The sequence below is a fragment of the Paenibacillus sp. FW101-FHT12H11 genome, assembly GCF_058790355.1.
On sequence record NZ_JBYTCO010000005.1, the window covers coordinates 307,128 to 422,470 of the forward strand.

At 40.6% G+C, this 115,343-nt stretch carries 118 protein-coding genes, 4 pseudogenes and 2 riboswitches (2 of these 124 cut by a window edge); of the genes and pseudogenes, 91 read left to right on the forward strand and 31 right to left on the reverse strand.

Annotation, left to right across the window (positions count from 1 at the left end; genetic code table 11):
* The 5 genes from AC3WTJ_RS18105 to AC3WTJ_RS18125 all read left to right on the forward strand — a co-directional run.
* Positions 1 to 944, forward strand: partial view of a chondroitinase-B domain-containing protein gene (locus tag AC3WTJ_RS18105; protein WP_492522982.1) — the 3' portion only. The gene continues 943 nt to the left of window position 1, outside the view; only the last 944 of its 1,887 coding nucleotides appear in the window; its start codon lies off the left edge, out of view; the stop codon is at positions 942 to 944.
* 155 nt (positions 945 to 1,099) lie between these two features.
* Complete coding sequence (locus AC3WTJ_RS18110) at positions 1,100 to 2,743, forward strand: type 2 periplasmic-binding domain-containing protein (RefSeq protein WP_492522983.1); 1,644 nt, start codon at positions 1,100 to 1,102, stop codon at positions 2,741 to 2,743.
* A gap of 156 nt (positions 2,744 to 2,899) precedes the next feature.
* Entirely contained in the window at positions 2,900 to 3,754 is an 855-nt protein-coding gene (locus tag AC3WTJ_RS18115) for an ABC transporter permease (RefSeq protein WP_492523273.1), read from the forward strand.
* A gap of 13 nt (positions 3,755 to 3,767) precedes the next feature.
* Positions 3,768 to 4,646 (forward strand): carbohydrate ABC transporter permease, encoded by an 879-nt coding sequence (locus AC3WTJ_RS18120; RefSeq protein ID WP_492522984.1) that lies wholly within the window; start codon positions 3,768 to 3,770, stop codon positions 4,644 to 4,646.
* Positions 4,647 to 4,666: 20 nt separating this feature from the next.
* On the forward strand, positions 4,667 to 5,791 hold the full coding sequence (locus tag AC3WTJ_RS18125) for a glycoside hydrolase family 88 protein (RefSeq protein WP_492522985.1): 1,125 nt from the start codon (positions 4,667 to 4,669) through the stop codon (positions 5,789 to 5,791).
* A gap of 71 nt (positions 5,792 to 5,862) precedes the next feature.
* Here AC3WTJ_RS18125 and msrA read toward each other — a convergent pair whose 3' ends face one another.
* The 3 genes from msrA to AC3WTJ_RS18140 all read right to left on the reverse strand — a co-directional run bounded on the left by msrA (position 5,863) and on the right by AC3WTJ_RS18140 (position 7,934).
* Positions 5,863 to 6,390: a peptide-methionine (S)-S-oxide reductase MsrA gene (msrA, locus tag AC3WTJ_RS18130; protein WP_492522986.1), complete on the reverse strand. Its 528-nt coding sequence runs from the start codon at positions 6,388 to 6,390 to the stop codon at positions 5,863 to 5,865.
* Positions 6,284 to 6,598, reverse strand: a complete 315-nt coding sequence (locus AC3WTJ_RS18135; RefSeq protein ID WP_492523274.1) for a hypothetical protein — start codon at positions 6,596 to 6,598, stop codon at positions 6,284 to 6,286. Before AC3WTJ_RS18135 ends, msrA begins: the two co-directional genes overlap by 107 nt.
* Positions 6,599 to 7,013: 415 nt before the next feature.
* Positions 7,014 to 7,934, reverse strand: a complete 921-nt coding sequence (locus tag AC3WTJ_RS18140; protein ID WP_492522987.1) for a LysR family transcriptional regulator — start codon at positions 7,932 to 7,934, stop codon at positions 7,014 to 7,016.
* Between the two features lie 128 nt (positions 7,935 to 8,062).
* Here AC3WTJ_RS18140 and garD point away from each other — a divergent pair, with 128 nt between their 5' ends.
* The gene (gene garD / locus AC3WTJ_RS18145) at positions 8,063 to 9,598 is read left to right on the forward strand and encodes a galactarate dehydratase (protein WP_492522988.1); all 1,536 of its coding nucleotides are present in this window, start codon (positions 8,063 to 8,065) and stop codon (positions 9,596 to 9,598) included.
* Positions 9,599 to 10,037: 439 nt separating this feature from the next.
* On the opposite strand, the gene AC3WTJ_RS18150 is transcribed toward garD, so the two are convergent.
* A complete protein-coding gene (locus tag AC3WTJ_RS18150; protein ID WP_492522989.1) occupies positions 10,038 to 10,955 on the reverse strand; it encodes an AraC family transcriptional regulator in 918 nt (305 codons plus the stop codon).
* 184 nt (positions 10,956 to 11,139) lie between these two features.
* Between AC3WTJ_RS18150 and AC3WTJ_RS18155 the strand changes: the two genes are divergently transcribed.
* The 6 genes and pseudogenes from AC3WTJ_RS18155 (at position 11,140) to AC3WTJ_RS18180 (ending at position 16,878) form a co-directional block, all read left to right on the forward strand.
* Entirely contained in the window at positions 11,140 to 12,117 is a 978-nt protein-coding gene (locus AC3WTJ_RS18155) for an oxidoreductase (protein WP_492522990.1), read from the forward strand.
* Between the two features lie 70 nt (positions 12,118 to 12,187).
* Positions 12,188 to 13,189: pseudogene (locus AC3WTJ_RS18160) on the forward strand (aldo/keto reductase).
* Between the two features lie 9 nt (positions 13,190 to 13,198).
* Positions 13,199 to 13,420 (forward strand): hypothetical protein, encoded by a 222-nt coding sequence (locus AC3WTJ_RS18165; RefSeq protein WP_492522991.1) that lies wholly within the window; start codon positions 13,199 to 13,201, stop codon positions 13,418 to 13,420.
* Positions 13,417 to 14,982 (forward strand): MDR family MFS transporter, encoded by a 1,566-nt coding sequence (locus AC3WTJ_RS18170; protein WP_492522992.1) that lies wholly within the window; start codon positions 13,417 to 13,419, stop codon positions 14,980 to 14,982. The genes AC3WTJ_RS18165 and AC3WTJ_RS18170 overlap by 4 nt, the downstream gene beginning before the upstream one ends.
* On the forward strand, positions 14,979 to 15,737 hold the full coding sequence (locus AC3WTJ_RS18175; RefSeq protein ID WP_492522993.1) for a cyclase family protein: 759 nt from the start codon (positions 14,979 to 14,981) through the stop codon (positions 15,735 to 15,737). The genes AC3WTJ_RS18170 and AC3WTJ_RS18175 overlap by 4 nt, the downstream gene beginning before the upstream one ends.
* A 31-nt stretch (positions 15,738 to 15,768) precedes the next feature.
* Positions 15,769 to 16,878: a hypothetical protein gene (locus tag AC3WTJ_RS18180; RefSeq protein ID WP_492522994.1), complete on the forward strand. Its 1,110-nt coding sequence runs from the start codon at positions 15,769 to 15,771 to the stop codon at positions 16,876 to 16,878.
* A 301-nt stretch (positions 16,879 to 17,179) separates the two neighbouring features.
* On the opposite strand, the gene AC3WTJ_RS18185 is transcribed toward AC3WTJ_RS18180, so the two are convergent.
* A complete protein-coding gene (locus AC3WTJ_RS18185) occupies positions 17,180 to 18,061 on the reverse strand; it encodes a putative RNA methyltransferase (protein ID WP_492522995.1) in 882 nt (293 codons plus the stop codon).
* A 614-nt stretch (positions 18,062 to 18,675) separates the two neighbouring features.
* On the opposite strand from AC3WTJ_RS18185, the gene AC3WTJ_RS18190 reads away from it, so the two are divergent.
* From AC3WTJ_RS18190 to AC3WTJ_RS18215, 6 genes are all read left to right on the forward strand, one after another.
* Positions 18,676 to 19,359 (forward strand): response regulator, encoded by a 684-nt coding sequence (locus AC3WTJ_RS18190; RefSeq protein ID WP_492522996.1) that lies wholly within the window; start codon positions 18,676 to 18,678, stop codon positions 19,357 to 19,359.
* 60 nt (positions 19,360 to 19,419) lie between these two features.
* The gene (locus AC3WTJ_RS18195; RefSeq protein WP_492522997.1) at positions 19,420 to 20,400 is read left to right on the forward strand and encodes a sensor histidine kinase; all 981 of its coding nucleotides are present in this window, start codon (positions 19,420 to 19,422) and stop codon (positions 20,398 to 20,400) included.
* Between the two features lie 187 nt (positions 20,401 to 20,587).
* Positions 20,588 to 21,370 (forward strand): ABC transporter ATP-binding protein, encoded by a 783-nt coding sequence (locus AC3WTJ_RS18200; RefSeq protein ID WP_492522998.1) that lies wholly within the window; start codon positions 20,588 to 20,590, stop codon positions 21,368 to 21,370.
* Positions 21,357 to 23,324, forward strand: coding sequence for an ABC transporter permease (locus tag AC3WTJ_RS18205; protein WP_492522999.1), 1,968 nt, complete (start codon positions 21,357 to 21,359; stop codon positions 23,322 to 23,324). Before AC3WTJ_RS18200 ends, AC3WTJ_RS18205 begins: the two co-directional genes overlap by 14 nt.
* A 44-nt stretch (positions 23,325 to 23,368) precedes the next feature.
* The gene (locus AC3WTJ_RS18210) at positions 23,369 to 23,704 is read left to right on the forward strand and encodes a YxeA family protein (RefSeq protein ID WP_492523000.1); all 336 of its coding nucleotides are present in this window, start codon (positions 23,369 to 23,371) and stop codon (positions 23,702 to 23,704) included.
* 255 nt (positions 23,705 to 23,959) lie between these two features.
* A complete protein-coding gene (locus AC3WTJ_RS18215) occupies positions 23,960 to 24,742 on the forward strand; it encodes a hypothetical protein (RefSeq protein WP_492523001.1) in 783 nt (260 codons plus the stop codon).
* A gap of 701 nt (positions 24,743 to 25,443) precedes the next feature.
* On the opposite strand, the pseudogene AC3WTJ_RS18220 reads toward AC3WTJ_RS18215, so the two are convergent.
* Positions 25,444 to 25,518 (reverse strand): annotated as a pseudogene (locus AC3WTJ_RS18220) (hypothetical protein); the annotation flags it as partial.
* 183 nt (positions 25,519 to 25,701) lie between these two features.
* On the opposite strand from AC3WTJ_RS18220, the gene AC3WTJ_RS18225 reads away from it, so the two are divergent.
* From AC3WTJ_RS18225 to AC3WTJ_RS18285, 13 genes are all read left to right on the forward strand, one after another.
* Positions 25,702 to 26,859 carry an ATP-binding protein gene (locus AC3WTJ_RS18225; RefSeq protein ID WP_492523002.1) on the forward strand — a complete coding sequence of 386 codons (1,158 nt, stop codon included), beginning with the start codon at positions 25,702 to 25,704 and terminating at the stop codon, positions 26,857 to 26,859.
* A 124-nt stretch (positions 26,860 to 26,983) separates the two neighbouring features.
* A complete protein-coding gene (locus AC3WTJ_RS18230; RefSeq protein WP_492523003.1) occupies positions 26,984 to 27,208 on the forward strand; it encodes a hypothetical protein in 225 nt (74 codons plus the stop codon).
* A 228-nt stretch (positions 27,209 to 27,436) separates the two neighbouring features.
* On the forward strand, positions 27,437 to 28,519 hold the full coding sequence (locus AC3WTJ_RS18235; RefSeq protein WP_492523004.1) for a GerAB/ArcD/ProY family transporter: 1,083 nt from the start codon (positions 27,437 to 27,439) through the stop codon (positions 28,517 to 28,519).
* A complete protein-coding gene (locus AC3WTJ_RS18240; RefSeq protein WP_492523005.1) occupies positions 28,512 to 29,897 on the forward strand; it encodes a spore germination protein in 1,386 nt (461 codons plus the stop codon). The genes AC3WTJ_RS18235 and AC3WTJ_RS18240 overlap by 8 nt, the downstream gene beginning before the upstream one ends.
* The gene (locus tag AC3WTJ_RS18245) at positions 29,894 to 31,003 is read left to right on the forward strand and encodes a Ger(x)C family spore germination protein (RefSeq protein WP_492523006.1); all 1,110 of its coding nucleotides are present in this window, start codon (positions 29,894 to 29,896) and stop codon (positions 31,001 to 31,003) included. Before AC3WTJ_RS18240 ends, AC3WTJ_RS18245 begins: the two co-directional genes overlap by 4 nt.
* Positions 31,004 to 31,124: 121 nt before the next feature.
* Positions 31,125 to 31,460, forward strand: coding sequence for a hypothetical protein (locus tag AC3WTJ_RS18250; protein WP_492523007.1), 336 nt, complete (start codon positions 31,125 to 31,127; stop codon positions 31,458 to 31,460).
* Positions 31,461 to 31,901: 441 nt separating this feature from the next.
* Complete coding sequence (locus AC3WTJ_RS18255) at positions 31,902 to 32,510, forward strand: class I SAM-dependent methyltransferase (RefSeq protein WP_492523008.1); 609 nt, start codon at positions 31,902 to 31,904, stop codon at positions 32,508 to 32,510.
* 338 nt (positions 32,511 to 32,848) lie between these two features.
* Positions 32,849 to 33,091, forward strand: a complete 243-nt coding sequence (locus tag AC3WTJ_RS18260) for a hypothetical protein (protein ID WP_492523293.1) — start codon at positions 32,849 to 32,851, stop codon at positions 33,089 to 33,091.
* Positions 32,992 to 33,372 carry an HAD family hydrolase gene (locus tag AC3WTJ_RS18265; RefSeq protein WP_492523009.1) on the forward strand — a complete coding sequence of 127 codons (381 nt, stop codon included), beginning with the start codon at positions 32,992 to 32,994 and terminating at the stop codon, positions 33,370 to 33,372. The genes AC3WTJ_RS18260 and AC3WTJ_RS18265 overlap by 100 nt, the downstream gene beginning before the upstream one ends.
* A gap of 219 nt (positions 33,373 to 33,591) precedes the next feature.
* The gene (locus AC3WTJ_RS18270) at positions 33,592 to 34,365 is read left to right on the forward strand and encodes a DUF5995 family protein (protein ID WP_492523010.1); all 774 of its coding nucleotides are present in this window, start codon (positions 33,592 to 33,594) and stop codon (positions 34,363 to 34,365) included.
* A 225-nt stretch (positions 34,366 to 34,590) separates the two neighbouring features.
* Positions 34,591 to 34,881 (forward strand): hypothetical protein, encoded by a 291-nt coding sequence (locus tag AC3WTJ_RS18275; protein ID WP_492523011.1) that lies wholly within the window; start codon positions 34,591 to 34,593, stop codon positions 34,879 to 34,881.
* Between the two features lie 262 nt (positions 34,882 to 35,143).
* The gene (locus tag AC3WTJ_RS18280) at positions 35,144 to 35,740 is read left to right on the forward strand and encodes a DoxX family membrane protein (RefSeq protein ID WP_492523012.1); all 597 of its coding nucleotides are present in this window, start codon (positions 35,144 to 35,146) and stop codon (positions 35,738 to 35,740) included.
* Positions 35,741 to 36,273: 533 nt separating this feature from the next.
* Complete coding sequence (locus AC3WTJ_RS18285) at positions 36,274 to 36,678, forward strand: NUDIX hydrolase (protein WP_492523013.1); 405 nt, start codon at positions 36,274 to 36,276, stop codon at positions 36,676 to 36,678.
* A gap of 134 nt (positions 36,679 to 36,812) precedes the next feature.
* Here the strand turns inward: AC3WTJ_RS18285 and AC3WTJ_RS18290 are convergent.
* Positions 36,813 to 37,378 (reverse strand): annotated as a pseudogene (locus tag AC3WTJ_RS18290) (IS110 family transposase); the annotation flags it as partial.
* A gap of 249 nt (positions 37,379 to 37,627) precedes the next feature.
* On the opposite strand from AC3WTJ_RS18290, the gene AC3WTJ_RS18295 reads away from it, so the two are divergent.
* Together AC3WTJ_RS18295 and AC3WTJ_RS18300 are read left to right on the forward strand one after the other, a co-directional pair.
* On the forward strand, positions 37,628 to 38,011 hold the full coding sequence (locus AC3WTJ_RS18295; protein WP_492523014.1) for a hypothetical protein: 384 nt from the start codon (positions 37,628 to 37,630) through the stop codon (positions 38,009 to 38,011).
* 586 nt (positions 38,012 to 38,597) lie between these two features.
* Positions 38,598 to 38,753 (forward strand): hypothetical protein, encoded by a 156-nt coding sequence (locus AC3WTJ_RS18300; protein ID WP_492523015.1) that lies wholly within the window; start codon positions 38,598 to 38,600, stop codon positions 38,751 to 38,753.
* A 157-nt stretch (positions 38,754 to 38,910) separates the two neighbouring features.
* Here the strand turns inward: AC3WTJ_RS18300 and AC3WTJ_RS18305 are convergent, their stop codons facing one another.
* Together AC3WTJ_RS18305 and AC3WTJ_RS18310 are read right to left on the reverse strand one after the other, a co-directional pair.
* Positions 38,911 to 40,014, reverse strand: coding sequence for a chymotrypsin family serine protease (locus AC3WTJ_RS18305; protein ID WP_492523016.1), 1,104 nt, complete (start codon positions 40,012 to 40,014; stop codon positions 38,911 to 38,913).
* Between the two features lie 437 nt (positions 40,015 to 40,451).
* Positions 40,452 to 41,654, reverse strand: coding sequence for an IS110 family RNA-guided transposase (locus AC3WTJ_RS18310; RefSeq protein ID WP_492523017.1), 1,203 nt, complete (start codon positions 41,652 to 41,654; stop codon positions 40,452 to 40,454).
* Positions 41,655 to 42,004: 350 nt separating this feature from the next.
* On the opposite strand from AC3WTJ_RS18310, the gene AC3WTJ_RS18315 reads away from it, so the two are divergent.
* From AC3WTJ_RS18315 to AC3WTJ_RS18350, 8 genes are all read left to right on the forward strand, one after another.
* Positions 42,005 to 42,565 carry a 5' nucleotidase, NT5C type gene (locus tag AC3WTJ_RS18315; protein ID WP_492523018.1) on the forward strand — a complete coding sequence of 187 codons (561 nt, stop codon included), beginning with the start codon at positions 42,005 to 42,007 and terminating at the stop codon, positions 42,563 to 42,565.
* A 123-nt stretch (positions 42,566 to 42,688) separates the two neighbouring features.
* Entirely contained in the window at positions 42,689 to 42,970 is a 282-nt protein-coding gene (locus AC3WTJ_RS18320; RefSeq protein ID WP_492523019.1) for a hypothetical protein, read from the forward strand.
* A 155-nt stretch (positions 42,971 to 43,125) separates the two neighbouring features.
* A complete protein-coding gene (locus AC3WTJ_RS18325) occupies positions 43,126 to 43,641 on the forward strand; it encodes a GrpB family protein (protein WP_492523020.1) in 516 nt (171 codons plus the stop codon).
* 313 nt (positions 43,642 to 43,954) lie between these two features.
* On the forward strand, positions 43,955 to 44,401 hold the full coding sequence (locus AC3WTJ_RS18330) for a GNAT family N-acetyltransferase (RefSeq protein ID WP_492523021.1): 447 nt from the start codon (positions 43,955 to 43,957) through the stop codon (positions 44,399 to 44,401).
* A 67-nt stretch (positions 44,402 to 44,468) separates the two neighbouring features.
* Positions 44,469 to 45,209 (forward strand): alpha/beta hydrolase, encoded by a 741-nt coding sequence (locus AC3WTJ_RS18335; protein ID WP_492523022.1) that lies wholly within the window; start codon positions 44,469 to 44,471, stop codon positions 45,207 to 45,209.
* 100 nt (positions 45,210 to 45,309) lie between these two features.
* Positions 45,310 to 45,771, forward strand: coding sequence for a GNAT family N-acetyltransferase (locus AC3WTJ_RS18340; RefSeq protein WP_492523023.1), 462 nt, complete (start codon positions 45,310 to 45,312; stop codon positions 45,769 to 45,771).
* A gap of 190 nt (positions 45,772 to 45,961) precedes the next feature.
* The gene (locus tag AC3WTJ_RS18345; RefSeq protein ID WP_492523024.1) at positions 45,962 to 46,450 is read left to right on the forward strand and encodes a hypothetical protein; all 489 of its coding nucleotides are present in this window, start codon (positions 45,962 to 45,964) and stop codon (positions 46,448 to 46,450) included.
* A 1,074-nt stretch (positions 46,451 to 47,524) separates the two neighbouring features.
* Complete coding sequence (locus tag AC3WTJ_RS18350; RefSeq protein WP_492523025.1) at positions 47,525 to 48,001, forward strand: UPF0158 family protein; 477 nt, start codon at positions 47,525 to 47,527, stop codon at positions 47,999 to 48,001.
* Positions 48,002 to 48,301: 300 nt separating this feature from the next.
* Here AC3WTJ_RS18350 and AC3WTJ_RS18355 read toward each other — a convergent pair whose 3' ends face one another.
* Positions 48,302 to 48,550, reverse strand: coding sequence for a hypothetical protein (locus AC3WTJ_RS18355; protein ID WP_492523026.1), 249 nt, complete (start codon positions 48,548 to 48,550; stop codon positions 48,302 to 48,304).
* A 189-nt stretch (positions 48,551 to 48,739) separates the two neighbouring features.
* Between AC3WTJ_RS18355 and AC3WTJ_RS18360 the strand changes: the two genes are divergently transcribed.
* The 6 genes from AC3WTJ_RS18360 (at position 48,740) to AC3WTJ_RS18385 (ending at position 54,408) form a co-directional block, all read left to right on the forward strand.
* Positions 48,740 to 49,525, forward strand: coding sequence for a hypothetical protein (locus AC3WTJ_RS18360; RefSeq protein ID WP_492523027.1), 786 nt, complete (start codon positions 48,740 to 48,742; stop codon positions 49,523 to 49,525).
* A gap of 802 nt (positions 49,526 to 50,327) precedes the next feature.
* Positions 50,328 to 51,266 (forward strand): VanZ family protein, encoded by a 939-nt coding sequence (locus tag AC3WTJ_RS18365; RefSeq protein ID WP_492523028.1) that lies wholly within the window; start codon positions 50,328 to 50,330, stop codon positions 51,264 to 51,266.
* Positions 51,267 to 51,662: 396 nt separating this feature from the next.
* Positions 51,663 to 52,613 carry a UDP-N-acetylmuramoyl-tripeptide--D-alanyl-D-alanine ligase gene (locus AC3WTJ_RS18370; RefSeq protein ID WP_492523029.1) on the forward strand — a complete coding sequence of 317 codons (951 nt, stop codon included), beginning with the start codon at positions 51,663 to 51,665 and terminating at the stop codon, positions 52,611 to 52,613.
* A 161-nt stretch (positions 52,614 to 52,774) separates the two neighbouring features.
* On the forward strand, positions 52,775 to 53,260 hold the full coding sequence (locus tag AC3WTJ_RS18375; protein ID WP_492523030.1) for an 8-oxo-dGTP diphosphatase: 486 nt from the start codon (positions 52,775 to 52,777) through the stop codon (positions 53,258 to 53,260).
* A 168-nt stretch (positions 53,261 to 53,428) separates the two neighbouring features.
* Positions 53,429 to 54,019: an HAD family hydrolase gene (locus tag AC3WTJ_RS18380; protein ID WP_492523031.1), complete on the forward strand. Its 591-nt coding sequence runs from the start codon at positions 53,429 to 53,431 to the stop codon at positions 54,017 to 54,019.
* A gap of 185 nt (positions 54,020 to 54,204) precedes the next feature.
* Positions 54,205 to 54,408 carry a hypothetical protein gene (locus AC3WTJ_RS18385; protein WP_492523032.1) on the forward strand — a complete coding sequence of 68 codons (204 nt, stop codon included), beginning with the start codon at positions 54,205 to 54,207 and terminating at the stop codon, positions 54,406 to 54,408.
* A gap of 302 nt (positions 54,409 to 54,710) precedes the next feature.
* On the opposite strand, the gene AC3WTJ_RS18390 is transcribed toward AC3WTJ_RS18385, so the two are convergent.
* Complete coding sequence (locus AC3WTJ_RS18390; RefSeq protein WP_492523033.1) at positions 54,711 to 55,670, reverse strand: WD40/YVTN/BNR-like repeat-containing protein; 960 nt, start codon at positions 55,668 to 55,670, stop codon at positions 54,711 to 54,713.
* A gap of 256 nt (positions 55,671 to 55,926) precedes the next feature.
* On the opposite strand from AC3WTJ_RS18390, the gene AC3WTJ_RS18395 reads away from it, so the two are divergent.
* The 18 genes from AC3WTJ_RS18395 (at position 55,927) to AC3WTJ_RS18480 (ending at position 72,469) form a co-directional block, all read left to right on the forward strand.
* The gene (locus tag AC3WTJ_RS18395; RefSeq protein WP_492523034.1) at positions 55,927 to 56,625 is read left to right on the forward strand and encodes a DUF4304 domain-containing protein; all 699 of its coding nucleotides are present in this window, start codon (positions 55,927 to 55,929) and stop codon (positions 56,623 to 56,625) included.
* A gap of 187 nt (positions 56,626 to 56,812) precedes the next feature.
* Positions 56,813 to 57,115: a hypothetical protein gene (locus tag AC3WTJ_RS18400; protein WP_492523035.1), complete on the forward strand. Its 303-nt coding sequence runs from the start codon at positions 56,813 to 56,815 to the stop codon at positions 57,113 to 57,115.
* A 210-nt stretch (positions 57,116 to 57,325) separates the two neighbouring features.
* The gene (locus AC3WTJ_RS18405) at positions 57,326 to 57,583 is read left to right on the forward strand and encodes a hypothetical protein (RefSeq protein ID WP_492523036.1); all 258 of its coding nucleotides are present in this window, start codon (positions 57,326 to 57,328) and stop codon (positions 57,581 to 57,583) included.
* A 187-nt stretch (positions 57,584 to 57,770) separates the two neighbouring features.
* Positions 57,771 to 58,604 carry a DNA/RNA non-specific endonuclease gene (locus AC3WTJ_RS18410; protein WP_492523037.1) on the forward strand — a complete coding sequence of 278 codons (834 nt, stop codon included), beginning with the start codon at positions 57,771 to 57,773 and terminating at the stop codon, positions 58,602 to 58,604.
* 175 nt (positions 58,605 to 58,779) lie between these two features.
* Positions 58,780 to 59,790, forward strand: coding sequence for a phosphotransferase family protein (locus AC3WTJ_RS18415; RefSeq protein WP_492523038.1), 1,011 nt, complete (start codon positions 58,780 to 58,782; stop codon positions 59,788 to 59,790).
* Between the two features lie 194 nt (positions 59,791 to 59,984).
* Positions 59,985 to 60,803: an imm11 family protein gene (locus AC3WTJ_RS18420; protein ID WP_492523039.1), complete on the forward strand. Its 819-nt coding sequence runs from the start codon at positions 59,985 to 59,987 to the stop codon at positions 60,801 to 60,803.
* Positions 60,804 to 61,007: 204 nt separating this feature from the next.
* Positions 61,008 to 61,262: a tyrosine-type recombinase/integrase gene (locus AC3WTJ_RS18425; RefSeq protein ID WP_492523040.1), complete on the forward strand. Its 255-nt coding sequence runs from the start codon at positions 61,008 to 61,010 to the stop codon at positions 61,260 to 61,262.
* Between the two features lie 7 nt (positions 61,263 to 61,269).
* On the forward strand, positions 61,270 to 61,476 hold the full coding sequence (locus AC3WTJ_RS18430) for a hypothetical protein (RefSeq protein WP_492523041.1): 207 nt from the start codon (positions 61,270 to 61,272) through the stop codon (positions 61,474 to 61,476).
* A 509-nt stretch (positions 61,477 to 61,985) separates the two neighbouring features.
* Entirely contained in the window at positions 61,986 to 62,264 is a 279-nt protein-coding gene (locus tag AC3WTJ_RS18435; protein WP_492523042.1) for a hypothetical protein, read from the forward strand.
* A complete protein-coding gene (locus AC3WTJ_RS18440) occupies positions 62,261 to 63,556 on the forward strand; it encodes an RNA-directed DNA polymerase (protein WP_492523043.1) in 1,296 nt (431 codons plus the stop codon). Before AC3WTJ_RS18435 ends, AC3WTJ_RS18440 begins: the two co-directional genes overlap by 4 nt.
* 435 nt (positions 63,557 to 63,991) lie before the next feature.
* Entirely contained in the window at positions 63,992 to 64,099 is a 108-nt protein-coding gene (locus AC3WTJ_RS18445; RefSeq protein ID WP_492523275.1) for a hypothetical protein, read from the forward strand.
* 803 nt (positions 64,100 to 64,902) lie between these two features.
* The gene (locus AC3WTJ_RS18450; RefSeq protein ID WP_492523044.1) at positions 64,903 to 65,994 is read left to right on the forward strand and encodes a GerAB/ArcD/ProY family transporter; all 1,092 of its coding nucleotides are present in this window, start codon (positions 64,903 to 64,905) and stop codon (positions 65,992 to 65,994) included.
* A gap of 96 nt (positions 65,995 to 66,090) precedes the next feature.
* Positions 66,091 to 67,446, forward strand: a complete 1,356-nt coding sequence (locus AC3WTJ_RS18455; RefSeq protein ID WP_492523045.1) for a TrkH family potassium uptake protein — start codon at positions 66,091 to 66,093, stop codon at positions 67,444 to 67,446.
* 121 nt (positions 67,447 to 67,567) lie between these two features.
* Positions 67,568 to 67,703: riboswitch (cyclic di-AMP (ydaO/yuaA leader) on the forward strand.
* 230 nt (positions 67,704 to 67,933) lie between these two features.
* On the forward strand, positions 67,934 to 69,091 hold the full coding sequence (locus AC3WTJ_RS18460) for a KamA family radical SAM protein (RefSeq protein WP_492523046.1): 1,158 nt from the start codon (positions 67,934 to 67,936) through the stop codon (positions 69,089 to 69,091).
* A 109-nt stretch (positions 69,092 to 69,200) separates the two neighbouring features.
* Complete coding sequence (locus tag AC3WTJ_RS18465) at positions 69,201 to 69,404, forward strand: hypothetical protein (RefSeq protein WP_492523047.1); 204 nt, start codon at positions 69,201 to 69,203, stop codon at positions 69,402 to 69,404.
* Positions 69,401 to 69,589, forward strand: coding sequence for a hypothetical protein (locus AC3WTJ_RS18470; protein ID WP_492523048.1), 189 nt, complete (start codon positions 69,401 to 69,403; stop codon positions 69,587 to 69,589). Before AC3WTJ_RS18465 ends, AC3WTJ_RS18470 begins: the two co-directional genes overlap by 4 nt.
* 42 nt (positions 69,590 to 69,631) lie before the next feature.
* A complete protein-coding gene (locus tag AC3WTJ_RS18475) occupies positions 69,632 to 70,813 on the forward strand; it encodes a cation:proton antiporter (protein ID WP_492523049.1) in 1,182 nt (393 codons plus the stop codon).
* A 123-nt stretch (positions 70,814 to 70,936) separates the two neighbouring features.
* Positions 70,937 to 72,469: a glycine betaine uptake BCCT transporter gene (locus tag AC3WTJ_RS18480; RefSeq protein WP_492523050.1), complete on the forward strand. Its 1,533-nt coding sequence runs from the start codon at positions 70,937 to 70,939 to the stop codon at positions 72,467 to 72,469.
* A gap of 144 nt (positions 72,470 to 72,613) precedes the next feature.
* Here AC3WTJ_RS18480 and AC3WTJ_RS18485 read toward each other — a convergent pair whose 3' ends face one another.
* The 4 genes from AC3WTJ_RS18485 to AC3WTJ_RS18500 all read right to left on the reverse strand — a co-directional run bounded on the left by AC3WTJ_RS18485 (position 72,614) and on the right by AC3WTJ_RS18500 (position 75,089).
* A complete protein-coding gene (locus AC3WTJ_RS18485) occupies positions 72,614 to 72,970 on the reverse strand; it encodes a YetF domain-containing protein (RefSeq protein ID WP_492523051.1) in 357 nt (118 codons plus the stop codon).
* 5 nt (positions 72,971 to 72,975) lie between these two features.
* Positions 72,976 to 73,179, reverse strand: coding sequence for a DUF421 domain-containing protein (locus AC3WTJ_RS18490; protein WP_492523052.1), 204 nt, complete (start codon positions 73,177 to 73,179; stop codon positions 72,976 to 72,978).
* Between the two features lie 71 nt (positions 73,180 to 73,250).
* The gene (locus AC3WTJ_RS18495; RefSeq protein ID WP_492523276.1) at positions 73,251 to 73,379 is read right to left on the reverse strand and encodes a TrkA C-terminal domain-containing protein; all 129 of its coding nucleotides are present in this window, start codon (positions 73,377 to 73,379) and stop codon (positions 73,251 to 73,253) included.
* A complete protein-coding gene (locus tag AC3WTJ_RS18500) occupies positions 73,380 to 75,089 on the reverse strand; it encodes a cation:proton antiporter domain-containing protein (protein WP_492523053.1) in 1,710 nt (569 codons plus the stop codon). It lies immediately after the preceding gene.
* Positions 75,090 to 75,848: 759 nt separating this feature from the next.
* On the opposite strand from AC3WTJ_RS18500, the gene ehuB reads away from it, so the two are divergent.
* The 10 genes from ehuB (at position 75,849) to AC3WTJ_RS18550 (ending at position 83,306) form a co-directional block, all read left to right on the forward strand.
* On the forward strand, positions 75,849 to 76,751 hold the full coding sequence (gene ehuB / locus AC3WTJ_RS18505) for an ectoine/hydroxyectoine ABC transporter substrate-binding protein EhuB (RefSeq protein WP_492523054.1): 903 nt from the start codon (positions 75,849 to 75,851) through the stop codon (positions 76,749 to 76,751).
* A gap of 4 nt (positions 76,752 to 76,755) precedes the next feature.
* Positions 76,756 to 77,418: an ectoine/hydroxyectoine ABC transporter permease subunit EhuC gene (gene ehuC, locus AC3WTJ_RS18510; protein WP_492523055.1), complete on the forward strand. Its 663-nt coding sequence runs from the start codon at positions 76,756 to 76,758 to the stop codon at positions 77,416 to 77,418.
* A 3-nt stretch (positions 77,419 to 77,421) separates the two neighbouring features.
* Positions 77,422 to 78,072, forward strand: coding sequence for an ectoine/hydroxyectoine ABC transporter permease subunit EhuD (gene ehuD / locus AC3WTJ_RS18515; RefSeq protein WP_492523056.1), 651 nt, complete (start codon positions 77,422 to 77,424; stop codon positions 78,070 to 78,072).
* Positions 78,073 to 78,089: 17 nt separating this feature from the next.
* Positions 78,090 to 78,908, forward strand: coding sequence for an ectoine/hydroxyectoine ABC transporter ATP-binding protein EhuA (ehuA, locus tag AC3WTJ_RS18520; protein WP_492523057.1), 819 nt, complete (start codon positions 78,090 to 78,092; stop codon positions 78,906 to 78,908).
* A 22-nt stretch (positions 78,909 to 78,930) separates the two neighbouring features.
* Positions 78,931 to 79,440 (forward strand): diaminobutyrate acetyltransferase, encoded by a 510-nt coding sequence (gene ectA / locus AC3WTJ_RS18525; RefSeq protein WP_492523277.1) that lies wholly within the window; start codon positions 78,931 to 78,933, stop codon positions 79,438 to 79,440.
* A 39-nt stretch (positions 79,441 to 79,479) separates the two neighbouring features.
* Positions 79,480 to 80,796 (forward strand): diaminobutyrate--2-oxoglutarate transaminase, encoded by a 1,317-nt coding sequence (gene ectB / locus AC3WTJ_RS18530; protein WP_492523058.1) that lies wholly within the window; start codon positions 79,480 to 79,482, stop codon positions 80,794 to 80,796.
* The gene (locus tag AC3WTJ_RS18535) at positions 80,786 to 81,166 is read left to right on the forward strand and encodes an ectoine synthase (protein WP_492523059.1); all 381 of its coding nucleotides are present in this window, start codon (positions 80,786 to 80,788) and stop codon (positions 81,164 to 81,166) included. Before ectB ends, AC3WTJ_RS18535 begins: the two co-directional genes overlap by 11 nt.
* Positions 81,167 to 81,191: 25 nt before the next feature.
* Positions 81,192 to 82,094 carry an ectoine hydroxylase gene (gene thpD, locus AC3WTJ_RS18540; RefSeq protein ID WP_492523278.1) on the forward strand — a complete coding sequence of 301 codons (903 nt, stop codon included), beginning with the start codon at positions 81,192 to 81,194 and terminating at the stop codon, positions 82,092 to 82,094.
* A gap of 54 nt (positions 82,095 to 82,148) precedes the next feature.
* The gene (locus tag AC3WTJ_RS18545; protein ID WP_492523060.1) at positions 82,149 to 82,664 is read left to right on the forward strand and encodes a DUF2179 domain-containing protein; all 516 of its coding nucleotides are present in this window, start codon (positions 82,149 to 82,151) and stop codon (positions 82,662 to 82,664) included.
* Between the two features lie 5 nt (positions 82,665 to 82,669).
* Positions 82,670 to 82,832, forward strand: a riboswitch (cyclic di-AMP (ydaO/yuaA leader).
* A 63-nt stretch (positions 82,833 to 82,895) separates the two neighbouring features.
* Positions 82,896 to 83,306, forward strand: coding sequence for a hypothetical protein (locus AC3WTJ_RS18550; protein ID WP_492523279.1), 411 nt, complete (start codon positions 82,896 to 82,898; stop codon positions 83,304 to 83,306).
* Between the two features lie 27 nt (positions 83,307 to 83,333).
* Here AC3WTJ_RS18550 and AC3WTJ_RS18555 read toward each other — a convergent pair whose 3' ends face one another.
* From AC3WTJ_RS18555 to AC3WTJ_RS18565, 3 genes are read right to left on the reverse strand one after another with little or no spacing between them, the layout of a single operon-like run.
* On the reverse strand, positions 83,334 to 84,422 hold the full coding sequence (locus AC3WTJ_RS18555) for a Ger(x)C family spore germination protein (RefSeq protein ID WP_492523061.1): 1,089 nt from the start codon (positions 84,420 to 84,422) through the stop codon (positions 83,334 to 83,336).
* Entirely contained in the window at positions 84,419 to 85,528 is a 1,110-nt protein-coding gene (locus AC3WTJ_RS18560; RefSeq protein ID WP_492523062.1) for a hypothetical protein, read from the reverse strand. The genes AC3WTJ_RS18555 and AC3WTJ_RS18560 overlap by 4 nt, the downstream gene beginning before the upstream one ends.
* A 3-nt stretch (positions 85,529 to 85,531) precedes the next feature.
* Positions 85,532 to 86,869, reverse strand: a complete 1,338-nt coding sequence (locus AC3WTJ_RS18565; RefSeq protein WP_492523063.1) for a spore germination protein — start codon at positions 86,867 to 86,869, stop codon at positions 85,532 to 85,534.
* Between the two features lie 187 nt (positions 86,870 to 87,056).
* Between AC3WTJ_RS18565 and AC3WTJ_RS18570 the strand changes: the two genes are divergently transcribed.
* Genes AC3WTJ_RS18570 through AC3WTJ_RS18580 form a run of 3 tightly spaced genes read left to right on the forward strand, consistent with a single transcriptional unit; the run spans position 87,057 to position 90,747 of the window.
* Positions 87,057 to 88,526 carry a spore germination protein gene (locus AC3WTJ_RS18570; protein ID WP_492523064.1) on the forward strand — a complete coding sequence of 490 codons (1,470 nt, stop codon included), beginning with the start codon at positions 87,057 to 87,059 and terminating at the stop codon, positions 88,524 to 88,526.
* Positions 88,523 to 89,608, forward strand: coding sequence for a GerAB/ArcD/ProY family transporter (locus tag AC3WTJ_RS18575; RefSeq protein WP_492523065.1), 1,086 nt, complete (start codon positions 88,523 to 88,525; stop codon positions 89,606 to 89,608). The genes AC3WTJ_RS18570 and AC3WTJ_RS18575 overlap by 4 nt, the downstream gene beginning before the upstream one ends.
* A complete protein-coding gene (locus tag AC3WTJ_RS18580) occupies positions 89,605 to 90,747 on the forward strand; it encodes a Ger(x)C family spore germination protein (protein ID WP_492523066.1) in 1,143 nt (380 codons plus the stop codon). Before AC3WTJ_RS18575 ends, AC3WTJ_RS18580 begins: the two co-directional genes overlap by 4 nt.
* Positions 90,748 to 90,797: 50 nt before the next feature.
* Here the strand turns inward: AC3WTJ_RS18580 and AC3WTJ_RS18585 are convergent, their stop codons facing one another.
* Positions 90,798 to 91,367 (reverse strand): CBO0543 family protein, encoded by a 570-nt coding sequence (locus AC3WTJ_RS18585; protein ID WP_492523067.1) that lies wholly within the window; start codon positions 91,365 to 91,367, stop codon positions 90,798 to 90,800.
* 286 nt (positions 91,368 to 91,653) lie between these two features.
* Here AC3WTJ_RS18585 and AC3WTJ_RS18590 point away from each other — a divergent pair, with 286 nt between their 5' ends.
* Together AC3WTJ_RS18590 and AC3WTJ_RS18595 are read left to right on the forward strand one after the other, a co-directional pair.
* On the forward strand, positions 91,654 to 92,037 hold the full coding sequence (locus AC3WTJ_RS18590; RefSeq protein ID WP_492523068.1) for a hypothetical protein: 384 nt from the start codon (positions 91,654 to 91,656) through the stop codon (positions 92,035 to 92,037).
* Positions 92,038 to 92,208: 171 nt separating this feature from the next.
* A complete protein-coding gene (locus AC3WTJ_RS18595) occupies positions 92,209 to 92,877 on the forward strand; it encodes a hypothetical protein (protein WP_492523069.1) in 669 nt (222 codons plus the stop codon).
* A gap of 16 nt (positions 92,878 to 92,893) precedes the next feature.
* Here AC3WTJ_RS18595 and AC3WTJ_RS18600 read toward each other — a convergent pair whose 3' ends face one another.
* The 4 genes from AC3WTJ_RS18600 to AC3WTJ_RS18615 all read right to left on the reverse strand — a co-directional run bounded on the left by AC3WTJ_RS18600 (position 92,894) and on the right by AC3WTJ_RS18615 (position 95,572).
* Positions 92,894 to 93,190 (reverse strand): hypothetical protein, encoded by a 297-nt coding sequence (locus tag AC3WTJ_RS18600; protein WP_492523070.1) that lies wholly within the window; start codon positions 93,188 to 93,190, stop codon positions 92,894 to 92,896.
* Positions 93,191 to 93,208: 18 nt separating this feature from the next.
* On the reverse strand, positions 93,209 to 94,489 hold the full coding sequence (locus AC3WTJ_RS18605) for an ArsB/NhaD family transporter (RefSeq protein WP_492523071.1): 1,281 nt from the start codon (positions 94,487 to 94,489) through the stop codon (positions 93,209 to 93,211).
* Positions 94,490 to 94,504: 15 nt separating this feature from the next.
* Positions 94,505 to 94,696, reverse strand: a complete 192-nt coding sequence (locus tag AC3WTJ_RS18610) for a hypothetical protein (protein WP_492523072.1) — start codon at positions 94,694 to 94,696, stop codon at positions 94,505 to 94,507.
* 450 nt (positions 94,697 to 95,146) lie between these two features.
* Complete coding sequence (locus tag AC3WTJ_RS18615) at positions 95,147 to 95,572, reverse strand: copper amine oxidase N-terminal domain-containing protein (RefSeq protein ID WP_492523073.1); 426 nt, start codon at positions 95,570 to 95,572, stop codon at positions 95,147 to 95,149.
* 513 nt (positions 95,573 to 96,085) lie between these two features.
* Here AC3WTJ_RS18615 and AC3WTJ_RS18620 point away from each other — a divergent pair.
* The 3 genes and pseudogenes from AC3WTJ_RS18620 to AC3WTJ_RS18630 all read left to right on the forward strand — a co-directional run bounded on the left by AC3WTJ_RS18620 (position 96,086) and on the right by AC3WTJ_RS18630 (position 99,774).
* Positions 96,086 to 97,351, forward strand: coding sequence for a mechanosensitive ion channel family protein (locus tag AC3WTJ_RS18620; RefSeq protein WP_492523074.1), 1,266 nt, complete (start codon positions 96,086 to 96,088; stop codon positions 97,349 to 97,351).
* Positions 97,352 to 98,245: 894 nt separating this feature from the next.
* Positions 98,246 to 98,620 (forward strand): annotated as a pseudogene (locus AC3WTJ_RS18625) (HAD-IC family P-type ATPase); the annotation flags it as partial.
* Positions 98,620 to 99,774 (forward strand): MFS transporter, encoded by a 1,155-nt coding sequence (locus AC3WTJ_RS18630; protein WP_492523075.1) that lies wholly within the window; start codon positions 98,620 to 98,622, stop codon positions 99,772 to 99,774. The pseudogene AC3WTJ_RS18625 and the gene AC3WTJ_RS18630, both read left to right, overlap by 1 nt.
* A gap of 78 nt (positions 99,775 to 99,852) precedes the next feature.
* On the opposite strand, the gene AC3WTJ_RS18635 is transcribed toward AC3WTJ_RS18630, so the two are convergent.
* Complete coding sequence (locus AC3WTJ_RS18635) at positions 99,853 to 100,209, reverse strand: helix-turn-helix domain-containing protein (RefSeq protein WP_492523076.1); 357 nt, start codon at positions 100,207 to 100,209, stop codon at positions 99,853 to 99,855.
* Positions 100,210 to 100,341: 132 nt separating this feature from the next.
* Here AC3WTJ_RS18635 and AC3WTJ_RS18640 point away from each other — a divergent pair, with 132 nt between their 5' ends.
* On the forward strand, positions 100,342 to 100,824 hold the full coding sequence (locus AC3WTJ_RS18640) for a DUF6042 family protein (protein ID WP_492523077.1): 483 nt from the start codon (positions 100,342 to 100,344) through the stop codon (positions 100,822 to 100,824).
* A gap of 36 nt (positions 100,825 to 100,860) precedes the next feature.
* The gene (locus AC3WTJ_RS18645) at positions 100,861 to 101,856 is read left to right on the forward strand and encodes a DGQHR domain-containing protein (RefSeq protein ID WP_492523078.1); all 996 of its coding nucleotides are present in this window, start codon (positions 100,861 to 100,863) and stop codon (positions 101,854 to 101,856) included.
* A gap of 68 nt (positions 101,857 to 101,924) precedes the next feature.
* Here the strand turns inward: AC3WTJ_RS18645 and AC3WTJ_RS18650 are convergent, their stop codons facing one another.
* Positions 101,925 to 102,179, reverse strand: a complete 255-nt coding sequence (locus AC3WTJ_RS18650) for a helix-turn-helix domain-containing protein (RefSeq protein WP_492523079.1) — start codon at positions 102,177 to 102,179, stop codon at positions 101,925 to 101,927.
* Positions 102,180 to 102,331: 152 nt separating this feature from the next.
* Here AC3WTJ_RS18650 and AC3WTJ_RS18655 point away from each other — a divergent pair, with 152 nt between their 5' ends.
* From AC3WTJ_RS18655 to AC3WTJ_RS18675, 5 genes are all read left to right on the forward strand, one after another.
* A complete protein-coding gene (locus AC3WTJ_RS18655; RefSeq protein WP_492523080.1) occupies positions 102,332 to 103,003 on the forward strand; it encodes a PDDEXK family nuclease in 672 nt (223 codons plus the stop codon).
* Entirely contained in the window at positions 102,996 to 104,954 is a 1,959-nt protein-coding gene (locus AC3WTJ_RS18660) for a hypothetical protein (protein WP_492523081.1), read from the forward strand. The genes AC3WTJ_RS18655 and AC3WTJ_RS18660 overlap by 8 nt, the downstream gene beginning before the upstream one ends.
* Before the next feature lie 15 nt (positions 104,955 to 104,969).
* Complete coding sequence (locus AC3WTJ_RS18665) at positions 104,970 to 105,992, forward strand: AAA family ATPase (RefSeq protein WP_492523082.1); 1,023 nt, start codon at positions 104,970 to 104,972, stop codon at positions 105,990 to 105,992.
* 66 nt (positions 105,993 to 106,058) lie between these two features.
* Complete coding sequence (locus AC3WTJ_RS18670) at positions 106,059 to 107,609, forward strand: tyrosine-type recombinase/integrase (protein WP_492523083.1); 1,551 nt, start codon at positions 106,059 to 106,061, stop codon at positions 107,607 to 107,609.
* Between the two features lie 338 nt (positions 107,610 to 107,947).
* Positions 107,948 to 108,877, forward strand: coding sequence for a TniQ family protein (locus AC3WTJ_RS18675; RefSeq protein WP_492523084.1), 930 nt, complete (start codon positions 107,948 to 107,950; stop codon positions 108,875 to 108,877).
* Positions 108,878 to 109,335: 458 nt separating this feature from the next.
* Here AC3WTJ_RS18675 and AC3WTJ_RS18680 read toward each other — a convergent pair whose 3' ends face one another.
* The 4 genes from AC3WTJ_RS18680 to AC3WTJ_RS18695 all read right to left on the reverse strand — a co-directional run bounded on the left by AC3WTJ_RS18680 (position 109,336) and on the right by AC3WTJ_RS18695 (position 113,708).
* Positions 109,336 to 109,773: a GerAB/ArcD/ProY family transporter gene (locus tag AC3WTJ_RS18680; RefSeq protein WP_492523280.1), complete on the reverse strand. Its 438-nt coding sequence runs from the start codon at positions 109,771 to 109,773 to the stop codon at positions 109,336 to 109,338.
* Positions 109,774 to 109,918: 145 nt separating this feature from the next.
* The gene (locus tag AC3WTJ_RS18685; RefSeq protein WP_492523085.1) at positions 109,919 to 111,016 is read right to left on the reverse strand and encodes a GerAB/ArcD/ProY family transporter; all 1,098 of its coding nucleotides are present in this window, start codon (positions 111,014 to 111,016) and stop codon (positions 109,919 to 109,921) included.
* The gene (locus AC3WTJ_RS18690; protein ID WP_492523086.1) at positions 111,013 to 112,200 is read right to left on the reverse strand and encodes a Ger(x)C family spore germination protein; all 1,188 of its coding nucleotides are present in this window, start codon (positions 112,198 to 112,200) and stop codon (positions 111,013 to 111,015) included. The genes AC3WTJ_RS18685 and AC3WTJ_RS18690 overlap by 4 nt, the downstream gene beginning before the upstream one ends.
* Positions 112,197 to 113,708: a spore germination protein gene (locus tag AC3WTJ_RS18695; RefSeq protein WP_492523281.1), complete on the reverse strand. Its 1,512-nt coding sequence runs from the start codon at positions 113,706 to 113,708 to the stop codon at positions 112,197 to 112,199. Before AC3WTJ_RS18695 ends, AC3WTJ_RS18690 begins: the two co-directional genes overlap by 4 nt.
* Before the next feature lie 75 nt (positions 113,709 to 113,783).
* Here AC3WTJ_RS18695 and AC3WTJ_RS18700 point away from each other — a divergent pair, with 75 nt between their 5' ends.
* On the forward strand, positions 113,784 to 113,954 hold the full coding sequence (locus AC3WTJ_RS18700) for a hypothetical protein (RefSeq protein WP_181646452.1): 171 nt from the start codon (positions 113,784 to 113,786) through the stop codon (positions 113,952 to 113,954).
* A gap of 7 nt (positions 113,955 to 113,961) precedes the next feature.
* Here the strand turns inward: AC3WTJ_RS18700 and AC3WTJ_RS18705 are convergent, their stop codons facing one another.
* Positions 113,962 to 115,113, reverse strand: a complete 1,152-nt coding sequence (locus AC3WTJ_RS18705; RefSeq protein WP_492523087.1) for a Ger(x)C family spore germination protein — start codon at positions 115,111 to 115,113, stop codon at positions 113,962 to 113,964.
* Positions 115,110 to 115,343, reverse strand: the final stretch of a protein-coding gene (locus tag AC3WTJ_RS18710) for a spore germination protein (RefSeq protein WP_492523088.1). 1,251 nt of this gene lie beyond the right edge of the window; only the last 234 of its 1,485 coding nucleotides appear in the window; its start codon lies off the right edge, out of view; it ends in the stop codon at positions 115,110 to 115,112. Before AC3WTJ_RS18710 ends, AC3WTJ_RS18705 begins: the two co-directional genes overlap by 4 nt.

A 115,343-nucleotide genomic window follows, 5' to 3' on the forward strand; every position in this document is an offset into this window, starting at 1 on the left:
TCATTGCTGTAGATGGCGATGGAAGTACGTATATGTCGCGCTATACGATTATCGACCGCAATTACTTTTATGACAGCACACCTAGGATTACGAATGGCAAAGAGAGCATTCGTCTTGGCTTATCCGGCGTCTCTTTATTAAACGGTAACGCGACCGTAGAAAATAATCTGTTCGAGAACAGCGATGGCGATCCGGAAATTATTTCCGTGAAAAGCAGCGGCAATACGGTTCGCTACAATACGATTCGGAATTCGCAAGGGCAGGTTACGGCAAGACACGGCAATAACAATCAATACTATGGGAATTTCTTTTTGGGCGATGGCAGCAAAGCCGGTGTAGGCGGGTTCCGAATCTATGGGACGGATCATCGCATTTATAACAATTATTTTGAGGGTCTTACCACGGATGCCATTAATCTCGATGGCGGAGATTGGGATGGCGGGACCAATTCCACCAACTACAGCAGTGGGGATTTAAGCAAGCATTGGCGCGTGTATCGAGCACAAGTTACGAACAATACGATTGTGAACAGCGATTTTGGCATCATTATCGGCAGAAGCTATACATCAGCGCCCGTTGATAGCCGAGTAGCGAATAACATCGTTAACAACAGTACAGGTACGCTATATGAAGAAGTGAAAACATCGAACACCGTGTTTGAAGGAAATATCGGCTTTGGCAGCACGGTTACGAATCGTTCGAGAACTTCTTCGGAAATTCGGAATATCACACCGTCATTCACAACGATTGGCGGCTTGCAAAAGTTAACCTCGGGCAGTGCAGCCGTTAATGCCGCTGTTGGCAGCTATTCTTATGTCACCGAGGATATGGATGGTCAAACGCGTTCAACGAACGATGTTGGCGCCGATGAGTACTTCAGCTCCTCTACGTCCATCGTCCGTATGCCGCTCAGTTCCTCGGATGTAGGACCTAATAGCCCGTAATATGCAAAACGAAACAGGTATGCAAAACCTGAAATTTGAGGTTTTGCATACCTGTTTCGTTTTTGAAGATAGTTTTTTGGGAATGGATTCGGCAAAATAGGGAATGTAGGCGCTTCCAAATTAAAAAAAGTTTAACTATGGAATGGGGGATGAACATGGAAAGTAACAAATCAAAAAGAAAGTATCGGTCATACAGCGCTGCTGGGCTAAGTGTTCTCATGTTAACAGGGATCGTACTTTCCGCTTGCTCGGAGACTGGCAGTACAACTAAGAATAGTGCAAGTCCATCCGCAACGGATGCACCGAAGGCAGTTTATCCGCTGAATACCAAGGAAACGTTAACATCATGGGAAAGTTTAAACAACAATGCGACTACGTTTTATCAAAACTTGGCTGAAACGCCATTTGGTAAACAGCTGGCCAAAGCTACCGGCGTTGAGGTGAAATATATTCACCCGAATGATCAACAAACGAAAGAGCAGTTCAATCTGATGATTGTTGCGGATAAACTGCCGGATGTCATTGAATATGATTGGACGGGAAGAAGCGCGGGGTCTTACCCAGGCGGTCCGGAAAAGGCGATTAATGATAAAGTCATTCTGGAACTCAATGATTTGATTGATAAGTATGCGCCGAATTTGAAGAAAAAGCTGGCAGAAGATAAAGAACTCGACAAAATGATTAAAACGGATAGCGGCAAATATTATGTATTTCCAATGATACGTAACCCTTCCGGACTTGTATTTCGGGGACCTATCATTCGTAAAGACTGGTTAGATGAGCTGCAATTGCCAATGCCTGAGACGATTGATGAATGGGAGACGACGTTAAAGACATTCCGTGATAAAAAGGGAGCAAAAGCACCATTTAGTGTCACTTACGTCAATGGGAATTTCGAAATTCGCGATGCTTTTATCGGCGCTTATCATACTTCGAATACGTTCTACCTCGATGATGCAGGGAAAGTCAAATATGGTCCGGTTGACCCGCAATATAAGGATTTCTTAGCGTTGTTCCGCAAGTGGTATGCAGAGGGACTGTTTGATAAAGATTTTGCATTGACTGACGGAAAAGCGTTGGATACGAAAATACTTGGCGGTCAAACCGGAGCAACGGTCGGCTTGCTGAGCGGCGGTTTGGGGAAATGGCTGGATGCCATGAAAACGAAAGATCCGAAGTTTAATCTGGTGGGCTCGCCGTATCCAACCCTCAAAAAAGGGGAGAAGCCTTTTACAGGACAATTGGACTTTAAATATAATCCAGGTCCAAGTAAGGCGGTTTCGGCAACGACGAAAAATCCAGAACTGGCTGTTCGTTGGCTTGATTATGCCTACAGCACGCAAGGCAATCTCTTATTTAACTTCGGGGTCGAAGGTGAAAGTTTTACTATGAAAGACGGGAATCCAGTATATACCGATCAAATCGTCAAAAACGAGAAGTACAGTTTGCAGCAAATGGTCTCGCAGTATACGAAGCCAAACGGTCCTTATGAAGCGGACGAAAGACGCAACTGGAATACGTACCCGCAGCAGGACGCAGCTGTGAAACTATGGATGAATACCGACGCAGCGAAGCACACCATTCCAGCTTTTCTGACGCCTACTGCCGAAGAAAGCAAAGAGCTTGGCAAAATCGTTAACGATGTCAGCAACTATAAAGAAGAGATGTTCACGAAGTTCATTATGGGCAAGGAGCCTCTTGAAAACTACGACAAATATGTCGAACAAATTAAAAAGTTAGGCATTGATCGTGCGGTTGAGATTTATCAGAAATCGCTTGATCGATATAACAAGAGATAGAGGACCGCTAAGGTTTGGATACGGAAGGAGTGGAACGATATGTCAACCAAACCACTGTTAGATTCGAGGACGGCCATAACTGTGAAAGCAAAAACAAATGTGTTCCCGGGTTTGGGCATTCTCAAAGATATTCAGAAAAATAAACTGCTTTATGTCATGCTGCTTCCTATCCTTTTGTTTTTCGGGGTGTTTCATTATATCCCCATGTATGGTGCGATCATCGCCTTTAAAGATTTCTCTCCAAGGCTCGGCATTCTAGGAAGTCCGTGGGCGGGGCTCGAACATTTTAGAACATTTTTCGAAGGGATTTATTTCTGGCGGACACTCAAGAATACGATCCTGATCAGCTTGTATGATCTTATCTTTGGTTTCCCAGCTCCAATTATTCTGGCGCTGCTGCTTAATGAAATTAAAAAGACATTTTTCAAACGATCGATCCAAACCATTACCTATATGCCGCATTTCGTCTCGCTTGTTGTCGTGTGCGGCATGATCAAGGAATTCACTGCCAGCAGTGGATTAGTCAATGATGTGATTGCTTTTCTGGGCGGCGAGCGACTCTCTCTGCTGCTTGAAGCCCAGTTTTTCCGTACGATCTACGTTTCCTCAGGGGTATGGCAGCATATTGGCTGGGGGACAATTATCTATCTGGCTGCCTTAGCCGGCATTGATACGGAGCAGTATGAGGCTGCGAAAATCGACGGCGCAGGGCGCTGGAAGCAAATGTTCCATATCACGCTGCCCGGTATCATGCCTACAATCGTGATTTTATTGATTCTTGAGATGGGACGCATGATGAACGTGGGGACGGAGAAAATTATTTTGTTGTATAATCCAACAGTTTACGACACGGCTGATGTCATTAGCTCCTATGTGTATCGGATGGGCCTTCAGGAATTCAATTACAGCTTCAGCTCGGCCGTCGGATTATTCAATTCGGCAATTAACTTTACCCTGGTTATCGGGTCTAATTGGTTAAGCCGCAAGTTGAATAATACCAGTTTATGGTGACGGGGGGATGACCATGTATCGCAAATCAGTCGGAGAATGGACGTTTGATCTCGTAAACTATGTATTTTTATCGCTGCTGGCTATCGCGACAATATACCCTCTCGTATATGTCTTGTTCGCCTCTTTAAGCGACCCAACCTTATATATGCAGCATAGCGGAATCCTATGGAAACCGCTTGATTTCAACCTTAGGGCTTACAAATTGGTGTTCGATAACGGCACAATCATGCATGGCTATGTCAATACGATGATCATTGTTGTGGTGGGCCTATGTCTGAACATCCTGCTTACTTCCCTCGGTGCTTATGCACTGTCCCGGAAATGTCTCGGTTATCGGAAGCCGCTGATGCTCTATATTGTTTTTACGATGTTCTTCAGTGGTGGCATGATCCCGTTTTATTTTACGGTTAAAGGACTTGGCTTGGCGAATACACTGTGGGCATTAATTATTCCGCAAGCGATTTCCGCCTTTAATCTTATTCTGATGAAAACAGCTTTTGAAGCGATACCGGATAGTCTTGAAGAATCCGCGAAGATGGATGGGGCGAACGAATTTGTGATTTTGTTCCGGATTATGCTTCCGCTTTGTATGCCAGTTGTCGCGGTCATGCTGCTGTACTACGGAGTGAGCCACTGGAATGCTTGGTTTAACGCGCTGATTTTTTTGCAAGATCGGTCGCTTTACCCGCTTCAGCTTGTGCTCAGAGAGCTTCTGCTGCAGAATGATGCGAGTTCGATGGCGAGCGGCGCCGGTTCAGGCGAAGTATCTGTCATTGGTGAGACGTTGAAGCATGCTACGATTATTATCGCAACAGTACCGGTTCTTATGATCTATCCCTTCCTGCAAAAATATTTCGTTAAAGGCGCTTTAATCGGTGCAATTAAAGGATAATAAAGGAGAAGCACAAAACTATGGAAAAACCTGCTATGATTGAATCCGCTGATATTGAACGATGGTGGAAAGGCGTACAGAGCAAAGTGGATCAGATGCTGAGCCAAGATAGAGAACTTGCGCCACACGTGGCCAAATCAGGCGCTTACGACGGATTGAAGCTGGATCAGTGGATCTCTGGATTTTGGCCGGGGATGTTATGGATTCTCTACGATTTGACAGGTGAGGGACGCTATAAGGATGCAGCTTGGAATTGGGATGTTCGGATGGAACGTCATCTGCTGGAAGAGAACCATTTTCATCATGACGTGGGGTTCCAATATTTGCCGACATCTGTTCTCAAATATAAACTGACCGGCGATATGGACGGAAGACGTAGGGGGCTGGCGGCAGCCAACTTCCTGGCGGGCCGCTTCAATCTGGCCGGGCAATTCCTTCGGGCTTGGAATCGTGATTTGCACGGATGGGCAATCATCGATTGTATGATGAATTTGTCTATCTTATTCTGGGCTTCGGAGGAGCTTGAAGATCCGCGATTTGCTCAAATGGCCTGTGCGCACGCCGACATGGTACTTGAGCATATGATTCGAGGAGATGGATCAACTTGCCACGTCGCTGTATTTGACCCAAGTTCAGGTGAACTGCTGGAGTATAAAGGTTGGCAGGGATATGCGCCGGAATCCTGCTGGTCCAGGGGCAATGCTTGGGCGTTATACGGCATGACGAATACGTATCGTTTCACCAAGCAAGACAAGTATCTGTATGCTGCGCAGCAAGTCGCTCATCATTTCATTAGTTCGCTGCCGGCAGAGATGGTACCTCCTTGGGATTTTCGAGTTCCGAATGCGGACGAAGCGCCACGGGATACGTCCGCTGCGAGCATTGCAGCATCAGGGTTACTTGAACTCGCTGAACTCGTTCGGGCAGAAGATGCCAGCAAGTACCGTTTAGCTGCTGAACGTATCCTTCTGTCCCTATCTGAGAACTATGCCGCTTTTGATGAACCGCAGCATGAAGGTATTCTCCATGGAGGCACGGGGCATAAGCCGGCAGAAGCCAATGTCAACGTATCTTTGATTTACGGCGACTATTACTATGTGGAGGCTCTTGCCAAGTTGCAAGGCTGGAAGCATCGGGTGTTCTAAAGCAGTTTCAAAAGAAATTAAACAACCTTAGTCCGTTGGAGTAGCGAACTAAGGCTGCTTAATGTTCTATTTCATTGTTGTCTACTTGACAGGGTGCCACTGGCCTCCCGCTTGGGAAGGACCCAGTTGGGGCGCGGGAAGTGGCAGGTGTAGCCGCTCGGATAGCGATCCAGATAGTCCTGGTGCTCCGGCTCTGCTTCCCAGAAATCGCCGACAGGCGTCACTTCGGTGACGACCTTGCCCGGCCAAAGTTCCGACGCATTCACGTCGGCGATCGTCTCCTCCGCCACCTTTCTCTGCTCGTCGCTCACATAGTAGATCGCCGAACGGTAGCTTGTGCCGATATCGTTGCCCTGACGGTTCTGCGTCGTAGGATCGTGGATTTGAAAGAAATACTCCAGGATGCGCCGGTAGCTCGTCTCCGCTGTTTCGAAGACGATTTCGATCCCCTCCGCATGAGTGCCATGGTTGCGATAAGTCGCGTTCGGAGTATCACCGCCAGTATAGCCGACACGAGTCGAGATGACGCCGGGAAGCTTCCGTATCAAGTCTTGCATTCCCCAGAAGCATCCCCCAGCGAGTATAGCGCGCTGATGCATGTATAAACCTCCTCAATCTAATTGAGATATTTGCCGTAGCCCTCGCTCTCCATGTCGTCGCGATGAATGCAGTAGCGTAGGCCAGCCCGATTAGCCCAGCCATCCGGGAAGACAAACCGAGATGGCTGTCGCCGTGAGTGGATCTAACCTCGGTCCTTATTATCCCATGGGAGGTGTCCCGCAGCTCGTTGATATTTGCGGAAACGATCTCCTTCGTGAAATTTGACCACCCAAAGGAGGACTAGACCCAAGCTGCAAATCGGTGATTTCTCGAACATCCATGTCTAGAATATCCCATACCGCATTGGAAAAGCAATGGTTCTCAAACTATCTTAGACCTTCGTGAGATCCTCAACCATTATACCCGCGGTATGCGTGAGTCAAACCTGTTGTGTTTTACTGTTGAACTAAGCAGAACATTTGCCGCGTCCTTACTTACCAGATCAGAGAGCAACTGGATACCTTGTCCGGATTTTGCTGGAGCCTACGTACTGCAGAAAGCGCGCATGGCCTAGATACGAGATTGTGGATAGATGATAGGTATGTGGAATGCTGCTGCTGGAAATAGTTACCCGCAAGGTACATGAAAACGGCCTACACAATATAGTGTGTAGGCCGGTAATTTATCTAAGCCCGCTCATCTTTCTTTCCCAATATTCTTTACAAAGGGAGATCAATTCTTTCGCTGCTTGATTCAGATAGCTGTCTTTTTTATAGCTGGCGGCAATTTCCCACACTGGATGCTGACGTAGAGAGAAATAGGAGACATTCGAAGTGGAGCTGGCATAACTGATTGGAAGGACTGAACAACAAATGCCCTCGGCGACCAGTTCGAACAAAGTTTGACAGCTTCGCGTTTCCAATAAAATTGGAGGTGAAATATCATCTTCGGCCAAGAGATCGTCATAAATTTCCCGTAAAGTGGAGCCTTTCCGCATGACGGCGAATGAATCCTCTACAAAGTGGTTAAGGCTGATTTCAGGAAGTGGTTCCCCCAGTCGGCCTCCTAAATGAGCGAGTGGGTGGGAGCTGGGAGTACACAAAATTATCCGCTCAGAACAGATTGGAATATAGGCATCTTTCGTTTTCTGAGTCTGCTGAAGCGTGACAAAGCCGATATCCAGATTGCCTTGAGATATGGCATGTTGCTGCTCTTTGACGGTCATTTCAAGGGGCTCGATCTTGACTTTGGGATATTTATTATAAAAACCCGGATAAATGGCTGCAAACATGTCGGTACCTCTTTCAGGAGTTAAACCGATCTTTAGTGTTCCTTCTTTGATCTCAAGCAGGTCATTGATTTTGTTGTAGGTCTCTTTCTTGATTAACAGGATACTTTTGGCGTTTTCAACATAGATAGCCCCTGCCTGAGTCAGATGCCAATTATTTCTGGAGCGAACGAAGAGCTGCGTACCCAGCTCATTCTCAAGCTTCAGGAGCTGCTGATTGAGTGCAGATTGCGTAACGAATAGTTTTTCCGCAGCCCTGGTAATGTTGTTGTCTTCGGCAATTTGAATAATGTATTCCAACTGCTTCAACTCCATATACTGTCGCTCCTCAACTCTTAAATTAATTTAGAGAAAACGTATTTTAATCACTTTTACTTTTCGATAAGACTAGATTACTATAAGTTCAATTCAGGAACAAGTGCTTATGAGAGGGGACAATCCATGTGACTGTTCAACGTGTTGAAAGTGAAAAGCCGCTGTATATTCAGGTTAATCCGAAGGATAATATGGCGATTGTTGCCAACACTGGCGGACTGCCGGAAGGAACGGTATTTCCTTGCGGCCTTAGGCTCCTGCAAAATGTTCCACAGGGTCATAAGGTGGCACTTGCAGATTTAAATCGAGATGAGGCGATTATCCGTTATGGAGAGGTAATCGGGTATGCGATGAGAGGGATAGCGAAGGGGAGCCGGATCGATGAATCATTGGTGAGAATGCCGACACCGCCTCAATTGTTAGAGCTCTCAATAGCAAGCAACTTACAACAAACCATTCCTCCGTTGGAAGGCTATACGTTCGAGGGCTACTTGAATGAGGACGGAAGTGTTGGAAGTAAAAATATTTTAGGCATTACGACCAGTGTGCAATGCGTAGCCGGCGTGTTGAATTTCGCAGTGAAGAAAATTAAAGAAGAACTCCTTCCTCGATTTCCAAACGTCGAAGACGTGATCGCACTAACGCATACCTACGGCTGCGGGGTGGCGATTAACGCGCCTGACGCCATTATTCCGATACGCACAATTCAGAATCTCGCGCAAAATCCGAACTTCGGCGGGGAGCTCATGGTCGTCGGACTGGGGTGTGAAAAGCTGCTTCCCGAACGGATCGTCCCTGAAGGCTCCAGCGATCAGATCGTAACCCTGCAGGAGAGCCACGGGTTTATGCCCATGGTCAGATCGATTATGGCGATGGCGGAGAAGCGCCTTGACAGATTAAACAGCCGGAAACGCATGACTTGTCCTGCATCTGCGCTTGTAGTTGGTTTGCAATGCGGGGGAAGCGATGCATTCTCGGGAGTTACAGCGAATCCGGCTGTCGGATACGCTGCCGATTTGCTGGTACGTGCTGGAGCTACGGTGTTGTTCTCCGAAGTTACGGAGGTCAGGGATGCCATTCACTTATTAACACCTCGTGCAGTGAATGAGGATGTTGGGCTAGCTTTAATCCGTGAGATGGATTGGTATGATGATTACCTGCATCGTGGCAGCGCGGATCGCAGCGCGAATACGACACCTGGGAATAAAAGAGGAGGCTTGGTCAACATCGTCGAGAAGTCGCTCGGATCTATCGTCAAATCGGGTACGAGTCCGATTGCCGGTGTCCTATCTCCTGGTGAAAGAGCAACCCAGAAGGGGCTGCTGTTCGCAGCGACGCCTGCCAGCGATTTTGTATGCGGTACGTTGCAACTAGCTTCCGGCATCAATGTACAGGTGTTTACAACTGGAAGAGGCACGCCTTACGGATTGGCTGCCGCTCCGGTCATCAAAGTATCGACGAGAAATGCGTTAGCAGAGCAATGGCATGATCTGATAGATCTAAACGCGGGAACCATTGCGACGGGGGATGCGACGATTGAAGAAGTGGGCTGGGAGCTGTTCCATCTCATTTTGGATGTTGCGAGCGGGAACAAGCGAACTTGGGCAGACCATTGGGGGCTGCACAATGACCTCGCTTTATTTAACCCTGCACCCGTCACCTGATTTTGTATCGTTCACATGCTACATCTTATAGATAAATCGAATCGAATTAACCCGGCTGTCGGGTGAGACAAGAATATGTTCCGATTGCCGACAAGATCAAAATATATGCTTTTAGGCATTTGTCCAACGACACAATTGTGCCTACTAAAACCTGAAAATTCAAAACTACTGACGGATTCTGGAGGTATGACAGCCGAGAAAAAACTCATATATTAGTTAGATTTAAGTGATATATCTCTGAAAAAGAAATGCCAGTAGCAGCAATGTTGCTTGTTTGAGGAGAAGAATATACATACATAAAAAGCCGCGGTTAGCGCGGTTTTTTATTTTTTATGGATTTACTGATTTAAGTAAACAACACCATCTTTTGAGGTGGTGTTTTTTGGGAGCCAGTAGGCATATTCTTTCACACTTATTTAATCGGCTAGTTTGCTCCTCATCAATCTGAAATATCACCATCCAAAATCTTTAACCGTTTGATATCTTGAATCGGCGAAAGACCGAACAATCTGGAATATTCGCGGCTAAACTGAGAAGGACTCTCATAACCTACCTGAAATGCGACGTCGGCAGCATTCATCGATTCCGATAACAGCAGGCTCCGAGCAGCCTGCAATCTCAACTGCTTTTGGAACTGAATCGGAGTCATCGCGGTAATTTCTTTAAAATGCCGATGCAGCGTGGGCATGCTCATATTCACATGCTCGGCAAGCTCCTCGATACGAAACGCGTGTTTGTAATTCTCCTTTATATAATCAATTGCCGCCTTGATTCGAAAAGCTCCGCCGCCTTCGACAGCCAATTGTGTTAGGGTACTTCCGTGTTTACCTTGTAGCACGCGGTACAGAATTTCTTTGACTAACATCGGAACAAGCAACGGAATATCCTTCGGCTTATCCAGTAATTGCATTAATCGAGTCACGGCATCCAAGAGAGGCACATCCACCTCGTTAATAAATAATCCTCGTTTCGCTTGTTCTGTGGAAGATGGTTGAATTCCGGATTCCTTCATGACCTGCAGGACTTCTTCCGGGGTAAAATTGAGTTTCAGCGCCATATAGGGAGCTTCTGGAGATGCTTCAGTGATTTGACTGATGACTGGCAGTTGAACGGAGGCCACCAAATATTCTGCTGGGCTGTACCTGTATCTTTCCTGAGCAAGCAGTACTTCCTTCTGTCCTTGAAAGACAAAACAAATAGAACGTTCGTGAATGCCATGCTTCGGCTCGGTCACTTGGTTTTGGTAAAACAAGAAAAGCGAAGGAATGGAAGTCGGATGGGCGCCGTTCTCGCGATTTGTAAGCCGTTCGATGCTCCGTGCGAGCGTCTCACGATATTCATGCGGTTGTTGGGACATTGTACTCTCCTGTAGGGGTTGTTTGTAACCCATCATAGTATACACAGCGTTCGCGTGCAAGTGGATGTGATAGGATTAGGCAATCAAATGAGACGATTGTGATACCCCATGCCAGTTTGTATGGTGCATAATGATGAAGCTCGAGATGAGCCATAATAATATCGAATAATGGAGGAGAGATAGCATGATTACATCACAGATACCTATTGGCTCCGGTTTCGGAGCTTCTACAACGGCAGCCGAGGTCATTAAAGGGGTCGATTTGACCGGGAAGATCGCGATCGTGACGGGTGGTTACTCGGGCATCGGCTTGGAAACCGTTCGCGCGTTCCGCTCCGCCGGAGCCACGGTCATCGTGCCAGCCCGCGATATCGCGAAAGCAAAATTAAATTTGGGTGACATGACGAATGTTATCGTGGACGCCATTGATTTGTTGGATTCGGCATCCATTGATGCCTTTGCTGAGCGATTCCTCAGCCAGTTCGACAAGCTTCATATCCTCGTCAACAATGCGGGTATAATGGCAACGCCACTGGTACGTGACGAAAGGGGCAACGAATCCCAGTTCGCAGCCAATCACCTCGGCCATTTCCAGCTTGTTTGCCGCCTATGGCCGGCACTCGTGCGAGCGGAAGGCGCACGCGTCGTTGCACTCTCATCCTATGCCCATCGACGTGCAGGAATTGACTTCAACGATCTGAATTTCGAACGACGCGAATATAACCCTTGGTCCGCTTATGGCCAATCGAAAACCGCTAATGCGCTGTTTGCCGTCGCGCTCGATTCGATCGGACAGCCCTATGGCGTGCGTGCGTTCTCCGTCCATCCTGGCGGCATTGCAACGGATCTGCAGCGCCATTTATCGAAGGCGGAAATCGATACTCTCGACATCCTTGACAAGTCTGGGAAACCAATCATCGATCCCGACAATAATCGAAAAACACCTCAGCAAGGCGCTGCCACCAGCGTATGGTGCGCAACAAGTCCTCAGCTTGACGGCATGGGAGGCGTCTATTGTGCGGATTGCGAGATCGCACAGGCGCTGCCAAGCGATGAATCGACCGAAATGCACGGTGTTCGGCCACGTGCAACCGATCCTGTTGCCGCCGGCCGTCTATGGCAGCTGAGCGAGCAGCTTACCGGTGCGAAGCTTACTCATTGAGAGTTGACGCATTGCAGACTGCACGAAGTATCATGTGGAACAAACCATAAAACGAAAGGCGTGAAATTTTATGAAAAGCGTTGAGTTGGGATCACAAGGTCTAAAGGTAAGCCAAGTAGGCCTTGGTTGCATGGGCATGAGCACCTACATTTACGGACCGAGTGACGATGAACAAAGCTTATCGACGCTTCGCCGGGCGAGCGAGCTCGGCGTTACGTTCTTCGACACCGCAGAAACTTACGGAATGGGCCATAATGAACAATTGCTAGGCCGCGCGCTCGCCGGCATACGCGAACGTGTGGTTGTCGCAACCAAAGTTGGGTTCGGCTTCACGGATGACGGCCAGATCAAGATTGTAGACGGGAAACGCGTCGTGGACGGGAAACCTGAGCATGTCGTACGTGCTATCGAAGGGTCGCTACGCCGCTTGCAGATGGATTACGTCGATCTCGTCTACTTACATCGCATCGATCCCACCGTACCCATTGAAGAAACCATCTCGGCGATGAGCAGATTGGTAGCCGATGGGAAGATTGGCCATATCGGGTTGTCCGAAGCCGCGCCCGACACCATTCGCCGCGCACATGCCGTTCATCCCCTTACTGCCGTTCAGACTGAGTATTCATTGTTCGAGCGCGGCGTAGAAGCTAACGGAGTACTCGATACGGTCCGAGAATTAGGAATCGGGTTCGTTCCATACTCTCCACTCGGACGAGGTTTCTTGACCGGACAATTCAAGGCGGATGAACTTCACTAAACAGACTTCCGTAAAACCGATCCTCGGCTTAGCGGAGAAAATCTTCAATCCAATACGCGTATTGTCGAGGCGATAAGCCGGATAGCCGAAAGCAGGGGCGTCCAGCCTTCGCAACTCGCTTTGGCCTGGACAATTGCCCGCGGCTGCGTCCCGATCCCCGGTACTCGCCGAATCTCCTTTTTGGAAGAAAACATCGCCGCCGCGGATATCACACTCACGCCAGACGAGCTAGCCAAGCTTGACGAGGCAGCACCCGTAGGCAGCACGGCAGGCGAGCGATATACTCAAGCCAATATGGCATACGTAAATAAATGAGGTGATAACTTGAACGAGCTGCAAAGTTTATTAAAGAGCAGGTTCGATGTGATCGAGAAGAGAATCGGCTTGGTTCTGAATCAGTTGGACGATCAGCAAGTAAACTGGCGTCTTAACAAGTCAAGTAACCGTATTTCGAATTTAATCTTTCATATGAGCGGGAAAGCGAGAATGGTATTGGATGAGAACTACATTACAACGACTATACCGAAGCGGAGATCGTCAGTATGAGCCAAACTGTCCTCGTTCAAAGCAAATCGTTGGCGAGAAAAACACAACGGCCCTTGGTTTTAGGCGCGCTTGTACTGGCGATGTTCATGTCAGCTATCGAAATGACGATCATTTCAACCGCTATGCCCAGTATCGTTGGAGAATTAGGAGGGTTTTCGCTGTATAGCTGGGTTTTCTCGGCATTCTCGTTGATGCAAGCCGTGACGACGCCGATTTATGGCAAGCTGTCCGACTTGTTCGGCCGGAAACCCGTTTTTATCGTCGGGATCGTTATTTTTCTAGTTGGTTCCGTCTTGTGCGGTCTTGCAACATCGATGCTTATGCTCGTGATCTTTCGGGTGATTCAAGGATTCGGCGCGGGCGCGGTCCAACCGATTGCCATGACGATTATCGGGGATATGTACTCGGTTGAAGAACGCGCAAAAATCCAAGGCTATTTCTCCAGTGTATTTGGCGTTTCATCCGTGATCGGGCCGCTCTTCGGAGGCATGATAGTTCAATATTCCCACTGGTCTTGGATATTTTGGATGAACGTACCGCTAGGACTATTGGCCGTCGCAGGCGTCATATTTTATTTGCACGAGGGCATTGAGAAGCAAAAGCGTTCCATCGATTATGCGGGGTCCGGCTTGTTTTTCATTACCATCACGTCTCTGATGGTCGTATTGATTCAGGGAGGCGTTGCCTGGAGCTGGACATCGCCGCAGATTCTCGCGTTATTACTTGCAGTTGCAGTAGGGGCCGGATTGTTTCTAAGGCAAGAAAGCCGTGCTTCAGAACCGATGATGCCGCTGCATCTCTGGAAAAACCGTTTTATTGCCATAGGCAATACGGCTACGCTCACGTCAGGTGCTATCGTCATCGGACTGACAAGTTTTCTTCCCGCATATATTCAAGGCGTCATGGGGGGCACTGCTTTCGTTGCTGGCTTTGCACTTACGGCAATGACGATTGGGTGGCCGATCGCCGCATGGTTGGCGGGGTATTCCATCATTAAAATCGGTATTCGTCCAACCGCGGTAATCGGTGGAATCGCCATCTTCATAGGTTCGTTGTTTTTCGTCACACTGGATCCCTCTAAAGGTCCGATATGGGCTGGAGCCGGGTCGTTTATTATTGGAGTCGGAATGGGATTCTCCAATTCCGCCTTTCTAATCTCGATTCAGAATAGTGTACCCTGGCAAATGCGCGGAGTCGCGACGGCTTCCAACATGTTCATGCGCCTGCTAGGAAGCTCGGTGGGAGCGGCAATGCTAGGAGGAGTCATGAATTTGAGGTTTAAACGTTTTATTTTAAGCGAGGATAATCCGTTAGGAAATGTTATATCAATGGATAATATTAACGATATTCTAAATCCGTCCAGATCGCGTTCGCTACCGTTAGAGGAGTTACACATCCTACAAAGCGGCTTGACTATCGCTCTTCAACAAGTTTACTGGGGCGTGTTTGCGCTTGCCGTTATTACTATGATCGGAACGCTATTATTGCCAAAAAGGAGACGGACTCAGCTTGAAGAACACGCACATCATGATGATGTGCAAAAGAGAGGTGAAAGCACATGAAGCTAATCGATTTGAGCGTATCTATCAGTCCAAAGATTCGCGAGCCTTTGCCCGCTAAGATTGAATACGCAAGCCATGAAGATGGTGCCAGACAAGCTGCTGCAGTTCTGGGTCTGCAACCGGACAACTTTCCGGAAAGCAAAGCCTGGGCAACGGAGAGCGTAACCCTGAATACCCACGCTGGGACTCATATTGATGCACCGTGGCATTACTGGCCAACCTCGGAAGGGAAGCCTGCTCGGACAATCGACGAATTGCCGTTGGAATGGTTTTTCGGGGACGGTGTACTGCTGGATTTCAGCGATAAACCTTCGGGGTATGAAATTACGAAGGACGACATGAAAGATGCGCTCGCCCAAATCGGATATACATTGAAACCCTTCGACATTATCCTCATCCGAAGCGACGCGGACAAGCATCTCTTTCATGAGCAGTACGCTTTTTTACACGCAGGAGTATCAGCCGAAGCTACCGAGTGGCTGCTAGATCAGGGTATTAAGGTCGTGGGAACAGATGGCTGGGGCTGGGACATTCCGCTCAACATACAGGCCGAAGAGTACCGCAAGGAGCCGAGAGAGGGCGTTCTGTGGGCTGCCCATTATGTTGGCAAGGACCGTGAATATTGCCAGATTGAAAAACTCGCCAATCTAGATCAAATTCCAAAACCGTTCGGATTTAAAGTATGTTGTTTCCCAATTAAAGTGGAAAAAGGCAGCGCCGGTTGGTCAAGACCTGTAGCGATTATAGAGGCCTAAGTAATTACGGCATTTATAGGAGATTAAATAAATGAAAAATGATTCAATAACGAAAAAAAGATGGATGGCTAGAGCCTCCATACTTGCCCTTGCGATTTCTTGCGCATTAGTGTTTGTTACAACTGCTTTTGCTAGCAATGCTTCTCCTTGGGAGCTCCTCGATGAGGATGGCACAGCGCGTACAACCGAAGGGTCGGGAAGTTCGGCCTACAATCCCCAGGTTGATGCGACTATTTATGTTTGGAGAGGTGCTACCAACAACAACATCTATTTCCAAGCTGGATATGGTGACGGGCGAAACGCACCACATCAAGCGTTTCCCTATAGCTCGTCGGCGAACTCACCTTTTATCGCTTCAGTTCGGAATGGATGGATAATCTTGCATCGCGGAACTGACAACCGAATATATTTCACCACGAACGTTGGAATCGGGGGAATCACTATTGATCGTTTCGCGAATTGGCAGCCAATTGAGGTGAACGGGATATTCGAGACCACGAATGATACTCCGTCTGTGACTGAGACGACCGATGGCAACGTTACTGTCTCTTACCGAGGGACCGATAATAACCTGTATACGGTTGAGGGCCACATAGACAATGGAGGGACAGTTACTTGGAACAATAATAGGGCAGTGTATAATAGACCCGGTGTTCAACAGTCTTCAGGTTGGGGACCGGCAATTGTATCATTGGCTAATGGTTCACAGCGCCTTTTCGCGAACTCTCAGAACCCAGGGCACGCGCCATTTTATATGACAAGGAATAGCGCGTATTCGAATTGGGAGTATGCTCCCCGCTCAATCCCTGGCGCTCCCCAGTATTCCACAGGCAGAGCGACTGCACGCGCCATTGGAAATACGCTTGAAGTTGGATACCTTGAGGCGAATTATTATGGCCAGCCAATTCCTTCAAGTGCTGAAGGTTACAATATGATAAGGACGGCCTATGATATTAACAGAGGTTGGACTGGATATCCGCAAGCCGACGAACAAGGCTGGCGCGAAAACAGCGGATTCTCGATTAATGTAGCGGACGAGATGCACAATGTATTTTTTTCCCAAATGATGCACAGCGCAAATAGAAACAACATCAATCAAATGTATGTCAAATACGAGTCTGTTTTCAGCCTATTTAAATAAAGAGGTCATGCTGGTGCTTACCTATATCATGTGCATGATTTGCTAATTACAAGAACTTAGGAGGGTTTCCAATGGGGATACTTGACAATAAAATCGCTGTCAGAAGAAAATAAAATATTAGACTGAATATGTTGGTCCCACGCGGATTTTCGAATTATAAAACCGTCAGATCTCGTAATAAAGTATTAGACTGGTCCCAACTATTAAAACAGCGTCATCCGTGGACGAGAAAATAAAGTCCTAGACTGACGCTGTTTTATTGAGTTAACGTTTCCCGTAGTTTTATGGATTAGTCATGTGATTATTTTTGACCAATCAAAATTTTAAAGTCAATAGTGACTTGTTTCAGATTCATCTTTAGAATTTTTTCTATGCGATCCTTAGAAGTTCCCCAGGATAATGGCGTCATACCAAGTAAAGGTTCAATTAAGGGTTCACTCAGGTTTACTTGATATCGAATGCTTTCAACACCTAGTAACTTGAACTGTTCGTTGAAATAACTAATTGTAGGTGTATTTGAATAAACCTGTTTATCTGACCCCTCGTAAAAGATTTCTCTTAATTCTTTTAGATAATCTTTTTCGGGGACAATTTTAATCACCAAACCATTATCAGTTATCAATCTCTGGAATTCTGAATAATTTACCGGTGAAAGAATGTTTAAAATAAATTTAAATTGCTGACTTGCAAATGGACAGTTTGCAATGTCCGCGACACACCAAATCGCATTTGAATATTCAGCTGCAGCAAAACTAATTCCCTCTTTTGAAATATCGATTCCTACAGCCAATACAGGGTTGAGTTTTTTCTGCTGTATTTCTATTTGTATGTTATTTAAGTGAGAGCCTTCACCACAACCTGCATCTAGTATGCTTATAGGTTCATTGCTCTGGAATTGACTCATTATAATTTCACTTACAGCAGCATGTAAGGGATTAAATAAACCGCTTTTGCTGATTACTCTTCTGTATTCGAAATTTTTTTTATCATACTTAGTACTACCGGCTCGAGACAATAGGTTTATATATCCTTGTTTTGCTATATCAAAACAGTGCTGATTGCGACAAACTAAACTTTGTAAATTGACCATTTGCATCTGTTTTTTACATAATGGGCATATAAAAATCTCCTGAAAGCTTTCAATTTTCCCAGCGCTCATCAACTTTTTACTTTTTTCGAACACAAAGAAGCACCCTTTCATTCGTATTAGGTGAATGAAAAAAGGCACAGTCAAATAGACCCAAGCAATTTTTTAAAAAAAGCTGGGTTATGTGAGCTGTACCTTACATTACCTTAAACGAATGAATTTGATGATCATACTTAAACTCTCCCTCATTGTAATACATTAAAACACTCTAATATTAACATGTTTAGGTGGCATGATAAACCATTGTATTAAACTTCCATTTAGCCTTAATGAAGCACCGTCAGTCTAGAATCAATACGAACACCCTTTGTTAAGCTGAAAGCAGATGTCAACTGGCTATTAAATTAGCTATTAAACTATCTAGAAACGATAGCACATTAAACAGGAAGCAAATTGCCGTTCATTCAACGGGCAGTGTACTTCCAATATGTGTTTATATTGGTGGAGTCGGGCAAGCAGTTCGGCGTGGCAATATGTAGGATTGAAGTTGATTTTAGCGAATATACATAGGACGAATGTTACAGGAGGAGACCATGTAGTCGAAAACACGTGTTTACATCTAAAGTTCTTGACATCACCCTTTGTTTCCCTGAATCTATTCAGGGTACAATAATCTCTATAAAGAAAGTGGTAGAAAGGATGTAGTATGAATGAATATGAATATATTCATCGTCGAGGACGATGTCTCTATATTTAAATTATTGAAAGAAAGGTTAGAAAAATGGTCTCTGCATCTCTCAGAACCACGTAATTTCGAAGACATTCTAGGTGATTTTTTAAATGAGCAGCATCAGCTTGTCATCCTGGATATACAACTTCCAAAGTTTGATGGTTTTCACTGGTGCCGGGAGATTCGTGCTATTTCAAAAGTCCCAATACTCTTTTTATCATCAAGGGATCAGCCGATGGATATGGTCATGGCCATGAACATGGGAGCAGATGACTATATTCAGAAACCGTTCAACATAGATGTTCTGATTGCGAAAATTCAGGCCCTACTTCGCCGTACTTATGCCTATGGAGAAGAGGCGGCCGATGTAATCGAATGGAATGGTGCCGTATTACTTATGAATCGTGGTGTGATTCGTAAGGATGGCACAGACGTCGAGCTCACAAAAAACGAATTTTTCATTCTCTCGACGCTTATTAAAGCCAAGAATGAAATCATAACCCGGCATGAGCTTATAAGAAAGTTATGGGAGGATGAGCACTTCGTCAATGACAATACACTCACTGCAAATATTACACGTTTACGCCAGAAACTGGCGCTCCTTCAGTTGGAAGAAGCCATTGTTACAAAAAAAGGATTGGGTTACATGGCAGCCACTTTTTAGGGAAGGTGAAGCACATTGATGTTTTTACGATATGTTAGTAGTATGAAAAGCTGGATACTAATGTTTAGTATGCTAATTGGATTTACGAATGTACTACTTCTAATAGATAAAGGAATTGCCTTACAGATCAGTTCGATCGTTTATTTGGATTCGATATTACTGATATCGTTTATCATCTTCTTCCTATCGCGCTACTTGAAAGAAATGCACTATCTTCGCTTGCTTGTGGAACGAACTAGAGACATGAGCGAAAATTGGATTGAAGCCTTGCCCACTCCCGCACATGCAAGAGATAAAATCGTAAGTGAGATTTTGTATGCCGTAGATCGGTTCCATAAGCAAAAACTGTCGGATATGAACAAGACTCAAAGGATGGAAAGCGATTATATCGCATCTTGGGTGCATGAAATTAAGGCGCCACTTACATCACTGAAATTAATTATTGATGCGAATCAACATGATAGAATCATGCAAAAAATTGAAGCTGAGTGGTTGCGAGTTTATTTACTCGTTGATCGGCAGCTGTATATATCGCGAATGCCTATGCTACGTTCGGATTACGTACTAGAAAAAACATACATACAGCGACTAGTGGTGAAAGAAGTCCGTGATTTGGCTTCCTGGTGCATGGAGAAGAACATTGCAGTCGAGTTCACAGGGGATGAGACTGAAGTGATAACCGATATCAAATGGTGCCGGTTTATCATTCGCCAGATATTGATGAATGCAGTAAAATATAGTCCCGAAGGCGGAACCCTCCTCATTTCGACTGAAATGTTGCCACCTGGAAATGTCGTACTATACGTGAAGGACGAGGGACCTGGTATTCCGAGGCATGATCTTCCCCGTATTTTCGACAAAGGGTTCACGGGGGGAAATGGGAGAATTTACAATGCGGCAACTGGCCTTGGCCTGTATCTGGCACGGAACGTTGCAACGATGATGGGTATTACGCTCGACGCACAATCAGATCAATCGAATGGAACTGTTATGAGAATGATTTTCTCAACTAAGAATGATTTTGAGGCAGTCAGAGAATGAAATTTCAAGTATTTATACCAACTATGCAGTCGGGGATCTTCCCGTCTGCTTTTTTATATCAATAAAAGCAATGAAATCAAAGCAATATGACAATAATGTAACTTATTGCTTTCAAATATCATCTAATACGTGCGACGCAGCCGGATTTACATCTTACAATAAGGATAAATCCAATAGGAGGTCTGATATGAATTCAAATTCGCCAAAAACAATGCTGCATGCGCAGAACGTTCATAAAACCTATGGTAAAAAAGGCAGTGTTCAGGAGGTTTTAAAGGGAATCGACCTTCGTGTGGCAGAAGGGGAATTCGTGGGTATCATGGGGCCATCAGGATCAGGTAAAACGACTTTACTTAATGTTCTTGCTACGATTGATCGCCCGACAGATGGGACAATCTTCATCGAGGATGCAGATGTGTCCAGAATGAAGGACACCGAGTTATCTTCTTTTCGCCGCAACAAATTAGGGTTTATCTTCCAAGATTATAATCTGTTAGATACGTTGACGGTTAAGGAAAATATCCTTCTTCCCATTTCCCTTGGGAGAAGAAACCGAACGGCGGCGGAAGAGGAATTCAAGGCTATTACTCAATCCCTGGGTATCGAAGGGCTGGAGCACAAATATCCGCATGAACTATCTGGCGGCCAAAAACAAAGGACTTCTGCTAGCCGCGCTCTCATCCATCGACCTACCATGGTATTCGCCGATGAACCGACAGGTGCCCTTGACTCCAAATCCGCCTCTGCTTTATTAGATACCATTGCAGAACTCAATAAAGAACGGCGAGGTACAATTGTGATGGTGACGCATGATCCTGTGGCGTCCAGCTATTGCAGTCGTGTTATTTTTTTGAAAGACGGCTTGGTTTACTCGGAAATTTACCGCGGCAATAAAACGAGGTCGTCCTTCTTCAAAGAAATTATGGATGTCCAAGCCATACTTGGGGGTGACACCGTTGACGTTATTTGAGCTCGTCGTTCGTAGTATGCGAAAAAATATTAAACATTATTATCTTTATTTCTTCGCACTTATTTTTAGCACGAGTCTCTATTTTGTGTTTTCCACATTGCAGCATGACACATCAATTATCGCAAATATAGATAAAAGCGCTAGATTTTTAAGTTCATTTCAAGCGGCCAGTTTGATGCTGCTGCTTATCGTGGCTGTGTTCACGATCTATGCGAACAGTCTCTTTTTGAATCGACGAAGTAAAGAAATCGGGTTGTATCAGTTGATCGGCTTGACGAAAAGAGGGGTCGCACGATTCCTCCTTATCGAAAATGCTCTTCTTGGCTTAGGGGCACTTCTATTCGGGATCGGCTCCGGCGCCCTTGTTTACCGGATCTTCCTGCTACTTCTTTTTAAACTTTTGGGTTTTGAAGGATTAGTCTCAGTGAAGTTTTCTTTCTCGGGTGTTACGCAAACGGTAGCCGTATTTGCCGCGTTAATCGTAGTCACTTCCATACAGATGATACGAAAAGTATATGCTAATACGTTGATTGATCTGTTTCAAGCGGAGAAACAATATGAACATCCTACCAAGCCTACATCTATCTCGGCCGCGATCTTCGCGCTGCTCGCCGTAGCGCTCATTGCGTACGGCTATCAACATTCCGGGCATTTGTCGGACGACACCTTGCTCATGGACATGTTCGTGATTCTTGTATCAACAATTGCAGGTACGTATTTGTTGTTCCGCGTAACGATCAGTTGGTTCTTCTATCGGTTTCGAAGAAGTGTCAATGGACATCTCGAGCTTAAGTATGCTCTGTCGCTAGCACCGCTCATGCACAGGATGAAAGCACAAGCCAATTCTCTAACTTTGATCACCGTGCTCTCTGCAATGACCCTTACGATGGTCGCGGTGGCTTATTCGCTCTATGTTTCCGCTGGAAACGACACGCGTATTGCGTTTCCGTATGATTTCGTTATTCAGAATGGCGAGACGAATGCAAAGATGTTCAGCGAGGAAATGACTAGTGAAGGGATACGTTTCGTTCATAATCAGGTAGAAGCCGTGAAAATAGTGGGCACGATCCGAGATCAATCCGAACATGCCTTTGTTGAGGATGACGAATTGCTCTTTCTACCTGCGGAACAGCTTCAGAATGCAGGAGCGTATATGAAGGTCCCTCCTCAACCCGGGGAAGCCGTCATTTTTAACGGAAGGGCAAAACTCGAATCATCGATAGCAGAGCAGGAATATAAGAATTTTCCTAAAGAGATTGAGCTAAATCTGTCCGGAAGCGAGAAAGGGCCTCAGGTATCGGGGCTTATAGAGAGATATGCGATTAATTATGACGTATACGGTCTTCAACTTGTAATATCGGAGTCAACTTTACAGGAACTTAAAGAGAAGATGATATCTTCTCCCCAGTACAAAGAGGAGAAGATGAGACAATACCCCCGATATGAAACGATAACTCTCGATACGTTCCAGATACCGGACAAAGAACAACGTGTCAAGGCCTCGGATCTTTATGCGAAATTCTTGCCTAAAGGTGACTTTGTGTCTGATTATGAGAAACAGTACCACAATGCACTCCAAAATTTTGGAATGTTTATATTCATTGCCGGATTTCTTGGACTCCTCTTTCTGATTTCGACAGGTAGTATCCTCTATTTTAAACAAATCATGGAAGCAGATCAGGAGAAAACCAGCTTTATTACGTTAAGACAACTAGGTTTTGAGACGAAGGACATCATGAAAGGTATTGTACGTAAGCAACTATTTGTTTTTGCTATACCGCTTGTGATTGGGATTTCGCACGCTATATTCGCCGTGAAAACAGTCTCCATAGCCGTAGCCTCAAATATAATCGTGCCATCGGCGATAGCCATGGGTATTTATTTAATGATTTATGTCGTATTTATCTTGTTAACTATCGGTTATTACAAAAGAATCGTTCAAAATGCCATGTAGTGCCTAATGCACTCTTATAGTCATTGTAAAGGAGAATTTCGTTCATGAATAATAGAAGAGTCCCCGTATTGGCATTGATCATTGTCATACTGGCTGTCGTATTTATAGTGCTTTACAAGTCTGTCGTAGATCGATTTAACCCTTTCCTTTCAACAGCATATGTCTATGTCCAAATCAATCAACCCCCAGTGCCTAGTCATGGACGAGTAGAGTATAAACTTACCGGGTACAATGCAGAGGGTGATAAGGAAAAGGTCAATTTTACAGCAAGTACAGAACTTCCTAAGGGGACCTATTTAAAAGTATTGGCCAAGGGGGCCTATGTACAAGAATGGGAAAAGATCAATCCGGAAGAAGTACCGTCTGCAATCAAATGGTAAAAGGCGGAAAATCTCCGGTCTAAGAAACGCGATCTCCATATAAAGATTCTCTATACTGACCAGCCTTGTTGTTAAGATAGAGTTGTTCTTTAATAAGTAATGTGGGACAATTAAGAATGTTACTATGTGCAAATCAATCCGAGTTCTGCAATGTCATTTAACGCTAAGCTTTTAGGATGCTTTCTCCTTAATCTATTAACCTAACGAAGAGATTAATTGAATAATTAAGATTCGCCTATATAAAGGAGAGTATGCATGAATATTTCGATAAATTTAAAAAACGAACGTACTTCTACAAGGTTAGTAATGTCAACTAGCATTGGATCCAATGATCATCTTAAAACGAATATTAAGGACAAGCGAGATGAAAATAAAGAAAAAATAACGATTAGTTCACAAGCTCATAACATGTTCAACAAAAGTCGTTTGGAGAAACCAATGTTGCAACGTTTAATGGAATATAAACAAAATATCTTAGAAAAGCGTAATGATTATGTTTCAAATGCAATGGAAAGAGGAGCCAGCCCGGATGAAATAAAATCCGGACTTGATAAGATGGATGAGCAAGTCCAAGACATTGACAAACAAATCCAGCTATTAAAACAAGAAGAATTACGCAATGTGAAAGGACTAGATGATAAAAAACTCAAAGACGACAATGGAGATCCTGACAAAACTTCATCAATAGATGCTTCTGTACAAGTTACGGCGGACACGATGAAGGCAGTCATTTCTACGAGTAACGAAGTTAAACAAGTTAAAAGTGTTAAAATGGCTCAATTGACACTTCGTAGCGAAGCTTTAAATTGGGCAAGCAATCCAGCACGTTTCGCACGGTTACAAAAAAAAGCGGATGAGTTGGATGGGAAAATGATTCATACATCCCAAAATGCAGTGACGAATATGAAGCAAGTTATCGAAAATAGTCACGAAGATACTAAGACCGACGAAAAGGACATAGTTAAACCAGTTACTAATAACGGTAATGATGTAGAAGGACATCCAGAAATAAGTCAGAAGTTTGACATAACTCTTTAAAAAAACAAAAAACGCTGCTAGCATATTTGCTAGCAGCGTTTTTTTAATGAATGATGAGAAGTAGAAAACGCGGCGTCGACAGGGGCACGGCATATTTGGCTGTAATAAAAGTAGAACGCAAGTCTTGAATGAGGAAATCGAGGCTTGGTAATCCTCATCAGTTTCACTTGATCTGTTTGCTTCTCAGCTGACCGTAACCACTGTCGTAATATACTGTCGTAATATAGTACGACGACATATATTATTGGGTCACTTAATGACGCTATTGAAAATGGTGATGTTGATGATTCAGTATTGATTAAAACAAAAGAGCTATTATTAAAAGAAATAGCTATCCATATAAATACAATAATATATTGGTCATTAGAAAGTGAGGAGTTAGAGGATTGTTTTGCCGTAACTCCATTTATTAGATGTATTAAGGAGATGATATAAACCGAACCGGTAGTAACGAAGGATATGCAAACATGGAGAAAAAATTGTACGGAGCAGTCTCCGTTGGACTAACGGGACACTTTAGCGTAATACGGAAACGGAACGGCTGTCGATGAATCGGCGGCCGTTTCTCAACGAATGGGCAGATTACGCTAATGCGCTACTACTAGTGTTAAAGGTACAATTAGGGATTAATAAAGAGCGAGGAGTTTATCCATGCTTGCCCAACTACCAAAATACAGAAAAAAAGAGATGCAATTTCATCATCAGTGCCCTAACAATATACTAGTGCACTTTGAAACGCAATTGTTGCAAATAGAAATTTTGTCAGGTCCGACTAGTAATTTTTAACTTCGGAATTATCCCGACATTGAATGATAGGATTGGCTGCCGTTTCCACGCGAAAGGGCAGAATACTACAAAAAATACGATAAATCAGTTGTATTTTACAACAGACATTGCTGATATAATTGCCTTATTGAAAAAGGTAAAACGGAAGCATATTAAATGGAAAAGGTATATTCATGAAAATGAATCCATTATATGGGGGAATTTTTAGAATCTTACCCAGAAAGGAACCTTCAAGATCAATGGGAGATATAACTGAGCAAAGAATCAAGGAAGATGAGTTAGAGAGGATTGAAGAACTACACAAGCTTATTTCTGAACATTCGCAGGACGCTATTTTGCGTTTAACTCCAGATGGAATAATCACATATGTGTCACCAGCTATCCGTAACCAGATTGGATACGAGCCAGATGAACTTATCGGGAAATATGTCTATGAACTTTGGCATCCAGAGGATTTGAACGGTGACTGGTTAAGGAAGGGTAATTCTGATAGCAGAATAATTGTTTATCGTCTTCGTCATAAACACGGTCATTATATATGGCATGAAACACACTCAAAAAAAATTAGAAATACTTCTGGAGGCATTCAACATGTGATTTGTATCGGGCGTGATATAACAGAACGAATACATTCCGAAGAGTTAATACGCAGATCAGAGAAACTCTCCTTAGTTGGTGAACTTGCGGCTGGCATCGCCCATGAAATTAGAAACCCATTGACGAGCTTACGAGGATTTATACAGATGTATATGAAAGAGGACATTGATAGTACAAGGAAATTACGAAATGATACCATGTTATCGGAAATTGATCGAATCAATGGAATTGTCAGTGAGCTTTTAATGCTAACTAAACCTTCAACTGAAGCATACGAGCTAAGTGACTTAGTAGATATATTAAATCACGTTATAAGATTATTTGAAGGACAAGCAAACCTTTATAACGTTCAAATAAAGAAAGACTTCGATGTACATTTACCGTTCATTCAGTGTCAAAACAGTATCAAGCAAGTATTTATCAATGTATTAAAGAATGCTATTGAATCCATGCCTACAGGCGGAGATGTGATTATACAAGCCAGGCAAATAAACGATAAACTAAACATTCGAATTAAAGACACAGGTTATGGAATCCCACAAGAAGAAATGACCAAGATTGGAAATCCTTTTTTTACTACAAAAGAAACAGGAACAGGATTAGGATTAATGGTTTCAATGAGGATCATTCAAGATCATAAGGGGGCTATACGAATTGAAAGTGAAGTTGGGAAAGGGACTATGGTGGAAGTTATTTTGCCAATAGTAAGGAGTCCTTTGGAAATTATGGACTGAAGATAAGAGTAGAGGACAAGAGAAATCCATAAACCAAATATGGGACTAAGTATTTTTTATTTCATTCCGAAGCTAAAGGGTAATTTTGTTTAAGAATCCAAGATTAAAGGTGCGAGGTGAGTTTATGGATTGGCAGTTTATTGGGAGCACTACCAACGATTCATTTATATTAAATGGAGTGGATATTTTCAAAGAAAAGTGGGTCGCTACTGGCCTATTTGCTAATGTTATTGACCCAATTTATGGAGTTAAAAAAAGCTTTATTATTTGGAAGATTGAAGACTACGAATTCACATTTGCAGCAGGAGAATTTTCAAATAATGTTTGGGGTATATATACGAATAATTAATTCAGGGTGATTGAACTCCCTCGGTATGATTTGATTTCCTCACGCAAGCTCGTCTTAAGAGCAAAGCGTTTCTCCATAGAGGGAGTTTTGCTTGATATATGTAGCGATCCTTTATTAGAGTATTAAAGAGAAATAGGCTTCCCGAGGGGGAAGCCTATTTTTATGCATAAGAATGTGTGTAAATGGAAAATTTAACTACACCACCATCGTAAGGAGGAGCTGATTGGTTTGAACGGAAAAATTACACCCTTCCAGTTGTCTATGCTGCTGATTACATATATCGGAATCTCTAACCATGTCATCCTAATTCCCATATTGCTAGATACCGCGAATCGAGACGCATGGATCTCTGTCATGGCCGCCGTTGTACCTTCCTTACTTCTTGGTCTGCTGTATGTATATATGTACAAAAATATCCCTTCTTCGCTCTCCACCTGGGTGAAAGAGAAAACAAATTCACTGGTGTGGCTAATTTTCACGGTTCTGTTCACCTTATACTTCTTAACTCAGGCTAGCATCAGTATAAGGGATACAATCGTGTGGTCAAATACTTCATACTTGACCTATACCCCAACATGGGTAGTCGGCATGTGTCTCATTGGCATCAGTTATTACACGGCAAGAAAGGGACTGGCCGCAATTGCAATCACCAATGGCATTCTTCTACCATGGATCGTTCTATTCGGTTTTTATATCATGACAGTAAACTTTAAATATAAAGATTACAGCTACTTGTTTCCAATCTTCAAAAATTCAGCGCTATCAATCACTCATGGCGCTTGGTATACAACATCGGGCATTACGGAGATCTTTCTCGTGTTCTTCCTGAAGGACAATGTTAAGGGCAAGCTGTCACGCATGAATATTATGCTGGTTGTTCTTATACTAATTGAGCTAACGTTAGGACCATTGTCAGGCATAATCGCTATGTTCGGTCCTTTTGAAGCCGAGAAACTTCGATACCCGGCGTATGAGCAGTGGCGCATGGTGTCCATCGGAAGTATGCTAAGCCAAACGGACTTTTTATCCATTTATCAATGGTTAGCCGGTGCGTTTATACGAATTTCGCTGGCGATCTATATCATTCACACCCTGTGGTTGAAAAAATGGAGGCATCCAGAAATCTTGCTCATTCTGATTTCCTTGTTTCTTTTTGTAATCAATCAGCTCAAGCTGTCGGATATAAAGTTCCACGATCATGTAAAATCCTATTATACGAGCTCCGGTCTGATTTGCGGTATCACTAGCTTCGTGCTCTTAATTTGTATATGGGCAGGAAAGAACAAGAAGGCGGTAAAGCAAAATGGTTAAAATAATCGAAAGTGACATAAGGCAGTTATTTGAAGACTGCGGTGATGTTAATCTCGAATCAATTGGCGGTTTTCTGTTCATTTTCTGCCAAGGCATGTCCGATCGGGAGCAAATTAATGAGGTGAGCACATGCAGCGCAGACATTTGGCGGCAGAACCCTGTTACTTTAACATCGAATTGGAAGAACGAGCTATCGTCTTATGTGTTTAGTGGCAACTTACTTCTGTTTGAAATGGAAACGGCTTGCTATTACCTGCACTATGTCGCAGACCCGCCCCAAAGAAGCCCGGAAGAGTCCGTCATGGAAACGTCCTCCAAGGGAGCGCGCGACGGATTTACCGAAAGCATCAAGACCAATGTAGCGCTAATCCGCAAGCGACTGCTAACTCCGACACTCAAGGTGGAACCTTTTACAATTGGTGTCCGGAGTCAGACCGAGATATGTTTGCTCTACATCCAAGATATTGCTAATAAGGAAGCTGTCGATGAGGCTCGAGCAAGATTACAGAACATCCACATCGATGCGCTTATTACGAGCTCTCAGCTGGAAGAAGCCATATCGGATAAGACGATGTCGGTGGTACCGCTTATTGACAATACCGGGCGCCCCGATTTTGCCGCTGAGTACTTAATCGGCGGTCGTTTCGTTGTTTTGCTTAACGGATCGCCACTCGCCATTATCGCCCCTGTTACGCTTACATCGCTTATGAAATCACCGGAAGACGGCTACTACCGTGCGGTGATCAGTTCTTTTCAACGGCTGATCCGAATGTTTGGCTGGTATTTGGCGTTGTTCCTCCCCGGATTTTACATCGCGCTGATAGGTTTCAATTTCGAGCAGGTTCCACTGCCTTTGTTAGCTACAATTGCAACAAATCGCATCGGACTTCCGGTCTCACTCCCATTCGAGGCGATTATGGTGCTCATCTTGTTTGAGTTGTTTAAAGAGGCAGGATTGCGGCTGCCTAAGTCAGTAGGCCCAACGGTAACCGTCGTCGGCGGTATCATCATAGGCGATGCAGCTATAAGAGCAGGCATTACGTCCCCTACCGTAACTGTCGTGGCTGCGACCACGGTCATATCCGGCTATACGCTGGTTAATCCGACACTGAGCGGTATCGTATCGATCGCACGCATCGTCATCATGATCATCGCTTCTATTCTCGGGATGTTCGGGTTTTTCTTGTCTATCTTTTTCGTCATTGCCTATTTATCCGACCTCAAATCGTTCGGGATCCCGTATCTCTCTCCGCTTTCGCCGCCATCCTGGGCAGATATCACAGGGGCTCTGCTTAAGAAACCGGCCAATAAAATGAAAAAGCGTGCACAAAACCTACATTTGCAGGACGATACGAGGATGAAGGACGGAAAATCATGAAGAGGGCATGGAAATCGGCTTTAGTCGGCTGCATCATGTTATTTCTTTGTGGATGCTGGGACGGAAAAAACATTCAATACGTCAATTTCGTTAATATGATCGGCATTGATTACATCAATGGAAAATACCAAATCTATGCGCAAATCAATGATCTGGCATCCATGGCGAAGCAAGAAGGAAGCGGAAACACTCCAAATCCGATCGTTATTGGAAAAGGCGAAGGCGAAAGTATCGGTATGGCGATGTTCGACCTGCAAAAGGAAAGCCAGATGCGAATGGATTGGACGCAGACTAAAACGTTTATATTTAGCGATCGCCTGCTTGCCAAGGGGATCTTCGATATTCATGACGAGTTGATGCGAACCCGCGATCACCGTTATACACCCTGGGTATTTGCAACTAATGAAGATCTCAGCAAAATGCTAAACACAAAGCCGATCACCGGCAGCTCCTCTATTAACACAGTGTACTACCAGCCTAATCTTTTATATAAACAGATGCAATCCTCCTTTAAGCCAGTGAATTATCAGAATTTCATTCGATCTTCAAGGGATCCGTTTGAGACGACGCTGCTGGATCATTTAAAACTCTCCGAGAGCTGGGACAAAGATGGCAAGCCATTTACACTGCCAATCGTAAATGGCCTTGTCGCTTTGAAGAACGGAAAAAGCGAAGCCAGATTCAATCGTAAAGAAGCGAGTGGAGTGAAATGGTTAAATGAGAGAACCTTACGCGGTATTCTCCCCCTCAAGGACGATCAAGGCACATTCGTTGGAACCTCTGCGCTAAGGAGCAATAAAGTAAAGAAAACTGCCCTGTATAAGAATGGTAAACGGATAGTTAAGCTGGACATTAGCATGGACGCCACTATTCGAGAGCAGAAGAAACCGCTTGGGCTGAATGAAATGAGTATGTTGATTAAGAAGAACGTTGTGAAAGAAATTACAGAAACCTATGAAGTTGGGAAGAAACGGTCCGTTGACATTTACTCCTTGAACGAAGTCTGGTATCGCAAAGGTCTGACCTTCAATGAAGATATTCCGGATCTTGAACTGCATATCAAAGTCAATCTCTTGGCTACAAACATGCTCGAGTTACGGAACTAGCTCTTTTGATGAAATACCCGTTGAAAAAGGTAAGGAAACAGGATACAGTGCTACGGCTAACGGGACAGTACGACAAGTTCTGAAATAAGCACAAAACAGCGTCAGGAGGTGGGATGCCACAGTGCAAGCTTTACGAAATTGGGAGTATTACGGCATGACGGAATTCATTACAGATTTGTACCAAAGATCAGCAAACAATGAAACATTTTCACACCTCTACAGGATCGTTACATCCAGAGAAAATATTTTGCTGGCTTACCGTACGATGAAGTCGAATAAAGGATCAAAGACACCAGGAACAGATGGACTAACCATAAAAGACATCGACCAACGACCCGAAAACGAATTAGTGATTGAAATCCAAAACAAACTGCAAAACTATCGTCCTAAGAATGTAAGACGGCATGCATCTCTAAAATGCTTAAAGCTGAGATCGAAGGGGAAGGAATACCTTTAAAGGGGGTATCTCAAGTGGGACTGCTGTCAACACTTCTCTCAAATATTGTACTGAATGACCTCGATCACTGGGTGGCCGGTCAATGGGAGCTCTTTCCGCTGACGAAACCTTTCAAATCAAGAACTGGCGAAAGAACTGCCAAAATACGGTCTAGCCTGAAAGAAGGCTATCTGGTGCGCTATGCCGATGACTTTAAAATCATCTGCAGAGATTGGAGATCAGCTCAAAGGTGGTACCCATGCGTTAATTCTGTATCTCAAAGATCGCCTGAAACTCGATGTCTCTCCAGAGAAATCGCAAAGGGGCTTGCTTCGCGGCTCTTTGTCTATAAATTTCTAGCTTCAATAATTGATGGTATAATTATTAAGGTTATTAGGATTATTTTCGATTTAGGATAACGTCTATTAATGTTGATATTTTGAAGGTAAACAGGTGAAGCATATGAATCTAAAAGAGCAATTTGGCGATATTGATATTTATTTATTTGATCAGCTATTAAAAGGTCGTATTACGCCAGGAATGCGAATTCTCGATGCCGGATGCGGCTCGGGGCGCAATCTTGTCTATTTGCTGCGTAACGGTTATGAAGTGTATGCAGTGGATCGATCTGAGGAAGCGATTGATGCTGTTCAGAAGCTTGCCATGAACATAGCACCTGACTGGTCGAACGAGCGAGTTCGGGTTGATGCTGTTGAGAAGATGAGCTTTGATGATCACTACTTTGATTTTATTATTAGTAGTGCTGTTCTGCACTTTGCTGAGAATGAGGCCCATTTTCAGCAAATGGTGCATGAATTATGGCGTGTACTTAAGCCTGGCGGACGGATGTTTGTACGACTTGCCTCATCAATTGGAATTGAAACGAAGGTAAAGCCGCTCGGGAATGAACGTTATAAACTTCCAGACGGGAGCATTCGTTTTCTTGTGGATGAGGAGAGATTACAGAAAACTACGGAAGAGTTAAAAGGTATACTATTTGAGCCTATCAAAACGGTCAATGTAGCCGATCAGCGCTGTATGAGTACTTGGTGCGTGAGAAAGTCAATCTAAAAAGAAAAAGTGGGAAGCATGACAAGGGATTCGCATTTTTTGATAATGAGGAAGAAGCAGAAATACGTAAATCTACTTCGGGATTGGAATGGACAAATAAAAATAAGTGTCGGGTGACAAGAACATTATCTCATTAAGTGCCGCGAAAATCGCGGCCTTTTGTTTTTTAGGATAAAGTTCTTGTCAAAACCAAATGACAAGAACTTTATCTCATTCCCGACGGAAGGCCAGAGGGAGTATTTTTCAAATGATTAAACTAAAGGGATATTAGTTGTGCAAGAGGTGTTTGTACTCTATAGGTCGAATATGTTTTAAACTTTTCGGTGGAGGTTTCATACATGGCTGATAAAGAATTAGTCCTCGATATTGGAGGGGTGCTTGCTACTAATTTTTCTCCTCTCTTTTGGCAAGAACTATCTGAACAATCAAATACTCCTTATGAAGTGCTTTTTGATTTTAGAAGGGAAATGCGTGAAGAGTTATGGACTGGAAAGAAAAAATCCTTATTTCAAATATTCGTCCATTACCGGCTATTGAGAAAGTACAGTCGTGGAGTAAATACGCAAATATTCATTTATTAAGTAATCATCGAATAGAATGGATTAAATCCATACTTAAGCCTATTGAACCATATATATGTAGTGTTACAGTATCCTGCGAAGTAGGCTATTGCAAGCCTAAGCCAGAAATATACGGACTTGTTCATGAGCAACTAAATAACCATAGAGATATATTGTTTGTTGATGATCAGAGTAAAAATTTAAAGGAAGCAATTTCACTCGGTTGGAAAACCATATTAGCCGACGTAAACGGGGACTGGATTTATAATCTCACCTCACTTTTATCAACTACAGAAGCTTGAAATCAATTACCGTTTAACTAACGCAGAACGATAGTTCAATAAAATAGCGGCAGTCTAGGACATTATTTTTTCAGTCTAGGCTACCGCTGTTTCTGTTTCAAGACAGTCTAATAATTATTAAGTTCATTAAACGCACTCAATTAATGTTAATCTCTAGCATACGAATATTATTGTGCTGTTTGTTAAATTAGCATCGACCGAGTCTCGGGGAGGAGTACCATGGAATTTGTAAGCAATCAAGTTCAGCATGTGCAAACCATGAATCACGTCATCGAAGTGATGAGGCAGCGACTTCATGTTTTCCAGGAGTCTGGAGACCATCGTGCCGTATTTCACCGTGTCTATTATTTGATGACACAAGAGATGAAAAGGCGTCTTGCATCAGGCTTTTTCCATGATACCGTTTGGATGGAGCGTGTTTTAGTAGGCTTTGCGAAGTTCTACTTCAATGCAATGGATGCTTACGAGGCAGGGCTACCCTGTTCACCTGCATGGGAGCTTGCTTTTCGTGAGGCTGCTGTCAAATATGGTTTCGTGCTGCAGGATGCTTTACTTGGCATCAACGCGCACATCAATAATGACCTGCCCTTGGCATTGTATATGATACTGAGCGAGGACCAAGCATGGCCTGATGCACGAATTATGCTAAAGCGCCGCCGAGATCATGAACGTATCAACGATGTTTTGGCTGACTTGGTGGATCAAGTTCAAGACGAGTTGACGCTGCATTATGCCCGCTTAATCGGCGTTATAGACCGAATAATGTGGCGTAGGGATGAGTCATTATCCAGATTCATTCTGACTCACTGCAGAACCACGGTGTGGCACAATACCGAGCTTTTACTAGACGCTTCTAATGAGGAGCAGTGGGTCATTGAGCGGCAGCGAATTGAACGCGATGCGTATGCAATTGGACGGAAGGTCGCCTATTACCGCCCCTTTCGATTTATGAAAAAACTCGCTCCGTTGTCCAGGCGAGGGCGTTGGTTCTAAGCTTCTGTAGGAGGCAAGACAAATATAGTCTCTCGAACAGTCTATATTCAATTGGCGATCACATTCCCGATCGGATCGTGTGGGTTTAACGCGACAGTAAGTGCACGTACAATCCAATCGGGAAAACGAAGAAGACAGCCCTTTACTGTGACATTTCTCACAGCATTCTCCTTACGAGATTTGGTAACCTAAACAGAGAAGATAAAATTGGGAGTTGATCTGACTGTGAAAAAAGAAATTACCATCCATTTTAAAGTCATCCATCATGACAGAACTTCTTTGCTTAGAGGCATTATTTTCTTAGAGGAAAAACAGAAACCGACCTTGGCGGACTACCAGCAATGTCTTTTGGATTGCGGTCATCAGATTGTACTCATCGATAAAGAGCATGTTATCTTTAAAGCTTCTAAGCCGGGAGAAGACTATCTGATTCATGTTCTAGATGAAGAAGAAAACGGCCTTCGAGATGTTATTATAGAAAATTTAGCAAAAAACTTGCTGAAAACAAAATTTTGATTTCCCTGTAAATTCGGTTTCCTTCTCCACGTTTTAATTTTATTTCCGTCTGTAATGATCCTAAGCCACATTTCGTGCTTAATTGATTCGCTGAATCCCAATTGCTTCGCTAGTGACGACAGAAGCAGCTCTGCCAGTTTTGTTTCCAATTCTTCCGGTCAATATTACATTTAAACATTACTTCTTAAAATTTTAACTGGAATTCGGTATGGGATGAAGATAGCCATATGTTTGTTTTAGATACTAATGGAGGTGTTCTAGTATGAAAATGAGTTCTGTAAAACTTCAAGTAAAGAATGTAATAGTTCCAGAAAATCCCATTTCCCGCTTCTTGCTTAGCGATACCCGAGCAGCTTGGATCTGGTTGGTAATCCGTTTATATGTGGGATATGAGTGGATCCAGGCGGGGTGGCACAAAATAACCGCCGACACATGGGTAGGAGCCAAAAGCGGAGTTGCTCTTGAAAGTTTTGTCAAAGGCGCTTTGACGAAAGCCGAGAGCGGTAAGGATGTTACCGGGTGGTACGCTACCTTTCTGCAAGATGTCGTCCTTTCTCACTCCAAATTGTTTGCTTACATGGTGGCCTATGGGGAAGTACTGGTAGGACTCGGTCTAATCCTTGGCCTTCTTACCGGAATTGCAGCATTTTTTGGTGGAATGATGAATGCCAGTTATTTGTTTGCCGGCACTTTAAGTAGCAATCCACTACTATTTGTTTTAGCGACCTGGCTCGTGCTAGCATGGAAAATTGGCGGTTGGTATGGGCTTGACCGCTGGGCACTCCGATACTTGGGCACACCATGGCATAGCCAAAGCTCGTCACCGACAAAAAAAAGCGCAGCGCGAGAAATCCATTAAAATCTATAATGCAGGGAAATTTGAAATATATTTAGTTCAATAGGAGGCTTACCCCGCAATCAATGCGGGGGTTTGCGTTCTTTGGGACAAGTCACGATATGAACCAGAAGTAGAATGTAGGTGACGTTTTTACATTTATTCTGGATGATGGGTCAATCCAAAGCATATGAAAGTAGTTGATCACCAAGATTTAACCGAAATAATCAAGATAACCCCCAGTATAAAGAAGGTTTTTATTCGAGTCATATGTTTCATATGCTTGTAAATGCTTATTTTGGAATCACAGAATGGAAAGATTATTACGATGAAATGTTATGGGAACAGAATAAAAAGAGCGATTGAACTAACGAAAGAACGATAGTTGAATGTTCAGGGAGCAGGTCACCGTGGCTGGCAACTGCTCCCTTTTCGTTGAAGTAACGAGAGGATTGCGTGGATAAAATTGTTTACAAAAATATCCTGAGACCGTATACTTTAATACATAAAAGCGTTTAAGTGATGAAGTGTATAAGTATTTTTGGAGGCGAAAGCTAATGAAATTTATCGTTTCAGCGAGTGTAATTGTACTTAATGAAAATAACGAAATTTTATTAATGCGAGGCCGTCGTGGTTGGGAGATGCCACAAGGATGTGTAGAAGAAGGAGAAACCATTCGGGAAGCCGCTGTCCGTGAAGTGAAAGAAGAAACAGGTATTGAAGTTGAACTTATTAATTTCTGTGGATTGTACCAGAACATAACACGTGGTGTGTGTAATAACATTTTTACAGGTAAACCAGTTGGCGGTTCATTAACAACAAGTATTGAAAGTGATGAGGTAGGTTACTTTTCTCTGGAAGAGGCAAGGAAAATGATATCCTGGGGTAATTTCATGGATAGAATAGATATGGCGTTAAATAATCAAACTCATCCTTTTCTCGTTGAATTTCGAGAATCATAAAAAGAGCATTCAATTGAAATTAGTACATCGTTACGCTCCCTCGAAATGATTTAATTTCCTCACGCAAGCTCGTCTATTCGCAGGATTTCATCCTTTAGGTTTCGATGCTGAATGAAAAGGAGCGAGATATATTTAACTTGTCTCAGTTCAGGAAAGACAATGTCGACCCAGCGGTGGATCTGGTTAACGGCACACTTACGAGTCTTTTAACGACCGTTTCTCGGTTAGCCATAAGCACTCGTAGCTCCTCGTATTCGGAAGAATGGAAGCGGACAGGGGAGTAGTAGCCGTTTTTCACCATGTCGGCAATAACTAAAGCATCTTTTTTGTCGCTTTTAGAGCGTGTGATGTCGCGGTTTTCTTTATTCTTTTTAACTAGATGAGGATTAACAAGTACGGCTTCAATGGCTTTGTTTTTGAGCCACCCGGCAAGGCTTAGCCAGTAATGGCCAGTCGGTTCCATACCAACGATGACTTGAGATAATTTAAATGAAGCTAGCAAGTCGCGAATCCAACGGTCGAGGGACTTGAAACCATCCTCGTCGCTACTAAACACTAAAGGATTACCAAGAGCGACACCTCGAAAGTTAACCGCTCTGGCAACGTGGGCCTCCTAAGCAATGTCTACACCAACAACAATATGATGAAAGGTAATGTTTTCAATGAGTTGATTTTGCTTATCTTGTGATTTAAACTTCATAGTAGAGCGTCCTCCTGGATGATGGAATTAAAGGGCTTTTGACCCGTTGCGTACTTCCATCGTACCGAGGCGCTCGTTTTTTACAAAGCTGAAATTTATCCATCTACAGGAATCTAACGGCGAACGATAGCGCAATAACCAGGGAGCAGCTCGCCACGTGGCAGCTGCTCCCTGGTTTCGTTAGAGTAATAGAGGTTATTGAAATCAGGTAAGAGCAACAAATTGAATAAGGTACTAGAGGTGACATAAATGAATAAGAGAAGTTACTTGATTATTCTGTTAGTAATAATGATGTCCATGATTTTTGCTGGGTGTTTAAAAGGTAAAAAAGCACATTCGGACTTACTCGGTACCGTCAATGTAGAAAATTTAGATTCAGCAACAACAGTGACTTATACATTCAAAAATCAAAGTGGAAAAAGGGTAACTGTTATTGGAGGAGCAAGCTATAAGTTACATAGAGACAACAAATTAGTAGTAGAAGGTAATGTTCCAGTAAAAGACTACATTGATTTGGATCCTGGAGAAGAATATACAGATAAAAAGACATTTTCAAATTTGCAGCCTGGTTCGTACAGTATACGAGTAGAATGGAGCAAAACGGTAGTTTCTGATAATTTTGTTCGAAACTGAAAATGGAACATCCTTTGTTAAGCTATCGGAGAACGTATGACAAGTTCTGCTATAAGCAGCATATAGGCGAAAAGCAGGAGATTATAGCAGTATTCTCAACTTTACAACCGAGGATGGGAATGACGGAACCAAGTATCTCAAAACCATCCCGCCAATACTCCTGCGTGCGTCATGACTAACAGGTTATGAGGTGTGAAGTACAGGTAGATTCGGCAGAACAAAGTCTAGAGCCAAATTTTTTTTGAAAAAGGTATGCCAATGGATATGTCGCTATGCCAAACTATGGTGGCATCGATCTCACAGGCTTAGAGGAAGCACCTAAGTTCAGCACGGATAGCTAGGATGTAAGAGACTTGGAAAACAAGAGACGTTGCAACAAGGGCTGTTACCCGAAACGGTTTCAATAAGGCAATTGCCGAAATGAATTTATCTTTGTGAGGGCAGGGGCATGACTGATGAAGCCTTTGTAATGAAGGTGGAGGAATAGCCCCAAGTCTAATTGAAAAGAACGATCATTTTCCACACGTGAATTGCACCGATCTGGTAGGAATGTGGGAACATCGCTTCGTCAAGGAGGGATGCCACAGTGAACGGGGAGCTCAACGGCGGCGAGGTCGCGCTAAACGCTGTTGGCCATACTGCATCCGCGGCGACCAAAGGAGCCGGAGATACGCCGGCGCCCAAGTTGGGGCAACGATGGAAGCTATCTGCGGACCGGTCGGCATTTTATTTGGGGGACTAGCTGGCGGTACAATAGGGTACTTGGCATCGAGTAGTGCTATCGGTACATTTAGGCGTTGGCTGACATAATTATATGGGAACATAAAAAAAAGATGATTCCTGATTAATACAGAAGTCATCTTTTGACAGAATACTGGGATGAAACAGGGGCCGCCTTTTCATTTTTTCCTTCTAACGTTAAAGACAGGAGTAGTGAGGGATAATTGTTTCCGGGTTAGTGGACGAACATAAGCATAATTGTTTCTTGGTGCGCGTCCTCCGACGGCTCCGGCTTTGAAACGTCCTGTACTACCTGCCGGAATAGCAACTAATGTTCCATAGCTTCTCATCGCTCTTTCTATCGGATAACAGATGGATCTGCTTCCGTCGGAAGGGCTGGCAAAATGGACGGCTGCCGCATAGTTATTCAGTCGATCGGAGCTGTCATTGAGCCATACGGAACCGGAGTCTCCTGGGAGGGAACGATTTTCTGTAAATCGTACAACCGTTTGGTCACGGTAAAGTAGCGTACCTAGATTGCCTGTCACCGTTCGCTCCACGCCGATCGCTTCTACGACGCCTCTTCCGAAGCCGCTTGTTTTACCCATTTTTTTGAATGTCATCCCTACCTGATAACTTAGCAAATGACCAGGGACCGTGATCAGAGAGCCTCTTTCATTAATCAAATACCTTGGATTCAGCAAACTGTTTGAGTTCGCGACAGCAATGGCCGAATCTTGAAAATTTGCGCTAGTCGTTCTTCGTGGCACGAATTGAAAAGCTCTGCCGATCTGATCAGCGGTTCGACCGCCATCTGCCGGAGAAGGCTGAATTGTATTATGGAACTCAGTTGTGTTATCCGGAACCAGCACATGAGCGTTGCTCAAAATAAAAAGGGTATTATTTTTAATGACGATTAGTCCACCGGTTCCGCCCGCAGATGTCGGTACCGTAGTTCCTACACTGACAGCTCCCGGGATGGGACGCCATCTCTCGCGTGGCCCCGATTGAGTCGGAGAGACGGAAGACTCCTTGAATTGTCCCGTCATGTAGACTCGGAAAGGTACGGATGATGCTTTAGTCCATTTACCTGTTACTTCATACAAACCGGACTTTTTTGCCGTAGACATTTTTTTATCGGTATATAAAATAATAGCTGCACCTTTCGCGGGTTTGTTCGGGTCAGCGAAGCCGACCCCAATACCAGTAACTCCCGGTCTCCCCAACATACTCCGCCAAATTCGATTTTTCAGCTTAAACGCCTGATAAAAAGTAGAACCCATAAACGCATCTCCCTTTCCACAATTGATATGTAATCATATGGATTAGGGATGGAGGTTGATTGGGCGTTGAAAAAAACCAGCTTATCTAATGAAAAGGAGAGACAATGTTCTTGACATCCGACAACGAGTGTCAGTTGTCAAGAACACTGTCCGAATGAAGTACGCTTAAACCGCGGGCTTTTTTAATTATCCCTCAAGTTCTTGTCATTTGACGATGACAAGAACTTGAGCTGATTCCCGATTCGTGACAAAAACATTGTCCGATTTCCGATAAGCAATAAATTGACCTGTAACTTGCTGAACTATTCCAGCTAATAGCTTGTCAATATTTAATTATTAATAATGGATTCATGAAGTGATATACTTAAAAATGTGCATGGGAAATAACCGTCCCATAAAGCACGAAATTATATTCCATATATTTCTAGCATTCATGACTACTCTAAACGGAACACTTCCTTAGTAGTTAAGATGGCAAAAATCCAGTGGATGAGTTTATTCACACAAGCAATTATTGCTACTTTGAACAGCTTCCCTTCAGCACGTTTCTTATCATAATAAGCTCTTAATTTCTTATTTCTATTGCTACGGATACCACATCTTACTGCTTGATACAGGGCAGTACGAAGTCTCCTGGAGCCATGCTTAGTGATTCTATTCTGGGTTGCTGTAAACTTACCTGAAGAAAATACGCTTGGATCAACGCCAGCAAAGGCCACCAGTTTCTTTGCGTGATCAAACCGATCGATTTCCCCAATCTCAGCCAAAATTGTTGCAGCAATTTTAGTGCCAATACCGGGTATCGATTGAATTAAATCATATTCTAGTAACTCTTCTGCCAGGGCATCTACCGATTTAATAAGGGTTGCTAGATGCTCCTGGTATTGAAGAAGCAACTTGATGAGCAACTGCAAGGAGATCAAGTGGCTTGGAAAAGCCGTCTCCTTAAATGGATTTCGCCTTGCCGCAGCTGCCAGGCTTTGAGCACGTTCCAAACACCACGATGCGGATTTACCACGCCCAGTGAGTCGCCCGATCGCTGTTGCAATTTCATTATCGGACATTTCTAGGACCTCTTTAGATGTTTGGTGTAATGCCAGAAATCGAAGGGAAACTTTAGAATAAAGATCACCAAACACGCCATGATATTCAGAGAAAACCTGATCCAGAATTGACTGGAATTGTAGTTTTGCTTGAACATAGATACCCGTTAAAGATTCATATTGTCGTGTTAAATACCGTAAATTCATGAGATGCTGCCCCCGTTTCTTGTAGGGTTCAAACTCCTCTTTATAAAACAGTGTCCCAAGTTGATAAGCATCAGCGGCATCTGTTTTCACCCGTCGCAAATTGGTTTTCTTGGCTTCGTGTGAGATTAACGGATTAATTATGATGTACAGATACTGTTGCTCGTCCAAATACTGAACGACGGGGCTGTGATAATGGCCTGTCGCTTCCATAACAATGGTGGGAGGCATCTCTGCAGCTGATTCCAATCCTCTAATATATTTTAAAAAAGAAGCTAAGCCTTCAATATCATGACTAAACCTAAAAATCTTCCCATGAGGTACTCCACGATCTAAAAAAGCTTGTGCATGGCTCTCTCCTTTTGAAACATCCAAACCAATGACTGGATTCATAACATCACTCCTGTAGTATTCTCACCGGCAACCCCTAACCTTCTTGTTTTCCATACTATCGCATGTGATACGGGATTCATGTCCCAACCAGCCTAACCATGGTTGAACAAGTAGGGGGGATGAACAGAATAGCTCTCGGGATCAAAGTCCCACGGGCAGATACGCTCGATCCCCGGCTACCGCTATCTTAAGACCACACAAAAATGAGGTCTACCAGAAATATCTGGTGACCTCATAATACGAACGGGCAGGTTTGCATGGAAATAGGTGGGAATTAAAACCCGATAACGAATATTCTTAAAATCGTAATTGAACAATGAATGGAATGTTCAAAGTTGGGGGTAAAAGAAATGCATATTGGAGTAGATTTAGATAATACAGTTCTTGATGCCACTTCGTCTTATTTACAGTTTTATAACAAGGCTTCTGGTTTATCGTATAGCCCTAAAGATGTTAACGATTTTTATTTTTACCGGTTATACGGGTGGGATAATGCAGAACGTGAAAAAGTTTATCATCAATACGGTCATGATATTCATTGGAACTCAGCCCCTTATCCTAATGCAGTAGAAGTATTACAGGAATTATCTCTTTGTCATCAAATATCTATTATTACTGCTCGTCCTTTACTTTTTCGAGATGTTACTGTTGATTGGCTTAAATATCATGGCATTAGATATAACAGTATAGCTTTCACAGAGAATAAGCTCCAGGAGTGTATAGATTCCGAGGTTAGTGTTTTAGTAGATGATGCCCCCCATTATGCAAAAGAATTTGCCGGTAAGAATATTCCAGTTATTTTGTTTGAACAGCCGTATAATACATCTGTGAACATTGATATGGTTTATCGTGCGTCTAATTGGTTAGAGGTAAGCAGACGTATCAGTGCCCTAGAAGTTTCATTACATTAACGAGGAACGATAGTTGAGCAGAACTCTGGGTAGCAATGTATATTGAAAAATAGGGAGTAACTATGAAGAAAATAAACACCTTAGAAGCAAAGTCCTCATGATAAGGTCCCTGCTCTAGGTTGGATGAGTAATGACAATCAGAGAGAAATGATTGATTATTTTTTACTGAGAAAACCACATGAAACAACGTGGTACAGATTTCCCCTTATGGTTTGTTCGTGGTGTGGTGATGAAGGTTGCGGAATTATTTCTGTAAAAATCGATAGGGAGAATAATGTTGTTACCTGGAAAGACTTTTTACTTGAGCCTGAGATGAAAAAAATTAATATCGGTCCTTTTTATTTTGAGTGGGATAATTATAAAAAAGTAATTAATAGCACCTTTGGAACTGCAGGTATTCAATAGTAAGGCATCTTGTTAAGCTATCGGGACACGTTTGTACAATATACAATACAACGGGAGGTTGCCGGCACGATTGGCGGCCTACACTCACCTAACGGGCATGATGCTTCCAATATCTGTTATAATTGATGTGAATATTCTTTAGGAGGTTGGGGCTGATGCTTGGTCTACCGAAAGGGGAAGTTTATCTTGTTCCCTGGACTAATGAGTGGTTAACAGAATTTAGGAATGAGAGTGAAAATATTAAATCTGAATTAGGTGAACTTGTCCTAGCAGTTCACCATATTGGGAGTACAGCGATAAAGAACTTATCAGCCAAGCCAATAATTGATATCGCAATCGAACTGAATGATTATCAACTCGGCATAGAGTGTGTTAAGGGTTTGGAGCGACTTGGTTATGAATATAAAGGAACAGATATACTACCGGAAAGGTATTACTTTAGCAAAGGGGAGCCACGAACTCATCAAATACACATGTTCCAATCGGGCAGTATTGATATGAAAAAGCAACTTGCATTCCGGGATTATTTACTGAATGACAATGAGGCATTGAATGGTTACCAGGCTTTAAAAGAGACGCTTTCCAGAACACATCAAACCGATAAAATTACTTATTCTCATGCTAAAACGGATTTTATAAATACTACTTTGGAGAAGTTAGGATTCAACTAACTAGGTTACGATAGCGGAGCTATGGAGTTGATCCATCGCTTATTTAGTTATTACTCAATCCGCTCAATTAAACGGGCAGTAGAGCGTGGTGGATAATCAACTTTAGAGTCAGATCTCAAGAGTCAATTTTTATAGCTGTTTTATACCAATTAAGACGAAAAACTTAGTGGTAAGATAAATGGGTGATTTCCAAATTGAAAGGAGTGATGTGGTATGAAAAATTTCCATATAGTTGTGGTTACAATGAAGGATGTTCAATTATAGTCATAGAGAGATAAAATCCTCTATGAAGCAATTTTGGGAGGAATTCTCTTTGGGTATTGAATTAAAGCAAGTGTCCATTGAAAACTGGCATGATTGTACCAAGTTAAAAGTTAAGAAAGAACAACTAAATGTTTTTCCTGCACCTGTTGTTTATTGGATTGCAGAATCTAAATATGTTGATGATTTTGAGCTGCGCGCAATTTATTGTGATGATAATTTAATCGGATTTTTTGCTTTTTGTAAGAATCCAGACTCGGATGGCAACCACTGGATACCTGCAATAATGATTGATGAAAATCACCAGGGTAAGGGTTACGGAAAGACAGCAATGAAACAACTAATTGAACTGATTGATTCAATGGGCTGCAAAAGAATTATGATTGGGCATAGACCTAATAACTTAATTGCTGGAGAGATGTATGAATCCTTGGGGTTTAAAAAAGCAAGCGAAGAGATAATTGATGGTGAAATTATACGGTTACTTCTACTTAATTAAAAAATAATTACTCACTTGGATCTATATGATCATTATAAAGAGCAAACGGAGAAGGAGAGATCCCCACATGGAACAGATTGAATATCGAGATATTTGTGGAGTACCATGTATTATACTAGATCCTTCATCTGAACAACTTGGACAAATTGTTCTGTACCATGGATGGGGATCGACGATAGAAAGTTACAAGTTTTTTGCATCGTTAATATCAAGTTGGGGATATCGAGTAATTATACCTGAACTACCTTGCCATGGAGAGCGCGGATGCCTTAATTATTTTGATAAAGAAACGTTACAGGTTAATTTCTGGCCTATCGTTTTTCAAGGAGTACATGAAGCAGAGAAAATAGTTGCGGAGGCCATACAATACAGTGATGGTCCAATAGCAGTGATTGGCCACTCAACAGGCGGATTTATTACCGCTGGAACATACGCTAAACATCAACAGATTCAATCCGCAATTGTTATTAATGGTTCCTGTGCTTGGGTTCAATTTGAAGAACTATATCGCAAAAAAAATGGATTGAATCCGATGGAGGCTAGTGCCAAATCTCTTTTACAACAAAATGATCCACTTTCCTATATTCGAATGAATCAAGAAAAACCATTATTGCTACTTCATTGTAAGGATGACACTTCAATTCCTATAGATAGTCAATTATACTTTATAAATGCTATAACAACAGATGGTAAACCAGCAGATCATATCCAATTAATTGAGTACCCGAGAGTTAATCATCAGATTACGTTAGGAATGCTGCAAAAGATAAAGGAGTTCCTTGATAAGACCTTACTATCTCTAAGCTAACGGGACACTATAGTTGAACGCAATACATTAGAAGCTGCCGCAAGACCGTACCGTTAGTTTCGTTATATGTTTCATAGACCAGACAGAGGAAGATGAGAGAATGGTAAATATACGATTAGCGACATTAGATGATGTAGATGAACTTGTTCAAATGCGTTGGGACTTCTCTACAGAGGATTATGGAGATAGTACGGTAAGTTACGAAGAGTTTCACCAGATTTGTAGCGAGTTTCTAGTTAACGCGTTTGAAAGCGGAGACTGGTATATTTGGTTGGCAGAAGTTGAAAATAAGATAGTTTCACATATGTATTTACAGTTGATACATAAAGTACCGAGGCCCGGGAAAACTCGAGACCCGTTTTACGGATATGTTACTAATGTCTACACTCGCCAAGCTTTTAGAAGCCAAGGTATAGGAACAGAAATCCATATGAAAATGGAAAAATGGTCCAAAGGACATGACGTAGAGTTTCTTATTCTTTGGCCTAGTAGCACCAGTGTTGAGTTCTACTCAAGAAATGGATTTGCTCGGTGTGAAGAAGCAATGGAAAAACATTGGTGATGGATGACATACCAGGCATTGAAGTAACGGATAACGTTAGCTTAATCACAAGGAGCGGATAGCTGCAGCTGGCAACTGCTCTTTTTCAGTTTAGTGGACCAATACATAATTATCCATTTTGTGGTTATCCTACCCCTGAGAACAAGCACTGGTTAAAAAATGAAATGCTTGTTCAATGGAGGAGCTAATAATGAAAAAAGCAATTTTATTGCTAATGTGTTTGCCAATATTCTTTACCATGGGATTTGTAAAGAAGGATGAGCGTGAGCTTGTATTAACAAGTGTGGAAACAACAGTTATTAATACTGAACGTATACTTCGCTACGACTTCAGAATTAAAAATACTGGATCACAACGTATATATGGAACTTTTGACTACCCTGGGCAGCACTCATATGGTTTGGAAGTGACGGTAAGACCAAATGATAAACTTGCTTCATTGATGGTAATGCAAGAGAATACGGAATTTAGAAAGATGCAACCACGTGGAAGTGGCTCTGCGGGAGCTATAGAGCCAGGAAGAGAAGCATCATTTCACGTTGAATATCAAATTAAGGAAAACGTCGATGTTGAAAAAATAAAATCTGCTTCACTTGAAGGTGTTTTACTTGTTCTAGATGGACCAAAGGTTATTTCAGAAATACCATTAACTGATAGCGTAAATACAAAAACAAGATGATTGTAGTTAAACTTGGGATATTACCAGCCGCCTATATTGGTGGTTTTTTTATTTTTCGATGTTGCAACTAACGTTGAGGTAAGATCAATAATAACAAAGATATACTCAGCCGCGAGAAGAGTCTCTTGAGCAAGTTTTATTAGTGCAATTGCATCCAGTTGTGTATTTATCACGAACAGCACACGCAGTACAAATAATACGTATTGTCTCGATTAACGAACGAGTAACCGTTTCGAGAAAGCGAGCAAAGGAGCTGCTCCAGTCGATGTCATACATGGTTAATAGTACTTTGAGATAACGTTTGGAATCCTTAGAAGCACTGGCGAGTACGTTGAGTTAAATTTAAAAAAGATGCGGTGTCAGCTCTATATTATCTTGTGAATTACAAGAGGTGCGTACGCCCGGCTGATTTTAAATGCATCCCAAGTTTATGAAAAACCAATTGAAGGGGCGCTTAATGGTGTCTTCTTTTTTCGTTTTGCGAAGAATTACCTTATTAAGCTACTGGGCAGGAATGCTTGGAATTTCAATAAGATACCTGGTATTGGAAATAATTTTTAGAAAAGGAGAGGTTTACACTGGTGGTGACGTTTAATGAGGAAAATGTATCTGTTTCTTGTATCGCTACTTTTAATGCTATCCGTTGAAGATAAAACATATGTCAATGCTGAAACAAATAATGTATTTGAATCTTCATCTAAAAAGTTTACACGGTTGGTTGCAATACATCTTTGTATGAATATTAATTCAGTAAGAATCAATGAAGTACGAGAGATAAAACATAACGAATGGTTCGTTTTATATCAAGTTAAGGAAAATTCTGAACACTGGGTGCCGAATGACGGTAGTAGTTATGGTATTAGCGTCATAAAAACTAGCGATGGGGAATTCAAACTAACAAGACTGCGTTATGGTCGACCTTCGCTGTAAAGGCTTAAACTAACGGGAGACGATAGTTCAGTGGCCACAAAATTGGTATAATCTAATCAAATCAAATTGAAGCTGCCGATTAGGTAGCTTTGTTTGTTTTTTTGGATAAGATGTTTGTATAAATCGAAAGGGGGTAAAAGCCAAATGAAGAATAACAAACCAGTAAAGTTGGATGATCTAGTCGGCGAAATTGAACTTCAAATTGAAGATACTTTTACTTTTATAAACACCAAAACAGGCGTAGTTATTACATTAATGAGAGAAGAAATTGGGGCTGCAGAAGATGAAAAGCCACTTGAAAAATTTCCTGAATGGCAAAGAGAGAACATTGAAAAAGCAATAAACATTATTGAGGATGAAGACGGGGTTTACGTTGATTTCACGTTAAGAAACGATTACAACGAATATGAAATCATACAGGATTTTATCGGGACTCTAGAGGATGAAGTCATTAGAGAAGAACTGTATGATGCCATTCAAGGAAGAGGAGCGTTTCGGAGATTTAAAGATGGAATAATAGAACATGGTGTCGATAAACATTGGTACAAGTACAAAGAAAGTAAGATAAAGGAATTAGTAATTGAATGGTGTAAGGAACACGATATTGAAATCCAGGAGTAAGAAAGGGCCCTATTTTTACACTGGATGAATAAACAGCTCGATTGCGCTAAACGGGCGGTTATATGCAATAAGGGCGTTCAGATTCCTATCTGGGTAAGCGTCAAATCCCGCACACCTAGAAAAGCGATGGGATTCATGAGATCGGTTCAGTGCTTTTGGATCCCCGTAAATTGGAGATTTTTTATTTCAAAGCCCTTATGTTTGTGTCGCGAAGCCACGAACAAAATTGAGCTAGCCGTAACGCATCTCGTTTGTCGGTCTTTACTCGATCCCCTGCACGTTTAGGTATGAGAGTAGAGGCTACGACGGTGCATGAAACGGCCATCTCAAGCAGCCAGCGGTACAGTACATAACCGATCCAGCTTCGTAACACACTTCTAATACAATATCTTCTGTTTTACGCAGTTGTTGAATGAGCTTGCGAATCGCTTCTTTCGAATGTGGAATCATACCCCAATAGCTTGGCTCTTGTATACCTTCTTCAGCGATGGCTACAGCAATTTTTGATTTGGACTCGTCTAAGCCAACGTATTTTGTGGAATTACTCATAATAGAAACCTTCAGCCAGTCTACAACTTTATTCTCTTCGGACAGCAGTAAAATTGTTGGCTGCAGACGAGCAAACGACGCTTTAGTCTACAACTTTATTTTCCGAGTTTAATACATTACTCTTAGGCAATTAACCACTCGAAACTAAAGATATCGAATACCATATATGAGATGTTAAGGAGGGATCGTATGAAGCAAAGGAGAATCGCCATTGGAGAGACACGCTGCGTATATCTAGATATTCGGCGCTTGCCAGGTGCTGTTGTTAAGGGAAGTGAAATCGTTAAAGATGTGGAATCGGTAAACATGGTTTGGAATCCATACGGGATTAAATTTGTGGTTTTAAATATTCGGAACTTTAATGGTGCACCGGATATTCCTGCTGAAAATGCAACTTTTACAGAAGACGATCCCAACCTGAACTGCCCAAGAACTACCAAGATGCTACGGCTCGCTCGTTACTTAAGAGACCACCCTGAAAATAGGCCACCAAAAGGTGCAACTCGAATTGTTGTCATTTATGCTGGTGGGACTTTTAGAACCAAATTCAATAAAAAGGGAGAACCCAGATACACCCTTGGCTGTACATTTTCAAATTTTATTGGTAAAAGTCCTGGAGCTGCTGTCTTTGTTACAAGACCGCCAATTCCTCAGGAACCCAAAATAGACGATTACAGATTATTGCTTGCCCATGAACTTGGTCACGCATTGATCAACATAAATAGGAAGGGCCAACAGGTACCTTCGCCTGAAGCTCCCCTTAAAAATGACCCAACCCATACAACTGATAATAACAACTTAATGAGTCCTATGCTTCCCCATACAACACTCCTTCAAGGCACACAGATTGTTCAAGCGAGAGCAAGTATCTTTTCGAATAAATGCAGATCCTCTGTTCCGCTATTAAATGTCGGAAGAGTAACCCGCATCACCCGAAGACTGGCAAGATCGCGTTGTCAGCAGAAAATAAAGTAGTCTAGATATCTTTATTCCACGCAGCTTTTTGAATTGTCATACCTTCAGACTCCATTAAATGAGTTTTAGGCTGGACTTAGAGAATGAAACAGCGACAGCCAAGGACAAAATCAAAAATTGCCGTGGCTATCATTGAATATGGCAGCCGTTCTAACTATATTTTGGAAACAGAGAGGGAAATTCTACGAAGGACGCAGGTATGGCTTGAATACGGAAATAGGCAGAGCAATCTTTCTTATTCTTCGAAAAGCATCGTGAATGAAATGAAAGAATCCGCGTACGTAGTTTCGTTTATTCGTATAGATTTAGATTCGACAACTGGACTAAGGCAGGAAAGCTGCGGTCGCCAGAACCCGAACTCGTTATCTTGTGAAAAAAAGACAGGTATCCGCCTGTCTATTTTTGTGCTTTCAAAGCATATGCGTATTAGGGGTGTAAACTCTTTTACACTTTTTTGAGCATTTTTTTCATACATGATACGCGATACGTCTGATATTAGTTTTAAAAGGAAAACGACTTATCCAGATTAGCTTTTAACGATGAGTATGTTATAATAACGTTCGTATGATGTTCGTAATATTTCTAAAGGAGGAGTAAAACCAATGACAGCACAACACACTCTTTCTGAACTGTCTAGTCGGGCCTTGTGGGAGTCATGGAAGAAGGAAACGTAAGGCGCTCCGATGTAGGGAAACCACAAGGCGGCGTCATCTCACCCCTGTTGGCGATTCTATCAAGGGGTGCATGAAACGGGTAAGAAAGTTATAGTGATAGATGGAAAAATAGAGTGGAGGAGTGAACCATGGTCAAACAACACAAGATTTTACTAACTGTAACCGTATTGTACACATTACTTGTTCTTTATTTTATGTTCTTCGCTTTCGGCAGAGGAGAGGCTTCGGAGAACATTTCCCGATATACCTTTATTTTCATGCCCGAGAACTTCCTTAAGTTGCCGTCTCCATTTGATCTTCTGAATCTAAGCCTCATGAGTATGGTGGGTTTCGGGAACATTATTGCGTTTATTCCTTTCGGTATATTGATTCCATGGCTGTACCGGGTCAGCTTCGTCCGGTTCATCACCTTTTTCTTCATCGCGATTCTTGTGCTGGAAACGATCCAGGCCCTTACATTCCTGGGCAGCTTCGATATTAACGACGCTCTTCAGAATTCGATTGGAGCAACTCTCGGTTTTGGGGCGTACAAGCTTGGTTTCCGTTACCGGAGCCTCGGGCGCAATCTGGTGGCAACGGCTATATCGGGTATGGTTCTTTTTATAGCTTTATGGGGATTAGGGGCGGCGGTAGACAAAATAACAACAAAAGTAGAGGGCCCGTTTGTGGCGATCAATGTATGGACGGATACTTCGGGCCATTCATCCGCTGGAGACAAACCGGACAGCATCCTAATCAACGAACAGAAGGTGCCGCTTCGCTATAACCTGTATGGCGCTGAAGGAGGAGATTCCAGAACGTTCACGTACAAGTCTGAGGTGCAGACGAATTTCTCCTTCGATTACGGATGCCCCGAACCAACGGATTATTCCGGTAGTATCCGTGTTACCCGGGATGGCAATGAAATATTGACCGACTCTGGAGAAGATCAGCGGAGTAATCCCGATCTATTTCCGTCGCTATTCAAAATCCCTCTTGAGCCGGGGGATGAGCTGAAGATCACGATTAAGGGCGACATGAAAGCATGGGATGTCGGGTATACGCGGATGCAGTATTTCTGGAACTGAGTGCTTAAAGGGACTTCGCCACCATTTTAACATGAATAACACCTCGCGCTTGGTTTTTCAAGCGCTTTTTTGTGCTTTTGAGATCGGGATGTTTCAGTCAGTAAAACTGACCATGGGCGACTTGTCAGTAAGCGTTCCAAAAGAGAAAATTGAGAACCTCATCAAAAAGGGGCTATACGATGAGAAATTTATTAAGAAAAGCGATGAATAGATGGATTCATTAAACTCCCATGAAAATTAAATCCGGAGTACCTGAAAAAGGGCGTACTAAATAAGACGCAGTTCATCCGTTTTTTTGAAAGCGTCTGAAGGCGGGGGAATAAAAATAGAACTAGGTATTAGCTGCAATTATCGATAACTGAAGGTAATGGACTATCTAATGTATATGATGACCTCATGATTCAAGGGGTTTCCATTGATTCTAGAACTGTAAAGACAAGTAATTTATTTATCCCCATCATCAGACAATTGGACGGTCACGAATACGTGGAAGAAGCAATATCCAAAGGAGCGATAGCCTCTCTATGGCAAAAGGATCATCCCAATCCTCCTGATCATTTACCGCTTATTTATGTTGATGATTGTTTGAAAGCACTTCAAAATTTGGCGACTAATTATCGAAGGGAATTATCAATAAAAGTAATTGGTGTAACTGGTAGTAATGGTAAGACAACCACAAAAGATATGATAAATTCTGTAGTGCAGACAAAATACCGAGTTCATAAAACATTAGGGAATTTAAACAGCCAAATAGGGGTTCCCTTGACAATACTTGAGATAGATAAGAACTCAGAAGTTGCTGTGATTGAAATGGGAATGAGTGAGCGTGGTCAAATCGATCGACTCTCCCGTATAGCCCAGCCAGACGTTGCTGTCATAACAATGATTGGTGTGTCTCACTTATCGAGTCTTGGGTCAAGGGAAGATATTGCTGCCGCGAAATTAGAGATTGTCAATGGCCTACAAGATAATGGAATTCTAATTTATAACGGCCCAAATTCCATGACTGCTGCAATAAAAACCTTTGAAGAATTAACCGGTTATGCAAGAAAGTTTTTAGTCTTAGGAGATATGCTTGAACTAGGTGAACAAGAGCAAGAATTTCATCGGGATATAGGGAGAAATATTAATCCGACTAAAATTGATTTTATTTACACAGTCGGTACTCTTGGTAAGCACATAGCATTAGAAGCGGAAGAAAATTTTCACAGCGGTAGAGTCCAGTCGTTTCAAGACAAAGAAGAATTAACTAAGGATTTAAGAAAGATGGTAAAGAAAGACGATGTAATCCTTCTGAAGGGATCGAGAGGGATGCAATTGGAGACGATAATGCAGGATTTATTATAGTACAAAGTGAGTGCATTATTACGAACGGCGAACGATAGCGCAGGGGCTGCATTGAAGCAGCTCTCTTTTTAGTTCCATTGAAGTAACGGTTACTATGGTTTGAAGGAAACTAGATAACAATATAGAAATACCAATTACTACAAGATTATTGGAGGAAGACAATGTCGATTAAGAATGAGTGCGGATTGTACACGATGTGCTTAGTACAAGATGAAGATAAGGTATTACTACTGAATCGACCTGACAAACTGGGATTCCCAGGGTATCTCGGTCCTGGAGGGAAAGTTGATTTCCCTGAAAGTTTAACCGAAGGAGCTGTACGTGAGCTTAGAGAAGAAACAGGACTGATTGCTAAGCCAGAGGACCTAATTTTCAAAGGAATAGACGAATATGTCGTGCCTAAAACGAATTACAGATATATGGTCTTCAATTATCTGGTTAAAAATTTTGAAGGGGAATTATTATCTAATCCACCTGAAGGTGAGTTGCACTGGGTAGATATAGATGACGCTATAAACTTACCTATGCAGTCATGGTTTAAACGTAGATTACCACTATTTTTCGAAAAGGGAACTTTTGAAATATCTGTCGTATGGGATGAAGATAGTAAAAGCTCGATTGAAGACAAGCTTAGGTTACTCGGGTAGTCATTACGTTAAAACCGAGGGACGGGACACGATAGTTTAACAATCAGGGAGCAGATTGCCCGGTCGGCAGAGGCTCTCTTTTTCATTGAAGGGCAGATTAGTTGTGTAAGAGGTGTTTGTACTCTATAAGTCGAATATGTTTTAAACTTTTCGGTGGAGGTTTCATACATGGCTGATAAAGAATTAGTCCTCGATATTGGAGGGGTGCTTGCTACTAATTTTTCTCCTCTTTTTTGGCAAGAACTATCGGAACAAACAAATACTCTTTATGAAATGCTTTTTGATTTTAGAAGGGAAATGCGTGATGAGTTATGGACTGGAAAGATACCAGAGGAAGGTTTCTGGAAGCAGTTACATTTAAAATTCCCTTCAATTCATGTGGAAAAGGCAAAAGAACTCCTTATTTCAAATATTCGTCCATTACCGGCTATTGAGAAAGTACAGTTGTGGAGTACATACGCAAATATTCATTTATTAAGTAATCATCGAATAGAGTGGATTAAATCCATACTTAAGCCTATTGAACCTTATATAAGTAGCATTACAGTATCCAGCGAAATAGGCTATTGCAAGCCTAAGCCAGAAATATACGCACATGTTCATGAGCAACTAAATAACCATAGAGATATATTGTTTGTTGATGATCAGAATAAAAATTTAAAGGAAGCAAATTCGCTCGGTTGGAAAACCATATTAGCCGACGAAAACGGGGACTGGATTTATAATGTCACTTCACTTTTGTCAGCTGTAGAAGATTGATTCAATGCAGTAAAAGATTAATCTCCGTTGAACTATCGGGTCACGATAGTTCAGGAACTAAAGTGAGGCTGCCACGATATTAAATCGGGCAGCCTCATTAAGCTATTGGGCAGGATAGTTACAAATAAAGGAAAAATTTCCAATGCAGAGAATGACTTTATAATAACATTTTTGGGGGTACTCGCATGTGGATATCAAATGAAGTAAAGCGTGGGTTTCAACCTGATTTTAAAGTAAAGTATAGATTTTTTACGAGAGAAGAAGGAGGTAGGAAAATACTTCCTAGACAAGGATATAGAAGTGATTTTGCTTTAGAAGGGGATTTTTTAGAGACAGGGATTGAGTTGAGAGTATCCACCCTGAGTTCGAAGATGAGAAAGGAGAAATAATTATTAATGAGGCATGTTCAGTTTTAGAATCAGGGACCGCTAGAATGTGGATAATGTTTCCTAAAGCACGAGAGGAAAGACATATTCATGATATTAAAGTAGGACTTAAAGGATATTTCATGGAGGGACCAAACCGTGTTGCTGAAGCCGAGATTATAGAAATTATCGGCCTATTTACAAACCCTAGAACTAAATAGAGATAGCTTTAATGTTCCGCTAACGTAAGAACTATAGCTCAGGAGCTGCATTGAAGTAGCTCCTGTTTGATTTTATTGAAGTACTGGGCAGTAGAATGTGGTGTATTAATTAATTATTAATATTCTTGAGTGAGAGCTTGCTGCAACTATCTCGTTGTTTCCGTAAACAATACCACGTAGACTAAGGCCGGGAGGTAACAATTTTTGATCCCATGTTTGTCCATCTTCTGAATAAATAAATGATTCGATACCAGCAAGCAAGAATTTATCATTCCCATATTTAATATCCGAGATATGGTCTTTTACTCGCAAAACAGCTTTCCAATTTGATCCATTCTCTGAAGCCCATAATACACTCCCCAAATCATCTCTTCCGCCTGCAGCTATAAATTGACCTTTTCCGTACGCAACTGAATTGAGATAACCTCCGCCCGATTTTTCAGGAATAGTGACTCTGGTCCAAGAAATTCCATCAGTTGAAAAGGATGCTTCGTAGGCGCCTACCGCGACGAATAAACCATTTCCATAACAAACACTCCAATGAGGATAACTACTATATTTCTCCCAAATCAATCCATCCTTTGATCGCATGACTGCACCAAGTCCTCCAGATCCTACCGCTACAAATACACCATTACCATAGGTCACACTTTGCAGTGGATTATTAACTTCTGATTCTATTTTTGACCAATTCATACCATCCGATGAGGTTACTATTTCTTTTAACCCTACGGCAACAAAACGACCATTACCGTAAGTGACATCTTCAAGCAATCCAATTTTTGCATTAGTGATTGTTGAATGATATGTCCAAGTTCTCCCATCAACCGATGACGCAATGTCTTCTGACCCTAATCCAACAAACAGCCCATTACCAAAAGCAATCTTTTTAAAATTCCCCTTTTTGTCAGGAAGTTCTATCCAACTACCTTCAACGTAACCAGATGGTTCCAAGTAACTTAATGAGAATTTGAGATAGATAAATCTAATTGAAAGAACTATAAAGCAAAATATTAGTAACGAAGAGGCAAAAATAATTAATATTCTTATAAAAGTGGATTTCACTATGTCACCTTATCTCTTGTATATGTGGAAATATTTAGTGCATTTAAATCAATGTAACATTTAGAAAGCCTTAATAATATAGTTATTTTTAAAAAAGTAATGGTTATAATTTTTGTCCACATGGAGGGGCCTATTCAAGTAACGGGAGATTACGTTAATAAACATCGCTGAAGGAAATATACAATATTTCCCGAATTATAGTAAAACCGATTTTATAACGTATTGATGAAGGGAAAATGGCGAAGAGGTTATTCAAATGAAAACAAGTGAATTTAGAAAGTTAATTAAGAAATATCTCGCTTCAGAACTTCATGAACTTGGATTTTCAGGTACAGATCATCACTTTGTAAAGGATAACAAGAACCATGTAATTAACACTATCGTTATCCAGGCTGATAAGTATGGTGGCTCTTGCGTTGTTGAACTAGGGGTCCATTTTGATTTCCTACCTAATACTTCCGGTGAGCTTGTTCCTGTAAGTAAACTAACTGTTTATGACTGTGAATTTAGAACGCGGTTATTTCATGAATTAAACTGGTTCCAGTCAAATGTTCTTCGAATGAAGAAAAGTGAAATTTGGTTTCGGTTTGGTAATACGGAGGATGAATCAAGGACTGTAATTCAAGAAATGAAAGAAATGATTGTAAGACGTGGTACAAGTTACTTCTCACAATTCAATAATTTCCCCCATGTAATAACCTCAATAAATATGAACGAGTTATCGAATCGTTCAAAGAGATTAGTTAGTTATGGAGCACCATTGGATTTAAGGTTAGCTTTGTTATTAGCACGTACACATGATTTTCTCGGTAATGATGCAGAAGCCGCTAATTTTGCACGTTGGGGACTTGATAACATAGGTAAGGCAACAGGACTGATTCAGAACTTCACAGAGATAATCGATTGCGCTAACGCAGAACGAGAGTTCAATTACAATAAGGCAACAGATCCATGACGATTGGCTGCCGTTTCCACGCTAAGGGCAATAGTTCCATGATATAGCACTCTCAAGATATTATAAAAAAACTGCTAATGATATATCTGGTAAGAAGAAGTGAGGACCCAATATGATTCGTTTAGTGCATGTATTATTAGTTCTGACACTGTTTATTTCTGGATGCTCAATGGAGGAGGATTCAACAATGAGGGTAAAAAAAAGTGATTTTAAGAAGGTTGCGCTTGAAATTGTTAAGGTTTTTGAATTAAGTTTTGAATATGTCGGATTTCCTGACTCCGAAAGAGAGAAAATTAATGCATTTTATGAGAGCCAGTTTGATGAAGATGGGGAGCGTATTAAAACACGTATTATGAATGTGTCGTACTATTTTTTTGGCAATACAAACTTTAAAGATAGGGACGATCCACAAAATAGAGTACTGTTTGAGAGACTATCTTCAGAGTTAAAAGGAATAAAAGAAGATCTCGAAAAGTATCCAGACAAATAGAGAAAGAGTATGGAACACAACAACTTAAGAAATATTCTTTGCCACCTTGCGATTATTTCCAGATATACATGTAACGGGGATCGGTTGTAGAGTAGGAGCAGATCGAACAGCCTGGCATTTAAGGCTTCCATTTTTTCAACTAGCGGGGAGGAGAGTTGCGTTGTGTAGTTATATGATGAGGTATCAAGTTTAGTTTTAGGGGATCAGGAGATGCCATCTTATGAGTTTGAGTTGAAACCGAAAGAACTTCTTAAATTACTGTTCTTTAAAAAAATCTGTCCTGACTGCAAGAAAAAGTTGGTGAAAAATAATGAAAAGACCTTTCTCAAAAGAGGTTGGTACAACCTGAACGGAACTTATAGTTATGGAAACCAATATCATTTGAAGTTTCGCTACTACTGTGAAAATTGCTCAAAAGACATACAGTTGCTTGAACTGCAACATAGAAGATTTTTTAATGACAAATAGCTATTCAACTAACGATAGAACTTTAGTTGAACGCTTCCAGGGAGCAGACTGCTGCGGCAGTCTGCTCCCTGTTTTATTAAGCTAAAGGGCAGATATCTATAATTGGAAGGATTCATTTGTCTTTGCCGCCCGTTATACATCCGATATAATTAAGGTCATCAAGGTTACACATAGGAGAAACTCACCAATGAAAAAGCTATCCATTATTTTCGTAACTGCCTTGGCCCTATCCCTCATTGGGTGTAGCGCACCGACGCAGAAGGCCGCAGTTACAAAGAACTCGACGACGACTCAGCCGATTAGTTCAAGTAGTTCTTCCCAGTCCGCTTCGTCGGCAAGCAGTTCCACTAGTTCGGAGTCCGAGATTCTGGCCAAGCTCATGACCTATACCAATGCACAGTTGCCAGGCCCCACGAAGGACTATTACTGGGAGAACGGGGCTGCCCGCTTGTCGGGATTCGATGGCATGAAGGCAGGCGACTATCACTTCACATCGGACAGTCAGGGGCGCTCGGCCACTGCTCGGGCGGTTCTGACCTATGCGGAGTTCAAGGCTTCGAAAGGCGAACGACAAGGTACGCCACTCGATCCACCTGCTTGGCCTGCACACAATCCCAAAGTGGCAATTAGTTATTCTTTGACCGGCAAGACCTATCACGGTTATCTCTATAATCGCAGTCATTCGATTGCGGATAGTCTGCTTGGCAAGGGCTCTTATACTTCGCCCTATAATTTTACGACTGGCACGCGCAGTCAAAACGTCGGCGCGGATCAGAATGGCGGTATGCGAGCGGCAGAAGAGAAGGTTGAAAGTTTCTGGATGAGCCATGTCAATTCCAGCGTGATGATTGAATATGAGACGACCCCGCTGTATTCCGGTAATGAGACTATACCACGCGGCTCCATCGTCGATGTGAAGTCGTCTGATGGCTCGCTCAATTTCGAGATTATCGTCATCAACGACGCGGAAGGGCATACTATCAACTACAACAGCGGCGCAGATACCAGCATTTCGCAATAAGCGCCTGCCGCGCCAGCGACCCAGCGGCGGATTAATAAATGTTGAAGTAACGGATAACGATAGTGGAATGAAGCAGATTGCACCAGCAATCTGCTTTCTTTATGAAGTATCTGGAAGGAGACTAATAATTGGACTCGAATTATTAATTTATCCAGCATAATGGTGGTGAGAGAAATTGACTACTGAAATCTTTTTTTCTTCGAACAAATTAGGTGTAATAAAAGACGAGCAGATACAGTTGATGCTTACACGATTTAATCTAGGAAAACTCATTTCTTTTGAAAGAACAGCAAAAGGTGTGGGGAACCAGACCATGTTTGTTATTTCTTCAATGGGAGAGTATGTACTTAAAGGAAACCCACTCTTTGAATGGCAATTCATTGAAGAGAAATACTATGTAGAAAATTTGCTTAAACGAACAAAATTACCTGTTCCCTCCCTATACCTAGTCGATGAATCAGAGGACATATTTGGTTGGAGTTACTCTCTAATGTCTCGTCTTCCAGGTAGACATATTAACGAGCCAGAATTTGAAGCAAAACTTAGTGAAGAGGACAAAATACAAATTGCTGAAGTATTAGCAATAAGCCTAACCGAATTACATACTTGGAAAGCAGAAAAGTATGGAGAATTTGACCCGAAAAATCAGACTGTTCGTCCGTTTGAGGATTCTTATAAATCATGGCTTTACAACAGAATTAGATTTTGGTTGGAGGATGCTAAAAAATATTCAGTAATTACCCAAAGGGATACTGAGTGGGTTGAAAATATATTGGCTGCTTCTGAATTTGTTTTTGAACACTTATGCTCACCGAGCTTTATAATGGGCGATTTCAAAGCAGATAACGTACTTGTTCAACATAAAATTCATGGTTGGCAGTTAAGTGGAATTTTTGACTTTACCACTGGATATTTTGGTGATGGGCTCGCAGACTTGCCAAGAATGGTTGCCATGTATTTAGATAAAGGAGAAGAACAACTGGCAAAGCAATTCCTCACTGTTTATTTCAATGTATCTGGGGCAAAGGAAGCCTTTCTGGAACGGTTTAGAGTCCATATGCTACACCAGCGAGTGCTAGATTGGGGATGTGCCAAAGCAATAAATAATGTTACTTGGGATAATGATCTTTCTTTTTCTCAATGGGCAGAAAGATACACAGAGTCGGCGGCACATCTATTATATTGATTGTTCAACTAACGGGACACGATAGTTTAAAGACAAGGGACAGATCGCCGCGATAGGCAGCTGTCCCTTGTTTATTGAAGTAATGGGCAGTAGAGCGTGGTAGCATCTAGCTTGATTTACTGCTATATTACTTAAGATAATGTGAAAATATGGTATAATTTTCTATAGTTAAGATGTCATATAGGAGGTATCTTGTGAAGATATGGCAGTTATATAATGTGACGAATGAACACTTTAGCCTTATTTTACAGGAGCAGAGTGAATCGAATTATGATTATTTGAGAGACAAGATTGATGGGAAACCATTAAATGAAGAATGGAATCCACTCGAAGTCGTTCTTTACGATAAATCCAATAAATATACTGACTTTCCGATTTTTTGGGATGTGCAAGCTCCAATTTTTAGCGAAAAAGCAGTAAATTACTCGTTAGAACTTTTGGGTGAAAAGGTTGAATTTCTTCCATTGAAACATGACGTATACAATTATTTTGTTTGTAACGTTATAAACATCATTGATTGCCTAAACGAAAGCGAATCAAAAATAAAGAGATTTTCCAGTGGAAGGATAATGGATATTATTGGTTATGATTTCAACGTGAATATTCTTGAAGCGGAAGATCCAATAATTTTTAAGATTCCCCAAGAACTTCACACGAAGTGTTTTGTTACAGAAACGTTTAAAAATCATATTGAATCAAGCAATTTAAAGGGTTATGTTTTCAGGGAGATCTGGGATTCTGATAATAGCTGGTTATTAAAAGAGCAAATTATGCAAGACATGGTAAGGTCGATTAATTCTCTAGATGGAGAAAGGTTAAAGTACAATGAAGCTGTCAAAAAAGCGAAAGAGGGCCACAAATTAGTAAGCTCACAATATGCCATTCAAGTAAAAGACGAATTTATTATTTACGGCAAGCTACAATTGAATGGTACTTACCAATGGATTGATTCTCCCTACTATCCTCCGATATTCCATGATATTAGCTGGGTTATTTGTAATGATATTAAATAAAATCATAGAAAAAATTTTAGATTATTACACTACCAGAAATTTGTTTGTTAAATAAACACCCATTGGAGGCTGCCGACACACAAAAGGCAGCCTTTAAGGATTCGATTCAACTAACGCGGAACGCTAGTTTAATTAATTCAGACAGTCTAAAACCTTCCATAAGAAGCAAACTAGATTTAATAGCTCTTATGGGAGGTTTTATATATGATTTTAAGTGAGTTTGCTTATGAAGAAACATACTTAACATCAAATCCTTCATTGAAGTTACGCGAAGTCATTCACTTGAAAATCTCTTGCCAGTCTCTGAGAGAGAGGGCACTTCTTGAGTTTCTCTATGGTACTGGCTGCCGGGTTGGAGAGGTGGAAAAGTTAAACATCGAGGACCTGAATTGGGAGAACTGCTCCGCAATTGTAATTGGCAAGGGCTCGAAACAAAGAGAAGTTTACAACAGAGTGTAAAGTTTGGTTGCAGAAGTATCTCGCAAGCCGCGAGGACTCCTGCAAGGCCCTATTTGCAACCGATACATATCCAACAAGAAGGATGGCTATTCCGACGATCAGGTGGGCATTAAAACGGCTTGCTGATCGGGGAGAGCTCAAGGCAAATGTATATCCTCATCGCTTTCGTCATACCTACGCGTGCCAGCTCCTAGATAACGGTAAGGTAGAGTGAAAAAAGTTAATCAAATGAATTGTGACACAAACCATATGTCCAATGACACAAATGTGCCTACATAAACCGGAGCCAAATAGCTTGAGAAATCAAGCTTTTATTTTTTTATGTAGGTGACTTTGTGTCATAGAGAAATGCACAAATTTCCCTACATTGTAGTCATGTGACACAAATCTGCCTACATTCTAGACGCCGACCTCTAGTAAGGTTAAAAACTCAATCAATTATCAGCAAGCATGCAGTAATCTAATGGTAGTATTATTAAATGAGAAATTCGGAATAACGTGACGAAAAAGGATATTATGTAGTCTTAGGGAAAAAATGTACATTGTTGTCGGATGTATTATAATGGAAGTTGATCAGATGAGGCTACTGGTGGAGGAATAACTGTAGTATTAAGTTTATTAATCATAAGAGTGAATATAGGGAGATAATAAACAATTTTTCTAACAAGTGTAGCTGTTGCGCCTGCGAATAAATATGTTGAAATTAATTAATAAGGGTGAAATATGAAACTTAAAGAGGATTCAATAAAATGGGCTATTAACCATTTGCAATTTGAAAAAGACACCGATCTCTTTCCAAGTCCAAAAGAAATTAATGTTTTTAACGATTTAAAAGATAAAGTTATAGCAAAATTAAAAGATTATGACATAACACAACATCAGTTTAGTCCATCAAGAAGATTTGTTATTCCTAAAACCGAATTATCGTATAGAACTGCAACTCAACTAGATCCTATAGATAGTCTTTTACTAGCAGCTGTTATTTTTGAATACGGTCATTGATTGAAAAACGTCGGAGGCCAAAATTAGAAAAAACTGTATTTAGTTATAGATTTGCTCCTGAAATGGATGGGATCTTTTATAGCAATGAGAATTCGTGGAAAGAGTTTTGGGCTTCATGTTTAGATAAAAGTCAAATAAAAAAATATGTGGTTCAAATGGATATATCCGATTTTTATAATCAAATATATCATCATACTGTAGAAAATCAATTAGGGGAGTCTGGATTTCCAAACGCAATAATTAAATTTGTAATGCGTCTATTGGAGGATATTACAAAAACTGTTTCAAGGGGGATACCAATAGGACCACACTCTTCACATCTGCTTGCGGAAATGACATTAATTCCAATTGACGATAGTTTGTCTATAAAGGGCATTGATTATTGTCGCTACGCAGATGATATTTATGTATTTTGTGATGATGAAAAAGAAGCTCAAATAACCGTATATCATATGGCTGAAATATTAGATAAGCAACAGAAACTAATACTACAAAGACAAAAGACTGCTATTATTAAAGCTACCGATTTCATTGAAATATGCAAAAAGATGTTGAATGATAACTCACTAAATGAGAATGAAGACCAGATGATTAAGGTTTTAAAGAAGTATACCACTGGTTCCTATAAAGGAATAGATTTTAATCAGCTAGACCCAGAGGAGCAAGAATTGTTTGAAGATCATTACATCAATGAAGTTCTAGATAAATACTTAAATGTATTAGATCCAGACTTCAAAAAAATAAGGTGGTTATATAGAAGACTTGGTCAATTAGGTGCACCAGGAGGTATTCAATATACAATAGAAAATATTAATAGATTAATTCCTGCAATTAGCGATGTGTGCCACTATTTAATTTCGGCGAGTAGGAATTTTGAAGAAGACTTTCTTACATTAGGAGATCAGGCAGTAACAATACTTGAAGATGATCTTATTCAAGCTAATGAGTATTTTTATATAGCTATCTTGAACTTATTCGCAAGTAATTCTGATCTAAACCATTTAAATAAATTATTATCATTGTACAAGTCCTCGTCGCCTGAAGCTAAAAGGAAGATTATATTTGCAGCTTATGAAGCAGGAGCGTCCACTTGGATACGGGAGTTAAAGGAGTTATACTCGACCTTAGATCCATGGAGTCGAAGGGCTATGCTGATTGCATGTAAAATACTACCTGAAGATGAAAGAACTCATTATTTAAAACACATTAAAAAAACGCATCCTTTGAGCTTGTCAGAAGAATTACTTTTGGAGTGGTCTCTTAATAAAAAAATACAATATGGATCAAAGTGAAGAATTTGATGATGAATGACATATATAAGTCTAAAACTATAGCATAAAATATGTAAGCCACTTCGGAAAGCATCCGGGTGGCTTTTCGATCTTTTAACCTGTATCCTTTTATAAACCCAGATTATATTGATAGTTATTACTGTAATCATGGCTATTCTATCTAAACACCTTATTGTTTTTAAGAAAAACCGGTATTTAATCCGGCCGCCTTCGGCCTACTCTTGTCTATTCTCTTTTTCTAACTGGGCAGAGCTGGTGGGGAGTATTTGGGGATCTGCCGGTTTGGACAATTGGATTCCTTTATTCCCTCAAGTGTTTGCATTTCTTGGTACGTATTTTTTGTTATTGATTCTAATGGGGTTCATGCATGTCTGAGAAGCTGCTGATGCATTGCGACCGCCTTTTATAAACGCTTCATTGTTCTTTGCTCTATTTATGCTGACAGATCTAGCAACCTCGCCAGTCTCCAATAAAGACCAAGTGATTTTTGGTGTGCTAAGCGCAATAGTAGGTGTTGTTATTTATGTTTTTTTGGTGGCCTAATGTGCTTATTTATTGGACTGCTTAGTAGTAATGCCTATCAGGTGGCTAGATCGAGGAAATAATAACGTTATTGAAAACCGCCTTTTTAGATGGCGGTTTTCTTATGGTCGAACCCAAAAGAGCAAATTTTGAGGATAATCTTTGATATTGGTTCTATGTTACTCACTAAGAAAAACCTGGGATATACCCGGGCTTCGAGAAATCATCATTTTATAAATATTCTGATGATTCCAATCATCAATTTAACAACAAGAAACCTTTTGCTGATTTTATTATATCTGAACTCAAATCACTTTCGCAGCAGCCCTACCCGTTATCTTTTGATATAGAATCTCCCACACAACACTCGTTTGCCTTGTACACAAGTGAGTTTGAATTGTGATATCAAAAACGGAACTTACGAACCGTGTGATCTTTTAAGGAGATACTGGGTAGTAATATTTGAAAATCGATGAGATCACCTATAAGGAGGAGCCCATCACCAGTGCGCTGATTTAAGCGACTCTGGGCTAAGGGCTCCATTTATGTTGTGGTTAATTTAAGTGCCAAGGAAAAATAAATTTATAAAAATAATTCACAAATTTAATAGGAGTGAGTGTGAGGGGTGTTCCGAGTGTAAGTCTTTAACACGATTTCGAGATTTAGTACATTCAAAATGTATGCCTTAAAATAAGTTATTTACTGCATATATTTTTTGATTTGAGGAAATATATGGATCAAAGTATGCCTACGAGGAAGTTTTGCGAAATTTACTCTTGCGTATACGTTAGTTCTAGAAATTGGTTCGTAAGGAGGATTCAATTATGGAGGGACAAAATCGCCAAATCACAATCATTCAAACTGCAATAATTCTAATTAGCGCAATTGTTGGGGTGGGTGTGCTAGCTCTTTCGCGTTTTGCTGTATGGGCTGCTGATTCAGGGGCGCCACTTGTAACGCTTTTTGGCTTCTTAGTTGGTCTACTAGGACTTTGGCTTACAACGAAACTAGGTATACGTTTTCCCACGCAATCTATAATTCAATATAGCGAAGGCTTAATAGGGTATTGGGGTGCTCGAATAATCAATTTGATGATAATAATCCTATTTTGCTTTCTAGCAGCACTTGCTTCACGTGAGTTTGGGGAGGTCGTCGTTACTTCTGTCTTAGCGAAGACTCCGCTTGAGGTTACTGTTATCGTCATGCTGCTACTAGCAGCTCTTTCGGCTCGCGCAGATATCACTACTTTTGCGTATTTCCATCATTTTTATTTCCCTATCATCATATTCCCTGCGTTATTGATTGTCGTGTTCTCGCTAAAAGATGCCCATCTGATCAACCTGTTACCACCATGGGGGAATGATCCTAAAAGTATCTTTAAAGGTGGGATTACGATGGCTGCCTTATTTCAAGGTTCTTTTGTCATAACAATAATAGTTCCAGCTATGAGGAGACCAGAAAAAGCTATGCTTGCAAGTTATATAGGAATTTCAATAGCTGGAGCGTTGTATCTCCTCATCGTAATTGCCACGGTTGGTGTCTTCGGGTCAGAAGAAATTAAAAAGCTTGTTTGGCCAACCTTGGAATTAGCTAAAACCACATCATTGCCTGCCAACATTTTGGAACGTCTAGATGGCGCTTTTCTAGCTGTATGGGTAACTGCTGTATTTACAACATTGCTATCGTCTTACTATTTAGCTATTAATTTTATGAGTCAATTATTACGATTGCACGATCACAAGTTGTTTACATTTTTTCTCGTACCATTTATTTATGTTATTGCAATGTTTCCACAAAACTTGCTGCAGATGTATACAATCATACAAATTATTGGTACATGGGGGCTAGTCTTCACGATTGTGTATCCTTTGATTTTAATGATTGTAGCTGTTATACGTCAGAAAAAAAATACATAGGTGGCAGGCGAAATGAGATTACATTAAGTTTTAACTTGAAGGTATTTGCAGTTATAATTTTTACATATTAAATTTACTTGAGGAGTATGTTGATGGATGGATCAAAAGAGTAAAATGAAAGTATCGGAATTTAAGTTAACCACTCCTAGGATTATAATAATTGGTTTTGCATTAATAATATTAATCGGTGCTGTTCTTCTTTACTTTCCTGTTTCAGCTGCGAATGGACAGCGTGTTAGTTTTTTAAACGCACTATTTACTTCCACATCAGCAGTTTGTGTAACGGGGTTAATTGTTGTTGATACACCTGTTGCATTTTCAACATTTGGCGAGGTCGTCATCATGATTTTGATTCAAATTGGTGGTTTAGGATTCATGACCTTTGGCGTGTTAATGGCTATTATTATGGGGAAAAAAATTGGTTTAAAAGAGAGACTACTGATACAGCAATCAACAAATTCGTCATCGCCTCAAGGGGTCGTTAGACTCATATTGGGTATTTTTATGATCGCTTTGATAATAGAATCCTTAGGGGCATTAATACTGACTCTTCGCTGGTCGAATGACCTTGGGGCTGCACGCGCTATCTATTATGGCATTTTCCATTCCATCTCAGCTTTCAATAATGCAGGCTTTGCCTTGTGGTCCGATAGTCTAAGCAGGTATGTCGGAGATCCGACGGTGAACATCACGATCGCTTTGTTGTTTATACTGGGTGGCATCGGTTTTACAGTTGTTTTAGATGTGTATGACAAAAAAAGCTGGAGCAAACTATCTCTTAATACAAAGGTTGTTTTGACGACTACGGTTATATTAATTGTATTAGGGGTACTAGTTATATTCTTTATCGAAATAGCTAATCCCAAAACATTTGGAAATCTCAGCTTATCTGAGAAGTTATGGGCAAGCTTCTTTCAAGGAGTAGTACCTCGAACAGCAGGGTTTAACACAATTGATATTGCCTCAATGATGGCGGCTTCACAGTTCTTTATGATTTTTTTAATGTTCGTAGGAGCTTCTTCTGGTTCTACAGGTGGTGGAATTAAAACGAGTACCTTTGCAATATTAGTGTTAGCGGTGTTGACAATTGTTCGTGGGAGGGAAGAACTTCAGCTTTTTCAGAGAAGAATAGTTCAAGATTTGGTCCTTCGCGCGTTGGCAGTCATCATCATATCCCTATTTGTGGTGCTTAGCTCCGCATTTTTGCTTACTTTAACCGAACATAAATTACAGAAGGATTTTTTAGAAATATTGTTTGAGGTTACCTCTGCTTTTGGCACAGTAGGTATGTCAATGGGGCTGACCTATGAACTTTCTCCAATTGGGAAAATCATCATCATGATTACAATGTTCATTGGTCGATTAGGTCCATTAACTCTTGCATTTTCCTTTTCTCAATCCATAAAAAAGCAGCCTTATCGATATGTTGAAGAAAAATTAATGATTGGGTGAAGCAAATCGGTTTTCATTTTTTGATATAACAAGTAAACTAACACTCCTTACTTTTTACATTAGATTTTATAGTAATGAAAATTTTCGTGTGATGTTTGACGAATACAACATTGTTGTGTAATATAAAACTACGCTTAATTTCCGGATTGATAAATTCTGGAAAGCGGGGGAACCAATTTTCTGGGGCGAATCTTCATGTAGGGAACCATCTTTCCCGAGCCCGGCAGCTAACCTCGTCAGCAGTGGATGGGTCAGTTTTTTATTATGCAAATAATTGCATTTTTGACCCGTAGAACGGGTCTTGTTGTTTAATTAGGCCTGTTCATAACGGAGTAGATCGTATTTATTTTACGATCTACTCCGTCATGCGGGTCTATTTTATTTGTCTTATTACACCCATCCATGACCATCTAGACAAAGGAGGATATCGTTTAGAATAATTAAGCATCCAAAAAAACGAATATTTGCTTTTCGAGGAGGATCATCTATGGCACAGCCGAAATATATTACCGATATTGATAAAATCACGGAGATTCCAGAACAGGAACGAAGTAAACTGAAAGCAATTACGGAAAAATTCGTATTTCGTGTGAATGATTATTACTTGAATTTGATTGATTGGTCTGACCCGAACGATCCGATAAAAAAGCTAATCATCCCTAATGAAGGTGAATTATCGGAGTATGGACGTTGGGACGCTTCTGATGAAGACACAAACTATGTTGTCCCTGGTTGTCAACATAAATATAAAACAACTGCCTTATTACTAGTTTCTGAAGTGTGCGGTGCCTATTGCCGATATTGCTTCCGCAAAAGGCTGTTTCGAAATGACGTGAAAGAAGCAGTTACAAATGTTGATCCCGGATTGGCATATATTGAGAGCCATCCTGAAATTAATAATGTATTGCTGACTGGCGGAGATAGTTTAATTCTAGCAACATCGAAACTCAGGAAAATAATTGAACAATTACGTAAAATTGACCATGTAGAAATTATTCGGTTAGGTTCTAAAATTCCTGTTTTTAATCCAATGAGGATTTATGAAGACGAAGCTTTACTTGAACTTATAAGAACATATTCTACAGTCGATAAGCGTATTTATGTGATGGCACATATTAATCACCCAAGAGAAATTACTAAAGAGGCAAAAAGAGCTTTTGAAGCTTTACATAATGCAGGCGCAATCGTTGTCAATCAGACCCCTGTGCTTAAAGGAATTAACGATGATCCTCTGGTCCTAGCTGAATTACTTGATAAGTTATCATGGGCAGGAGTAACGCCGTATTATTTTTTTATAAATCGTCCTGTTGCCGGTAATAGAGAGTTTGTATTACCTTTAGAAAGAGTATACCGGCTAGTTGAAAGTGCGAAGTCTTTAACATCCGGTCTTGGGAAAAGAGTGAGACTATCCATGAGTCACACATCTGGTAAAATTGAAATACTAGCAATTGAAGATGGCAAGGCATATTTAAAATATCATCAGTCACGCGATCAGCAATATGGAAAATTTATCATATTAGATTGCCCTGATGACGCTGCTTGGTTCGATGATCTACCTGGAAGTAAAGAACTTTGGAACAGACCAAAGAAAATAGCAACCAGTGTGATCTCTGCAAATGATCTTCCAGACTTGCCTTTACATTAAGCCAAAAGAATAAAGAAGATCATCTTGGAGGAGTCTGTCAATTTAGGGGCTCCTCTTGTTTATTAGACGTACAAATTAAGTGATATAGATTTTTTTGGGGAGGGAAGTTATGCTAACCACATACGCTATGTTAGAAGAAATAAAAGAAAGAATCGATTACTTAAAATTAAAAGAAATCGAATATAAGAAGGAAAATAATGTAAGCGGTCGGCTAAATGCCAAGACAAGACGGCAAGAATTACAGAGGCTAGTGGAAACTATTTGTGGAAAATATGCTGTTGAAAAAACGGCTGATGGGATTGAAACATTATGATTATGAAAACAACAGAAGGAAAGGTCATCGAAATTTTGTTCAAAGATAAAGATGGTTTTTGTATATGTGATGATGGGTGGAAGCGGCCATTAAATGAATTAAAAGAACCGACGATGAGAGATGTACATACAAAACGTAAGCTTAAAACTCAAGCGAAAAATTGTAGTGGAGATAAGGAAACATAAATTTACACATAATAACAGCAAGGCTCATCATAGGAGGTTTCAATGATCCACTACTGGCTTGTACTGCTCGGAATCGCAGTTGCGATCGCTTATGTAGCAGATAAAATAAAACAACCTTATCCAACCTTGCTTGTTGTTGCTGGGCTTTTGCTTGGTATTTTCCCCATTCAGGTTCTTAATGAATTTAAAACCTATGTGGCTTCGGATCATGTCTTTCAAACAGCTGTGATTTTAATTTTCCTGTCAGCGTTAATTGGAGATGCTGCACTAAAGCTTCCTTTTGGAGAAATCAAGGAAAACAAACGTCCGATATTATTACTGGCGTTATTAGGAACGTTTATAACATTTATTCTGGTAGCCGGGCTTTCATATTTCTTATTGGGCCTGGACTTACAAAAGTCGCTTGTCTTTGGCGCATTGATGGCAGCCACAGACCCGGTCTCCGTATTAACGATCTTTAAGTCAATGGGTTTGAACAAGAAGTTGTCCATTATCGTTGAAGGAGAGAGTTTGGCGAATGACGGAGTAGCTGTTGTCCTTTTTAAAATAGCCTTGGTAACAACGGTACTAAGCATGTCAGGTGTATTACATGGATCATTGGAGTTTGTTAAAGTAGTTCTAGGAGGCATAGTCATTGGCGTTGTAACAGGCTACATGGCCTCAAAAATAACCTCAAGCATTGACAATTACCTAGTGGAGATCGGGCTTTCAATTGTCCTGTTCTATGGAGCATTTGAGTTGGCTGAAATGTTCCATTTCTCCGGTGTCATTTCGGTTGTTTTTGCAGGACTCTTGTTAGGAACTTACGGAAAAAATATCGGCATGTCCGATTTAACACATGATAAAATGGACTCCTTTTGGGAAACAATCGCTTTTATTGCGAACGCATTGATTTTTCTCATGGTTGGTCTTGAAATTTCAAATATTGATTTCTCTGAAAAGTGGATTCAAATCGGTGGAAGCATTCTCATTGTTCTGACGGCAAGATTTATTGCTGTCTATATTAGCCTTATCTTTGATAAAGAAATACCTGCCATCTGGAAGCCGATTATTGCATGGGGCGGATTAAAAGGATCACTGTCTATTGCGTTAATCTTGAGCATTTCTCCGGATTTTGATGGCCGTGACATAATATTGGCTATGACGTTTAGTAATGTAGTTTTTTCACTGCTAGTTCAAGGAACAACAATAAGTCCTCTTGTAAAAAGACTTAAAGTTAAGTAAACCACTAAATGGACATAGACCACTTTGAGAAGAAATGATCTCGAAGTGGTTTTTTATTTGTGCATCAAATTCCCTCTGTAGGTAAAAATTATATCTGACTCTCGAAAAGAAAGGTATGAGAATATGGTTCTATCTATTTCAATAGGTATTATTATAATTTTTGTATTGTGTGGAGCATTTGCTCCTGTTCAGTTTGCTGCGACAGCAACTTCGCTTTTTGACTCGTCAATAAGAAATTTTGGATGGTTTTTTTTGATCTCGACTTTTGGCTGCTTGGTTTTCGCTTTTTATTTGGCTTTTAGTAAGTATGGACGAATTAAGCTAGGGAAAGACGAAGATGAACCCGAATATTCAACCATATCTTGGTTTGCCATGCTTTTTAGTGCTGGGATGGGGATTGGCCTTGTTTTCTGGGGAGTAGCTGAGCCGTTATCACACTATCTTTCACCGCCTGAAGGAGCGACTGGAGGTTCTACAGAGGCTGCACGCTTGGCAATGCGGTATTCCTTCTTTCACTGGGGGGTTCATCCATGGGCTATTTATACAATAATCTCGCTTACTTTAGCTTATTTCCAATTCCGGCATGATAAAAAAGGGCTTATAAGTGCTGTCTTCTCGCCTTTAATTGGAAAACTGTCCGAGGGAGGAATTGGAGCAGTTATTGACATCCTTGCTATTATTGCAACTGCATTCGGCGTAGCCACTTCGCTAGGATTGGGAGCACTTCAAATTAACGGTGGCTTAAATCACATGTTTGGTATTTCAATTCAACCTGTGGTTCAAGTAGTCATTATTGGCATTGTAACTGTCTTATTTTTAATCTCTGCAACTACTGGATTAGATAAGGGAATCCGAATATTAAGCAATACAAATCTGCTCATTGCTGTCTTATTAATGGCATTCGTATTCCTAGTTGGTCCAACTTCGTTTATTTTAGATCTATTTACATCGACATTAGGTGGTTATCTGCAGAATCTTGTGTATATGAGCTTGAGAATGACTCCTTTTACACAAGGAACCTGGGTTGGTGTTTGGACTTTATTTTATTGGGCATGGTGGATCGCTTGGGGCCCTTTTGTTGGCACCTTCATCGCCCGTGTATCCAAAGGCAGAACGATTAAAGAATTTGTTTTAGGTGTACTCTTAGTGCCTAGCCTGTTTAGCTTCATGTGGTTTTCCGTATTCGGTGGAACAGGGCTTCACTTGGAATTATTTGATCAGTTTCCGATAGCTGCCGCGGCTAAACAAGATGTTACATCTGCTTTGTTCTTAACGTTACAGCAGCTGCCCATAGGTCATATCATAGCGCTTATAGCTACTATTCTGATTATCACTTTTTTCATTACATCTGCCGACTCTGCTACATTCGTTCTCGGAATGCTTTCTACGAAAGGAGATCCTAATCCGTCGAACACAGTCAAGATTGTATGGGGGGTGCTGCAATCGTCCATGGCGATTGTATTGTTAATTAGTGGAGGCCTAAGTGGCTTACAGACGGCTTCTATCATCGCTGCGCTCCCATTCGCCATCATTATCATAGGCATGTGTGTATCCTTAATGATCGCACTCAGGCAAGATGAGAAATCATTAAGAAGCAGAGACGATAGGCGCATGAAGAAATTGGATGAACTTTTGAGCATACAGAGTGAAACTTAATTAGTTTGATCCTGAGGAGAATCTTTAGGTATCAAGTTGAAAATATCACCTTTTTCAAAGTGGGTAAAAGATAACGTCAGTATACAAAAAATGAAGTACAAGAAGAGCCGGTGATCAGCTGGCTACTCTTGTACTTCGCTTTTCCTAATGAATATTAATTTTTGATTCAGTAAATAGAGTATCTGTTTCTTGACTCTGTATGTTTTGGACAGATAAATTAGGAAAATTAATCAACATAAATTTTTCGAAGTCACCCATGGTTATAGGTCTGGCATGTGGCATTAACTCATACCCTAGCTCTCCATTGGCTTCAATAGTTCCTGACTTGACATCATCAATACGGCTGATTCCTGCCATACGTAAGCGTTTCTCTAAATCTTCGGTACTTAGACGAATACTTTTCATATTTTTAATGTTTAATACACCGTCAGATATGACGAAGATAGGCTTTCCTTTTAAAAGGTGTTCGGCAACTTTCCATTTGAGCGTTATCCATTCCATAAACACTAAAAAACAATGAAGATACTTGTACCTAAAATGGAATTAGCCAATCCTTTGTCGCCAACTTCTGAACCAAGGATAGAACCAATGGATAATAAGATGGCAAGCTGAGGAGTAGTCATTTGAGATATGGATTTTCGACCAGCAATTCTTAATAGGAAGGTTCCAACAAAAGCCAAAGCGATTGAATTCCAAACAATCGTCCACATTGAGTTTTCCTCCGTGAATATTTTACCATAGTGTTTTCAATTTCAAGAATTATATCCCAGTAATTACTGACTCAGGTAACCATTTCACGAAATGCTTCGATTTGCTCGGCATTTCCGCTAATCAATAAACGGTCTTCAAAACGAATTTCTGTGTTCCCGTGGGGGATCAGATACGATTGTCCTCGGTAAATTCGTAAAATTTATATGTTTTCTAATCGAGGCAGTTGGCGTAGGAGAGTTGTCCGATAGGGAAGATGATGGATTTGCACTTCAAAAATAGTACCTTCTTCTTCTGTTATCAGCTTCAGTGCGCCGGGGCTGTCAATTAATGCTCGAAGCACTGTACGAGCCGCGAATAAAGTGGAAAACACCTCGAGCCCTGTACCTGCCATATCAGCCTGAGCTTCTGGCGCTTCAATGCGAACCAGAAGCCTTTTATCAGGCTCATCTGTCTTCATTTTATTTGCCAGTTGTATGTTAAAAGCATCATCCATTGTTGCAATGACAACGATATCTGCATCAAATGCGCCATGTTGTTTCAAAGTCGTTTCATTCAGAATAGGAATATGATGAATATAAGCGGGATCCCTATGTTCAAGTTGGGTATCGCTGTTAGTAGAGTCGCTTGCTGTGAAGACCTGAATACGATACACATCTTCAGCTATAAAGTCTTGTGCAACGGGCATGGAGATATGATTTAAACCTATAATGGAAATCATTTTTTTACGTATATATGGTTTAGGTGCGAGTTTGTTGAAAAGGACGGGAAACAGTAGACAACTAAGGATAGCTACCAGTATCAATGCGCTATGAAGGGATTCTCCGATGACATGCAGTTCCAAGGCAAGTGTTGCTGCAGCTATAACTAAGCTAAGTGTAGAAGAAAGCAGGATCCCTGAACTAAGAACTTCGTGCCAACTGAACCATTTTTTTAATAACAACATGGGAATTATTTTAGAAAGAAACATCACAATCAAAAGAAGCGGAATGGTCAATAGAATTTTTAAATCTGCAAATAAGTATTTTAAATCGAGCTTAGCACCTACCATGACAAAAAAAATGGGGATTAAAAATCCGTATCCGAACGACTCCAGCTGATGGATAAATTCTTTCTTTGGCTGTAGCAAAGAGACAATGATCCCGGCGAGGAACGCACCTAAAATGCTTTCAACACCCAAACTCTCAGATAAAAATACAATGACGAGAATTAAAGTAAAAATGGCTCTTGTACCGAATTGTATGGAGCTTTCGCCCAGAATTTTGAAAACTTTCCCTGATGAAAAGCGTTTTACTATAACATAGATGAAGAGAACCAATAAGAAAAACAACAAAAGCAAGAGCAGCTTGGACATATTTCTGGATAGGAAACTGACATAAAACGCCAAGAGGATCATGGTGAATAAATCCGCAAGAACAGCAACCAACAGGAGGATTTGCCCAAGACTTGTGCTTAGCAGCTTTCGCTCTTTCAAGACGGGAACGACTACGCCTAACGAGATTGTACCAATAATTAAAGTCATTAGAAATGCACGTTCGACCAAGCCAAAAGTCATTAATACCAATGACAAAATTCCTGCTAGCATGAAGATGCCAATAAAAACGAAGATGGCTACGGATAAAGGGTGAAAGGAACCTTTATGGGACTTATCCTTTTTGATAAAGGTGTTGAAATCGATTTCAACCCCGCTTAGAAACATTAAATAAATAAACCCTAAAAGCGAAAGGAGTTCTAACCAAGGATCATGGCCTACCAAATTGAAACCGCTTTTCCCGATAAGAAGTCCTGCAGCTATTTCAGCTACAACGACGGGGACAACTCTTAAGCGAAGCTGATAGAGCAGAATCGGAACAAGGAAAGAGATTGTAACTACAAGAATCAGACTTCCTAAAGAGCCGTTACTATGTTCCATAAAGGGTATCCTCCTACTTGTTTCACCGTTTATACTTTTAATATTAACAGTTTGATGCAGCCAAATACCAGAACTTACAATATGCAGCGAATTCGATGCAATTAAATAACCATACCTAAAGGAGTGTGAATCTTTATCTTAACATCATCACTTATATTTATTATCATAACTTCTTGGATTTTTGGTGAGTTAACTGCAATTTTTATAATTGAATTTATCTATCAAATTAACATCAGGATAATATGGAGACAATTTTTTCTCTTTGTCGCTATTCCAGTTTGTGTAGTGATTCTATCCACGTATCCTAATGTAAATTGGGAAGATAGAGTTTTTTTAGTCGTAAGTCTAAGTACTATATGGTTCAGATGTTTATTTAATTTAACTCACACAGATTCACATTAACGCGTCAGTAAATATAAGTTATTCTTATCTGTTTATAAAAAAATGGTTTAAATATTAGCATTTTAGCTTGGTTTTAGCTGAAAACATTTGATTATACAAGATAATGACTGAATATCACTTGATTAGTATGGATATTAGAGATTCTCTCATTATTATCGTTAATTTTTGAATATTTCGTATAATCAAGCATTTTGGTGGATGAGGGAGGTTTTTCTTGGATATGCCCGCTCATTTACTCTAAAGGAGGGAGAGCGTGGCTTAGGAGCGCTGAGTCCTCATAACGCAGGATGTGATACATAGCGGATCATGTTACACTTGTTGTGGGGCCCCGAAATAATGGGAAAAAGGAGTTTTTGAATGAAAAAGTTGTTTTCGTACTCGTTTTGTTTCCTGTTGATATGCATCGTTGTGGGTTGCACATCCCAAAGCGTAGGAAGCCAAACAAAAGCAAGCGATGAAAAGTCAACCGCTCAGGACAACACATTGGAAAAGGCAAAAAAACAAGGCTTTATAACGGTAGGTTTTGCTAATGAAAATCCATATGCCTATGCTACGCCTGATGGGAAGTTGACGGGAGAAGCGGTGGAAGTAGCCAGAGTAGTTTTAAAGAATTTAGGTATCAATGAAATGAATGGCGTTTTGACGGAGTTTGGTTCTTTAATACCCGGATTAAAAGCAAAGCGTTTTGATATCATAACAGCGGGGATGTTTATCAACCCTGATCGGAGCAAAGAAGTGGCATTTGCCAATCCGGAGTACAGTATCGGAGAAGCGATTGCCGTTAAAAAAGGAAATCCGCAAAAATTACATAGTTATCAAGATATCGCAGCTAATAAGGATGCTAAAGTTGCTGTCATGGTTGGCGCTATCGAGAATGACTATTTAAGCAAGGCAGGAATTACGAAAGGGCAAATCGTGACGGTTCCTGACCAGCCCTCGGCAATCTCTGCCTTGCAGGCTGGGCGTGTAGACGCTGTGACAATGACAGGGCCGTCTTTGCAAGCGATGCTCGATTCAGCTAAGGATAGTAAGATTGAGCGTGTTATGGACTTTACACAGCCGGAAGTGGACGGAAAGAGTGTAAGAGGATATGGGGCAGCGGCATTTCGCAAAGAGGATTCGGCTTTCAGAGAAGCGTTCAACCAAGAGTTGGATAAGCTGAAAAAGTCAGGTAAGTTGTTGGAAATTTTAAAACCATTTGGATTTACTGAGCAGGAATTGCCAGGAGATATGACGGCTGATCAGCTGTCCAATATGTAGACCGATGTCGAATTGGATATCTGCTTTTGAGTTTCTTCCCATACTAGTACGGGGAGCACTCGTCACGCTTGAAATTGCTTTGTTTGCAATTGTATTATCTGCAATTATATCATTTGCTATAGGCTTATTGCGGCTATCGAGACACAGTATTGTACGGTTCATTGCTTCCGTATATGTTGAGATTTTTCGTGGAACATCCCTGCTTGTACAGCTGTTTTGGCTTTATTTTGCGCTCCCCATGCTTTTAAATATCCAAATTTCCGCGATGGTTGCAGCTGTGTTAGCGCTTGGCCTAAATTATGGCGCATATGGCTCTGAGGTTGTACGAAGTTCTATACTCGCTATACCCAAGGGACAATATGAAGCGGCAATTGCCTTAAACATGAGTCCAAGTCTAAGAATGCGTCGAATTCTACTGCCGCAGGCACTGTTATTGATGCTCCCATCTTTCGGAAACTTGCAGATTGAATTGCTTAAAGGAACATCTTTGGTTTATTTAATCACATTAATGGATTTGACCTACCAAGGAATGGTACTGCGCACTTTCGATAGCTCCAAGACTGCAGAGATCTTCGCAATGATGCTCATCCTGTATTTCATCCTGTCTTACTCGTTAACGCTCATGCTTCGCTATATCGAGCGAAGAGCAGTTGGGAGGCGTGGCTAGCTAATGTGGGATTGGGATTACGCTATTCATATTTTACCAGAGTTGTTGAATGTTCTTCCTATTACGATTTCGGCGACGCTGCTGGGCTTCTTTGTAGCGTGTTTACTTGGATTGCCGCTGGCACTTGTGCGCAGATCCAGAAACAGAATAATTTCAGGAGTAGCTTTCGCCGTAATGGAGTTTATTCGCAGTACACCTCTCCTTGTTCAATTGTTCATATTATTTTACGCGTTGCCGATCTACGGCATATCTTTCTCACCTATGGTGACAGGTGTAATCGGTTTAGGGGTGCATTACAGTACGTATATGTCCGAAGTGTTTCGATCCGGGATAGATGCTGTTCCCAAGGGACAGTGGGAAGCGTCCAGGGCATTGAATTTTAGTGCGAAACGTACTTGGATGAGTATTATTTTGCCGCAAGCCCTACCTCCAGTGATTCCCGTTATGGGAAATTATTTAATTACGATGTTTAAAGAGACACCTGTACTTTCGGCCATCACGCTTGTGGAGCTCCTGCAGACAGCGAAAGCGATAGGTTCTGGTTCATTTAAATATTTGGAGGCTTTTACACTCGTTGGCATTTTGTTTCTGCTGCTCAGCTACCCTTCATCGTTGCTTGTAAGAAAACTCGAAATACACTTCCAGAGAAAATAACATAGGGGGTACTGCATATGAGTCAAGTCCCCATAGTCAGGTACCGGGATGTCAGCAAATCTTATGGTTCGATTCATGTATTGAATCATATTGACTTGGATATCTATTCAGGGGAAAAGGTGGTTGTGATTGGGCCGAGCGGCTCGGGGAAGACGACATTGGCCAGGCTACTCATGACGTTGGAACATCCTACATCCGGGACAATTGAAGTAGATGGTGAACTATTATGGCATCAGGAAGTAAAAGGAAAGCTTACACAAGCTAATGAGCAGCATTTACACCGCTTAAGGAATAAAATTGGCATGGTGTTTCAACATTTTAACCTTTTTCCTCACATGACGATTCTTAAGAATGTCATTGAAGCACCGATTCACGTGCTTGGAATGAAAAGGGCTGAGGCTGAGGAACGGGCAATCGAAATGCTGGGAAAAGTAGGTCTTGCGGATAAGCTCAATGAGTATCCTGCCCGGTTATCAGGGGGACAGAAACAGCGTGTTGCTATAGCGAGAGCGGTCGTCATGCAGCCCAAAATTATGCTGTTTGATGAAGCGACATCGGCGCTTGATCCAGAATTGGTTGGTGAGGTGCTTTCGGTAATCAAAGATTTGGCCGCTCAGGGAGATATGACCATGATGCTGATTACACACGAAATGGATTTCGCGCGCGAGGTTGCCGACCGTATCCTTTTTACAGATGGAGGCTCCATCGTCGAGCAGGGAACGCCAGAGCAAATATTTGAAAATCCGCAAAGCCCCAGACTACAGTCCTTTTTAAGCCGTTTTCGGCAAACGTGGTTTATGGGAGGAATTCCGCTAGCTTCCCCATCAGCTGAGTAAAGGTGGCGATAAAGTGATCCAAATGAAAGTAAATAGTGCTATTATTCGAAGTGTCAGCCAGCAAGATGGTCAGTATATTTGGCAAGCTGCAATAGATAGTGGAAATCTGGATGTTAACTCGGCATATTGCTATATCATGTTCTGCAAATACTTTTCTGAAACCTGCCGGGTTGCAGAAATAGATGGCAAGGTAGTCGGGTTTGTGACCGCATTCATACAACCAACGAACCCAGAAAATTTATTTGTTTGGCAAATCGCTGTCAATGCCGAGCACAGGGGAAAGGGAATTGCCGAATCACTCCTTAGAGATTTAATCACTGTTAAGAGTTGTGCGAAGGTCCGATATATCGAAACAACGATATCGCCTAGCAATGCTGCATCTATTCAACTGTTTTCCAAATTCGCTCAAGATTTGCATGCGTCGATTGTGAGGAAGGACGGTTTTCCCACTTCATTATTTCCCGATAACAAACATGAGGATGAGCAGTTAGTTATCATTGGTCCCATTCCAAAGATTAAAAAAGTGAGTTAGCAATTCAAATTTATTTAACATTTAGGAGGAGATAATTGAATGAAGATATTGGACACAGGTAAACCTTCCTTGCATGTATTTGAAATGCTTGAATCAGAAGTTCGAAGCTACTGCCGATCTTTTCCTACTATATTTACGAGAGCTAAGGGATGTACGCTTTGGGATGCTGCTGGCGAAGCATATTTGGATTTTTTTGCTGGTGCAGGTGCGCTGAATTACGGACATAACAACGACGATATCAAGAAAAAGTTGATCGAATATATTCAGCAAGATGGCGTCACACATAGTTTGGATATGGCAACGGCTGCTAAGGAATCTTTTCTTGAGCAGTTCCAAAGGATCATCATGCAACCAAGAGGGCTTTCTTACAAAATCCAATTTCCAGGTCCGACCGGTGCCAATTCCGTAGAAAGCGCCCTAAAGCTTGCGCGTAAGGTGACTGGACGTTCTACGATTATCGGCTTTACGAATGCATTTCATGGCATGACGCTTGGGGCGCTGTCGGTTACGGGCAACAAATTTAAAAGAAAAGGCGCTGGTGTACCTTTACATCACACCGTTTCTATGCCATATGACGGCTATATGAATGATCAAGTCAATACCATCGAATATATGCGAAATTATATTGACGATAGCGGGAGTGGGGTATCGCTTCCAGCCGCAATTATCGTCGAAACGATTCAAGGTGAAGGAGGAATCAATGTAGCAAGTATAGAGTGGCTGCGCAGTTTGGAGATGTTATGCAAAGAAAAAGGAATTCTGCTCATTGTGGATGATGTTCAAATGGGCTGCGGACGAACGGGAACTTTCTTCAGTTTCGAGGAGGCAAGAATTAAGCCGGATATTGTATGTCTATCCAAATCGATTGGTGGTTACGGCTTGCCTATGGCTTTGACTCTCATTGCTCCTGAATTGGATATCTGGGAGCCAGGAGAGCATAACGGCACGTTTCGCGGGAACAACCTAGCTTTTGTTACTGCTGCAGAGGCGTTGAAATATTGGAAAACGAATCAGTTCTCAGATGAGATTCTTGCAAAAGGGGATTTGCTAAAGAGTCGACTACAGGATATGGTCGCTTCATACCCACAGTTGAAAGGGCAAGTTAGAGGGCGAGGTCTGATGCAAGGCATTGCCTTTGAGACTCAGGGTTTAGCGGAGAAAATTTGTGATCGGGCTTTCTCCAAAGGATTGATCATGGAAACATCCGGTACGGATAGTGAAGTGGCCAAAATAATGCCTCCTTTAATTATAACTGAAAGCGAACTGAAGAACGGTCTTGAACTACTGTACACCAGCATCAAAGAAATTGCGGCGGAATCATATAGCGGAGAATGGAGGAGAAACAATGATCGTTAGACATCTGAGAGATATTGCAGGCACAGAATTTGATGTAGATACTAAAACTTGGAGCAGTAAGAGATTACTTGTAAAAAGCGACCTCGTTGGCTTTTCCCTGCATGACACGACGATTAAAGCAGGTACGGAAACCGAAATTTGGTACCAACATCATGTTGAGGCTGTGTATTGCATTCAGGGAGAAGGTGAAATCGAGCTAGCGGAAAGTGGAGATATATACCAGATCTACGCCGGAACCTTATATGTTTTAAATGGTCACGAAAAGCATTTGCTGCGCGGGAAGACTGAAATGCGCATGATATGTGTGTTTAACCCACCGACTACAGGTCGTGAAGTGCATGATCCTCAAGGCGTATATCCATTAAGCTAAATGACGAAAGGCGGTAGAAACCATGATGACATCCAAAGGACAAGTGGCGTTAAACCCTTCCAGAATGCAGGATGCATACCCCTCAAGAATTTATAGGGAACCAAGACTCTTGGAAAGGCAAGACCCAGCCGTTTACAATCATGTGATCAATCAGTCCGTAATTAATGAGGAACAGCTAGCTTTTTATAATAAAAATGGTTATTTGTTTCTAGAGTCCTTTTTTGATCAAAATCAGGTGCAGGTATGGAAAAAGGAGTTAGCAAGACTCTGGGATCAAAGTCGTCTACTTGAAAAACCAGAAGTAATTAAAGAGCCTGGAAGTGATGAAATTCGATCCATCTTTGCTGTACACCGAGATGATGAAGCATTCAAACAAATCGCTGAGAATAAGCAGATCGAAGCCATAGTTCAGCAAATTTTGGGTAGTAATACTTATGTGCATCAATCTAGAATAAATTTCAAACAAGGCTTTACAGGTAAAGAATTTTATTGGCACTCGGATTTTGAAACCTGGCATGTGGAAGATGGGATGCCGCGGATGAGAGCGCTCAGTTGTTCTATTGCTCTAGAAGATAACACACCAAATAATGGTCCTCTTATGGTAATACCAGGTTCGCATCGTACATTTGTTTCCTGTGTAGGAGAAACGCCTAATGACAATTACAAGACATCGCTTCGCCGTCAGGAATATGGTGTACCTGACGAGAATAGTTTGAGATACCTGGCGGGGCAAGGGGGGATCATTGCTCCAACTGGAAAAGCTGGATCCATCCTATTGTTCGATTGTAATTTGATGCATGGCTCCAATAGCAACATTACCCCAGATCCGCGAAGCAATGTTTTTATTGTTTACAATAGTGTACTAAATAAGCTGAATGCGCCTTATTCCGGCAAACAACCTAGACCAAACTTCATCGCTAGTCGGTAATTATCAGGTTGGGGCCCGCCTTTCGGCGGGTCCTATTATCGAAAGGATGATGTTGTGTTCACGATCATATGCAGCATTCTTGTGATTCAGATCGTCTATGTGTCTTGTTTTACACTTCGCATGATCTTGACCCTCAAAGGTGAAAAATACACGGCTGCTGCAATCAGTATGCTAGAAATTCTTATCTATGTGATAGGTCTTAACATCGTTCTGAAATATGTAAACCAACCTGCATGTTTAATCGTTTATGCAATCGGATATGGATTAGGTGTGCTTGCTGGATCATGGATCGAAGAAAAACTGGCTCTAGGATACGTTACGGTTAAAGTTATTACAGATGAGCTGCATCGTTATATGGCGGCTTATCTTCGCAAAGAAGGATTTGGTGTTACCTCTTGGGTTGGTTGGGGAAGAGATGGTGAGAGAATGGTTTTGGAAGTTCTCGCACGGCGCAAAAATGAGAAGTTTTTGTATGACTGCATCCTGGCTATTGATCATAAAGCATTCATTGTCACTGTGGAGCCCAGAAAACTGCATGGCGGTTTCTGGTTAAATGCTACACGTAAATAAACGTCATCTTGATAACGCTGAATCCTGACATTCAGGAGCGGGGGAACCATAGTAAACTGCTGCATGTTATTTCATGCACAGAGGGGTGAATCACGGAATCTACCGTGTAGGGCGATTCTCACGTCCAAATCCGACAGCTAACTTCGTAAGCGTATTATTGGTGTGGTTACGAAAATAACGGCCTAAGGCAGTTGCTTTCGTTGCCTTCCATAAGGAGGAGAAAAATTGAATATGTCTGAAGAAACCTGCACTGAATATGTTTTGGTTTCCGCACCGAACCGAGCGGGAAAGGAATTTATTAACTTATTAAGAACGAAGGGAATTCAATATTACGCGATTACGAATAACAACTACGGAAAAAAACGCTTGGAAGCGATGGGTGTTGATCGTATTATTATGGTGAATACCGAGGATGCAACAAGTTGGACTCCGCCTGAGATACGAATTAGCAAAGTATATTTGTTTGAAGTGAGTTTTAATCTATGCTGTCGATATATTCAAATTTGTAAAGATTGGAATCCAAAGTCTATACATGTGATAACAAAACGTGGGAATGCAAGGGTTACATACAGAGCTCTAGGAGCTGACCATTTTACATACATCAATAATAATCAAGAAGCTTCGCTCCTGCTGCTTCCATAAAGGTTATCACCGGACTTTGTCTCTTCATCAACGGACAAGTCCGGTACTTTCAATTATAATTTGAGTTTTAACGTCAAATTTGATTTGAGAGTAGACGTTTTGCCAATGTTCCCAGTCTATCTCTTTACCGAAATATTGGCTCAGATAATGAAGACCGAACCCATAGGGGTCAACATTGGCATCACGTATTTTATATAACAAATCTTCTGTAGTTTTGTTAACATTTTTTTCTAACATTTTTTGGATCTGGAGGGAATTGGCGTCCTTGACCTTAATTGGACTTTCTTCAATCATTCCGTTTATTTTGAGATTAAGACTGACGATTGGAATTTCATCTTTTGATATTGAAACATGACTCGACACCCGCGAAACGTAAAAGGCCAAGCGTTTTCCTTCATAATCAATAGGGATACCTGATCGGCTAAACTCATTCGCAGTCATGTTATACAGTTTTGTTTCTTTCGGGTCTAAGACAAGTTTTTCTTTCATTTTATTAAGTAATGCAAGCTTCTCGACAACATATGAATCCCCATCAAATCTAACGATGGGCAGGTAGGGATCGAGTCCCTTTTCTTTAAATCGACGGAAGTTATCGAATAGAAACGCGGTCACAGTGTAAGGCGAAACTGTCCCTTCTTTTCCAAAAGTTAAGAAAAAGGAGTTACCCGCCAATCTTTCTGTTGATGGACTTGCTTTCAGTAGCTTGTTTGCACTTGGTTCAGCTAATGCCATATAGGAAATCAGTTGAATGTCTCTTCTTCTGGCTAGCCAACTTAGCGGTTCCTCCATCGACTCTTTTACTAAGCTCTTACCGAATAAAAACATCCGGCAATGTCCGAAATCGAGCTCTTTATCGACATGAGCTTTAATGTTTCTAACTGCTTCCGCTATGCTCGGGGCTTCTAAATGCTCGATCTGACTCTCCGCTAGCCCTTCGCCAATCTTGGATGCTGGTATCGCGAGACGAAGTGTTACCAAATAAGGATTTTCCTTTTTTCCAGTCCAATCCACCCCCATGGCTACGACGAAGAACCTTTTATCAATGTCCTTAAAGCTACACCCTCCAAGAGACAAACAAAGGTAGAGTAAAAAGACGATGAATAGTAGAATCCTCATGTAAAAACGTTCTCCCTCTTTTTTCTCCATACAAAATAGAGCATCATAAAAATGAATATGATTTCGGTGAAAAATCGAGTAATGAGCCATATCTCAGAGATAACCTGGTTTTTTTCTACGTTTACAAAGCGCATAAAAATGAAAGACAAGATCCCTGCACCTAAAGCTAACCAGATATTCATCTTCGGTACCGGTTCTTCTTCTACAGCTACTGATCGGTTAATTGCATATCTAATTAACATGATGGTTGTATGCCATGTGTTCATGACAAAGAGCAGCGATAATCCAGTGAAGAGCAGTAGAAAGACAAACAAAACCCGATTAATGAAACCATACTCCATGATCATGGAATCTGCCGTCATACTCCAAATGTAAACGTAATCGCCTACACCAACTGTGCCGTGGAATCCGATTGGCACAAAAAAAGTAACCAGTAAGAAGAAACACCCGAATAAGGGTACGACCCATCGATTTCGAAAACGAAATCCCTCAACATGCAAGCGATTAAAAAGAACAAGGCTGAAATGACCGGAAAACAAAAAGGTGGCTGAAACAATTGTCATGAAGGATGGCGGTTTGTTCACGTATCCGGCAACGTAACGGATTGCGTCCCAGCTAAAGTTTTCATTAACCATAGCTTTAACTAGAAACAAAAAAATTAAAGGAGCGATAATAAGCATCATGATTTCATGAATAAACTGGACGGATCGGGTTGATCGAGTACTCGCCCATAGGGCCGCGCTAACCATTAAAAACAGATTTATATAAGGATTTACGTCTGGATAAAAGAACATACGGGCTGTCTCTGAATAGGAATAAATAACAATAATTCCAGCAGGAAGCCAGATAAATAAACCCACAAATATGCTGTTGATAGTGGTAAACCATCTTGGGAGGTAAAGATCACATATTTCTGGAAAACCTAATCCGGGAAACTTTTCAAAACAAGCCATCATCACGAATGAAATGATGGTGCCTATCACCATTGCTATGAGCATTCCTGAAATTGATCCATTAAAACGATCTCTTATGAGTAACGTTGGTACGAACATCATGATATTAATCATTCCGACATAGAGCACATGATAATAGGTATACCGAGACATGGTTTACTTGGTCCCCTTTCTATAATGATGTGCTTTCGCTTCTAACTTTGGAATATAAAAGGCTAAATAGGGCTGTCCAAAACTCCTTAGATTGCACCAATAAACAATTAATGCAAAGAATGAAACAACTACCCCTAATAAACCATAGAAAATTGAGATTATCACAAAGATGTATTTAATAAAGCGAACTGAATAACCAAAGCCGTTGTTCGGTATAACGAAATTAGAGATCGCAACAACTGAAGTTACGATAATCATGATACTGCTCACTAATCCCGCCTGTTGAATGGCTTGACCTAAAATCAAACCGCCAACAGTAGTTGCTGTAGAACCGATATAACGCGGTAGGCGAAGGCTTGCCTCATTCAATGCTTCAATCATAAAAAGCATAATGAAAACTTCAATAAATGAAGGATAGGGGACAACGACTCGACTACCTGCAATCGATAGTGTTAATTGGACACGAAGTACTTCTGGATTATACGAGACTATAGCGATATAGAGGGCAGGTAAGGTGATTGTAAGAAGCATAGCAAAGTATCTGAGAATAAGCAGTAATTTGCTCATCCAATACGATTCATAATCATCATCCATGGCATGCAGGAAATCAATCAATCGAACAGGAAGAAGAAGACCGAAGCGACTTCCATCTTGTAGCAGTGCTACTTTCCCTCGTTCGAGCATAATGGCGATACGATCTGGTCTTTCTGTCTGGAGAATGATTGGAAAAAACCTGTGTCTCTTTCCCGAGAGTGCCTGTAATAGCTGACCCGCCGCACGGAGAGTCCTGATTTGTAAGTTGTTAATCCGCTCGTTTAATACATCCAGTACTTCTTTATTAATTAAATTCTTATCATAGAGAACACTTATTCGTGTTCTTGAGTGATCTCCTATGATGTGTTGTTCTACTGCAAGAGTGGGTACATTATATCGCATTCGTATAAGGCTTATGTTAAGATCTAAATCTTCTGTTAGTGCTGTCTGAGGACCTTGAAGTGATGCCTCTATTTGAACCGTATCAGGCTTGTCTTGAAACTTCTTTTGTACATAGAAGCGATATACGGTGTCCTCAATTTTGAATAAGAGTGTGCCATTCAGCAGCAATTCTGTCCAATATTCAGACTGATCTGCTAGCCCATAGTTAGGATTAGCGTTAATCATGCGTTCAAACTCTTCTGGGTGGAAACAATAGGAATATGGAATGATCAATCCATCTTTAATCTGTGTCTGATCACAAAGCTCAGGGAAGTAAACAAGCTCCATCTGGATGTATCCATTATCCAGTGTGTCATAAAAGAGATCTGATGGATTATTTAGTTCAGCTCGGATTTGATCGATCATGTCATTCTCTCCATTTCCTCACTTTACCATTTTGGTTAGCTTTCCCTGTAAATAGATAGACCATACGAGATATTGCTAAGTTAAAGCTGAATCTTTAGTCACCATAACAACCTCCGTATTCTTGAAATAAATACGGAGCTATTTGTTAATAATAGGTAAAGATTTAATCAAAGGCGGTGACGATAACATGAAAGAGACACTTGCAGATGAATTGAAATCTGGTGATATCGAATTGAAGGTCACCCAAATTCAAGATTATTTCTCATGTACGGAGGACCTAAAGATTCAAAAATTCGTATTTAAAAGCCAATCGTGCTCGTTGTTATACATAGAAGACCTTGTAAAAACAGAGTTAATGCAATCAAATGTTATTAAACCATTGTTGGAAGCAAATTCTGGAGATATTGAACAGATCTTTACTTCAATTGAAGTAAAGAAGTCGTCCGATATGAATCAAATAGGGAAATATTTACTTGATGGATTTTGCATTATTGTGATTGAGAACGAAGCAACTGCAATCATGATGTCAGTTGCTCAAACGCAAGCCCGTTCAATCCAAGAACCCAAAGACGAACAAATCATTAAGGGATCACATGAAGGCTTTATTGAAAATATAAGTACGAATATTTACTTGCTTCGCAATCGAATCAAAAGTCCCAAATTACGGGTGAGGTACTTCACCTTAGGCAATGTGACGAATACGAAAGTAGCTATGGTCTACATGGAAAACAGAGCCGACCCCATAATCGTTGAGGAATGCGAGAAGAGGATTTCAGCTATCGATCTTGATTATATATATTCCGTAGGTAACATTGATGAGATGATCGAAGAGCACCCCTTATCGCCTTTTCCGCAATCTATGCAGACCGAAAGACCTGATAGAGCAGTTTCTTATTTAATGGAAGGGAAAATCAATATTATCGTTGACGGCATGCCAAGTGTGTTAGTTCTTCCCATCACATTTTTTTCGTTTTTTCAATCGCCAGATGATTACAACGGAAGGTGGATTCTAGGATCATTCTTTCGAATTATTCGATTTATTAGTTTTATTCTCGCAGTTAGTATGCCAGCGATCTATATCGCAATCGTCTCGTACCATTCAGAAGTGCTCCCTATAGGAATTCTTTATTCCATTCAGGTTTCTTTAGTTTACGTTCCATTACCACCTATTTTAGAAGCGCTCGTTATGCAAATCCTTCTAGAATTGTTGAAAGAGGCTGCAATTCGTTTGCCATCTCCCATTGCACAAACGATTGGAATTGTCGGGGGTCTTGTGATTGGAACGGCAGTTGTTGAAGCCCATCTTGTCTCTAATACAATGATTGTTGTCATTGGATTGACAGCGATTGCATCATTTGCAACCCCGTTAAATGAATTTGGAACAAGCTTGAGAATCTTAGGATTCCCAACTATGCTTGCTGCCGCATTGTTTGGATTATTCGGAATTTCCATTATGATGATGGTCATTTTTATTCACCTATGCAAAATTGAGACATTGGGGGTACCCTATTTTGCACCTTTCGGTCCTTTTCATGGTAAACAGGGACTAAAGGATATTTTTTTAAGACTTCCCATATGGAAGGGGAATAAGGACTCGCAATCCTCGGAATCCGGAGCCACAAACAAGTCATATTTCAGGAGGTGGAAGCGCACTTGAATATCTCAATAACGAGATCCCAATTGTTTTTTTTAATTATCAAAACACAAATTGGAATTGGACTCCTATCCCTGCCAGCCAAAATTCAGAGTTCAGCGAACGGGGATGCCTGGATCTCGGTTCTTATAGCCGGAGTGGTTATACAACTCTTGCTTTTCATTTACTGGAGGTTGCTTCGGAAATTCCCTGATCTTACCTTAAGTGGAATTACCGTTGAATTGTTTGGTTCTTATATTGGTAAAGGAATAAACATCATATACTATGTTTTTTTTATTTTCATAGCAGCTTATGCAACCACACTTTATGTACAGTTGGTGCACACATGGATGCTTACATATACACCTAGTTGGGTTCTGGAATTTCTAATTATTGGGACTGGGGTATACTTAGCTCATGAAAATTTGCGTGTCATTGCAAGATTTTTTGTATTAACCTCAGTATTGTTTGGTTGTTTAATACTGCTTAGTTTTTTTAACTTTACGAACGAAATGCACATTACTAACATTTTGCCTATTGGTCAATCAGGAATTGAGCAAATGCTCAAAGGGAGTGAGAAAACTTTTTTTTCAATGCTCGGTTTTGAAGTGATCCTATATTTTTTCACACAAGTGCAGAACAATTCCAAAGGATTAATTCGTATCATCTCATTGGCCAATTGCTTTGTTACACTTTTTTATGCGTATTTTGTATTTATTTGTGTGATTGGGTTTAGCCCTAAAGTATTAGGACAGATCAATGAACCTGTTTTATATATTTTTAAAGGATTGACTTATCAAGTGTTTGACCGCTTGGATTTAATTTTTTTAACGATTTGGTTTATTCCAATGACTGCTACAATCGTTTCTTATCTATGCATGGCTGGAAAAAGTCTAAGTGCAAATCAAAATTCTTATCGAAGGTTGGTCTGGTTCAGTGGAGTGCTTGTATTTATATTAGGGTGGTGCCTATCTACTTTGGAAAAAATAGATTCTTTCGGTAAATGGTTGGAATATGGGTATTTTATTATAATTACAGTCATACCACTTTTATTATGGATGGTCTCCTGCCTTCGTAAAAAAAATAAAGAGGTAGGGATCTTATGAGGAAAAAAATAGCTGTAATGATTTTCATAAGTCTATTTTCTGTAATCATAACTGGGTGTTGGGACATTCTTTATTTAACTGATAAAAAGATTATAAACGGTATTAGTCTCGATGTTACCAAAGATAGCTCAATAATGGGAATGGTCAGAGCGGTAGTTTTGAAGAGTAAAGGCGGTGGACAATTCGAAGTAAAGGATGAAGTGCTTCAGACTACTGGGGATTCCGTTTTTAATATTGGTTTGAAAATGGATAATATGCTTCCAGGCACTATTGAAGCCAGTAAGATTCATGTAATTATCATAGGGGAAAAGCTTGCGAAGCAAGGAATTTTGTCTCCCTTAGAGAGTTTTTATCGTAATCCAAAAGGGAACCTAACATCAAATGTATTAATAAGTGAGGGATTAGCTTCTGACATATTATCATTTGAAGATATAGAAAATAGCCCTGTCGCATATGGCATTATGCAAATGATCAAGGGAGCTGAACGTAAAACGAATATTCAGAGGGAAAATTTATATTCCATATGGAGTCAAATTACTGATCCTGGTGAAGATGCGGTGCTGCCAATGATTCGTAAAATTAAGGAAAGAGCATTAGTTATTGATAGTAGCGCTTTATTTCATGGAGACAGATATACCGGAATGATGTTGTCCCGAGAAGAGAGTACGATATTACTACTTTTAAAAGACAAGCTGAACAAACTAGCATACATTGAAATCCCTGTGAAAGCGAGCTCTGGTCTTAGTAAGCCTAGCGAAAAGGAAATAAGCGCTATAACTTTTGAAGTACAGAAATCACAAAGATCACTCGAAGTCTCTGTTGAAAAAAACACCCAAGATATCGATTGCTTAGTTAAGCTTGATCTCTATGGTACTATTAACAGTTATCCAAGTTATATGGGTCGAAAAATTAATCTTGACCAATTAAATCAGCAAATTTCCGAAACGCTAAATAAACAAGCATTAGAGGTTACGAATAAATTACTTAAAGGGAATTGTGATGCTTTTGGAATCGGCAGGAGGCTGAGAGTAAGCCATTCAGAACTTTGGAAAAGCATTGACTGGGAAAACAAGTACAAGGATGTCAAGTTGAATCCCAGAATTCAAGTTCATATAAAAGGCACTGGTGTAATCAACTGATATTAAATATTATTAATTTGTGAATAATATTGCTTTTATTTGGTCGCGTTTCAGTGATTTGTCTGATTGTGATTAACTTGATCCTGTAATTTTATTGTTATCCATTTAATGGTGTAACTAAGGATAATAATAACGATCAATGTGTAATAATGTTTCCAGTTGTTACTTGGTCTGTATAAATTAAAAAATATAAATATGGGCTCAATAATATAGGAAAATAAACTAGCACTACTCAAAGTCGCTATAAGAAAGCTAGATTTCTTGGGAAAGTATTGAAAAATAAGCATATATGTAATGGGAAGTATAGTTATATCTGCTGGAAAAAGTGGTGGTACAAATGAAAAGAGTTCCAAAGGATACTGCCATAGCCCCAATGCAATTCCGATATCATCCAAAAGTGTTGAGATTATCATCCATAAAAGGCCGTATGTAATGAGGAGATTAAGTTTACTTCGATCTACATACTTCCACCAGATCAACCAAGGAAGAAGTGTTACGACTACAAGTATCCACCAATGGAGCTTAAATAAGTCGTTCTGGATCCAAAAGTTAATTTTTAGATCTATAAGCTGATTTTGTAAATCACTAATTTTTTCATAATCTTTATCTAATGTATTCAATGCTAACTCATCCCATCTAAGCCGTTTTGAATTATGAGCTAGTATTCCCTTATACGATTTTAAATTATTCCATTTAGAATATTTATTCCTTATTTATGTATAATTTTATATCATTTTTGCATGTTATAAATAAAAAATTCATGGAGTGTGTTATCAATGCATTAACTGACAAAGGGGATCTACGATGATAATTCTTATCTTGTCGATTATTTTATTCAATATAGTCTGTTTTAAAACTAACACGGTCTTGAATATTAACAAAATTCTTCACATCTGGATGTTTACAATGGCATTTCAATTTTTGTTTGATCTCCTGATTGAATTCAAATTAGGAGGGTATTGGTATTTTTCTAAAGAGAGAATAGATTGGCTTGGATTTTTAGCTAGGACAGTGTTAGTTCCACCTGTGAACTTGATGTATATTAATTTCTACCCATTGCATGGCGGGATTAGGGAAAAAGGCTTATACATAATCTTTTGGTCAGCTGGTATCCTAACTTATGAGTTAATAACATTACTGCCAGCTCCATGGGGCTATTTTCACTATGGTTGGTGGAAACTGGGATATTCGGCGATAGTTGACCCTATACTTTTGTTTATTCTTTTGATGTACTACAAGTTGATTTGCTCAATTGAATTGAAAATGGTGTTAGAAAAAAACAACATTTAGAATGATTTTGATGTGTTAACTTATTGTTTTATTTGACAAACGACATTGGAAGGTGGGGAGCGGAATTAATCTTATGGAGCAAAAACTTTGATATCGCTTCGCATGAATAGTGGGATATTAGACGATACTTAGATTGAAGCATCGCCTAAATTTGCATGAGGAGGATATTCTTTGCTAGCTTCTAAAATCATTTTGTCGACAATACTATCACTGTCTATTTTCGCGCCAGAGCTTGAAAGCCCTTCACTTTCTAAAAAATCGTTGGAACTGATCGACAAGATCCGTATGGAAAGTGAGGATTCATTTTCTATAAAATGGTGTACGCAAACTCAAACTCCTGAATTACTTTCAGGCAACTTAACAAAACCTTCTGAACATTCCCCTGGGTGGATCTCATACGAATATCTAGATAAAATTAAGAGATTGTACGGCCTGAAACGCGTAAAGGAAGATTTGAGTATTGTTTCTATTGAACCATCTAACACATCAACGAAAGTGTACTTGCAACGAATGTTATTTAACAGACCCGTTTGTGGGGATCAACTACTTGTGGAGATAGATCGTTCAGGTATTGTCAAGCGTGTTGAGGGTAGGCTTCATACAGATTTGGAACAAAAACGATTAAAAAGGCCCATGTATGCAGCGATAACGATAGAAGAGGCTAAACAGGTGGCGTTGTCATTCGATCAATCACTTAAGGAAACCGATGTAATCAGTTCAGACACTTGTTATTTGCCTACCAGAGAAGGCATTCCTCTTGTACACGAGATTACTTTTGAAATAGAAAAACGCCCAGTATCCTTTAAGGTTCATTCGATGACTGGGCGAATTATCGAATAGAAGGTAGAAGGGGGACTCATGAATGCTGGGGTTCCTCTTTCCATTCTACTTTGGTCAGAAGTTGATATTTACAAAGCTGAAGGATGAAATCCTCATAAAAATCTTTTCTGACAACAACCCGATATTCATGATTGGTGTAGGGGTAAATTAAGACATCTGTAATGATGTCATTAGCTTCAAAATTTTTTTGAATGAGCTTCATTGATTCAAAATTTGGCTCTGTGAGAATTCGGATCTTAAACTCAAATTCATTTGCAACGGCTACCTCACTAATGTCCACTACATTCTTATTCCACTCATAAGTCAATTTCAAGATAGCATTCCTCCTATACTAAATTAAATAGCGAACATAAATATAAATACTGGCTAATACCACGGAGAACAACATGAGGGGGAAACCATATTTCATAAAAGTAACGAATTTAATCGGATAACCTTCTTTGCTTGACAACCCAGCAACGATCAGATTGGCACTAGCCCCAATTAAAGTGCCGTTTCCTCCCAAACATGCACCAAGCGCTAAACTCCACCATAAAGGTTCCAGGTTATCTACTCCCATATTGCCCATTTCTTGTATCATTGGAATCATTGTTGCGACAAAGGGGATATTGTCTAAAAATGCTGACGCAATCGCACTGAGCCATAGGATTAACATGGAAGTCGCGATTGGATTACCTCCGGTCAGCTCGATCGCTTGCGCGGCTAGTTTGGAGATAACGCCGGTTTCCACTAGGCCCGAGACTAACACGAACAAACCGATGAAAAAGAATATCGTGGTCCATTCCACCTTGGTGAAGGCATTTTCCATAGCGTGTTCACCAGTTAGAAGAAGAAGAAGAAAAGCACCTGTCAACGCGACGGTTGCTGACTCCAGATGTAGCATTTGATGCAGGAAAAAACCAATGATCGTAAGCCCTAAGATAGAGACACTCTTAATTAATAAAGTACGGTCTGTGATGACTTCTTTCTCGTCAATTTGCATGATGCTCATCTTTAATTCAGGCGTCGTTTGAATTTGCTTACGAAACATGAGTACAAAAATAGGCAGCATGCAAACCATGATAATAAGAGCGATAGGCGTAAGGTTATTGATAAATGCCATGAACGTTAATTCTTTAACCGCACTACCAATCATGATATTCGGCGGATCCCCGATTAGAGTCGCTGTACCTCCAATATTAGAAGCGAGGATTTGTGTGATCAGAAAAGGAACAGGATTCACTTTTAACTGCCGGGTGATACTAAATGTAACGGGCACCATCAAAAGTACGGTTGTAACGTTGTCAAGAAAGGCAGACCCAGCTGCAGTAATGAGCACGAGTGATATTAAAATACGAACAGGGTCCCCCTTCGCTTTCTTGGCAGAGACAAGAGCGATATATCTGAACAGTCCAGTTTCTGCAGTAATACTAACTATGATCATCATGCCTATAAGCAGCCCTAAGGTATTAAAATCAATATGGTGTAAAGCGTCTTCTTGGTTAACAATACCTAGGATAACCATAAGGACGCCGCCTAGCATGGCGATGATCGTACGATGAATTTTCTCGGCAATGATCATGCCGTATGTCACTAAAAAGATGCCAATTGCTAAAATCGCTTGCTGTTCCATAATTCCTCCTACATGTTATTTGCGTTTTGATAAAAAATATCCAATAAGGACTGTGCTTGAGATGGTTGCTGCTCCAGCACCTATAAACAAGTTGATTTGTCTTTGCTTATCTTCTTCGACAGCTGCACAGACCAGGAATCCAAACAGAATACCCATCCATGTAAGAAATAGAGCCGCGCTTATAAGATATTTAATTATTTCATTCATATACACTCCTTTCTCTGCATAAAAAAAGAGCCCAACCAAGGGCTCGGCATGGTTAAAAAAAAACAAAAGGAGCCCTTGGTGACAGGCTCCTCCAAAATACAACAGGTATTTGATTAGTTCATGATATGAATAACTTACATGGAATATTCGTTGCGTTTTAAATTTACAATGAAGTAAGGGTTGTGTCAAGTAATTTCAAGTTCGTAAAATCAATTAAGGAGTGAATACATGAGAATATTTCTTGTAACAATAATGATAATTTTTATGTGTGGCTGCAATTATAGTAACAAGGAGGGCGGAGTAAGCAATTGCTCTGATGATGAAAAAGACTTCAATCCTCCATGTACAGGAAATAGTGAGAAAATAATTGAAAAGTAAGTAAATCAATTTTCGTGAGTGTCCTGATCTTTCTTACAAGGGGTGGCAGTTTAGAAGTTTCTATGTATAAGTTTATTTAACCAAATAAGTATCAATGAAGGCTTTGGGTACATATGTCATGTCATTAATAATAGAAGGTGCGTACATTAGCATGTCGTCCGTATTACCAACCTTGAAGGACTTGCTGTCGATTTGTAGCACAATAGCATTACCTGACATCATGTTATCTTTCATGGTCTTATCATCCATCTTCGCTTTGTCTTCCATCATCATCTTCGTTAAAGTCACCGAACGAGTTTCCTCATCCCAAGTTACCTTAAAACCGAGCGATTCAGCAATTTGACGTAGTGGAGCCAGTTCAGTTCCATCCTTTTTCATTGTGGTTACCGTGCTGTAATCAAATTTTTTCATCATCATTTCCTCAGCGCCAGCCACACTCGGAATGGATAATATGCATACCGCTAGTGCAATTACAATTCCTGATTTCAATGACTTCATTTTAGTTCCTCCTTAGTGTTGGTTACTTATTACTATAACTAAGATAACAGGCCAAAATTAAGAAAAACTAACGAAACAATTACAAAAGAATTACAAGTTTCTAATAGGAATTATCAATAATGTTTGAGCATTCATTTAATAGACAGAAGAAAAAGAAAGAATTTTCACAGGAAACAATTGAGGGCAGAAGATTACCCAAAAATGAAAATTATGAGATCTAGAACTACAATAGAAATAGCGATTGGTATCTGTGTCGAAGCCATTTTGGTCTTGTACATAGTCTCATAAGCAGTAAGGATAGCTGCATCAAATGTTAATTATAGTTAATTATTGTCAATATTCCCCTAGTAGAAAGAGCTCTTCCCTAACGTAATCAATTGGCTGATGCAGGATGAGTGAAGATATTCAGCAAATACTTGCGTATGAATGAAAGACTCTCGTAAAATAAGTAATGATTATCTTCTTTTAATAGCAAGATAATGAAAAACTAAATCTGGAATGACGGAGGAATTTATGGAATTGATTAAAAACATGATAGAAGGAATTGGACTCAACTCGGAAATAGGGGGATACTTGTCATATGGAATTATGGTATTATCCATTACTTTATTATGTATATTAGCCAACTTTATTACTAAAAAAGTATTTATCAAAATAATTTCGCACGTGACCTACAAAAATAACATTCAGTGGAACCTCATATTGTTAGAGAGGAAAGTATTTCATAAGTGTTCTCATGTCGTTCCTGCTTTTATTATCTATTACTTCTCTTACACATTTCCTAGCTATCAACATCTGATCGAAATAGGCGCAGTATCGTACATGATTATAATGGGATTATTAGTCATGGATTCACTTTTAGATGCTGTAAATGATATTTACAAATCATATGAAATTTCTAAAATCAAGCCAATAAGAGGCTACATTCAGGTCGTTAAAATTGTTTTGACCATTGTCTGTGGGATACTCGTGATTGCTAATCTTATCGGCGAGAGTCCACTTATTCTGTTAAGCGGCATCGGCGCGATCTCGGCTGTTCTTATGTTAGTTTTCAAAGATTCTATTTTAGGGCTTGTAGCGGGTGTTCAATTAACTGCTAATGATATGGTGCGGGTTGGCGATTGGATTGAAATGCCGAAATATGGAGCAGACGGCGATGTCATTGATATCTCATTAAACACTGTCAAAGTTCAAAACTTCGATAAAACCATTACAACCATTCCGAGCTATACTCTGATCTCGGACTCTTTTAAAAATTGGCGCGGAATGCAAAAGTCTGGAGGGCGGCGAATCAAACGTTCGATCTTCATTGATACGAGCAGCATCTGTTTCTGTACTAACGAAATGTTAGAGCGTTTCAAAAGTATTCACTATCTCACTGAATACATATTGGATAAAGAACGGGAAATTCAAAATCATAATAAAAATCTTCAGATTGATACCTCTAATAGAGTAAATGGCAGGGCGCTGACAAATATCGGTGTCTTTCGAACATATATTGATCAGTATCTCAAGAATCATCACATGATTCATCAAAACATGACTTGCTTGGTTAGGCAGTTAGCCTCTGGTGAAACCGGATTGCCTTTGGAAATATATGCTTTTACAAATAGCACGGAGTGGCAGGTATATGAGGCAGTACAGTCTGATATTTTTGATCATATTTTTGCCATTGCGCCTGAGTTTGGACTCCGGATTTTCCAAAATCCAACGGGGTATGATGTGAAAAGCTTAGCCACGGTAAGCCTGTCCAACTATAGTAGGGGTGGGGCTATTTAAGACAGCAAATCAATAGGGGAAGAAATGTGAACGTTGAATATTTGAGCAGATTATTAAAAGGTAATGAGTATCACTCTATAACTGTAAGGACAGGCGAAAAATAATTCGTCTGTCCTATCTGCTGTTGATTGGCTCAATGAAATATTTGGTATAGTCATTTATGTAGGCAGATTTGTGTCATTTGAAGCTGCTACTAAACTGGCGCGGCATCTTTCTAATTTTAATTACGTAAAATAGTAATTTGACGAAATTAAATCTAAAAACCTGGGAAATTGCTGTAGTAATATCTAGAATCGCTTTATCAATGGTGGGAAGTCTTAGTATTGTGTAATGATCTTGCAGGCTTTAACATTCCCGATTTTGACAGGAACAAACACCACTACCAATTGGTTGTGGTGTTGTTTGCTTTTAGTGCCAATGGCAAAATGCTAGAGACATAATCGCGCTAGTGACTGCAATCATTAGCCTGACAAGCTCAATCCCGTGCGTTCATCGTCACAATGAGCCGCTAAACTCAACTGGTCCGCTTATCTAGTATATCACAGACAGAGGAACTGGAAATATCAATATTGCCAGAAAGGAGATAAAGTTCTTCTCCTTGATGATTCAAAATTTGTTAAAGATCCAGATAATTCCATATTACAGAGATTAATAGATGCAGTCTCTAGAGTAAGCGATTCTCTATTCACAAATGCTTCAACTGCCTGCAGCAAAACATGTTCTAAGGTTTCAGTAATTAACTACTTGTATAGAGGGAATACCGTTGTTGGATCTGATAGTGATAGTAATGATGATGCAACAACTGCGTATACTGAGGTCGGAAATACAGATATTATTGATGGATACAATTACAAAGCTACTTCTTCTCATGGTGCATCAAACTATTATGGTTATTCTGTAATTGATAGCCAGGAGATTACTGTTAATGATATTATTATCATCAAACCAGGCGATAAAATTCCGTTAGATGGACTTGTTATTGCTGGTGAATCGAGTGTCAATCAAGCACCAATTACAGGTGAATCCATACCGGTTGATAAACAGTTTGGTGATCATGTATACGCAGGAACAATAAACGAACACGGATCTTTGGAGATTAAAGTAACGAAGCTTGTTGAAGATACAACCATATCTAAAATTATTCACTTAGTGGAAGAAGCGCAAGAGCAGAAAGCTCCAACGGAAGCGTTTGTAGATAAATTTGCCCGCATTTACACACCAATCGTGTTTATTCTTGCTCTTGCTGTCATGTTCCTTCCAGATTTATTATGCTCATTATCATCAATCTCTTTGTAGGTGCGATGGTGGGGCTCGAACGAACAGTGCTTCCTCTAGTCGGTGAAAAGGATTTTGGACTTGCCTCTGCTAGCTCTTCCTTATCCTTTATTATTTCATTTGGCTTTTCAAAAGCATTGATGAATCTCATTGCGGGTTCACTTGCAGATAAATTTGGCAGAAAGAAAATATTGATTGCAGGCTCGAGTTTAGGTTTTTTCGTGCCTCTGGTGGTTATCACAGCAACAGACTGGTGGATGATCGTAGCTGCCAATGTCCTGCTCGGAATGAATCAGGCATTAACCTGGTCGATGACTGTCAACATGAAAATCGATATGGTAAAGCCGACACAGAGAGGGCTAGCCATTGGATTCAATGAAGCTGCTGGTTATATTGGGCTTTCGCTTGCCGCGATGCTGTCTGGGTATTTAGCAGCGAGATATGGATTGCGACCAGAGCCGTTTTATGTAGGTTTTCTATTTGCCGGTATTGGGCTGATAATATCATTCTTAGTTAAAAATACGCACAGAATGAATCACAAAGTTAAAACTATTGATGTAAAATCTTCATCATTTTCGAACGTTTTTGTTCGAACTACGTGGGGAGATCGTCAATTATCCAGTGCCTGCTTAGCAGGGTGGGCAACTAATTTTAAAGACGGGATGGCTTGGGGATTGTTTCCAGTATTCTTTACTCTTGAAGGACTGAGCATTGAGCGGCTAGCCATCATCGTCGCTGCCTACCCCATTGCGTGGGGTGTAAGTCAATTGTTCACTGGAGGTTGGAGTGATCGAGTAGGAAGAAGGCCATTGATTGTTGGAGGCATGTTCATTCAAGCAGCAGCACTTTGGATTATTCTTGGTGCCAACACTTATATCTTTTGGTTGGGGGCAGCCATTCTGCTCGGTTTCGGCACTGCACTCGTATATCCAACTCTACAAGCTGCAGTTACCGATGCATCTGACCCCATGTGGAGAGCCTCGAGTCTAGGTGTTTATCGCTTTTGGCGAGATAGTGGATACGCCTTTGGCGCATTTGCCGCAGGGCTAATCACTGACTGGGTGAATGTGTATTGGGCGATTGGAGTTGTGACTGCAATACCTTTATTAGCGGGAGTTAATGCTTTATTTGGAATGAGAAGAGCTTAGTATATATTGCAAGAGCACACTTAGAAATAATAAGTGCGCTCTTTTTACTTTGAAGATTGCCAATTTAATTTTCATTGGCTATCCTTTTTCTTCCATTCTTTTGAATATTTCTTTGGTAATTACATGGATCATTTTAACATCTTCAATCTTTTTTACTTTGAGATAATTATGGTGAACTTCTAGAATTGCCTCCAATTCAATCTCGTTAGAACTTAGATTGAGCTCCCTATAATCAAATAAATCACCAGGTCTTATTTCCAGTGCATTCATTATTTTCTCTAATGATTCTAAGGATATATTTCTAACTCCTCTTTCAACATCACCTAAATATGTATATTTTATTTGTGCTCGCTCACTTAATTCTTCTTGTGTAAGACCTTTATGTTTTCTAATTTCTCTTATCTTTTCTCCAACCATTTTTTTTAAATAAGTCATAAAACCACCTCATATTCAGAGTAGGTATCATTCCAATATTTATACACCCCATTATCAGTTGTATATATTGTTTTTATTACTTATAAGTGGTATATTTGTCTTGAAATTATTTGAAAGGGGGGATGTCCAAAAATGGATTACGGGAAAATATCCGTTAGACAACTTTCCCAATTAGATATGATTCCAAAAGGTAAGTGCATTATTCCCCAAAGTCTTTATGATTATGGATGGATATCATGTTTGCCAATTGTTAATATAATTACTCTTCCACAAATCAGTAATTGTATTGCTCTAGAATACACCAAAGATCAAATCATCGATTTTTTAATTAATAATAACGATCGCGGCTTATTTTGGAAATTTCATGAAACGAAACCAAATTTAAATTCACTAAGAGAAATAAATGAGTTTAATCTTTACTTTACAAGAGAACAAAATCTTAGATTGCGCTTAGAAAACAATAACTTATTTTATCCGCAAAATATGCAAGAGGTCATAAATTTATTTATACGTTTAGGTTTTATAATAGAATTATTAGATAACCATAGGAACGTCTTATTAGACCTTATCATTCATCCGTTCCCACGACCTGAAAATATTTTTAAAATCATATAACAACTTAGAGAATGTAAACCTCAGGAGAATGCTATCATGAATAACTTACTTCCAAGCCCAATTGTGATTGAAAATGTAATTCAAAGCAAAATGCGAGGGAAAGTAACATATCAAAGCACTTTTTCAGCTTCAATTGCACTTAATTTAACATTTGTTAAACCATATGATGAACCCTCTGGTAAAGGATATCAAAGACCAGTCGACCTCAAACGCTGCAATGATTTTGCTGTGTATCTTTCAAAGGGAGAAGATGCTCTATTTACCCCAATATTGTTTAATGCTGGATCCTTGTGGGAATTTTCTAGCTATGATAAGCATAGACCGCAATTTGGAAGGCTAATTTGTAAAGGGAAAGCATCCTTGATGGATGGTCAGCATCGTCTTGGCGGAATTAAACGTTATATGCAAGAAACGAACTCAGAAATAAATGTTCCATTTTTGGCCTTTCATTGCTTAGATGAGGATGAAGAGATTAAATTATTTGATACAATCAATACAAAAGCACGAGGGATTGGATCTTCTCTAAGTAAGTTTTTGCGAAGAGATTCAGATGAATTGAGTTGGATTGCAACCGAACTTTTAGTAAGACAAGAAAGCCCATTTTATAATATTGGCAGCATAATTGGCAAAAGAAATAAAGGACGGCATATAACACTACAAAACATTTATAGAACATTACATCTTCTTATTAAGGATCCTGCGATTATTGGTTTCTCTAAAGAAGAAAAGTTAAATATGGCAATCAACTATTATAATGCTTTAAAGGAAGCTTTCCCAAATCAATGGTTAGATTACAATGGCTATCGAATAACCCATATTGTATGTCTCGATGCGCTTTCAATTGCTGGTTCTAAAATCTTAAAAATGTGCACTTCTCAAAATAAAAAACAATTTGATTACACTGGGATTAAGAAGGCAATTTCAAAACTCAAGCACATCGACTGGTCAACTCAGGGACCATTAAAATATATCAAAGGGATGAATGGTTCAAAATCATTATCAATTGATCTTATTGATTTAATTCTTTCATAAGAAATACTTTGTAACAAAAAAACAATCTCCTAATAATGAGATTGTTTTTTGTTTATTAATTATGACACTCATGATTCACTAATTTCACTTTCAATCCTATTTTCAATATTCTCAACTATTAACGTTATAACATTAACCTTTAATACTTCTGCAATTTGAAAAAGTGTGTGTAATTGGATACGATGATTTCCATTTTCAATATTAATAACTGAGGGACGAGAAAGTGATATTCTATTTGCCAACTCTAAAGGCGATATTCCACTATTAATACGAATTTTTCTAATGTTTCCACCAACTTTTTTATATAACTCATTATTACTCAATGATTCAACCTCATTTCCTTAACACGATTTGTCATAATCTAGTATTACCATTTCGAGAAATAATATGATCATAGATTAAAATATTATGTTTCTGTTTATAAATCTTACTTATTGGAGAAAATAACCAACAATGAAGGAAAAGGTGATCATAATTGTATACTCAACCGGTTATAAAAAAAAGGCGCAACGGAAGGTATGGTAATAATAATTGGATTAAATACAGCTCTAAAATCCAACGTGATGTTTTTCTTTATAGTGACCTCGAATATGATCATTGGATACTGATTGAATTTGATAAAAATGTAAAATATTTTTGCGAACAACCTCTGCACGTTCAAGAGGCTGTAAACGGTGAGTGGATAGATACAATTTTTGACATGTGGATTATGACAATTGACGATAAATACAAGTTCGTCGAAGTTAAATATGCAGCTGACTTAAATCAAAACCATCAAGACTTTTCAAAACGGTCATCCGAACAAGTTGAAAAGCAACGCAAATGGTGCTTTTCATTTGGTCACCCTTACGAAGTGCATTCAGAAGATTTTATTTATCAGAATAAGTTGCTCCTAAATAATTATAAAATTATGTTGCCATATATCGATAATCGTAAAATTAAGAATGATATTGAACGCAAAAGTATTATTAATATTTTGAAATTGAATGAGAAATCCACTATCAGAAATATAGAGATACAGTTACCACATCTAAGTAAACAAAGTGTTCGTGATACTTTATATAACCTAATTTACGAAGGAGTACTTGATGCAAACTTAGGCTCCACTACGGTAGGCATTAATACGGAGGTGTGGTTAGTTGAGTAGAGTTAGAATTACTGAAAACATTAAATATTCAATTGATGATCTTGATTATACTAAATGGCCAACTGTATATTTCGATTTACGGGAAGAAGTTTTTGAAAATAGAAAAACGGCAGTTGAGATGTATTTGGATAATGAAAAATCTATCGAAGAAATAACTCAAATTACTGGCATTCAGAGGAAAGAGTTAAATAATTTTGTGAAAAAATGTTTACAACGAGACAATGAAGGTGTTTTATGGGGATTCAGAGCTTTAATTTCACATAAACGCGTTGGTGAATCATATGTGAGAATAAGTGATACTGAAGGATTTGACGGCAAGAAACTTACTGGAGCATTCAAAAAGTTGCTAGAGGAGTACCCTGACATAGAAAAAATGATTAAAGAGTATGTTCTTAACCGACGTAAACGTCCAGTAGCAGATCGAATAATTAGAGTTAAAGATCTACGCGATGATAAATTCCTCAAACTCTGTCGTGCACAAGGGATTAAGCTCAATGAGTATCCATTTAATACAAAAGACAAAGGTCTTAGATCTTTATACCGATTTGTTGACGATTTAATAAATGATAATCTATCCGAAGCAAGTAGCCGGTTCGGAGAAGATACTGAAAGACGATTGGAAGATTTGGACGGCCAATCTTCACATAAGGAATTAAGGGTTATACCTTATGAATGTGTTCATTTTGATGGTCACAAGATGGATGCAATCTTAACTATTAAATTCACTAATATATATGGTGACGAAGTTGTTGAGGAAATGCGTAGAATATGGTTTTTATTAATCATGGACGAAGCAACACGAGTTGTCCTAGGATACCATTTATGCTTGAGCCCTGAGTATTCATCTGCGGATGTCCTACATTGCATAAAAAAAGCAATTGTTCCTTGGAAACCAATGAATTTCACGATACCAGGTTTAAAATATCCGGATACAATAGGTTTTCCAACAGCAGTAATTCCCGAAACAAATTGGGCGGTCTGGTCAGAATTAAAACTAGACAATGCATTCGCAAACTTAGCTGATATTGTTAGGAATAAACTAACTGGTCTTCTCAATTGTTCGGTGAACCCTGGAAAAGCGAAATTTCCAGAAGCAAGATCAATAATTGAACGATTCTTCGGCCTATTAACACAAAATCACATACAAAGATTAGGTATTACAACTGGTAGTAATCCTAAAGATCCTAAAAGGAAAAACCCTGAGAAATTGGCTAAAAATATTGAAGCAAAAGCAGAAGAACTTGAACAATTAATTGAAGTGGTAATTGCAGAATACAATTCCAAAAAACATTCAATTTTTGGGATTAGTCCACTCGCGGCAATGGAACAAAGAATTAAATATCGCGATATGTTACCACGAGTTCTTGATGAAAATAAGCGTGCAGATGTAAGTTTCTTTAACTTTCAAACCACAAGAATTATCAGAGGTTCTAAAAAGTCTGGTAAACGACCTCACATTAACTATGAAGGTGTAGAATATACAAGCACACTTGTTGCTAGGAATTTTAGTCTTGTTGGGACTGAAATCATTATCGAAATTAATATTGATGATATCTCGATTATTCGAGCATTTTTACCAGATGGTCAAGAGCTCGATTTCTTAAAAGCAAGAGGCGGATGGGGGAAAAGGCCGCATTCTTTAAGGACAAGGAAAACAATCAATAAACTTGTTAGAGAAGATAAGATCAGATTAGATTTCAATGATTCCCCGGTAGAGGCTCTAGAAAAGTATTGGGAAGAGAAAGCTACTACAGATAAAACAACCAGAAATCATTTAGCAGCTCTACAAAGATATAACCAAGAACATACTCAAAATGATGGAATGCTTCTTATTGAGGAAAATGAAATCGTATTTGAAACTGAAACAATAGATAAGATCGATAATCAGAATGATAATAGTAATGAGGACGATCTTGCTGAATTCAAACGTATGTTAAAAACAATTTGTTAATGTGAGGTGAAACGCATGTCGAAACCGTTAGCTAAAGTCTCAGATGATTTAATTATATTTGACTTGAACAGACCCGATGTCCCATCAGGCAGCCATCCCATCGATACAGATGATTATCAAATACCAACAAATGAGATTGTTAAACTATTTGCATCTGTTTGCAGATGGGTACAATTACGAACGACTGGAGCAACGATTTTCGGCCGACCGCGATTAGGAAAAACATGGATGATTAAATATTTGGTTAAAAATATTCCACACTATTTCAAAGAAAATATCCCAATATTTCATATTGTGAGTCTTCACTCAAAAATAGCAAAAGAAGAGGAGTTTATTGAAACCCTTCTTTCAGACATGGATCATGACCTTGCCTTAGTAGGAAAATTAAACGCGAAGAGGCAAAGATTGATTCACTTCTTAACCGAACTTGGTAAACAAAACAGCCGTCGATTAGTAATTTTATTCATAGATGAGGCACAATGTCTTGATGAGCAACATTACGAGTGGCTAATCGACTATTTTAATAAACTTGAAAAGGTACAAACTACATTAACTATCTTTTTAGTGGGACAAGATCAACTAAACTCACAAAAAACAATTTTCAGTAGAGGAAATACTGATCAAATTATTCAACGATTCATGATTGATGAGCACAAGTTTTCAGGAATTAAGTCTGTTGAAGATATTGAAACTTGTTTGAAATGTTATGATACTGAAAGTGAGTATCCGTTAGGCAGTGGTTGGTCATTTACCAGATTTTATTTTCCAGAAGCATTTGCAACAGGGGTGCGACTTGAGAAGTTTGCAAAAGATATTTATGAGATTTTCTCAAGTTTGCGTCAAAAAAATAATATTAAAGGAACATTTGAAATACCTATGCAGCACATGGTAAAAGCTATAAAAATTATTTTTATTGATTATGGTAAAAACAGCTCTAAATCTCAACATTGGATTTCAAAAAGTAATTGGATGGAAGCAATTCTAAAGTCAAACTATGTTTCATCAGAAATTAGGAAGAAGATAAATAAGGACAAGTAGAAGGTATATTCATGGAACTTGATGGAAAGGATTTAGAGTATTCCACTAGGTTTGGGGGTATACCTGTTGAAGGTTGGTAAAATACTTGCGACTGAAAATAAATATGGTAACAACAAAAATAATCTCAACCCAGATTACTTGACTGAACTTGAGCAAGATAAATGGGATGTTCGAAAAATTGGTATTCCACACTATTTAACACGGACAGATTATTTTATTACTTTTACTAAAATTCATGAAAATTTTAGGCCTTTAGTTAAGCGCTATGTAAAAGAGCGCTTAATTGATACCGATAGTGTGCGTTGGAATACCGCAATACAAGACGTTTGCCGCCTAAACGTCTTTTTTGCTTATTTATTCGAGAAATATCCTCACTGGGTCGATTTAAAAGAACTTTCAAGATCAGATATTGAAGGTTATTTTTCGAAAATAGCAAATAAACCAATGGGTGGTGAAAGTCTACTTAGAAATCAGGAGCCCTCAGATTCTTATCTATGGAGCATGGTTGCTAATGTTGAAAACTTTATTTATTTTATGCAAAGATACGAATGGGATGATGCACCATTAAAGCCTGTGAGATCCTTAATATATCAAGAAGATCGTCCAAAGCTTAGACCTCGTGAAATAACAGATTATAAACATGTTACTGATTATATTTGGAATCAGATACTAGATAAAATCTCGCTTCTAGATCCACAATATGTAACTATATTGTTGTTAATGGAAGAAACAGGACTTCATCTCATTGACCTATTAAATCTTAAGTTGAATTGTTTAATAGAAGGTGAAGATGGCATTTGGCTTAAAAGTGAACGAACTAAAGCAATTCAAGTACCTATTCGAGAAAATATTGCAGAATTAGTTAGACAACAACGGCAGCAAGTAAATGATGATTATCCTGAAAATAAAAGTTCGGGACAGTATCTTTTTCTAAAATATAAAGGCAAATTTGAATGGCGAGGTAAGCCATATCTTCATGCATGTGTAATACGTCAATTAAACTCCTTTGCACGCGAGAATAACATCCGTGATGAAAAGGGAAATGTATATAAATTTAGCTCCGTAGCGTTTAAACATAGATATGGTCTAAAACAGATTAGTAATGGATTAAGTATTATTGATGTTCAAAAACTTCAATCAAATACCACTCCACTAATGGCTGTTACTTATGCTAAAATTCACGATTTAACTAGACAAAATCATTGGGAAAACTCTTTAGCATTGAACGCAGTAAGATTAAATGCGAATACAGGAATTGTTGAAACAACTAATTTAAATGATCAAGCTTTAGAAAATGGAGTTAGACTTGATTGGTTAAGTCGGAATTTTGAGGAGTTAAGACTAGAGCATGGATATTGCATCAAATCCCCTAAGACACATTGTATGTATGTTAATCAAATGGTGGATTTGCCTTGTATCTCGTATAAATGCTCAAGCTTTTATATAGATAATACTTTTTTTGAATATTACAAAGTCCAGATTACTGAGCTTCAAACAAAAATTGAGCAACATAAATTAGCTGGTAGATTCAGAATGATTGAAATTCTTGAACCCAAGTTACATAAGTTTTTGGATATTCTGAACAAATTGAATATTTCGTTGCCACAGAGCCATTGAATTGTGAAATGAAGATCGTAGAAGCATGCGGAGACTAGTTCCCCCCGTAGTAGCTTGCTCCGCGTGTGCAGCTATGTTTGTTTTCAGGATGATCATGATGTTCTTGTAATTGGGATTGAGTGTGTAGCCAAATGGCCCTGGTACATGCCGCCTCAAGCCGCCGTACAAGCGAGTTAATAAGAACATGCCTATTGACGATGAAGTCACTAAGCAACTCAGATATGGCGCTCTAGAGCAGGCTAAGGGTACATCCGCTTTGGGTTTTCGGGGAACAGCAGGGGAATGTGGACCTCTAGTAGTATAAGAAATATACACAAATTAGAAGGTGTGGTAAATAAATGAGCCTAACATGGAACAGAGAGTGGATTCACCCAAGTGAATCTCTGTGGTCGATACTAGAAAAAATAAAATATGCAAACCAAATAAATACCAAACAGTTACTCCAGTCGTATGGAAGTACTGAGGCCAAGAAGATAAAAGCAGGAAAATTAGGGAAGAGGTTTCGAAACATTAATTCACTTGATGGATTAGACGTAGATTTGCTTGAGGAGGCAATTGGGATAAATCTTGAACATTACAAACGTGATGCTATTCAATCGGTTTATCGAGTTGTACCTAAAATTATCCAATCCAAAAACATTATTAATGAAAACTTGGTATATTGCACTGAATGCATCAGTCAAGGTTTCCATAGTTTTCTACATCAAGTTGTGCTTTTTGAAAAATGTCCTTTTCACTTATGCAAACTCGAGAAACTATGTAAAAATTGTAGTAATGATATTCCTTATCTACTTCCTCAACATGAATTGGAATCAGGTTTCTTATGCAATTGTGGAGAGAGCATAGTAAGAAAAAAAAGTGGTTACAGTTTTATGGAATCTTGGACACACGAATTAGCAATAAGAGATGAACGAATATTATGTGGATTCTCGATGAATTCTAATTCACTTAGCAAATTAGAAAACACTATATTACAAGAAAAATTGGTTTTGAATGATACAAACAGGAATAAAATTATGGATCATTTATTTGCATCGATGGAAAACGAAAATAAAGGAGGTACTAGATTAACATTTACAAATAATTTAAATAATAGTAGTAGTGTAGAAGTAGAAATTAATCTTTACGACGAAATATACAATACTTCTAGAGATGTCCTCATAACATTTGAGAAATTTTTACTTAGAACAATTCTATTTGAGCATAGTCACTGTATAAGAAGATTCTCTGGACTGTATAGATTAAGAATAATATCTGTTGTAAAATAATCGACGCGCAGAAGAACCTGATTTTTTTATGTAGGGGAATTTGTGTCATTAATGTTGGGAAATTTGTGTCGCTAGACACCATAGAAGTTCATTTATATCATGGACTAAACCAGCTTTACAGACATGTGTATAAAATACGGGTTTTGTGAGCATGTACTCACTATAACGGTCGGGTTGAAATTCTGTTTGTATCCATCCCCTTGAAGATCAAGGCAGCATTGCTCTTTCATTCATGTCAAAAATATCAATTTTAGCCCCAACTAGGGTAAGGGATTTGTTTTCTTAACTACGAATTTTTTGATGATTGAAATTTCGAATTCAATTCTACGCCTTCCCTGCACTCTGGACTCCATGGAGTCATTATTCTTAAATTTCGACAGACTTTTCCTTTTAGTATCCCTCATTTCATTTACGGCCGCCAAGGGGTATATCTTAGGACGAAGCAACACCATCAAGCATCAAGCTTCTTCCGAAGAAGCAGCCTTAGCCGGCCCCAGCAGAATCAGCGGCAGTCCGAATGCGACAGGCAGCGCAATTTTTGGCCAAACGTGTTCCAAATAATCAATTGCGCGAAAATGATCCTCTACTATCCATGTCCCGAACACACCAAGAATGAGGCAAACAGGCAGGATCATTGTTTTATTACTCTTCAAGCCCAGAATTCTGGCGAGGCTAACTGAGGAACCATAGATACAAAACATGACTTCGAACAGAACCGAAACGGAATATAGCGCAATCATAATCATTTCGTATCTCTGCAAAAAATTGCCGATATGCGCATTCCTCGCCAATTTCATGCAGGAGATCGTGTATTGGCTCGTTACCTCCGCTGATAAGACCGCACCCTCAAGAATTGCCCAGATGATGACCAACATGCCGCTTGCAAGAATGCTGATGACACTTAGGTGGCCGCCACGTGCCTTCCCTGCACTCTGGACTCCATGGAGTCATTATTCTTAAATTTCGACAGACTTTTCCTTTTAGTATCCCTCATTTCATTTACGGCCGCCAAGGGGTATATCTTAGGACGAAGCAACACCATCAAGCATCAAGCTTCTTCCGAAGAAGCAGCCTTAGCCCCAGCAGAATCAGCGGCAGTCCGAATGCGACAGGCAGCGCAATTTTTGGCCAAACGTGTTCCAAATAATCAATTGCGCGAAAATGATCCTCTACTATCCATGTCCCGAACACACCAAGAATGAGGCAAACAGGCAGGATCATTGTTTTATTACTCTTCAAGCCCAGAATTCTGGCGAGGCTAACTGAGGAACCATAGATACAAAACATGACTTCGAACAGAACCGAAACGGAATATAGCGCAATCATAATCATTTCGTATCTCTGCAAAAAATTGCCGATATGCGCATTCCTCGCCAATTTCATGCAGGAGATCGTGTATTGGCTCGTTACCTCCGCTGATAAGACCGCACCCTCAAGAATTGCCCAGATGATGACCAACATGCCGCTTGCAAGAATGCTGATGACACTTAGGTGGCCGCCACGTGCTGCCGTACCGTTTACGTACGGGATGATTAGCGCGCTGAGCATGACGGCAAGCGCCCAATCCACATCAAAGTGCAGGCTCGCGGCTGCTGTCCGGAGAAAGCCATGCTCGAGAAACGGCAGTAAATTTCGAATATCGAATTCATTGGTTGAGCCAAGAATAATCAGTGTGTTCAACAGAAAAATAAAAAGTAGACCGATCAGTGCAATACGCCCCATCACTTCGAGGCCGTAGTAGCAGCCGATCGCGCCAACAATCAACGAAGATACCGTAAAAAGCCAGACCGGCGCCTCAGGGAGAAAGTAATCCTTCAAATGATACACGAAAGTAATCATGATCGGTCCGAATTCCCCCAAGAAGAAGACGAAAATCAATAACGCTATGATTTTGCCGAACCATTTGCCGAGCAGCAGCGCGCTGAGTTCAATATAATTCAGATGCGGAGTTCTGCGAAGAACGATGTAAGTCACAAACATCATGGCCGCGCCTTGGAGTGTTCCCAGCAGCGTTGCTACCCACATGTCTTGGCCGATGGCACGTGCCAGAACGCCTTGCGTTACACCGATCGCCTTGGCGAAGATCACGTTGACAACCATTGCAATGAACATGCCGTTGGTAATCTGTAGTTTTCTCATTTAACCCCCTGCTCTGCTGCTTTCAGCACGGTTGATTTAATCGTTGTTTTGATCTCAACGGTTGTTTGCGCTTCGGAGAACGCAGCCCCCCAGTTGGAGCCGAGTTGCTTCCACTCCATCGGAAACTTGTTGCGAAATACGTCTCCGAGTTTCAGAAAGTCGGAATGGTATTGCTGCTGTGCTTTGTTCAAGACGCTTTGAATTTCTGAGGTCAGCTTAGCCTCAAATGCTTCTTCGGTCTCTTCACGTATATCCGTCATGGGAGCCCCGCAGTTGTTCTCCACTACATCTGCTTTGATCTTTAGCCGAATATGGAAGTTAGGAAGCTTATCCGAATAGGATGGTTTTACTTTGAAGGCAATATCTTTAAATTCCATTGTCACAATCTTATTTTGATTATTTGGGCATGGAATCACTTCAATACCGCTTTTCAGTTTTTGCAAGAAAAACATTAAGCCCTTGGTTTCCTGCGGTGAAAGCCATCCGACCATCTTGTCATTTACAAAAGCCGCTGCTCCCTCCAAATCAACTTGCTTAATCGAACCGTGCTGCTCTGGCCTCTTATTGGAAATTCCCCTGGGTACGAGCCGTACTTGGGCAACGACTGGTTCCACGGACCGACTCAAATAGGCTTCTTCCAAATTCATCATATTACTGGCGGGAGCAAGTCCTACGATTTGCACGTTGCGGAACAGGCGGTCAACCGCCTCGCCGGGAACAACCTCCAAGCCTGTAATCGTCGAGATAACCTCACTCGGTGAATCCGGCGTTACAGTGACCCATGTATTCATGCGAAGTTCATGGTTGCGGGTGAAAAAATCAATCATATCTGCGATACCTCTGCGGGCATAGCTTTCGTGCATCACAATCAAGAAATTGTGCGCCCAATAGACGCGCCGCGAAGTAAAATGCCCCAGATTGCGAATGGCTTCGAAAATACTTTTTCCCTCGGCGCTGACGGAATAAATCGGCTCTCCCGTACCGCCAGAAGGCGCGCCCGTCTGCCCTCGAGCATCCGCTGGACGAATAATCTGCACGGACAGTTTGACGCTGCCGGGTTCTTTGCCAACGTCCAGACCGACTGCTGTGACGATCGCCAATTCGTTGATCTGCCGCAAACCGTAGCAAGATGTTGTAAGCAGCATAGGCAAGATCACTAGGAATAAACAAACTAGTCTTCTCATGTCTCTTGTTCCTCCGGCACATGCGGCTTCTGTTGATCGCTCATCCGCTGTGTATCTTGGGCGAATGCCGGCCGCTGATCAAGCATCCAAAGCGGAAATCGGAGCATCATATCCCGCTGATCCACTTCGCGGAAAGGACTGGCTGGCGACAAATACGATTCGCCGAAAGAACGGATTGAGAGTGCGTGAAGCAGAAGGATGAAGAACATGCCGGAGAATCCTAGCAGTCCCAGAGTACCCGAAGCGATGAGCAAAGGAAAACGGAAAATGCGCAGCGCAAGCGATGAAGAATAACTGGGAATCGCAAAAGAGGAAATCCCGGTAATGGCGATGACGATGACCATGAAGGGCGATACCAATCCTGCTTGCACCGCCGCTTGGCCAATAATAAGCGAGCCGACGATGCTCACCGCTTGTCCGATCGGCTTCGGCATGCGAAGTCCGGCTTCGCGCATGAGCTCGAAAGCAAGTTCCATCATGACGGCTTCGAGCAGTACGGGGAATGGCACCACCTCACGCCCGGAAGCAATCGTTAGCGCAAGCGCTGTCGGAATCATTTCATGATGGAAGGAAACAAGCATCACATAGATGGAAGGCAGCATCAAAGATATTAAGAAGGCCAGGTAACGTACAATGCGAAAAAAAGTACCTACCCAGTACCTGTTATAGTAGTCATCCGGCGCTTGAATGAACTGCCAAAAAAATGTGGGCACAATTAAAACTACGGGCGTATTGTCTGTAAAGATGGCGACTCTCCCCTCCAACAAGGCAGAAGCTACTTTATCCGGCCGTTCCGAGCTCTGGATTGTATTAAACGGAGAGAACGGTGCGTCCTCAATCATTTCCTCGATATAGCCGCTTTCGAGAATCGCATCGATCTTTATGCGAGAAAGTCTCCGCTTCACCTCATCAACAAGCCCCTCTTTGACCAAGTCCTGGATATAAGCGATGTTGATATCCGTCTTCGATCTTGTCCCGATGACCATCCCGTCCATCCGCAGCATCGGATCCTTAATCCTTCTACGGACAAGCGCGGTATTTGTGCGGATGCTTTCCGTAAAGCCGTCGCGCGGACCACGGACGTTATTTTCCGAGGAAGGCTCTTCTACGCTGCGATCCTTCCATCCTTTCGAACTGACGAGCAGCGTTTGTTCCACGCCTTCTATCAGGAAGAGTGTGTCGCCGGTCAGAATCCCTTCCACACCTTTAGCCAACGTATCACATGCTCGGATTGATGCATTGAACATTAAGCTGCTGATGATTTCCTCCGCCGTGGCCAGCAGTTCCGGTTCCTCCACCAGTTCGTTTCCCGAGACGACGAGCGCCTTGAGCGCTGTGTCAATGACAGTCGCATCCGCCAGTCCCTCCAAATAGAAGCAGCACCCGGGAAATTCCGGATTACCGCAAAACATAAAATCACGTCGCTGCAGATCGACACTATGGCCTAACAATTCCTCAATGGCCGCGGTTTTGTCAGGCCAAGTTATCTTTACGCGTTCTTGCTTCATTTCCTGCACGGATGTGACCCCCCGTCGCTGGCTACACTAATACAAAATCCCCAATCATAGAGAGGAGCAGCTTGAATGGACTTTTACCATTCCCCCATCTATCTGTCTATCCTAAACACGGAGTGGTTTATGTGGATTGTTGTTGGCAGTGTGCTGGGCATCAACTTCTTCGCCCCTGTTATCGTTTGGTATCATCTAAAAGGAAAGCATTTCATTCAGAAATTCAAGGAATTGAAACGGCAATGAGATGGGGTTAATGCGCTCTAGCTTTATACTTGCCAGTGTGCTGCAGTTTAACTTTGACCTCCACTTTATCTAGGGAATCAGCATCCAAATTGAAGTCGTTGCGTCGGTTGAGTTCATGCCATTTTTCCGGGTAGTTCCTGTAAAGCCGCTCGCCTAATTGCAGCACATCAATTTTTCTGCTAAGCCCTATCTCATACGTTTTTCTGAGCTGACCTTCAATCACTTTCTCAGCAAGTTTCCGCATATCTTCTGGAGAAATATCCTCAACCATTTCATCTACATAGGCATTCACTTTTAATTTAATCGTATAGTACACCTTATCATTTCGAATTGAAGGTAAAATACGCGATTTCGGCTCAATGATTACAATTGCTGCGACAGGCTTCTTCGTATCCGGAATGTTGATCGGGGAACGCGATAGTTTTTCTTGTAGCCATCGAAAACCTTCTAACTCTTTTTCAGACATCCACCCTAGGGATTGACTGTCCTTTAAATAATACGCCCCATCGATTCTAAACATCGATCTGGGCTGTTTATCTTCGGTCCATTCTCCCTTGTCAAGAGCGATCGAAGGAAGCATGGCGTATTGCCCTGGTTCATTTATCTCTGAAATAATCTTGAAACCGTAATGCGGCGTTATATACGAACGCTGAGAATAGATTTGTGACGGATTGTCCAGCAAGGAATCTGTCGGTGATAGATTCAGAATCGATTTCTGCCGAAATAAATCGTTTAACGATTCTTTTGTTCCGTACAACAGAACGTTATAACGGATTTCCCGATAGCGGTTTATCATATCGTAAGCCTCTTTGACTCTTTTACCGTTCTTTAGAAATCTTTCCGTGCACACAATTGATTTCACATGCCCCCAATACACTCTCAGTTGGGAAGTCGCATAAATCGCGTTAAACGTTTCAGTGACCGTTTCCCCTTCTCCTTTCCCAATCCATATAGGGATATTCTTCCCTAGCTGTGATGACTCGGTTTTGGACACATTGGCAAAATTGAGCACCTGTACGTAGGTGACATATTTTCCATTTTCGTAATCCAATCCGATCGCTGTTACATAGGCCATGGTTTGAATATCTTTGGAGTTCCAACAACCCGTTTGGACCATCAGAAAGGTTAGGACGATTAGAAAAAGACCGACTTTCCTCATTCGGGATCTTTCCCTTTATGATCTGAATCGATCGTGTGCAGCTCTTGCGGACGAAAACGCATTTTAGCCCACGGAAACCTTAAAAAGCTCTTAAATAGGTCTTTATAATTAGGCGGGGACAACGGGGATAAAAAAGGGATCCCGAACGATTTGATCCTGGACATGTGAATAATCAACAAAACCATTCCCAAAATGAGACCATACATGCCAATGACGGCTGAAGCTAGAAA

Bases quoted from the DNA above. Each gene is read 5' to 3' on its own strand.
- AC3WTJ_RS18110 (WP_492522983.1), top strand. From the start codon at position 1,100: ATGGAAAGTAACAAATCAAAAAGAAAGTATCGGTCATACAGCGCTGCT.
- AC3WTJ_RS18115 (WP_492523273.1), top strand. From the start codon at position 2,900: ATGCTGCTTCCTATCCTTTTGTTTTTCGGGGTGTTTCATTATATCCCC.
- AC3WTJ_RS18120 (WP_492522984.1), top strand. From the start codon at position 3,768: ATGTATCGCAAATCAGTCGGAGAATGGACGTTTGATCTCGTAAACTAT.
- AC3WTJ_RS18125 (WP_492522985.1), top strand. From the start codon at position 4,667: ATGGAAAAACCTGCTATGATTGAATCCGCTGATATTGAACGATGGTGG.
- msrA (WP_492522986.1), bottom strand. From the start codon at position 6,390: ATGCATCAGCGCGCTATACTCGCTGGGGGATGCTTCTGGGGAATGCAA.
- AC3WTJ_RS18140 (WP_492522987.1), bottom strand. From the start codon at position 7,934: ATGGAGTTGAAGCAGTTGGAATACATTATTCAAATTGCCGAAGACAAC.
- AC3WTJ_RS18150 (WP_492522989.1), bottom strand. From the start codon at position 10,955: ATGTCCCAACAACCGCATGAATATCGTGAGACGCTCGCACGGAGCATC.
- AC3WTJ_RS18155 (WP_492522990.1), top strand. From the start codon at position 11,140: ATGATTACATCACAGATACCTATTGGCTCCGGTTTCGGAGCTTCTACA.
- AC3WTJ_RS18170 (WP_492522992.1), top strand. From the start codon at position 13,417: ATGAGCCAAACTGTCCTCGTTCAAAGCAAATCGTTGGCGAGAAAAACA.
- AC3WTJ_RS18175 (WP_492522993.1), top strand. From the start codon at position 14,979: ATGAAGCTAATCGATTTGAGCGTATCTATCAGTCCAAAGATTCGCGAG.
- AC3WTJ_RS18180 (WP_492522994.1), top strand. From the start codon at position 15,769: ATGAAAAATGATTCAATAACGAAAAAAAGATGGATGGCTAGAGCCTCC.
- AC3WTJ_RS18190 (WP_492522996.1), top strand. From the start codon at position 18,676: ATGAATATGAATATATTCATCGTCGAGGACGATGTCTCTATATTTAAA.
- AC3WTJ_RS18195 (WP_492522997.1), top strand. From the start codon at position 19,420: ATGTTTAGTATGCTAATTGGATTTACGAATGTACTACTTCTAATAGAT.
- AC3WTJ_RS18200 (WP_492522998.1), top strand. From the start codon at position 20,588: ATGAATTCAAATTCGCCAAAAACAATGCTGCATGCGCAGAACGTTCAT.
- AC3WTJ_RS18210 (WP_492523000.1), top strand. From the start codon at position 23,369: ATGAATAATAGAAGAGTCCCCGTATTGGCATTGATCATTGTCATACTG.
- AC3WTJ_RS18215 (WP_492523001.1), top strand. From the start codon at position 23,960: ATGAATATTTCGATAAATTTAAAAAACGAACGTACTTCTACAAGGTTA.
- AC3WTJ_RS18225 (WP_492523002.1), top strand. From the start codon at position 25,702: ATGAAAATGAATCCATTATATGGGGGAATTTTTAGAATCTTACCCAGA.
- AC3WTJ_RS18230 (WP_492523003.1), top strand. From the start codon at position 26,984: ATGGATTGGCAGTTTATTGGGAGCACTACCAACGATTCATTTATATTA.
- AC3WTJ_RS18240 (WP_492523005.1), top strand. From the start codon at position 28,512: ATGGTTAAAATAATCGAAAGTGACATAAGGCAGTTATTTGAAGACTGC.
- AC3WTJ_RS18245 (WP_492523006.1), top strand. From the start codon at position 29,894: ATGAAGAGGGCATGGAAATCGGCTTTAGTCGGCTGCATCATGTTATTT.
- AC3WTJ_RS18255 (WP_492523008.1), top strand. From the start codon at position 31,902: ATGAATCTAAAAGAGCAATTTGGCGATATTGATATTTATTTATTTGAT.
- AC3WTJ_RS18260 (WP_492523293.1), top strand. From the start codon at position 32,849: ATGGCTGATAAAGAATTAGTCCTCGATATTGGAGGGGTGCTTGCTACT.
- AC3WTJ_RS18265 (WP_492523009.1), top strand. From the start codon at position 32,992: ATGGACTGGAAAGAAAAAATCCTTATTTCAAATATTCGTCCATTACCG.
- AC3WTJ_RS18270 (WP_492523010.1), top strand. From the start codon at position 33,592: ATGGAATTTGTAAGCAATCAAGTTCAGCATGTGCAAACCATGAATCAC.
- AC3WTJ_RS18280 (WP_492523012.1), top strand. From the start codon at position 35,144: ATGAAAATGAGTTCTGTAAAACTTCAAGTAAAGAATGTAATAGTTCCA.
- AC3WTJ_RS18285 (WP_492523013.1), top strand. From the start codon at position 36,274: ATGAAATTTATCGTTTCAGCGAGTGTAATTGTACTTAATGAAAATAAC.
- AC3WTJ_RS18295 (WP_492523014.1), top strand. From the start codon at position 37,628: ATGAATAAGAGAAGTTACTTGATTATTCTGTTAGTAATAATGATGTCC.
- AC3WTJ_RS18305 (WP_492523016.1), bottom strand. From the start codon at position 40,014: ATGGGTTCTACTTTTTATCAGGCGTTTAAGCTGAAAAATCGAATTTGG.
- AC3WTJ_RS18310 (WP_492523017.1), bottom strand. From the start codon at position 41,654: ATGAATCCAGTCATTGGTTTGGATGTTTCAAAAGGAGAGAGCCATGCA.
- AC3WTJ_RS18315 (WP_492523018.1), top strand. From the start codon at position 42,005: ATGCATATTGGAGTAGATTTAGATAATACAGTTCTTGATGCCACTTCG.
- AC3WTJ_RS18320 (WP_492523019.1), top strand. From the start codon at position 42,689: ATGAGTAATGACAATCAGAGAGAAATGATTGATTATTTTTTACTGAGA.
- AC3WTJ_RS18325 (WP_492523020.1), top strand. From the start codon at position 43,126: ATGCTTGGTCTACCGAAAGGGGAAGTTTATCTTGTTCCCTGGACTAAT.
- AC3WTJ_RS18335 (WP_492523022.1), top strand. From the start codon at position 44,469: ATGGAACAGATTGAATATCGAGATATTTGTGGAGTACCATGTATTATA.
- AC3WTJ_RS18340 (WP_492523023.1), top strand. From the start codon at position 45,310: ATGGTAAATATACGATTAGCGACATTAGATGATGTAGATGAACTTGTT.
- AC3WTJ_RS18345 (WP_492523024.1), top strand. From the start codon at position 45,962: ATGAAAAAAGCAATTTTATTGCTAATGTGTTTGCCAATATTCTTTACC.
- AC3WTJ_RS18350 (WP_492523025.1), top strand. From the start codon at position 47,525: ATGAAGAATAACAAACCAGTAAAGTTGGATGATCTAGTCGGCGAAATT.
- AC3WTJ_RS18355 (WP_492523026.1), bottom strand. From the start codon at position 48,550: ATGAGTAATTCCACAAAATACGTTGGCTTAGACGAGTCCAAATCAAAA.
- AC3WTJ_RS18360 (WP_492523027.1), top strand. From the start codon at position 48,740: ATGAAGCAAAGGAGAATCGCCATTGGAGAGACACGCTGCGTATATCTA.
- AC3WTJ_RS18365 (WP_492523028.1), top strand. From the start codon at position 50,328: ATGGTCAAACAACACAAGATTTTACTAACTGTAACCGTATTGTACACA.
- AC3WTJ_RS18370 (WP_492523029.1), top strand. From the start codon at position 51,663: ATGATTCAAGGGGTTTCCATTGATTCTAGAACTGTAAAGACAAGTAAT.
- AC3WTJ_RS18375 (WP_492523030.1), top strand. From the start codon at position 52,775: ATGTCGATTAAGAATGAGTGCGGATTGTACACGATGTGCTTAGTACAA.
- AC3WTJ_RS18380 (WP_492523031.1), top strand. From the start codon at position 53,429: ATGGCTGATAAAGAATTAGTCCTCGATATTGGAGGGGTGCTTGCTACT.
- AC3WTJ_RS18385 (WP_492523032.1), top strand. From the start codon at position 54,205: ATGTGGATATCAAATGAAGTAAAGCGTGGGTTTCAACCTGATTTTAAA.
- AC3WTJ_RS18395 (WP_492523034.1), top strand. From the start codon at position 55,927: ATGAAAACAAGTGAATTTAGAAAGTTAATTAAGAAATATCTCGCTTCA.
- AC3WTJ_RS18400 (WP_492523035.1), top strand. From the start codon at position 56,813: ATGAGGGTAAAAAAAAGTGATTTTAAGAAGGTTGCGCTTGAAATTGTT.
- AC3WTJ_RS18405 (WP_492523036.1), top strand. From the start codon at position 57,326: ATGCCATCTTATGAGTTTGAGTTGAAACCGAAAGAACTTCTTAAATTA.
- AC3WTJ_RS18410 (WP_492523037.1), top strand. From the start codon at position 57,771: ATGAAAAAGCTATCCATTATTTTCGTAACTGCCTTGGCCCTATCCCTC.
- AC3WTJ_RS18425 (WP_492523040.1), top strand. From the start codon at position 61,008: ATGATTTTAAGTGAGTTTGCTTATGAAGAAACATACTTAACATCAAAT.
- AC3WTJ_RS18435 (WP_492523042.1), top strand. From the start codon at position 61,986: ATGAAACTTAAAGAGGATTCAATAAAATGGGCTATTAACCATTTGCAA.
- AC3WTJ_RS18445 (WP_492523275.1), top strand. From the start codon at position 63,992: ATGCTGACAGATCTAGCAACCTCGCCAGTCTCCAATAAAGACCAAGTG.
- AC3WTJ_RS18450 (WP_492523044.1), top strand. From the start codon at position 64,903: ATGGAGGGACAAAATCGCCAAATCACAATCATTCAAACTGCAATAATT.
- AC3WTJ_RS18455 (WP_492523045.1), top strand. From the start codon at position 66,091: ATGGATCAAAAGAGTAAAATGAAAGTATCGGAATTTAAGTTAACCACT.
- AC3WTJ_RS18460 (WP_492523046.1), top strand. From the start codon at position 67,934: ATGGCACAGCCGAAATATATTACCGATATTGATAAAATCACGGAGATT.
- AC3WTJ_RS18465 (WP_492523047.1), top strand. From the start codon at position 69,201: ATGCTAACCACATACGCTATGTTAGAAGAAATAAAAGAAAGAATCGAT.
- AC3WTJ_RS18470 (WP_492523048.1), top strand. From the start codon at position 69,401: ATGATTATGAAAACAACAGAAGGAAAGGTCATCGAAATTTTGTTCAAA.
- AC3WTJ_RS18475 (WP_492523049.1), top strand. From the start codon at position 69,632: ATGATCCACTACTGGCTTGTACTGCTCGGAATCGCAGTTGCGATCGCT.
- AC3WTJ_RS18480 (WP_492523050.1), top strand. From the start codon at position 70,937: ATGGTTCTATCTATTTCAATAGGTATTATTATAATTTTTGTATTGTGT.
- AC3WTJ_RS18485 (WP_492523051.1), bottom strand. From the start codon at position 72,970: ATGGAATGGATAACGCTCAAATGGAAAGTTGCCGAACACCTTTTAAAA.
- AC3WTJ_RS18490 (WP_492523052.1), bottom strand. From the start codon at position 73,179: ATGTGGACGATTGTTTGGAATTCAATCGCTTTGGCTTTTGTTGGAACC.
- AC3WTJ_RS18500 (WP_492523053.1), bottom strand. From the start codon at position 75,089: ATGGAACATAGTAACGGCTCTTTAGGAAGTCTGATTCTTGTAGTTACA.
- ehuB (WP_492523054.1), top strand. From the start codon at position 75,849: ATGAAAAAGTTGTTTTCGTACTCGTTTTGTTTCCTGTTGATATGCATC.
- ehuC (WP_492523055.1), top strand. From the start codon at position 76,756: ATGTCGAATTGGATATCTGCTTTTGAGTTTCTTCCCATACTAGTACGG.
- ehuD (WP_492523056.1), top strand. From the start codon at position 77,422: ATGTGGGATTGGGATTACGCTATTCATATTTTACCAGAGTTGTTGAAT.
- ehuA (WP_492523057.1), top strand. From the start codon at position 78,090: ATGAGTCAAGTCCCCATAGTCAGGTACCGGGATGTCAGCAAATCTTAT.
- ectA (WP_492523277.1), top strand. From the start codon at position 78,931: ATGAAAGTAAATAGTGCTATTATTCGAAGTGTCAGCCAGCAAGATGGT.
- ectB (WP_492523058.1), top strand. From the start codon at position 79,480: ATGAAGATATTGGACACAGGTAAACCTTCCTTGCATGTATTTGAAATG.
- AC3WTJ_RS18535 (WP_492523059.1), top strand. From the start codon at position 80,786: ATGATCGTTAGACATCTGAGAGATATTGCAGGCACAGAATTTGATGTA.
- thpD (WP_492523278.1), top strand. From the start codon at position 81,192: ATGACATCCAAAGGACAAGTGGCGTTAAACCCTTCCAGAATGCAGGAT.
- AC3WTJ_RS18550 (WP_492523279.1), top strand. From the start codon at position 82,896: ATGTCTGAAGAAACCTGCACTGAATATGTTTTGGTTTCCGCACCGAAC.
- AC3WTJ_RS18555 (WP_492523061.1), bottom strand. From the start codon at position 84,422: ATGAGGATTCTACTATTCATCGTCTTTTTACTCTACCTTTGTTTGTCT.
- AC3WTJ_RS18560 (WP_492523062.1), bottom strand. From the start codon at position 85,528: ATGTCTCGGTATACCTATTATCATGTGCTCTATGTCGGAATGATTAAT.
- AC3WTJ_RS18565 (WP_492523063.1), bottom strand. From the start codon at position 86,869: ATGATCGATCAAATCCGAGCTGAACTAAATAATCCATCAGATCTCTTT.
- AC3WTJ_RS18570 (WP_492523064.1), top strand. From the start codon at position 87,057: ATGAAAGAGACACTTGCAGATGAATTGAAATCTGGTGATATCGAATTG.
- AC3WTJ_RS18580 (WP_492523066.1), top strand. From the start codon at position 89,605: ATGAGGAAAAAAATAGCTGTAATGATTTTCATAAGTCTATTTTCTGTA.
- AC3WTJ_RS18590 (WP_492523068.1), top strand. From the start codon at position 91,654: ATGGCATTTCAATTTTTGTTTGATCTCCTGATTGAATTCAAATTAGGA.
- AC3WTJ_RS18605 (WP_492523071.1), bottom strand. From the start codon at position 94,489: ATGGAACAGCAAGCGATTTTAGCAATTGGCATCTTTTTAGTGACATAC.
- AC3WTJ_RS18610 (WP_492523072.1), bottom strand. From the start codon at position 94,696: ATGAATGAAATAATTAAATATCTTATAAGCGCGGCTCTATTTCTTACA.
- AC3WTJ_RS18615 (WP_492523073.1), bottom strand. From the start codon at position 95,572: ATGAAGTCATTGAAATCAGGAATTGTAATTGCACTAGCGGTATGCATA.
- AC3WTJ_RS18620 (WP_492523074.1), top strand. From the start codon at position 96,086: ATGGAATTGATTAAAAACATGATAGAAGGAATTGGACTCAACTCGGAA.
- AC3WTJ_RS18630 (WP_492523075.1), top strand. From the start codon at position 98,620: ATGCTCATTATCATCAATCTCTTTGTAGGTGCGATGGTGGGGCTCGAA.
- AC3WTJ_RS18635 (WP_492523076.1), bottom strand. From the start codon at position 100,209: ATGACTTATTTAAAAAAAATGGTTGGAGAAAAGATAAGAGAAATTAGA.
- AC3WTJ_RS18640 (WP_492523077.1), top strand. From the start codon at position 100,342: ATGGATTACGGGAAAATATCCGTTAGACAACTTTCCCAATTAGATATG.
- AC3WTJ_RS18645 (WP_492523078.1), top strand. From the start codon at position 100,861: ATGAATAACTTACTTCCAAGCCCAATTGTGATTGAAAATGTAATTCAA.
- AC3WTJ_RS18665 (WP_492523082.1), top strand. From the start codon at position 104,970: ATGTCGAAACCGTTAGCTAAAGTCTCAGATGATTTAATTATATTTGAC.
- AC3WTJ_RS18675 (WP_492523084.1), top strand. From the start codon at position 107,948: ATGAGCCTAACATGGAACAGAGAGTGGATTCACCCAAGTGAATCTCTG.
- AC3WTJ_RS18685 (WP_492523085.1), bottom strand. From the start codon at position 111,016: ATGAGAAAACTACAGATTACCAACGGCATGTTCATTGCAATGGTTGTC.
- AC3WTJ_RS18690 (WP_492523086.1), bottom strand. From the start codon at position 112,200: ATGAGAAGACTAGTTTGTTTATTCCTAGTGATCTTGCCTATGCTGCTT.
- AC3WTJ_RS18695 (WP_492523281.1), bottom strand. From the start codon at position 113,708: ATGAAGCAAGAACGCGTAAAGATAACTTGGCCTGACAAAACCGCGGCC.
- AC3WTJ_RS18700 (WP_181646452.1), top strand. From the start codon at position 113,784: ATGGACTTTTACCATTCCCCCATCTATCTGTCTATCCTAAACACGGAG.
- AC3WTJ_RS18705 (WP_492523087.1), bottom strand. From the start codon at position 115,113: ATGAGGAAAGTCGGTCTTTTTCTAATCGTCCTAACCTTTCTGATGGTC.